This is a genomic window from Sutcliffiella horikoshii (assembly GCF_021991925.1).
Classification (GTDB): Bacteria; Bacillota; Bacilli; order Bacillales; family Bacillaceae_I; genus Sutcliffiella_A; species Sutcliffiella_A horikoshii_F.
In genome coordinates this window covers 633578-748920 of record NZ_RXZI01000001.1, presented here as the reverse complement: position 1 = coordinate 748920, position 115343 = coordinate 633578, and the positions used below count along the sequence as shown (strand labels likewise).

Below are 115343 nucleotides of genomic sequence, written 5' to 3'. Positions count from 1 at the left end.
CCATATCCAATTTAAATCCATTGCAGTGTCACCCCATTTACTCGCTATGCCTTTATAATTAACTTTTCACTGCAATTTATACAGCTGTAAATAAGGCAGCTAAGCGAGTTCTCCTCCTTCTCGCAAATTAATCCTTATAAAATCTTCAATAAAATGGTTATAATTAAAATCCATTGCTATATAATGCTCAAGTTCAGGTTCTTTATAGACCATCCTTAAGTCTGCTATACTTTGCCCTCTGCTTCCGTCCACAATCGCAATCCTTACGTCTCTCTTGATGGTATATGTTTTATCCTTATTTAATAGATAGTAAAGAGTGAATACATCATGCACTGGGGAACCATCTATACCTGGCATCACCTGGTCGTAGAATTTAGCATAATAATTAGTTACAGCTGGAATCAAATATTTGTAGGGGCTGCTCGTATGATTAAAAATGTATGTCGCAATATCCCTCGTCACTATCGCCCTGTTTGTTACATTAAGTGGGGTAATATATACTTTTTTGGCTTTGTTCAAAATAACCGAAGTTGCAATGGGATCTCCCCAAAAATTGGCCTCTGCTATATCTGTTACATTACCGGGAACCATGAATGCTCCACCCATGAGGTATACCTCCTTCACTTGCTCCATAAGTTCAGGTCGGAGGTTGTAGGCGAAAGCAAGGGTGGTTTGTCTCCCCACATCCACAATTACAATATCTTCAATATTCCTCTCAATAATCTCAAACATCAGTTCAAATGGACTAACATCAGCTTGAAAATCCTCTGGCGGCACTATCGGCCCTAACCCCTGTGGTCCGTGTATCTCAGGATAAAAGACTGTATGAATACCACTTAGCGGTTGGGAAGCTCCCCTTATTACCGGAATATCAGACCTTCCTGCCAGTTCCAATAGATAGGCAGCATTTCTTGTTGCATCGAACACAGAGACATTCCCATAACCTGTAACAATTCCCATCACATCTATTTCAGGATGAAGCAATGCATAGATTATCGCTAATGAGTCATCAATACCGGGATCTGCAAAAAGTAATACTTTCATGCTCCTCATCACTCCACTTAGTCATTTTGACTATCAAATGAAATAACAAAAAACCAAGGTGTTATCACCTCGGTCCCACATATACACTACTTCACTCTACTTCTGGCTTTTTCAGTCCAGTCATTGTCCTTCCACCATGCAATAATCGCAGCAACAGAAGTCCAGATTATACTAAATAATTGCTCCAACTGTGCCTCCGTAAAAGGTAACGGTGATTTCCCGTAAACGACCAACAATTGGTTAAGAAGAGCAAATGCCAGAAACACTATTCGGAACCATGCACCTTTTGAAACCGGTCTGATTTGTCTTTGTTCTGTCATTTTATATTCCCCCTCTCGATTATTTTGGCGTAAGCGGCTTAACTGATATAGCCAATGAAGAATTGGTAACCAAACAGCCTTCCAAGTCCTCTTCTTTAATAAGATTGAGCTGAATGGCAGCTTTGATTTTTGCATCATCTGGCTTTCTAACCGTCTTTATCAATTCATTCATGCTTAAAGCCTCAAGTTTATGGACCGTTTCATCAGAATATCTTTCGGAGATCCTGACCTGCCTTTGCAACTTGTATCCCCCCATGATAATTTCTGCTTTTTCATCCGTTCCAAAGCTTTTGTCAAAATAAAGATGAAATCGCTCTTTCAGCTCTTCCATCTGTTTCTCTATTTCTTTCTTTTGTTTATTGCACTCATAATACCTTTCAATCATTTCAGCGGTTATAGTAGAATGATTCACTTTTGCCATATTGCCACTCCCTTGTACACTTTCTACTAAAGCATATTTGATTTAAAAGGATATTATGACAGTACAGAAATCACAAAACATAAAAAACCTTCACACTAGTAAGTGCGAAGGTTTTGAAAATCTTAGTACTGAGTCAGGTATTGATCTCTCTCCCATGGGTGAACCTGGGTACGGAACATATCCCACTCGATTTCTTTTGCTTCAATGAAGTGCTCAAGTAAATGCTCACCTAGGGCAGCTTGGATAACTTCATTTGATTTTAATTCTTCAAGGGCAGCAGCAAGTGTTGCAGGAAGGTCTGCGATACCAGCAGCCACACGCTCTTCTTTGTTCATTACATAGATGTTACGGTCGATCGGTTTTGGTGCTTCCAATTTATTTTTGATGCCGTCAAGACCAGCTTGCAGTAATACAGCCATTGCAAGGTAAGGGTTGGCTGCAGGGTCTACACTACGAACCTCTACACGAGTGGAGATTCCGCGGGATGCCGGGATACGGATCAATGGGCTACGGTTACGAGCGGACCATGCAACATAACAAGGTGCTTCGTATCCTGGTACAAGACGCTTATAAGAGTTTACTGTAGGGTTTGTTACCGCTGTAAACGCTGTAGCATGCTTGATGATACCTGCGATGAAGTGTCTTGCGTTGTCACTCAATTCCAAATCGCCATTTTGATCGTAGAACGCATTCTCGCCATTTTGGAATAAGGAAAGGTTACAGTGCATACCTGAACCGTTCACTCCGAATAATGGTTTAGGCATGAATGTCGCATGTAAACCGTGCTTACGAGCAATCGTTTTTACAACAAGCTTGAACGTTTGGATATCATCGCAAGCTGTGATGGCATTTGCATATTTAAAATCAATTTCATGTTGCCCAGGAGCTACCTCATGGTGGGACGCTTCAATTTCAAAGCCCATTTCTTCTAGTTCAAGAACGATATCACGACGGCAATTTTCACCAAGGTCCGTTGGAGCTAAGTCAAAATATCCACCTTTATCGTTTAGTTCTAATGTAGGCTCGCCTTTTGCATCTAACTTGAATAGGAAGAACTCTGGCTCAGGACCAACATTGAAATCAGAGAATCCTAGGTCTTCCATTTCTTTTAGCATACGCTTTAGGTTAGCACGAGGATCGCCTTCAAATGGAGTTCCATCTGGATTGTAGATGTCGCAGATGAAGCGGGCAACTTTCCCTTTTTCAGAAGTCCATGGGAATACTACGAAAGTGTCAAGGTCAGGGTAAAGGTTCATATCGGATTCTTCGATACGTACGAAACCTTCAATGGATGATCCGTCAAACATCATTTTATTATCCAACGCTTTTTCTAATTGACTTACTGGGATCTCCACATTTTTGATTGTTCCCAAAATATCCGTAAATTGAAGACGGATGTACTTTACATTTTCCTCTTGCACAATGCGTTTAATATCCTCGTGTGTGTACTTAGCCATAAATAAGTTCCTCCTCGAAATTTTTACTATTATAGTTTTAATAAAAACTTACCAAAAAACTCAAAATAATTAATGGAAAAATCGGGACATGTCTCCTTGGCGAAGACTCGTTCGATTATATCTTCCAGCCTGCATCATTTCCGCACGTAACAGTTTTCGTAGCTGGTCATCTGAGAGCTCCGGTTTTGCAGCCTCTTTTGTCACTTCCTGCGTAGGGGAGGTCTGTTGTTGCTTGACTGCCATTAACTGTTTGATACCCGCGATATTGACTTTCTGTTCAATGAGGTTTTTGATCTCTAATAAGGTATCAACATCATTGAAGGAGAAAAGTCTGCGATTTCCATCTGAACGTGCTGGAAACACAAGCTCATTTTCTTCATAATACCGGATTTGTCGAGCTGACAATTCCGTTAGTTGCATGACAATTCCTATTGGAAATAAAGGCATTGAACGTCTGATATTGTCACTCACTACAAATCCTCCTTTCATCATTTCCTATGAAGTTACTCTTATTTTATGCGATGTTAGATAATCTGTCAAGATTATGTTAGGTTTTCTAACATCATTTTTATATAAGGCTATAATTCTAAGGAATAAGAATATGAAAAGCGGCTTGCGACAATTATGTATGAAGATTTTAATGTCCCTTTTATCTATAACCTGTTCCGCACATTTAAAAACATACCATTTAATCGGTCTTACTTAAGTTTGTTCTCGTAGAAACCGTGAGGACAATTTCAACCCAGAATCACATTCGAGATTGTTCTCATACATCCCATAATGACAATCTCATCTCAAAATCACATCCGAGATTGTTCTCATACATCCCTTAATGACAATCTCATCCCAAAATTACATTCGAGATTGTTCTCATACACCCCATAATGACAATCTCAAGCCAGAATCACACTCGAGATTGTTCTCATACATCCCTTAATGACAATCTCATCCCAAAATCACATTCGAGATTGTTCTCATAGACCCCATAATGACAATCTCAAGCCAGAATCACACTCGAGATTGTTCTCATACATCCCTTAATGACAATCTCATCCCAAAATCACATCCGAGATTGTTCTCATACACCCCATAATGACAATCTCAAGCCAGAATCACACTCGAGATTGTTCTCATGCATCCCATAATGACAATCTCATCCCAAAATCACACTCGAGATTCTTCTCATAGACCCCATAATAATAATCTCACCCCAGTATCACACCCAAGATTGTTCTCATCCCCTTCATGCCGCCCTCCTCGACTAAATATTCCGCTCAAAATTTCGTCTTCACCCCTCACTTGTCATAAAAAAAAGCCTGGGATCCCCCAGGCTCATAATAAAATTTTTATTTATCTAACAATCCCTTACTAATCAAATGATCTACTGCACTACAAACCGCAATCTTGACATGAGAATATGTCAGACCACCTTGTACATACGCAACATATGGTGCCCTGATTGGTCCATCAGCTGTCAGTTCAATACTAGCACCCTGGATAAATGTTCCCGCAGCCATGATGACATCATCTTCATATCCCGGCATGTAATTGGCATATGGTGTAACATGAGAATTGACAGGAGAAGCATATTGAATCGCCTGACAAAAGGCAATCATCTTATCTTTATCATCAAACTGTACAGATTGAATCAGATCAGTGCGTTGTGCATCCCAACTTGGGGAAGTATTCATCCCAAGCTCCTCCAACAATGCCGCGGTGAACATCGCACCTTTCAAGGCTTGTCCCACAACATGGGGAGCAAGGAAGAACCCTTGATACATTTCCTGTAGGCTATAAAGGCTCGCACCAGCCTCTGCACCAATGCCAGGGGAAGTCATCCGATAGGAACAGGCTTCCACCAACTCTTTTTTCCCTACGATATATCCGCCCGTTTTGGCAATGCCCCCACCAGGGTTTTTTATCAGTGATCCTGCCATCAGATCCGCTCCAACATGACAAGGCTCTGAAAGTTCTACAAATTCCCCATAGCAGTTATCTACAAACACTACTACGTCTGGTTTGATTTCCTTTACAAAACGGATCATTTCCTTTATCTCTTCTATTGTAAAGGATGGGCGAGTGGCATAGCCCTTTGAACGTTGTATGCCAATCATTTTGGTAGAAGGTGTGATGGCATTACTGACGCTCTCCCAATCTATTCCACGATTATTCTTTAAATCGATGGTCTTGTAGCCGATGTTGTACTCTTTTAGAGATCCCACACCACTGCCCCTTATTCCTACGATTTCTTCAAGGGTGTCGTATGGCTTGCCTGTTATATAAAGCAATTCATCTCCTGGACGTAACACTCCAAAGAGGGCGATGGAGATAGCATGAGTTCCCGAAATGATCTGTGGACGCACAAGTCCCGCTTCCCCGCCGAATACTTCTGCATAGATTTTCTCTAATGTATCTCGTCCGATGTCATCATATCCGTAACCCGTTGATGGAATGAAATGAGAATCACTTACTCGATTCCCCTGAAAGCTTTTTAATACTCTGAATTGATTCGTTTCTACATTTGCATCTACCTGTTGAAAGCTTTCTTGGAGCTTCTCTTCAACCTTACGTACAATTGGTTCAATGACTTCCCCATGCTGTAATAAATGGAACATTTGTATTCTCCTCTATTTCTTCATTCTTTGTTGAATCACGGAAGCCAATTTTGAATTATCAAAATAATAGCCTTCTACCGAATAACTTTCTTCCTCTTCTCTAAAGACCAAATTTTCCAAGACAGTTTCTTGCTTCAATTGCGCAATCATTTTTCCTTCTGATGAAGGGACAGCAATATGATAGGGATCCATTTGCCCTTTTATCATTGCTTCTAATTTGGCAGTCAACCTCTTTATGTCTTCCTTATCGAGTGCGCTTATATGCAATATCTCTTCATTATATGCTGGTGTAAACCCCTCGGTCGTTTGATCCTTTTTATTATAGATTGTTAATACCGGAACTCCTTCTACTCCTAGCTCCTTCAGCAGTTTATCCACCGTTTTCTCATGATTAACATGATCTGGACTTGAGCTGTCTACTACGTGTAGTATCAAATCCGCTTCTGTTACTTCCTCGAGTGTAGAGCGGAACGCCGCAACAAGGGAGGTCGGTAGGTCCTGAATGAATCCTACTGTATCCGTTAAAAGGGCGTGAAAGCCTGATGGCAGCATGATTTTTCTGGTTGTGGGATCAAGTGTGGCGAACAAGAGGTTTTCCTCAAAAGTCCCAGCTTCGGTCAAACGGTTGAAAATGGTCGATTTGCCCGCATTTGTATAACCGACAAGTGAAAGTTGAAAAGCTTGGTTACGCTTTCTACGCTCACGATAGCGTTCACGGTGACTGACGATGGAGGATAATTGTGTCTTGATATCCACAATTCTTCTATTGATATGCCTTCGATCCGACTCTAATTTTGTTTCACCCGGTCCTCTTGTTCCAATTCCTCCTCCTAGTCTGGACAGTTCCACACCCTTCCCACCAAGACGTGGCAGTAGGTATTGAAGCTGAGCAAGTTCCACTTGGAGTTTACCTTCTTTTGATTTAGCGCGCTGGGCGAAAATATCCAAAATTAACTGCGTGCGATCAATAATTCTGGCATTCAGCACTTTGGAAAGGTTTCTGTTTTGACTCGGCGCCAATTCCCCATTGAATATAATAATCTCAGGCTCCAACTCTTCTTCAAGCTGGATAAGTTCTTCTATCTTACCTTTACCTATATATGTAGCAGGGTGAACCCTTTCCCTTTTTTGTGTAAGCGTGACAAGAACTTCCCCATTGGCTGTCTTGGTGAGGGATGACAGTTCATCCATTGAATAAAAAAATGTTTGGTCATCATCTTTTGGCAGTTGGCAACCTACGAGAATGACCCGTTCTTTGTCTTTGTTTAATGTTTCGTTCAAATGCGTAACCCCTTTTTTATGTAGGCTATTTTCGTAAACTTTGTTGCTTTTACGTATTTTCAAGCCTACCGTTATGTTATATGCCTTACTGTCGTGCTCTTTTCTCTGCGATATTAATTAAGTGATGTGCATATTTAGAATAAATACGCAGTAAAAAGTCCAATTGCCGAATTTTCACTATTAAAAGAGCCTTTTTCTAAAATGAATGTAAAGTGGAACAAGTTCTTATCATCATATCAAAATATACGTTTTTTCTCTATTAAATCCTTTAAAACTATTGCATTCCTGCTGATTTCTATATAAAATCAGGTAGGCTTTTAATGTTTGACCTAGTAACGGAGTGATCGCATGACTTGGGAAGTTTTCAGCATTATCGGGACCATCGCATTCGCAATAAGTGGAGCGATAGTCGCTATGGAAGAAGAGTATGACATACTCGGTGTTTATATATTAGGGATTGTGACAGCCTTTGGCGGAGGAGCGGTGCGAAATCTTTTAATAGGGGTTCCTATCTCTGCACTTTGGGAACAAGGGATGCTCTTTCAGGTAGCCCTCGTCGCCATGACAGCCGTCTTCCTGTTTCCGAACAATCTACTAAAGCATTGGCGGAAGTGGGGCAACTTTTTTGATGCCATCGGTCTTGCTGCATTTGCCATCCAAGGGGCATTATACGCAACAAGCATGAACCACCCAATCAGTGCAGTAGTAGTCGCTGCAGTTCTGACAGGAAGTGGTGGCGGTATTATTCGCGACTTGCTTGCAGGCAGGAAACCACTTGTCTTGAGAGCAGAAATTTATGCAGCATGGGCGATCCTCGCGGGCCTTATCATCGCATTCGGTATTGCAAGTTCTCCAATCCATCTTTATATTTTATTTGTAGGAATTGTTACATTACGTGTATTATCGTACACCTATAAATGGAAATTGCCGAATAGAAGCTTGCAAACTCAAGCTTAAATATGTGTTGATTTTATGTCACCAAGCGACCGATCCTCAGGAGGTGTAACAGCCTCCTGTTTTTGTTTGCCGATTATTTTTAATAAACGATGCCTGTTATATCGTTGCAACAAAGCGAACGGCAAATTCACAAGAATTCCATAGCAAACCATCATCCAACCTACATGAACGGGATTCCAAAGAAAGAACAGCACCCCTGGAAGCATCACCATGACATGTGTCAGTTCCCCTCTTCTTGTTTCCACTACAAACAGGCGGAGATAGTCTCCGTTCTTGCTTTTTAAGCTTTTTTTCGAAAAACCGCTATTAAATATGCCTCCAGCCTCTGGAAGTCGATCTTTCCACTTTTTTATTTTAATTAGGCTGTATACGGTACTTTCCCATCTCCTTTCTATAAACCATGCATTCTCATGGGATATCCATTCTTTTGGTATTTTTAGAGCAAAGTAGGCGATCCCAAGCTGAATAAAGAGCCATGCCAAAATGTTCACTATCGTTCCTGTGAGTGTTCCCAGTTCCATCAACATCCTCCATCACGCTCCTATAAATCGATTTTCCTCCCTTTCCAAGAAACATTTCTTTTGAAAAAGGTCTGAAAACAGGAGTAAGCAAACAGTATAATAAAGAAAAGCAGGTGAAAAGGAAAAAGTAAAGCCGTTCCCCACCCAAACGTCCCAACAGGCGATAAGGTTCTTTTAATATGTAACGCTATTAGTATGTAAACCCCTATATACAGCTCCATCGGGAGGGATTGATAACTTGTCAGAAATGTTACTAATCCACCAATCCATAAAGAAATGAAAAGCAAATATATTATATTTGTTCTTGAAGCACCGGTTGCAAAGCTTTTACTCCAGCCTCTCCACAAATCGCGTATTCCTTCCGGGTACATTCTCATCTGGACTGCACCTAAACCACTGAAGCAACGAACTTTCCCTCCATGATTCTGAACGATGAAACCAAACGCCATGTTTTCCATCAACTCTCCTTGTATCGCCTCATGTCCACCGTATTTAAAATAATCCTGCCGGTGAATGAGCATACATTGCCCGAAGGCACCTTTAACTGGGATCCACTTTTGCAAAAGATGAAAAGCACCGAGAGACCCCATAATCACTAGATGAAAGAAGGAAGATAAACTTTCATATCTTTCTTTTATCATGTGGTACGGTTGAACTGAAATCACTTCCCCCATACCCTTGTAAGCAGCCAGCATATTTTCCAACCCATTTTCCATGATTACCGTGTCGGCATCCAGAAAAAGAAGGATATCCCCTTTAGCCTGCAATGCACCATTCCAGCAACCAAATGATTTACCAAACCAACCTGCCGGGAGTTCTTTCAATTTTAACACTCTCGCGCCAAAGTACTTCGCCACTTCCGAAGTGTTATCAATCGAGTGATCATCCACTACAAGAATTTCTTTTACTTTTTTACGATACGGTTGTAAGGACTTTAAAAGATGCGGGAGATTCCCCGCTTCATTTCTAGCAGGAATAATGATGGTCACTTTCTTCAAATGTTCTAGCTTACCATCTTGTACGCGGAAAGTAGGAATGTGAAAGAACAGGATTCTTCCCAGCAACAATGTCATCAACGTTATGAACAATATCATGTCAAATCCTCCAATAATTAATCAGTATAGTTATGAAAATGTAAAAAAAGGGCAAAATGGAAAATTGAAAACCCATTCCTATAAACTAATATTAAACAGTCTAGTCAAACAGCTAGGTTTTCATAAGGAGGAAAAAAATGAATAAGAAAGTAGTAGTAATAGGTGGTGGACTTGGTGGCCTATCTGCAGCCATCCGCCTTTCCGCAGACGGATATGAGGTAAAAGTGATTGAAAAGGGCGAGCGACTAGGAGGCAAACTGAATATTCGGTCCGGAAAAGGCTTTTCATTTGATACCGGTCCATCCATTTTGACGATGCCTTGGGTGTTAGAGCAATTATTTGCGAGCGCGAATCGCAACCTTCATGATTACATCACAATCGAGAGAGTCGAACCTCAGTGGAGAACTTTTTTTGAAGATGGTACGACGATCGATGTGACAAGCGACCTCCCTAAGATGCTTGAGCAGATCAGGGAACAATCTGCAAAAGATGCAAACGGATTTTTTGAATACCTGAACTATTGCAGCAGAATGTATGAATACAGCTTGAAGAGTTTTTATAAGAAGAGTTTATCAGGTTTATCAGAACTGCGTGCATTGCATAATCTTAAAGAACTTATTGGCATGGATCCAATGAAATCCATGGATCAGATTACAAAGAAGTACTTTGAAGACAAGCATTTTCAACAACTTTTCAATTTCATGATCATGTACATCGGCTCATCTCCCTACCACGCACCTGCCGTACTTTCCCAACTAACACATGTACAGCTAGGGCTTGGAATTTATTATGTGAAGGGCGGGATGTATAAAATTGCCGAAGCGATGCAGAAGCTCCTTGACGAGATGAAGGTAGAATATAAATTGAATGCATCGGTCCGCAAAATCCTCACTGAGGGACACAAAGCTACAGGAGTGCTGTTGGAAGATGGGGAGGAAATCGATGCCGATCTTGTTGTCTCCAATCTTGAAGCGATTCCTGCGTATAAAACCCTGTTGAAAGATGTTCCTATGGCTGAGAGTGCAGCAAACGATCTGGTGAAATATACTCCTACGGTCTCTGGCCTGGTCCTCTTACTTGGAGTGAACAGACAATATGAACAGTTGGCACATCATAACTTTTTCTTTTCCAGAGATCCTGAAGTGGAGTTTGACACCATATTCAACAAAGGACTGCCTGCAAAGGATCCAACGATCTATATAGGTGTTTCCTCTAAAACGGACTCTACTCAAGCACCTGAGGGTAAGGAGAATTTATTCGTTCTAACACATGTTCCTCCTTTGAAGGAAGGGGAAACATGGGAGGAATATAAAGATATATACCGTGAAAAAGTCCTTACCAAGTTGGAAAGAATGGGACTTGGCGGGTTAAAAGACTCCATAGAATTTGAATACTCCTTTACACCGAATGATTTACAAAATTTATATGGAGCTAACGGAGGATCCATATATGGAGTGGTGACAGACCGGAAAAAGAATGGCGGTTTCAAGATTCCGTGCCGCAGCAAAATTCTGAACAATCTATACTTCACTGGCGGATCCACCCACCCTGGCGGCGGCGTTCCGATGGTGACCCTGTCTGGGCAACTAACCGCAGATGCCATCAAAGAAGATTTCGAACAAATAGGCAAAAATATCGGATAATCAGAAAATAGCAGCCACCAGGCTGCTATTTCTATTAGAATTCTTTTCAGGCCGGCAATTGTACAGTAGGGGAAATATCACGGCAGAAAAAGCAACAAAGCTTATGAAAACAGTTATCTACCATTACCACTTTAATAATAGATCTCTGGCTTCAATTGTCAACAATTCATTTCTATCAAATCTGTCATGCATTAACAGCCGCATCGCCTGCGTTCTGATGGACTTTTCAAGCATGTTCCTAATATATCTGCCATTACTGAAGGTGGATGGCATCAACACACTTTTCATTTGATTCAGATGCTCCCTCAATTTCCATTCCGCCTCTTTGCTTAGTAGATATTCACGGTCCTTTAGCATTCGTTGGCAGATTTCCATTAACTCCTCCACGGTATAATCGGGGAAATCAACAATAATGGGAAAACGTGATATTAACCCCGGGTTGGTTCTCAAAAATTCCTCCATTTCCCGTTGATAGCCTGCAAGTATAAGGATAAATTCGTGCTGTTTATCCTCCATATGCTTTACAAGAGTATCAATGGCCTCCTTACCGAAATCCTTTTCCCCACCTCGGGCCAATGAATAGGCTTCATCCACAAATAATATTCCTCCAAGCGCTTTCTTAACTAGATCTCTCGTCTTTTGAGCGGTATGTCCAATATACTCTCCAACTAAATCCGCCCGCTCCGCTTCTATCAGATGGCCCTTTGAAAGCACATTCATGTCACAAAACAACTTACCAATCAATCTTGCCACTGTCGTTTTTCCTGTACCGGGATTTCCTTTGAACATCATATGAAGCACTTGTTTTTCTATTCTCAATCCAGCTTCTTCCCTTTTTTTGTTCACATAGATCCACGCATAGATTTCCTTTACCACTTTTTTCATTTCCTGGAGGCCGACCAGCTCCCCAAGCTCTCTTTCTATTTCTTGTAGAATTGTATGATTGGTGGGTGTATAGGGCTCTACCATTGTTTGTACATGAGTTACTTTTAAAGGTTTTTTCTGTCCATTCAATACAATATTTATTTTCCCGTTCTGATTTGTCATGGATTGATCCAAGAGCGTCCACCTCATTTCCGTACCAAAATCCGACATATCTCGATGCAATAAAGACACACTCTCTTTTTTTTAACTCTTTCTGTTCGTTTATTCGATTTTCTTTTACATGTTTCTTTTATTTTCAACAAACTATTGACAAACCTGTCATATTATGCGCTTTCCCGAGAAATAATTCCTTTTCCCGACCATTATTTTTCGAACAAAAACAAATGGAGAGAATTCCTCCATTTATTTACTAAATATATGTAGATAGAGGAGCTTTATGTTAATTTTGAATGCAAAAATAAAAAACCAGCCTTAGGCTGGTTTTATACTTCTGTTTCAATTTGAACATTCTTAGATGGAGAAAAAGTAGAGATGGCGTGTTTATAAATCAACTGTTGCTTCCCTTCTGTTTCCAGGAGCACAGTGAAATTATCAAACCCTTTAATTAAACCGCGAAGTTGAAATCCATTCAGCAAGAATACCGTTACACTTGTTCCATCTTTTCTTAATTGATTCAGAACTTGATCTTGGATATTAATCGATTGCTTCATCTTTTCGTCCTCCTCTTATCTCTATCTACCTTACTTATTCGCTTCAAGTTGAAGCTTTCCTGCAATAAACGTAAAAATTTGTGATAACTTTTGTTCAAAATCTCCATGCGTCATATCAAACCACGTAACATCCATTTTGTTTCGGAACCATGTGAGCTGGCGTTTGGCATACCTTCTTGAATTTTGCTTTAAATCTTCTATTGCCTGTTCTTTTGAAACTTTTCCATCAAAGAATGCATACAATTCCTTATACCCGATAGCTTGAATGGACTGACAATCACGCAAGCCCTTATCATAAAGATTTTGCACTTCTTCAAACAGGCCTTCTTCTACCATCATGTCCACTCTGAGATTGATCCGATCGTACAGTATTTCGCGTTCCATCGTAAGTCCCATAAGTGCAACATCATATAATGGCTCAGGCTGCTGGGTTTCTTGATATTCAGACATCGTTTTCCCTGTTGTATAAAAGATTTCCAGTGCACGAATGACCCGTCGCACATTATTAGGATGGATATTCGCAGCACTTTTAGGATCGATTTCCGAAAGCTCGGCATGGAGCTTTTCGAAACCAACCTCTCTACTTCTCTTCTCAAGACCTTTTCGAACTTCTTCGTTCTTGCCACTTTCGGAAAATTGGTAGTCAAATAAAACGGATTGGATATAAAGACCCGTCCCGCCAACAATAATGGGAAGATGCCCCCTTGAGGCAATCTCGGCGATTCGATGACGGACATCTTGTTGGAATTCAGCTACGGAATAGGCGTCAGTTGGTTCCTTGATATCTATCAAGTAATGAGGAATTCCTTGCATTTCCTCCTTCCTCACCTTAGCGGTACCAATATCCATACCCTTATATATCTGCATGGAATCCCCGCTGATGATTTCTCCGTTTAATGCCTTTGCCAATTCCAGACTCGTTTTGGTCTTCCCGACTGCTGTCGGTCCGATGATTACGATAATTTTCTGTTTCTCTCCCAACACTCACTCACTCTCTCACTAAATCTTTATCACAAGATATCATTATACCCATTTACATACGGGCTCAACCTTGTTGATAAAAAACTTTTTTGTTTTTACATTACCCGTTTAAACATCTTTTCCAGCTCATAAGACGAAAAATGAATGAGAATCGGTCTTCCATGCGGGCAAGTAAAAGGATTCTCAGCCTCTCTTAATGTATTTAATAAAGCGGAGATCTCATCTTGTCTCAAATAGTGATTCGCTTTGATGGCAGCTTTACAGCTCATCATAATGGCCGCTTCCTCTCGCAAAACAGCGAGGTTTATTCTTCTTTTGTCTTTAACAAGGCTTATCATTTCATCAATGGTTTCCCTCTCTTCGCCTTTAGGGAACCAAACCGGATGTGCTTTTACAATGAAAGTCTGATGGCCAAACGGCTCAAGCCATATGCCGACTTCCTCGAAAACTTTCATATTTTCTTCCAAGAAAAGATACTCCTCCAAGGAACATTCAATGGTTAAAGGAACGAGAAGTTCCTGCAGGTTTCTCTCTTCCCTTCCGAGTTTTTGATAAAAGTATTCATAATTGATCCGTTCTTGTGCGGCATGCTGGTCAATTAAATACAAGCCATTCTCATTCTGAGCCACAATATAGGTCCCGTGCATCTGTCCAATTGGATAGAGAGCAGGAATCCTCGGCTCTATCTTAGAGGTATACTCCCTTATGCGATCTTCCACTCCCTCATTAAAAGAAGGGTTAGCATCCTCTTCTTCATTTTCCGCGGAAACATCAGATGCAGTGGGTAAGAATGACTCTTTTTCCACATCAGTCTTAAGCGGAGCAGAAGGATCATTCAGCACTGTTGCGTTTTCTTCGTTTTCCCTTTCTTGTTCAAAAAGAGTGGGTTTTTCCTCTCTGACAGGGAAAGTCATATCAGATGGACGACTCTGCTCCAAATGAAATGATTCCTGGGTAGGCTTCACTTCCGTAGTGTAAGTGGCTTGTTTTCTCGGCATATTGGATGGTATCAATTGCTTATGCTGAAATTCTCCCTTGACGCCATCTGCAATAAGTCGGTATAGTTCATCTTCCTTGCTGAGCCTGACTTCGAGCTTGGCTGGGTGGACATTGACATCGACTAAAAGTGGGTCCATATCCACTTCCAAATAAACAATAGGATACCTTCCTATTGGAAGAAGGGTGTGATACCCCTCCTGGATCGCCCTGACCACAGTATAGTTCTTGACATACCGACCATTTATAATAGTGGAAATGTAGTTCTTGGAAGCTCTTGTCACTTCCGGCAATGCGATATATCCCTTGACTTGAAAGTCCAATGATTCAAAACGGATCGGGACCATTTTCTTGGCAATGTTCATCCCGTAAATTGCAGCAAGAACATGCAAACTATCTCCACTTCCGTTTGTGGCCAACATCCTTTTCCCGTTATGGCTAAGGCGGAAGGAAATAGATGGGTGCGCCAAAGCAAGCCGGTTCACCATATCAGAAATATTTCCAAGTTCGGTATGGATGGTTTTCATATACTTTAGACGTGCAGGAGTATTGAAAAAAAGATGCTGGACCACAATGTCTGTTCCTTTTCTGCTGCTGGAAAGCTCATGCTTTTCGAGCACTCCACCTTTGAAGCTCAGGTGTGTGCCTGGACCATCCCCTGTGCTTGTTGTGATGTCAAACAGAGAAACAGACGCGATACTCGGCAGCGCTTCTCCCCTGAATCCCAATGTTCTGATACGGAATAGGTCATTTTCATTCTTTATTTTACTTGTTGCATGACGTTGAAAGGCTGTCAGACAATCGTCCTGCTCAATTCCATCGCCATTATCCAAAACGCGGATTTTTGTTAGTCCTGCTTCTTCCAGTTCAATCTCGATAATGGAGGAATTGGCATCTATCGCGTTTTCCACCAGCTCTTTTACAACAGAAGCAGGCCGTTCTACTACTTCACCTGCTGCTATTTTATTGGCCAAACTTTCATCTAACTGAACAATTTTCCCCATTCTATTTCCTCCTTCCTCTACGATTTCGATTTCAACAGTTTTTGAATTTCATATAATTTGTTCAGTGCATCCAATGGCGTTGTATCCAGTAATTCCATCTTTTTAAGCTTCTCAAGAGCTAGTTTCTCTCCCTTGGATTTTCTTTCGATCTGCTTTTCATCATTATCTATGTCAAAGAAGGAAAGCTGGGCAAGGGGATCTTGTTCTTTTAGTTCTACAGCCTCTTGTGCCGAAGCAACTTCTTTTAGATCCACTTTAGGTTGACTCTCCAGCTTTTCCAAAATACATTGCGCTCTAAGAATCAACTCTTTCGGCAGTTCAGCTAATTCTGCTACATGAATTCCGTAACTCTTATCAGCTGGTCCTTCTTTCATCTTATGCAAAAACACGACTTTTCCATTTTGTTCTACGACACTGACATGAATGTTCTTTAACTTGTCAAGTTCCCTATCTAACGAGGTCAGCTCATGATAATGTGTAGAAAATAGCGTTTTTGCCCCGATCTTATCATGGATATATTCTATAAGGGCTTGCGCGAGTGCCATCCCATCATAAGTGGAAGTACCACGCCCTATTTCATCAAAAAGAATCAGGCTGTTCTGCGTTGCATATACAATGGCATTTCTTGCTTCAAGCATTTCAACCATAAATGTACTTTGACCAGAGATTAAATCATCTGCAGCACCTATTCTCGTAAATATCTGATCAAAAATCGGCAAAGACGCTTCCTTTGCCGGAACAAAGCAGCCTATCTGAGCAAGAATAGCCGTCAAAGCCACTTGGCGCATATACGTACTTTTACCGGACATGTTAGGCCCTGTGATAAGTAACATTTCACTTTCCTTATCCATCCACGTATCATTTGGTACATACTCATTGGCGTCCATCACTTTTTCCACGACAGGGTGGCGTCCCTCCGTGATATACACTTTTCTTTCCTCATTGAAAGTAGGCCTCGTGTAGTATCTTTCCTCACTGATCGTGGCAAAACATTGCAATACATCTAGTTCACTGACCGCTTTCGCAAGTTTCTGCAACCTAGGGATAAAGGCCTTTACTTCTTCGCGTAGTTGAAGGAACAGCTCGTATTCCAAGGCGACAATCTTTTCTTCTGCCTCTAGGATTAAGGTTTCTTTTTCTTTTAACTCTTCTGTAATATAACGCTCTGCATTAGCAAGCGTCTGTTTTCTTTCATACCGGCCTTCCGGCAGAGAAGAAATATTCGCTTTTGTTATTTCAATATAATAACCAAAAATTCGGTTATATCCTATTTTCAAAGAGCGAATCCCCGTCAAGTCCCGTTCCCTTTTCTCGAGCTCCGCTATCCAGGTCTTCCCATTCCGTCTGGCATCCCTGTATTTATCAAGCTCATCATGATACCCGTCTTTCATCATGTTGCCCTCTTTGACCGATATAGATGGCTGTTCGATAAGACTTTCATGCAGTAGCGTCGTCAACTCTACGCACTCATCCATATTGTCTAAAATGCTTGCAGGGTCTATTGGCAGTTTTTCCACAAGTGTTTTCAAATGAGGAATCTGGGAAAGTGATTTACGTAATTGTACAAGGTCCCGTGCATTCACATTACCAAATGCGACTCTCCCTGCTAATCTCTCAAGATCATATACTTCTTTCAACAAGTCCCTTATCTCTTGTCTTGTAAAATACTCCTGTATGAGTGTTTCCACCATTTGATGACGCTGTTCGATTTTTGCCGGATTAATTAAAGGCCTGTCCACCCATTGCTTTAACAACCTGCCTCCCATGGCGGTAACAGTCTGGTCCAACAGCCAGAGCAAAGAGCCTTTTTTTCCTTTGGAGCGGATGGTTTCCGTCAACTCTAGATTCCGTTTGGAGAAAAGATCTATCTTCATCGATTGGTCCAACTCAAAGAATCTAGCGGGCTGAAGATGGTCCAGACTGCGCTTCTGGGTCTTTTTTAGATAGTGCAACAGCCTGCCCACTGTGATTAATAGCTTTTCTTGTTCTATGTTATCTACAATAAGTTGAAATTCAGGCGAAATATCCACCGCTTCCTCCTTGGAGCAGGTGACAATCATTCTTTCCTTTATCAGCTGTAATACATCCATGGGGAATTGCTCCGAAACAACAATTTCCTTTGCACCAATGGAATACACTTCATTCACCAGCTGCTGAAGAGGACCGGAAATGATCGTCGTATGTATTTCACCTGTGGAAAGGTCGGCATATGCCAAGCCAAAAGTTTCGTCCTCGAAATGAGTGACAGAAGTCAAAAAATTGTTCTGTTTATCAGAAAGACCTTTTGTTTCCATAACCGTTCCCGGAGTTATTAATTGGACCACTTCTCTTTTTACGACCCCTTTTGTCTGTTTCGGGTCCTCGACCTGTTCACATATAGCCACTTTGTAGCCTTTTTCTATCAATTGATCTATATAATTAGGTGCCGAATGGTAGGGAACACCGCACATCGGTATTCTTTCTTTTCCTCCACCATCCCGGCTTGTTAATGTAATTTCAAGTACTTGGGATGCTTTGGTTGCATCCTCAAAAAACATCTCATAAAAGTCGCCTAGGCGAAAAAATAAAAAGGCATCTTGATAGTCTGCCTTCACTCGTAAATATTGCTGTATCATAGGCGTATAAGAAGCCATCAAAAATCCCCCAACTATTGTTTTTTGCTGCTTTATTATATCATATTTTGTCGGGTTGAGGTGAGAAGGGAAAACCTGCGCATAAGAAAAAACCAGGAAGCATTACCGCTTCCCGGTTTTGTTCTATTCCTCGTATCCGTCGACGATGAAGTCTGGGTTGAGATCTTCAAACTCATCTTCATCATCTACATCCCAGTCCGTATCGTCCGCTAATGTGTCTGGATGCACTTCTACCGTCACTTTCGTTTCCCCGATAACTTCTGTCAGGAACTCTCTCTCTACCTGTACATTGATTTTAGCGCCAGAATCATCAATACTGGCTTCTAAACAATTTGGTTGCTGTAGGACGCGTGCGATTACTTCGTGGTCATCGCCTAAACTGTTGTCATCTTTATATTTCAGTTTAACAACATCCTTATAGGAAACTGTTTCTGTCACTACTTCCGTTTTCGTATTTTCACTGTAAGAGAACCAAACGTTTAGGTCATAGCGACCTATCACTTCTACTGTATCATCCACTTTGTTCGCATCATACGTATGATTAATGACCCAGCATCCTAGAATGCTCGTAGGACGATGCGAGGGACTTATCGTATGTTTGGATTGCGTAAACTTTCTACCCTTGCCAGTTACTGCTCTTGTGATAATTTCTCTGTATTCAGACATGCGAGCATACACCCTCCTCATTACAATCTTCATTTCATCCTATGCGGTTTAAATGACAATTGTGTTTTCCTTGAATCTAAAACGGAACAAGATGATTTCTAACACATTAACGTATAGTTCATTGTATGCAAGCTTTTCTGGATATGTGCCTATTTTTTGAAAAAATCAAGACGAAGCAGTAACGGGCTATTGAATTTAGAGCAAAAAAAACCGGGCAGAACCGCCCGGTTTTTTACAGAATAATAACTTTAGTTGTTTGGTTAACTCCGCTGTTGCTTTCCGCAAATGGCTGCGCTTTCCGCGGGGCGACCTTGAGCCTCCTCGGCAAGCCTGCGGGGTCTCAAGATTGTCGCTACTCCCCCGAGAGGCCCAGCAACGAAGTGAGGAGGCTCACGGACCGCCCGCAGGCAAGGAAGCGCCTGGATCGGAAATCAACCGTATTATACACTATCTTATAAAAACAGTATGGATACTTCATCCATACTGTTTGACTATGGGCAAACTCTCGTTTCGTTAAGGAATTATGAGCAACTTCCGCCATATGTGGTGTTTTTTACGTAAGACCCCGTTTCACCACGAAGAACGTCTCCACCAGTCGCAACGATGATTTCATCTGTCACAGTTTTGGAGATGTAGGAAGAAACCAATTGAAGAAGGTCATTCACATTCGTTTGGGAAGTTTTGAATTCTTGTACAATTGGAATCTCATCCAATTCTGCTAAAAGTGCATCCAACTTCGCTTCTGTTTTCTTTAATGCTTCTGTCTTTCCGTAGTGTTGAAAGTTTACTGCTTGCTTCTGTAAGCTTTTCACACTTGCAACCATTTCTTTAATTTTCTGATTCTCATTGATCTGTTCTTCTGCACGCTTGAAGTACTCCACCTCTTCTGTGTCTGCAATCATTTGTGCCAGTTCTTTTGCTCTTTCTACTATGTCTGCTCTTGTATATTTCGCCATTTTTTATACCTCCAGTGCTTCTTCTGCAACTTCTTCGACCAATTCTCCATCCAATGTCCAGGTTTTTGCCTTGACCACTTTTACTTTGACCATTTTCCCGATCACAGATTTAGGGGCTCTGAAGTTGACTAGTTTACTTTTATCTGTATATCCAGCTAACACATCCGGATTCTTTTTGCTCTCACCTTCTACTAATACTTCTACAACCTGACCTTCATATTCTTTTAATTTCTTCGCAGAAATTTCATTTACAAGGGCATTCAGGCGCTGAAGGCGGTCTTTCTTCACTTCCATCGGAACATTATCTACCATTTTTGCCGCAGGTGTACCCTCACGAGGTGAATAGATAAATGTATATGCCGTATCAAATTCCACTTCACGATAGAGGGACATCGTTTCTTCAAACTGCTCTTCCGTTTCGTTTGGGAATCCGACAATGATGTCAGTAGTCAGGGAAGCGTTCGGCATTGCCGTTTTAATTTTCCCAACCAGTTCAAGATAACGTTCTCTATCATATTTACGCGACATCAACTTTAACACTTCCGAACTTCCGGATTGGACCGGAAGATGGATATGATCCAGTAAATTGCCTCCTTTAGCCAACACTTCTATCAAGCGATCGTCAAAATCTCTTGGGTGACTAGTAGTAAAGCGGATACGCGGGATATCGATTTTGCGGATTTCATCCATCAAATCCCCTAAACCATACTTCATATCCTCAAAATCTTTTCCATATGCGTTTACGTTCTGTCCAAGTAAAGTAATTTCTTGATACCCCTGGGCAGCCAGGTGACGGACTTCTTGAATGATATCCTCAGGACGTCTGCTTCTCTCTTTTCCACGGGTATAAGGAACAATACAGTACGTACAGAATTTATCACAACCGTACATGATGTTTACCCAAGCCTTGATTTCACCTTTACGGTTTTTTGGCAGGTTTTCAATAACATCGCCTTCTTTGGACCAAACTTCAATCACCATTTCTTTGGACATATAGGCGTCCTTTAAAATGTTTGGAAGACGGTGAATATTATGGGTACCAAAGATCATGTCCACTTGTTGATAAGTTTTCAGGATTTTGTTTACCACTGATTCTTCTTGGGACATACAGCCACATACACCAATCAGAAGACCAGGTCTTGATTTTTTTAAAGTTTTCAAATGGCCAAGTTCACCAAACACCTTGTTTTCCGCATTTTCACGAATTGCACAGGTATTCAATAGGATTACATCGGCGTCATTCACTGTATATGTTGGTTCATAGCCTAAGGCTAGAAAGATCCCGGCCATCACTTCTGTGTCATGTTCATTCATTTGACAGCCATAAGTGCGTATATAAAATTTCTTACCTTCCCCAAGACCTTGAAACTCCTCAGAAATGGAAAAGTCCTGATAAGCAACTTCTTCTTTTCCGCGCTTCTTCGCGTCTTTTAGAGAAGGTGGTGCATAAACGGACTCGAAGTATTTGCTGAAATCCTTCTCGGATTTTTTGTCCGATGATTTCCCTGCAACTACTTGGCCTGCTTCCACTCTTTGTTTCTCATTCATTGTGATAGCTCCTTTCCAGAAAAAGTAGAGCGCATAAAACCCTACACATTAACATAGTATATTATTTTATGGCTTCTTAAACAATAATTATGAAGAAGATTACATAAATCTACATATTTCTTACACATAACAAGAGAGACACTCAATCACGTGTCTCTCTTGCTGTTCTTCTATTAGGAAATGATTCCAAGCTCTTTACCAGCTTTTTCAAAGATATCCAATGCTTCTTGAAGCTCTTCTTTTGAGTGCTGTGCCGTCACGATTGTACGTACACGTGCCATCCCTTTGGCTACTGTCGGGAATGCGATACCCTGTGCAAAGACCCCGTATTTCAATAGTTTATCAGAGAATTTATGAGAAAGTGCTTCATCTCCCACAATTACCGGAGTAACAGGTGTTTGGCTCTCACCAGTGTCAAAGCCAAGTTTCACTAATCCATCTTTAAAGAATTTCGCGTTATCCCATAGCTTTTCAATAAGTTCGGGTTCTTCAAGTAATACTTGAATGGCTTCATCACATGCCGCTGTAACAGCCGGTGGGTGTGAAGTACTAAATAGGAACGGACGTCCTTTATGGATGAGATAATCAATCAAGGAACGGGAGCTTGCTACATATCCGCCTAGAACCCCGATAGCCTTACTTAATGTTCCCACTTGAATGTGCACACGTCCATCCAAACCAAAATGATTCACCGTACCACGTCCATTTTCACCAAGAACGCCTGAAGCATGTGCATCATCCACCATCACAAGTGCATCATACTTTTCAGCAAGTTCCACAATCTTATCTAAAGGTGCGATATTTCCATCCATAGAAAAGACACCATCTGTCACGATAAGACGCTTGCGGTATTCACCCGATTCTTTCAATGCTCGTTCTAGGTCCTCCATGTCCACATGCTTGTACACTTTACGCGCAGCCTTTGTAAGACGGATACCGTCAATGATCGAAGCATGGTTCAAAGCATCAGAAATAACCACATCTTCTGGAGAAAGAATAGCAGAAAGTACACCCTGGTTCGTAGTAAAACCAGATTGGAAAACAAGGGAAGCTTCTGTATGCTTGAATTTTGCCAGCTTTTCTTCCAGCTGTTCATGCATGGTAAAAGTCCCAGCAATTGTACGCACTGAACCTGTACCTGCTCCATATTTCTCAACTGCTTCCAAAGCTGCTTTAACCAGGCGTGGATGAGTTGTCAAACCTAGGTAGTTATTGGAGGAAAGTTGAATCACTTCTTTTCCATTAATAACTACCTTGGAGCCTTGATCAGATTCCAAAGGTACCAATTTACGAAAAGTACCCTGTTCTTTCATTTGATCTAATTCCTCTTGTAGGTATTCAAAACCTTTCATATAAACCCCTCCTAATTTCTTTTATGGGTGTAAAACAACTTTACCACATTGACCTGAAATCATTAAATCAAAGCCTTTTTCGAAATCTTCAAGTGGGAAGTGATGCGTAATCATCGGCTTGACATCCACTTGACCTGATTTAAGAAGACTTGATACCTGCTGCCATGTTGAATACATTTTTCTTCCTGTAATTCCTTGTACAGTAACGCCTTTGAACACGATATCATTAGTGATATCCAACTCCACCGGACGGACAGGCAGGCTCAGTATGGAAACTCTCCCGCCATTTGTAATCATTTTGAAACCTTGGTTCATCGCAATAGGATGACCGGACATTTCACAAACTACTTCTACTCCATGCCCTTCTGTCAATTCCATTACTTCTTCGACAGGGTTTGCTTCTTTTGCATTGATAACGGTAGTCGCACCCATTTTTGTAGCAAGGTCTAAGCGATACTCGTTCAAGTCAATGGCAATCACTTGAGAAGCCCCGGCTGCTTTTGCTACCCCGACTGCCATGATTCCGATTGGCCCGCAACCGATAACTGCAACGGATTTCCCTGTTACATCTCCTGCAAGGACTGTATGAACCGCATTCCCCATCGGCTCCTGGACAGAGGCCACATCATAAGGCATATCCTTAGGGTTTTTCCAAACATTTACCGCAGGAAGTGCCACATACTCTGCAAAACAACCTTGCGTGTCAACTCCGATAATTTTCGTATCTTTACAAATGTGGTAGTCACCTGTCAAACATTGTGGACACTTATAGCAAACAATATGAGTTTCAGCTGAAACCTGATCGCCCAACTGTACATTGGTCACTTTTTCGCCGACTTCCACGATTTCCCCCGCAAATTCATGCCCGAATGCATATGGAGGGTTTACACGACTTTGGGACCATTCATCCCATGTATAAATATGCACATCCGTCCCACAAATAGAGGTAGCTTTCACTTTTATCAATACTTCATCATCTTTAATTTTAGGTATATCTATCATCTGAAGTTCAGCACCATATCCACGATGATGCTTCACAATCGCCTTCATTTTTCCATTCACAGAGAACACTCCCTTATAAATATAAAAACTAATAATCTTGAATACTAGTAAGAGTGTATCATCTATAAGAGTTTGTGTAAACCGCATTGTCCACTGGTGACGGACAACTGATTATGTCAGAGAAAAAATATAAGATTTTTTAAAACTTTTTCGTAAGCGTTTACATTTGGTTATTAATTCCGTTAAGGTTTACAGTTGATTTCCGCAGAGGGCTTCTCTTCTTGCGGTGGCCTTTGAGCCTCCTCGCCCTGCAGGGTTTCAAGATTCTCGCTATCCGCCAGCGACTTTTAAACAGATATCAACTGTTTAAAATAAATTCTGTTTAAATAGAGAAAAGCCCCGGCAGTTATGCCAGGACTTTTTCTGATTGTTACATGAATTCTTTTACTAGTTCGTTAAATTGTGCTTCATCCAATTGAAGATCTGCTTTTGCAAGAGGTTCTTCACTGTAATTATGCACTAGCTCTTGATAGGATTGCTGATCTTTGTTCTGGTAGATCAGACCTGTAACCAGACCATTATGCTCCATTAGTGTCTGCATGGCAGAAACTTTATTGTGAGCGTCATATCCTTCAATATCAGCCAATTTAGTCAGGTTCTCTTTAAACCAGTCGTATGTGTTTACTTTGTTGTATGTCACACATGGACTAAACACGTTGATTAAAGAGAATCCTTTATGGTTGATTCCTTGTTCAATCAAGGAAGTTAGATCTTTCAGGTCAGTTGAGAAGCTTTGGGCAACAAATGTAGCACCAGCTGTCAACGCCATCTCCATTACGGAAAGTGAAGACTCGATGGACCCTTGAGGAGTTGACTTCGTTTTAAAGCCCACTTCACTACGCGGTGACGTTTGACCTTTCGTCAATCCATAAATTTGGTTATCCATTACAATATATGTAACATCGATGTTACGACGAATTGCATGAATAGTATGTCCAAGTCCAATGGCAAATCCATCTCCGTCTCCACCAGAAGCGATAACGGTGAGGTCCTTATTCGCCATTTTCACACCTTGTGCAATTGGCAGTGAACGCCCATGGATACCGTGGAAGCCATAAGAGTTGATATAACCTGAAATACGACCAGAACAGCCGATACCAGAGACAACTGCAAGGTTTTCTGGCTCTAAACCAACATTTGCAGCAGCCCGTTGGATGGCAGCTTGTACAGAGAAGTCTCCGCAACCTGGGCACCAGTTAGGTTTTACATTATTACGAAAATCTTTAAACGTTGCCATTTATAACAACTCCTTGCATTTTGTGTGGATTTCTTTCGGTAGGAATGGATCTCCATCATACTTCAAGAGACTACTGATCTTTTCATGCTCGCCGACATTCATTTTCAAGATACTGGCAAGCTGACCTGTAGCGTTGTATTCCACAACAATTACTTTTTTCGCTGCTTTTACAAGAGGTGCCATTTTCTCAGTCGGGAACGGATGAATAAGGCGAATTTGTGCATGGTTGGCCTTAACGCCATCCATTTCCAGTCTTTCCATCGCTTCTTCAATGGTTCCTCGGGTCGAGTTGAATCCAACTAGCAATACATCTGCTTCTTCATGCTTTGCATTCACATGTACAGGTGTATTGAATTTTAAATTATTTAATTTTCTTAGACGCTTGTCCATTTGAGCTTGGCGGTTTGCTGCAACCTCAGAAGGTTTCCCCGTCTCTTCATGCTCTACCCCGGTCACGTGGTGAATGCCATTTTTCATGCCTGGGATGACACGTGGAGAAACACCGTCTTCCGTTACTTCATAACGCTTGAAGTATGCTTTCACATCAGAAGCAGGTATCTCTTGGTTGATATCCAGCTTGCCACGTCTGATCTCGATGTTTTTGTAATCTAATGATTCAACAGATTGCTTTCCTAAAGACAATTGCAAGTCAGTTAAAAGAATGACTGGTACTTGATACTCTTCTGCAATGTTAAATGCTTCGATTGTATCGTAGAAAGCCTCTTGGACTGTACTTGGTGCCATGACAACTTTCGGGATTTCCCCATGAGTACCATAGATCATAGCCATAAGGTCGGATTGTTCAATCTTTGTTGGTAAGCCAGTACTTGGACCTCCACGTTGCGTATCTACCACTACTAGAGGTGTTTCTGTCATACCGGATAGCCCGATTGCTTCCATCATAAGAGATAGACCTGGTCCTGCAGATGCAGTCAACGTGCGAACACCTGCATAGTTGGCCCCGATAGCCATTGTACATGCCGCAATTTCATCTTCCGTCTGGATGACAGTACCACCGAATTTAGGCAGCTTTTTAATTAGATACTCCATGATTTCAGAAGCAGGAGTGATAGGATATGCCGGCATGAAGCGAGAGCCTGCAGCAACTGCTCCTAAAGCGATGGCGTCATTCCCGATCATGAAGAGGCGTTTATTGCCATCCGCTTTTTCAAGTTGCATGGTTTCCACGTTTTCAGCTTGCTCTTTTACAAACTGAACACCTGCTCGGATTGCTTCCATATTTTTTTCAACAATGGATTCACCTTTTCGACCGAATATTTCCTGGACGACTTCACGGAAGGATTCCGCGTCCAGATCCAGAATGGCACTTGATGCTCCAACTGCCACCATGTTCTTCATTAATGAAGTGCCTAGTTCCGTAGCAATTTCCGTAAATGGAACTGCATATAAGGTTGCCTTCCCATCCTCCGGGATGCTAGGTTTGAACTTGGCATCCGCAATTACTACGCCACCTTGACGCAATTCATGATAGTTCACATCGATGGTCTCTTGATCAAATGCTACTAATATATCAAGGTCGTCAGAGATCGAACGGACTTGAGTGGTACTAACACGAATTTTATTGTTCGTATGGCCACCTTTAATACGTGAAGAGAAATGGCGATAGCCATATAAGTAATAACCTAAACGATTTAATGCGATGGAGAATATTTCACCAGTACTTTCAATACCTTCCCCTTGTTGCCCTCCAACTTTCCATGAAAGTTGATTGATCATGTGCCTTACACCCCTTTAATTACGTTCATTATCAGAATATTGTACGATATTTATTGTAGCACTATTCCCATCATATAACTAGAAATTATCTATTAAATATAAAGATCATGACACGGATAAAAAACCGCTGGATATGTACTAAACGCTTTCATTGTAGACCTATTTTTTTAAAAATACAAGTCTTTGAATAAATTTCTTTCGAAAAATTTGGATATTTCTGTAGTGCGGCAAAAACCTTTGAGAAACCTAGTATTCACCTTATTATCGCGGAAATCTGGAATAGAAATTATTAAACAAAAATCCCCTGACATCTGTTTCAGAATAGTATTTTAATAAACTGTTTACTAGGTTTGAATACTCTTCGTACCGTCCTAAATCATGAACAGTATGATCGATCCCATCAAAGTCTGAACCGAAACCAATATGGTGCACAGCCCCAAGCGAACAATAATGCTCTATATGTCTGATGATATCGGTTATCTTGACATCCTTTCCATCTGATAAAAACTGAGGAACAAACGTCACCCCAATGGCAGCATTTTTCTGGATGAGCGCTTGAATCTGGTCATTTGATAGATTTCTTGGATTGGAACACACAGCCTTGCAATTGGAATGGGAAGCTATCACATAATCCCCAACTTCCATCACATCCCAAAAACCCTTAACAGATAAATGGGAAACATCTGTCCAAATAAAATGGTCATTGTTCATTTTGACAACTTTCCGACCAAAAGAGGATAAGCCTGCACCTCTTTCTTCTAGGATCCCATCTGCCACAGCATTTGCATGATTCCAAGTCAAACCGACGGAAGTCACACCCAATCGATACAGTATCCGCAGCTTTTCAATATCAGCTCCTATGGCGTCGCATCCTTCCAAGGTCAAGATGGCACCAACCTGTCCCGGTTTCAATTCAGCTATTTCTTTTTTTGTGGTTACCAGTTTCATGTTAGGAAATCTCCGTAAAATCTTCTCATAAAAAAGATCTATCATTTCAACCGCCACATTAAAAGCAGATTCCATCCTCACCTTCTCTGGGACATATACCGCAAAACACTGCACTTTCGCATCCGTCTGCTTTAAACCATCCCAGGTCACATGCAACTCTTCACTATCTTTAAAAGATAACTTCCGATTCTCCCACATTTTCCATAGGACATCACAATGGGCATCAAATATTTTCAAAAACAATCCCTCCACTACTGTCTTACCAATTGACATTATCCCTATACACCAATTTTATAGATTTGACCCGTATCATATTTAACTTAGAACTGAAATAACCATAAACAAACCTGTTTGCAAAAACAAGCAAACAGGCTTCTTAAGAAACTATTTTTTTATCTTGGCTCAACGATGAGCTTAATTGCCGTTCTCTCTTCTCCGTCAATTAATATATCCGTAAAAGCGGGGATGCAAATCAGATCCACTCCACTTGGTGCGACAAACCCGCGCGCAATGGCGACCGCCTTCACAGCTTGATTGAGGGCACCGGCACCTATCGCTTGAATCTCGGCACCTCCACGCTCTCTTAAAACCCCTGCTAAAGCCCCTGCTACAGAATTTGGGTTTGACTTAGCTGAAACCTTTAATATCTCCATTTCTAGCTCCTCCTTAACATTTACAGTATATGGTGAAAGATCCATAGATGAATGAATTGTTAATAATTTCATTCCTACTATATTCAGGAGAAGCCCGATGTATTCCTTAGGTAGTCAGATAAGTATCTAAATATTCATTCTACTGCTTTAATCAAAGAATGGGTGATCTTCATTTATCATGAGTGGTTGGATTTTCTTAGCTTTGCCTGTTTTCATATCCACATCAATCAGCACACCATTTAGTTGGGCTCTACCTTCTGTCACTTCAAATCTTACAGGTAGGGCAGTCGTGAAGCGTTTAAGCACCGCCTCTTTTTCCACCCCCAAAATACCATCATATGGGCCAGTCATCCCAACATCTGTAATATAGGCAGTACCTTCCGGGAGAATCCGATAATCATTCGTCTGTACATGAGTATGTGTACCAACCACACCAGTCACCCTTCCATCCAAGTACCAGCCGATTGCTTGTTTTTCACTTGTCGCTTCTGCATGAAAGTCAACAAATATAAATGGTGTACGTTTTCTGGCTTCATCCACCAGTTCATCCACTTTATTGAATGGGCAATCTATCGGAGGCAAAAATGTACGTCCTTGAAGATTGATTACTGCCAGTTCCTTCCCTTCAAATGGAAGGTATGCGATCCCTTTTCCTGGATTTGAACTAGGAAAATTAGCAGGGCGAATCATATGTTTGGCCCCTTCAATAAATTCAAAGATCTCCCTGTTATCCCATGTATGATTACCAAGAGTGACAAGGTTGGCACCGGCTTTCAAAAAGCCCTGATAGATTTTCTCGGTAATACCTTTTCCTCCTGCAGCATTTTCCCCATTAACAATGGTCACAGCTGGTCTATATTTACTTTTTAATTTAGGTAGGTATTCACTCACCATTTTTCTCCCTGGTGCCCCTACTACATCTCCAATAAATAATATTCTCACGTTCACTAATCCCTTCTAACAATCAATTTCTCTTTTTAGTTTTACATATGTAAGCGGAGGATGCAAATAAACAAAAGACTGTCCTGATAATTGTTCACTTCTCCATTAACTCCAGTTGATTTCCGTCCCAAAAGCTCCCTTTCAAATGAATAAAAAAGTCCAATTGCCGACTTTTTACTAGTGAATAGCAACTATCTTTGAGAAAAGAGCCTTAGCAAAAAAAAATAAAGCGGTGCTAGGCACCACTTTATTTAGCATATTCTACAGCTCTTGTTTCACGGATGACCGTTACTTTGATATGTCCTGGATAATCCAGTTCTTCTTCAATGCGTTTACGGATGTCCCGTGCCAGTCGATGAGCTTCTAGATCGTCGATGGTATCAGGTTTCACCATGATTCGTACTTCACGTCCTGCTTGAATCGCAAAAGACTTCTCAACACCTTCATAGCTCTCTGAGATTTCTTCCAGTTTTTCAAGTCTACGGATATAGTTTTCCAACGTCTCACTACGAGCTCCTGGCCTTGCCGCTGATAACGCATCAGCTGCAGCAACCAAGACCGCGATAATGGAAGTCGGTTCTGTATCACCATGATGGGATGCGATACTGTTGATGACAACTGGATGCTCTTTATACTTCGTTGCCAACTCTACACCAATTTCAACATGGCTTCCTTCTACTTCATGGTCGACAGCTTTCCCTATATCATGTAAAAGACCTGCGCGGCGGGCAAGGGTTTCATCCTCACCAAGCTCTGCAGCCATAAGACCTGCAAGGAATGCTACTTCCATGGAGTGTTTAAGAACATTTTGACCATAGCTTGTACGGAACTTCAAACGTCCTAGAATTTTGATAAGATCTGGATGTAAACCGTGTACACCTACTTCAAAAGTAGTCTGTTCACCCATTTCACGAATGTACTCATCCACTTCACGTCTTGATTTCTCAACCATTTCCTCAATACGTGCAGGGTGAATACGTCCATCTTGGACCAGCTTATCCAAAGCGATGCGTGCAGTTTCACGTCTGATCGGGTCAAACCCTGATAAAATAACTGCCTCTGGTGTATCATCAATAATTAAATCAATACCAGTAAGTGTTTCAAGGGTACGAATATTACGGCCTTCACGACCGATGATTCGACCTTTCATTTCATCATTAGGTAAGTTAACGACGGATACTGTTGTTTCAGCCACATGGTCAGCGGCACAACGCTGTACGGCTAATGAGAGAATCTCTCTTGCCTTTTTATCCGCATCTTCTTTTGCTCTGTTTTCACTTTCTTTAACCATCAGAGCAATGTCGTGGGACAATTCGTTCTCAACACGATCCAAAATGATATTCTTGGCTTCTTCTCGTGTCAATGCTGAAATGCGTTCCAGCTCTTCCTGCTGTTTGCGCACCATATCATCCACTTTGCTTTCTAATTCTTCAATATGCTGTTGTCTATCGTTTAAAGAATCTTCACGCCTTTCTAATGCAACTTCACGTTTATCAAGCGATTCATCTTTTCGATCAAGATTCTCTTCTTTTTGCATTAAACGATTTTCTTGTTTTTGCAGTTCGCTTCTACGATCTCGAATATCACGTTCAGCTTCAGTTCGAAGTTTGTGAATTTCGTCCTTCGCTTCCAAAAGAGCTTCTTTTTTAAGCGATTCAGCTTCGCGTCTGGAATCTTCCACAATTTGATCCGCGACACTTCTCGCGCCAGCAATCTTTTGTTCGGCTATGGATTTACGAACATAAAAGCCAACAACTACACCGACGATTAGGGCAAGCAAAGCGGAGATAATAATTGGCAGATAATAATCCATCATTACACCTCCTCTTGCTATGAACTTTTTTCTTGCTAGATTTCATTGTCGGCATGTACATTGTAACAATGTTTGTCAATATACAGCTCAAGGGCTTTTGCTTTTTTATAGCTCTAAAATTCTAACAAAATGTAAATTATACATACTAATTGTAAATCTGTGAAAAATTATTGTCAAGCCTGTCCTGGTAAGGATATGGCCAATTTGGTAAACTAAACCTGTTTTTTATGTTTTTTAATGAAATATGAAAGCTTTTTAAGCAATAAGACCCTGTAATGACTACAGGGTCTCAGACTGTTTACAAACTATAAACTAGTTATGTTATCTGTTAGAAAAGTTGATCTTCGTTGCAGGAGCTTCGCTTTCCGCGGGCAGTCCGGAAGCCTCCTCGGGCTACGCTCTGCGGGGTCTTCCATGTCCTTTCCTCCCGCAGGAGTCTTCGCTCCTTCCACTGCGATCAACTAGAAAATTTCATTATTTTAAGCTTTGTCTACACACTGCAAGACCCTGTAATGATATACAGGGTCTTGGGGGATTTATTAAAAATCTAATTCTTCTTGATCCATTTCTTCTTCCGCAGGAGCATTGATTTCTTTATCTAATCCATGATGATCACGGATTTGCTGATGGATTTCTTTTAGAACATCCTTATTTTCCTTTAGGAACTGTTTCGCATTTTCGCGACCTTGTCCTAATCTTTCTTCATTATAGGAGTACCATGATCCACTCTTTTGAACAATATCAAGATCGGATCCCATATCAATTACTTCACCTTCTCTGGATATTCCTTCACCGTACATGATATCCACTTCAGCAACTTTGAAAGGAGGAGCGATTTTATTTTTAACGACTTTAATTTTTGTTTTGTTCCCGACAATATCATGTCCTTGTTTCAATTGCTCGGCACGACGCACTTCAAGTCGCACGGAAGAATAGAATTTCAGGGCACGGCCACCAGGAGTCGTTTCCGGATTACCAAACATAACCCCTACTTTTTCACGAATCTGATTGATAAAGATGGCAATGGTTTTTGATTTATTGATGGCACCAGAGAGTTTACGAAGGGCTTGGGACATTAAACGAGCCTGAAGACCAACGTGAGAGTCTCCCATTTCACCTTCAATTTCCGCTTTAGGTACTAGGGCCGCTACAGAATCGACAACGATAATGTCAACTGCACCACTTCTTACAAGTGCTTCTGCGATTTCCAACGCTTGTTCACCAGTGTCTGGTTGAGAAAGAAGAAGCTCATCAATGTTTACACCAAGTTTTTGCGCATATACTGGATCCAATGCATGCTCCGCATCAATAAACGCAGCTTGTCCGCCTTGTTGCTGTACTTCTGCAATAGCATGAAGGGCAACAGTCGTTTTACCGGAAGATTCTGGACCATATATTTCTACCACTCTTCCTCGTGGGTATCCGCCAGCACCTAATGCAACATCCAATGCCAACGATCCACTTGGGATAGTGGAAATCTTTCGTTCTGTTTGTTCCCCCAATTTCATGATGGAACCTTTACCGAATTGCTTTTCTATCTGTTTTAACGCCATATCCAATGCAGCTTTACGATCACTCACACAATTTCCTCCTCTTATCTATTAAACTAAATGATTAGTATCTATTAACTACTCTTACTATACCCTTTTTCAACTCGTTTGGCAACTAAAAAACGAACATCCATTCGGTTTTTTGCATCCAAAAACGAACGCAAAAAAACAAATTACCCTAAGAGGAAAACTGGTTTTCCAAGAAATATTTTATTGAAAATACAAAATTGACTTTTTGGGGATGAACCAAATTTTTGAATGTCCTAATCCTCAGTATTATTGTCCAAACGCTAATGTAGATTGTCCGAACACCTCTTCAAAACAAGCCTAGAATGTCCGAACTCATGAAAAGTTTGTCTGAACCATTAAAAACACGATCAAAAATGCAAATTTCCATTAGATCTCCGCAGATTCCCCATTAAAATTTAGTAGAAACCCATTCCCAAGTTGTAATAACAATCGTAAGTTCTTCAGAAGCTGTCCATAATCCACCAAAAGTTCTTCACCCAAGACCATAAATTAGCCCCTAAAAACCAAAGGCTATTATCGTAAACTTTGTTGTTTTTTCCTATTTTTAAACCAATCGTTACTACATGCAAATTTTAGAGTATAAGCATTCAAAAGTCCAATTGGAGACTTTTTATAGCATAATCTCTAAAAAAAGTAGTTGAGGTTCCCCTCAACTACTTGAACAATTCTTTCAATAGATAGTGACAGCCATATTTTGCAGATCTATGTCTTATACCATCTCTTGTCCCTGCCAAATGAATTTCATGAACGATGGTTTCATCAGTTGGTAGAGCTATTCCAATAAACACTGTGCCGACAGGTTGATTATCCATTGTTCCAGGACCTGCAACCCCTGTGAAACTGATACCGATATCCGTTTGCAGTAACTTCTTCACCCCGATAGCCATTTCTTTTGCAGCCTGCTCACTTACCGCTCCATCATTTTCAAGTGTTTGTTTGTTAACGCCTAGGACATTTTCCTTCACACCATTGGTATAGCTGACAACAGCCCCTTCAATTACTTCAGAGGCACCAGTGAAGCTTGTCATCCTTTCAGAGAATAACCCTCCAGTCAGGCTCTCAGCACTGCTAAGTGTGTACTTGGACTCTTGGATTTTTTTAAATAGGACAGAGTAGATCGTATCTTCATCGTATCCAAAGAAGAAATCGCCGACTCGATCCAATATTTCCTTTTCGGATTGTTCTATAAGACGGTTAGCCTCCTCGATGGAATGGTGCTTTGCTGTAAGTCTTAATGTCACCTCGTTGTCCCCTGCAAGCGGTGCGATGGTCGGATTTGTTTGCTTGTCTATTAGATCTAAAATATCTGTTTCAAGCTGGGACTCTCCAATACCGAAAAAACGGAGCACCTTGGAAACGATCTGTTCTTTTACACCAAGAATATTTAATAGATACTCTCTTCCATAGACGGAAAACATCGGTTGTAGCTCTTTGGGAGGGCCAGGTAATAGCATATATGTATGAGACCCGTCACTAAGCGCCATTCCCGGAGCCATTCCAAAGTCATTCGCCAAGATGGCAGATCCCTCTAAAACGAGAGCTTGCTTTTTATTGTTCTCGCTCATCACTCGCTGTGATTTCTTGAAATAAGCTGCAATGTTGGACATTGCTTCATCATCCATTACCAATTGTTTATCTAACACTCTTGCAATCGTTTCTTTGGTTAGGTCGTCTTTCGTTGGTCCAAGACCACCAGTGAAGATCAAGAGATTGGATCGTTGCTTGGCAGTCTTGATGGCATCCATCAATCTAGAAGGATTATCTCCTACTACAGTGTGGTAATACACGTCCACCCCAAGTTCGGCAAGCTGTTTTGAAAGGAATTGGGCATTGGAATTACAGATTTGCCCAAGCAGCAATTCAGAACCTACAGCAATGATCTCTGCGTTTTTAATCATGGAACTCTCCCCTTTTTAAAGCTCTTTTTACAAGGCTCTTTTCTAAAAGATTGTTGCTATTCACAGTAAAAAGTTGGCAATTGGACTTTTTTACAGCTAACTTACTCTAGACATGCAAGGAGCAGATTCAGTATTCAAAGGAAAAGAGCACGACAGTAAGTAATATAACAGACTGTTTAAAAATACGTAAAAGCAACAAAGTTTGCGAAAATTGCCTCTTACAAAAGGTCCGATTTTACTTGGAATTCATAAAAGCTTGTCTGTTTTTATAGAAATAATCCCATCCGGAAACAACGGTGAAGATCATCGCTACCCAAAGTGCAAGCATATCAAATGGGAAACCGATAAGGGCAAAAGGTAGGTTATGTAGTAATAAAGCAGAAACAGCAATGATCTGTGCCCATGTTTTAATTTTCCCAAGCATATTTGCAGCGACAACTTCGCCTTCACCTGCAAGTACCAACCGCAATCCGGTAACAGCAAACTCCCTGCTTATGATGACAATAACGATCCACGCTGGAGCCAATTGAAGCTCAACAAGCGCAATAAGTGCTGCAGAAACGAGCAGCTTATCAGCTAAAGGATCAAGGAACTTCCCGAGGTTTGTCACCAAATTTAATTTTCTTGCATAATAACCATCTACCCAATCGGTAATGGATGCAATGATAAATATTAGTGCTGCCAGAAGATGTGCGTATGGGATCGAATGATCTCCAAGATAGAAGTCTCCCCAATTGAAAGGTACAAGCATAAGTACCATAAAAATAGGTATCATTAGGATTCTTGAAACAGTTATTTTGTTAGGTAAATTCACAATCATTCCTCCAGCATTCAATATTGCTTTTCCACTATACATAAAATATACAGGTTTGTCTAACGATAGGGAAATCTGTACAAAAAAAGCCATCATCCTGATGACTTTATTGTTGTCCATTTGATACAAATTTAATAGTGACTTTCTGCGTTGTCACTTCATCTACCGGAAAAGGGAAATCTAATGCTTTACCGTTAATTTTGATTTCAGTGGCAGGGACCCATCCAACATTGAAGATTATTTCACTTTCTTCAGAAAGATCGAATGTCTCAGTTTCTCCATCAACCAATTCTTTGCTATGAAAGGATTCACCTTCTGGATTGCTGATTCCTACCCATGTGTTTCCGCCTTTTGCTGAAAGTTCCACTTCGAATGTATCAGTATCCGTCAGTTCCAGCGTAGCAGTAGGTCGGTTTGAAGAAACCTCTGTGAGTGTTCCGGTTGAAGATTCCACCTGCTCCTCTTCTGGTTCTTCTGCAGGTTCTTCTTCGTTCGTCCCTTCTTGGTCGGTGTCTTCCTCCTCACCGCCATTATCGGTAGTAGCAGGATCATAGACTACTCCACGATTGTTGTCTTCTTGCGTATCAGTGGAATTACCCACTCCCCAATTCTGAAAAAGGATATAGAGAATGGCTACGACAGCCACAAAAGCCAAGAACATAAATACTTTTGGTATAAAATTTAGTACCTTGTTATTTTTTGTCGGAACTTGCTTTCTAGTTTTCACTCTCGATAATTGAGGAATCTCATCTTTTTCATTTGCAGGGATATCCTTTTTGTACTCTTCAAAGATAAGCTCTGGGTCCAATCCAACTGCTTCAGAGTACTGCTTAATAAAAGCACGTGCATAGAATTGACCTGGCATGATGGCGTAATTGCCTTCCTCAATACCAATCAAGTATCTTTTCTGTATTTTCGTCGCTGTTTGCAAATCCTCCAGTGACATGCCTTTCTCTTCTCTTGCTTGTTTTAACCTATTACCTAATTCTGTCAATACTTACACCTTCCAACGTTATTTAGAAATCAAAGCCTCCAAAAGGATTCTCTTCAAACATATTATTTGGTTGAACCACATCGTAAGTGATTTCCTCATCTTCATTGTTTCTGAGTTCAATGATATAGTCGAAATCATCAAGCTTATATTCTGTATTTTGCACGAAAATATCAGGATGTTCAACCACTTTTACAGCAGAAATGCGCATTATTTCGCGGATTAGCTGCCAATGCTTTTCGTTCGCCCTTTTAGTAGATACTATTCCATCTATAATGAATAAGTTGTCCACATTGTACTCATCTTCAATCAATTGACTACGTATGGTTTGTTTAAGCAAAGTACTGGAGACAAAAAGCCATCTTTTATTGGCACAGACGCTCGAAGCAACAATGGACTCTGTCTTCCCCACGCGTGGCATCCCTCTGATTCCAATAAGTTTATGTCCATCTTGTTTGAATAGCTCTGCGAGAAAATCTACCAGTAGCCCCAATTCATCCCGAACGAATCGGAAGGTTTTCTTATCGTCCGCATCTCGCTGTATGTACCGTCCATGTCTCACTGCCAAACGATCTCTTAATTTTGGCTCTCTAAGCTTAGTAACAGTTATATTATCCATTGTATTCAATATAGATTCAAGACGGACTATTTGCTCATTTGAATCGCTTAAAAGTAACATTCCCCTTCTTGCATCATCCACTCCATTAATTGTGACAATGTTAATGGATAACATACCCAAAAGGGATGCAATGTCACCTAATAACCCCGGCCTGTTGATATGTATCTCATATTCTAAATACCACTCTATTTTCTCCATCAAACCCCTCCACCCTTTCAGTACGTTTCGTCCTGACATATGTTACTTCTATAATATCCAATAATCACTTAATAAGAAAGCAATACCTTGTGCTCCTTTGAAATTTGGACTTATTTAAGATGGAAGGGCAAGGTGTGAGACTCCAGCGGGGGAGTACCGGTTGGTTTGGAGGTTCATGCACCGTCCTCTGGATAAGCGAACACATGGAACGGAAAGCTAGAGGTGTTAAACAGGAATTCAAAAAGAAGGGCAAACAAAAAAGAGAGGTTGTGGCCTCTCTTAATGCGTTGAATCGTTTTGAACCAATTTAACCATCATATTGGCAATCGCATGTTGCTCTTCAGGACTAGCCACTTTCCAAAGATCTGCTAACACTTTTTCTTGTGGATTCTTTGCTTCCACTTCTTTCGCAAGGTAGTCACCAATTTCATATGCAAGTTGAGAAATGGCACCATTGTCCATTCCCTCATGCTCTGCATGGTTCAATCGATCTCCTAAGAAGCCTTTCCATTGTTCCCAGTTATCAAGTACTGACATATTAACTCCTCCTTCCAATATGTTCAAGAGTTAGTATGTGAAGGTCTTTTTCAATTTATGCATAGGCTGCTAATTCCAACCGCCATTAACCCCTAACACCTGACCGGTAATGTAGGAAGACCTTTTAGACAAGAGAAAGCTGACGGAATCTGCAATCTCATGCGGTGAAGCCAACCTGCCCATGGGAATATCAGCACTTATTTCCATCTTTTCTTCCTCTGAAAAAGATTCAAGCATCTTTGTTGCTACTGCTCCAGGTGCGATGGCATTCACCCTAACGCCATTAAGAGCCACTTCTTTTGCCAATGCTTTTACAAATGAGATCTGGGCGCCTTTAGTCATCGAATAGAGCACTTCGCATGAAGCCCCAATTTCCCCCCAAATGGAAGAGATGATGACAATATTTCCATTACGTTTTTTTATCATCTCCGGCAAAAACGCCTGAATGGTTGAATATAACGATATTATGTTAAGCGATACCATCTTTCTCTTTGTTTTTTCATCAATATCAGTCATCAGTCCGTAATAGGTAAATCCTGCATTGTAAACAATGGTATCAATAGTAGAAAATACATTCTCTTTTATTAATTGGACACCCATCTCTTCTGTTAAATCTGATTGTATAGGCGTTATCTTTTCTGTGCCATATTCGTCCATCAGTTCGAGTATGGTCTTTTTATCCTGATTATAATGAAGATAGGTAGTATATCCTTCCGCTAAAAGTGTTTTGGCTATTTCCTTCCCGATATCCCCACTGGCTCCTATTATTAAAGCTGTTCTACTCATTGACCTCATCCCTTTTTACACTAAAATAAAGGAGCCGGTCCATCAAGGACCGTACTCCCTCGTATTATATTTATTTTGGCACAACCTGACAGATTGTAAAAGCCTCTTCTTTGATAAATTCAGTTGCTACCCTACTAAGGTCCTCTAGTGTTATTTTCTCAAGCTGAGGGGTTACTTCAAAAAGATCCATGTCATTAAATGCATAACGCGTAAATTGGTTTGCAATGAACTCCGGAGAGTTGAGAGCCCGTAAGAAAGAACCGATTTTCTTTTTCTTAATACGTTCTAATTCCTCCTCTTTGATGGAGGTTGGGTCAAACTCAAGCAAGATATGTTGCACTCTTTCAGCCAACTTATCCGGCTCGGACGTATCTCCTCCAAGCATGGCAAATCCAAAACCATTTTCACCGGTGTAATCATAAGCAAACGTCTCATCGATTAAACCATCATCATATAATTTCTGATAATGATCAGAGCTTTTTCCAAAGAGTAGATCTAAGAGGATATTTACCGTAAGTTCATGTTTCAAAAGGTCTTTCCCCTGTTTCGTCGGGTTGGATTCTTTTATACCGACCATGCATTTGGAAGTATGAACGTTCATTTTGAGCACTTTCTTTTTCTCACTGACAGAAGCAGGCTCGTCATCAAATTGACGCTTTATTTCTTCCTGCTCCTTGAATGTCTTTTTAGATTGGTTATCTTTGATGAATCCCATCATTTCTTCGGTATTCATCGGGCCAACTACGAACAACAACATATTGCTTGGATGGTAGAACGTCTCATAGCAAGTATATAAAAGGTCTTTCGTTACTTTGGATATCGAATCGATGGTACCGGCAATGTCTATTTTTACAGGGTGATGATGGAACATGCTTTCAATCAACCCGAAATAGGCACGCCAATCCGCATTATCCTCATACATGGTTATCTCCTGCCCAATGATGCCTTTTTCCTTTTCTACTGTCTTCTCCGTAAAATAGGGAGCCTGCACAAAGTCCATCAATGTTTCAAGGTTCTTTTCCACATTGGATGTACTGGAAAAAAGATAGGCGGTCCTTGTAAAGGAAGTGAAAGCATTGGCAGATGCCCCTTGCTTACTGAAATCCTGGAATACATCCCCATGCTCTTTTTCAAATAGTTTATGCTCCAAGAAATGAGCGATACCATCAGGAACCGTAATTAAATCGTCCTCACCAATCGGTACAAACTTATTATCAATGGAACCATACTTGGTTGTAAATGTGGCATAGGTCTTATGAAAACCATCTTTAGGCAAAAGGTATACTTCTAACCCATTATCCAAGGTCTCATGGTACAGAGTTTCCGCTAGTTGGTTAAATTCAATCTTTTCCATCTGTTACGCCTCCTTCCCAGTCAAGAAATAGATAGTATCAAGCTCCACCAGTCTTGCCACTTCCTGGATTTGCTCCTTTGTAACATTCTCCACACCTTCCAAAAATGCATCGACCGGTTTGTCTACTTCTGAAACTTCGTTATTGTAGAGCACTTCGATTAATCCACGGGCTGTATCAATTGTTTCTAAGATTTGGTTTTTTATGACTGCCTTCGTCTGGGAGATTTCTGACTCGCTATATTCACCTTGCTTCATCGCTTCAATCTGCTGATTAATGATGGTGACGGCTTTTTCAAAATTAGAGAAATCAATGCCTGACATGACCAGAAGCAGTCCTTTATGACTCTCCACTCTTGAAGCTGCATAATAGGCCAAGCTTTCCTTTTCCCTCACATTGATAAACAGTTTGGAATGAGAGAAGCCGCCGAAAATGCCATTAAAAACTTGTAGAGCATAATACAGGTCATCCTTGAATGTCACGTTCGTTCTGTAACCTATATTTAATTTCCCTTGTTTCACATCCTGCTTCTCTATTACTTCGTTCGGATCTTTCGGTTTGCTATTTGGTTCCGCTATCCTAGATGATACCTTGTTTACCTGCTCGGGCAATTCAAAGTACTTCTTCACATAACCATCCACTTCTTCTTCCTTTATGTCCCCCACAAGATAAAGGTGGATATCATTCGTTTTAAGCATGTTTTGGTAATAGTCGAACAAAGATTGTGGCGTAATAGTGTCCACTTTATCTTTTTCCCCGTTAGCAGGTAGACGGTAAGGCTCTTCAGAACACATCTCTTCTACTAGGCGTTGACTGGCATAACGCATTTTATCATCATAGACGGATTGTATTCGCTGTTTTAATGCACGTTTTTCCTTGTCTACCGTGGAGGCTTTAAAGGCGTTACCTTCCATGACAGGATGCAGGAGCACTTCACTGAGTAACTCAATCCCTTTTTCAAGCAGTGGGGTGGAATCCCTGAGGAATTTTTCGTTGGCTAATTCCAAACGGAATGTGATGATGTGGTCTTCCCCTTTTTTACTAAGGTCGACAGCAAGGCTTGCTCCATATAATTCATCCAAATAAGCCCTGAATTGTGAAGGTTGCGGGTGCGATTTTGTACCATTTTGTAACACATATGGCAATAGCGCCCTCACTGTAACATCCTCTTCTGACAATGGCGCTTTTACTTTCAGAACTAGTGTATTAGTTTTGAATTTTTCAGTCGGTATAGTGTGTACTGTTAGACCATTTAAACTATACGTTCTTTCATCAACTAGCTTCACGACATCTCCTCCTTCACGTCACATAAGTTTGCGATATTTCATCATATTATTTAAACGTATAACAATATAGACAGTACTATTCTTTCTTTATCAATCAAAAAATAGTCCTAAACCCAATATAACGCTTAATTAGTAAGTTTTTCAAGTTGGAGGGTATTCTGCTGGCACCCCTGATGGTTTACATAATAAAATTATAATCCATAACAAAAACACCACAAACAATAAAGCTTGTGGTGTTTTTTTCATTTATGGGCGCTTTCTCAATACATGGAAGCTGAATTTATCAGCCCTGAAATAATTAAGCGAATATAAAATAGGTTCATCATTCTGATCATAATGCATTTGTTTCAATACAAGCAGTGCTGTTTCGGGTTCACATTCTAGAATTGGTGAAATTTTATCATGGTATCCGATAGGTTCGATGTGTGTGACCGCATAGGAAATATATCTGCCCGCTTCCTTCTCAAGGAGTTTCAATAATGATTCATTTTTATAAGATTGGTAGTCCTCGACAATGGTCGTCGGTATTTTATCGATACAATATACCACCGGAAGATCATTGGCAGTACGTACCCTCTCAAAATGAAGGACCTCCTTGATTTCAGGGTTATTGAACTTTGTTAGTTCTTCTTCGGATGGCGTTTCAATAGTAGATGTCAAGAAAACTGTTCCGGGCTTCATACCCGCTTGTGATATCATTTCTGTCACAGAATTCAATTGTTCTATTCCAGATGTGAAGACCGGTTTGGAATTGACAAATGTACCTACCCCGTGCCTTCTTACTACGATATTTTCTTCTTCGAGTACACGTAAAGCTTCTCTTAATGTAGCTCTACTTACCCCTAGACGCCGAGACAATTCGAATTCGGAAGGTAGTTTCTCTTTTTCTTTATACACCTTATTCTCAATATCTTGCTTCAATTTGTCTACAACCAGTAAATATAAATGCCTGCTGTCTGACCGAATCGTCATAACTGATCCCCCATTAACCGTTTACAAAACATATTTCATGTTTTCCTATTAATCCAAAATAATATAACACTTTTCGAGGGTAAAATAAATAGAAAATAAAGTTTTTACATTTTTTTGTCGAAAAAAGAAGCAGTCGAGAAAGCTCCCGACTGCCAGCTGCATTTTTATTGTTAGTCTATTTTTGCTTACTTTGTTGCTTTTTCGCATTTATGAAAAAGTCGGCAATTGGACTTTTTACAGCATAGAAACTCTAAAAAGACATGAAAGTCTTTTTGATTGTCATGAAAAGTTCACGACTGCAAGGAATATAACGGTTTGTTTACTTATTGTTAAGATCCTACATCTTCATTTTGATTCCCCGATACCAACACTGTTCGTGGCTTACTTCCTTCATAAGGACCGACGACCCCCCTGATTTCCATAGCATCAATGAGCCTTGCCGCCCTTGTGTAGCCGATTCTGAAACGGCGCTGTAGCATTGATACGGAGGCTGTCTGCATTTCTAGTACGAGCTGAACGGCATCATCGTAAAGATCATCGTCCACTTCTTCCACTTCTTCGTTAATATCTTGAGGAATCATTTCTTCCTGGTATTGTGCTTTTTGCTGATCGATGACAAAATCCACGATCCGCTCTACCTCTTCATCGGAAAGAAAAGCACCTTGAACTCTTATCGGCTTGGAGGCCCCTACAGGCAGGAACAGCATGTCCCCTCTACCAAGTAACTTCTCTGCTCCGCCCATATCCAGAATAGTTCTGGAGTCCGTTTGAGAAGATACGCTGAAAGCAATCCTAGATGGGATATTCGCTTTAATCACCCCTGTAATGACATCCACTGATGGTCGTTGGGTCGCAATAATTAGATGTATGCCAGCAGCACGGGCCATTTGTGCGAGTCTTGTAATGCAATCCTCCACATCTGAGGATGCCACCATCATCAGGTCGGCAAGTTCATCGACAATAACGACGATGTAAGGTAGGGAAGGTTGTTTTGCTTCTTCATCCTGGTTATGTCTTTTTATGTAGTCATTATAGCCTTCAATATTTCTTGTACCTGTATGAGAGAACAGCTCATAGCGTCTCTCCATTTCATTCACGACTTTTTTCAATGCCTGTGAAGCCTTTTTCGGATCGGTTACAACAGGTGCTAGAAGGTGGGGAACCCCGTTGTACATGTTTAATTCCACCATTTTAGGGTCAATCATCATCATTTTTACTTCATGTGGCTTTGCACGCACCAAAATGCTAGTGATGATACCGTTAATACACACACTCTTTCCGCTGCCTGTAGCTCCGGCAACAAGTAGATGTGGCATTTTATTGAGCTCCGCAACAACTGAATCCCCTGATATATCACGTCCCAATCCGATAAGCAATTTTGCATCCGGTTTTTCGGCTTGTTTTGTATCCAATACTTCACGGAGTGATACCATTGCCACTTCATTATTTGGCACTTCGATCCCGATGGCAGATTTACCAGGTATCGGAGCCTCGATACGTATATCTTTAGCAGCAAGTGCAAGTGCTAGATCATCACTTAGATTCACTATTTTACTTACCTTCACTCCAACATCAGGATACACCTCATACTTTGTCACTGCAGGACCAAGATGTACTTTTGTCACTTTTGCTTTGACTCCGAAACTTGCAAACGTTTTCTCTAGCTTTCTTGCGTTCTGATAAATATTTTCGTGCTCAGTTGTCTGGTGATTCGCGATGGGCTTGTTTAACAGATCAAGGGAAGGCAGGACATACTCCTTGTTTTCCACTTCTGTAAAAGCCATAGGGCCTGCAATAAGCTCGCCTGTATCTTCCTGGGGTTCTCCGTCCTGTGCACTGGCAACTGCGGATGGTTTTTCTTCCTGACCCATAATCTCTTCTCTATCATTAAAAGAGGAAATGATGGGAGGTGAAAGGATTTCTTCCACGGATTCTTCTTCCATGACCATGACATCTTCTGCTGCTTTTGCTTTTTTCTCTTCCTTATGCTTTTTATCTTCAGCTTGCTTTTCTTTTTTGCGTTTATTGCTGTCTTCTTTCCAGCCCTTCATGTCGTCCATGAAAGCCACCCACTGATTTTTTGCAAAAGTAAACAGTCCCACAGCCACCTTTATGACAGTGTCATTCAAGGATTTGCCCGTCACCAAAATGATGCCGATGACAATAAAGATCATGGCTATCCACTGGGCGCCCCTTGCATCAAAGAGAAGATGAAACAGAGCGAATAATATAGCCCCCATCATTCCGCCACCAAGGTCTGTCGTACTCGTTTCTCCGTTCACTTCTAACCAGAAAAGCTCCCACGTATTGCCGATAACCGAGGGATCTGCAAAGGAGCCCCCACGGGATAGCATTCTAAATAGCGTAACATGACTAAGTAGCAATACAGACATCATGATGACATATACACCGACCAATTGCCTCGAAAAGAAGGTGGGCAACTCTCTTTTCCAGATGATATATCCAGACAAGATCAATAGCCCAAGGAGCATAAGCATGTACCATTCCCCACTAAAAAAGCGAAATAATAATACAAAGGAATGCCCGACCATACCAAGCTTGGCAATTGCTATGCATGTAATGGCCAGCAACAATAACCCCATCACCTCAAAGGTTACCGTGCGTTTCCATTCATCACGATTTTTTGTTTTTCTCTGCCTCTTTTTTCGCTTTGACATTAATCTCACCTATCTGACCATAATGAGAAGAAGAAAGCAGCCAACATATACTGGCTGCTTTTTCCTCTGTTGCTTGTATTATATCATAAGCCCAAACTCTTGAAAGGGTGTTACAGAAAATTAATCGTCTGTCCTGGAGAATACTCACTGCTCAAATAGTGTGCAGGGTCAGTACTCAAATTACGTACAATCTGGTAGGCATTCATATCTGTTTGTTGCACCATTAGTGACACTCCATTAAAATCTATCACCCGTTGCTTTTCAAATTCTCCATTTTCCACAGGGAAAATCAGTTCCTGGGGCATGGTTGTATAGAGAATCATTGCAGCATCTTCCCTTCTTCTGATTTATGTTGGTTCGCTTCCACAAGGGCATTCAGCTTCTTGATGGCTTCTCCAACACCGCCGACCTGATCGATCAACCCATACTCCACCGCATCCGAACCGACAACATTGGTACCGATATCACGCGTCAGATTCCCTTTGGAAAGCATAAGCTCCTTGAATTTTTCCTCTGGAATACCTGAGTTCTTGGTGACGAAATTAATAACACGGTCTTGCATTTTATCAAGATATTCAAACGTTTGCGGGACCCCAATGACTAAACCTGTCAGTCGAACAGGATGGATGGTCATTGTGGCCGTTTCGGCTATGAATGAATAATCACAAGACACAGCGATTGGCACACCAATGGAATGGCCTCCACCAAGTACAAGAGAAACGGTAGGTTTAGATAAGGAAGCCAGCATTTCCGAAATAGCCAGACCAGCTTCCACGTCCCCTCCAACCGTATTCAAAATGACAAGCAGCCCCTCAATATTTGGATTCTGCTCTATGGCAACAATTTGCGGAATGACATGTTCATATTTGGTCGTTTTGTTTTGTGGCGGCAATTGGACATGTCCCTCAATTTGACCCACGATCGTCAAGCAATGTATTTTTGAATCCGAAGGCATTTGTGCTACATTTGTTTGACCAAGTTGTTGGATTTTATTGACCAAGGAATCCTTACCTGCATCTTGCTTGTTCGGTTCCTGTTGAGGTTGTTCAGATGACTGGTATGTAAAATCAGGCATATAATGATCTCCTTCCGTCCCTAAATAATTGTGTATTCTTCTCTAGTATTGACGTCAGTACATATTTCATTCGTCACTCAACTGTTCTTTTGACTCTCCCTGAAGATTACAGTGCATGGAGTGAGACTCAAGAGGTAGGTAGCGGTAGATTGATGTCCATGAAGCGTTGTGAGGAGGTTCTCACAGAAATTGAACATCCGAAATGGAAATCTACAGATTTGCGAAAGAATACAAAAACCGCAATGGGCACTATATCCCATTGCGGTTCAGATTGACGATGTTATACTTCCATGATAATTGGAAGTATCATCGGACGACGTCTTGTTTTCTCATATAGATGTTGATTCAAGGATTCCCTAATCTTAAGTTTCAGACTAGACCATTCCAAAATTTGTTCCTTTACAGCATTATCCAGAATGTCTGTTACGATGGAATTTGCTTTATCCAATAGCTCTTCCGACTCGCGTACATACACAAAGCCCCTTGAAAGAATTTCTGGACCTGCAACAATACGCTTTTGGCTCTTGCTGATGGACACCACCACCACCATGATCCCATCCTGGGACAATAATCGACGGTCCCGTAATACGATGTTCCCTATATCCCCTACGCCAAGTCCGTCAATCAGAACATTTCCTGCATAGACTTTACCTGCATATTTTCCTACACCTTTAGTGAATTCAATCACTTCACCCTTATTCAATAAAAAGATATTATCCTTGTCTATTCCTACGCTTTCTGCAACCCTTGAAAGCGCTCTTTGCATCTTAAACTCTCCTTGAATAGGGATGACATATTGAGGCTTGAGAAGATTCATCATCAGTTTCAGTTCTTCTTGGCAACCATGTCCGGAAGAATGTATCTTTTTCTGACCATAAATCACAACCGCTCCCGCACGATATAGTTTATCTATCACTTTAGCAACCGTCAGTTCAGTTCCTGGAGATGGGGATGCGGCAATCATCACGATATCCTGTGGTTTGATTTGCGCATGCTTATGGGTACCCCTTGCCATTTTCAAAAGGGAAGACATCAGTTGGGAATGCGTTCCGATCGTCAAGACGACCACCTTATCATCATTGATGCTTCCTAGTTCATTGACAGGTATAAGTAGATCATCAGGAATGTGCAGATACTCCAATTCCGTTGCAATACTGAAGTTACGGTCTGTCGGGTGGGACACAACCACAAGTTTTCTATTGCTATCAATGGTTGCTTGAACAATTTGTTGGATCCGTCCGACATTTGTTGATAAGCATGCAGCAAATACACGCCCCTTGGCATTATAGGTTACGTCTGCAATTTCCTGTCTTACAACAGATTCTGAAATGGTATAGCCTGGCTTTTCAGCATTAGTGCTATCGGATAAGACACAAAGAACGCCTTTATTTCCAATTTCTGCTATTTTTCCAAGATCGGAATTCTGTGACAGCTGGGACTGATCAAACTTAAAGTCACCTGTATGTACGATTGCCCCTTGTGAAGTATGAAAGCATAGCCCGACAGAATCCGGAATGCTATGATTGGTCCTGAAAAACGTGACCGTGGCATGATCGAGTTCAAGTATGGTATTTTCATCAATTTCCTTAAACTCTACATGACCCGAGGAGCCCAATCCATTCACTAGTTCTTTAGCAAGTGCCAATGTCAGCCTTGTACCGTAAACAGGGGCCTTTAACTTTCTTAGGATATATGCCAAACCGCCCATATGTTCTTCGTGTCCATGAGTCAGGAATATTCCTTTGATTTTTTCTTTGTTGTCTGAAAGATAAGTAACATCAGGAATAACCATATCAATTCCAAACATTCCGTCTTCTGGGATCATAACCCCTGTATCCATGATATAGATGGAATCATCGGCTTCCAAAACGTACATGTTCTTCCCGATTTCCCCGATCCCCCCGAGGGCAAAAACTTTTAATTTCTCTATCTGTGGTGTATTCACTTTTTTACCTCCTACATGTATGTAAAAACGAATTATGACGATAATGCACGTTTTTTTGCATCCTCCAGAGATTTATTAAATGTTCAGCTTACAAGTGCCAAATTAATAACCGCTCCATGTCATTTGAAATAATTATAACGTATGCAAGAATTGGAATACAAGAAATATTATAATAACTGGCATTTGGAGAAAAGAGCAAACAAAAAGGCCAAGGCGCATATAGCGCCTTGACCATCTATGAAAAGTTAAATTGTACGTAAAAGGGCTGCTAACGTGTTTCTCTCTACCTCATTTAGTGGAACCAATGGCAACCTTACCCCACCAACATCCAATCCTTTTAACTGAAGGGCAGTTTTGACTGGTGAAGGACTTGGTGCGCTAAATAATCCCTTCATTATCGGAAGTAGTGTTTGATGCTGTTTAGCAGCATTTGCATACTCTCCTGATTCAAAAGCACGGATCATTGCTTGCATTTCATTTCCTAGCACATGGGATGCGACGGATACAACACCGTTACCTCCGATGGATAATACAGGGAGAGTCAATCCATCATCCCCGCTATATAAAACAAAATCATCCGGAGTATTGGCGATTATTTCTGTCATAGCATCCAAGTTACCACTTGCTTCTTTCATGGCAATGATATTCTCCATTGCCGACAAGCGAACTATGGTATCAACGGACATATTGACAACAGAACGGCCCGGTATATTATAGAGCATAACAGGCAAGGATGTTTCCGCTGCGATTGCTTTAAAGTGTTGATACAACCCTTCTTGGCTAGGTTTGCTGTAATAAGGGGCAACCAGCATGATGGCATCCACCCCGACAGCTTCTGCTTTCTTGGTCAGATCGATGGAGGCGCGAGTATTATTGCTACCCGTACCAGCAACTACTGGTATTCTACCTTCTACCACTTTCACTACATGTGAAAATAGTGCAAGCTTTTCTTCCGTTGATAGCGTTGGAGACTCTCCTGTTGTCCCTGCGACAACAAGGGAATCCGTACCATTTTTTATTAGATAGTTGACTAATTGAGTTGTTTTCTCAAAGTCGATATTTCCTTTATTATCAAACGGTGTCACCATCGCTGTTGACACTTTACCAAAGTTAATCATGTACTTTTTTCTCTCCTTCTTCTGAGGTTGGGTGTAGGATGGTTACTTGTTTTCTTGCCAGATTGAAGGCTTTGTGTAAAGCGTTCACTGCACGTATCATATCTTCCTGTTTGACCAACACCCAAATAGTTGTGTGGCTATCTGCAGATTGAAGAATTTGTATCCCAAGTTCTGAAAGCGCGGTAACAATTTTGGATGTAACGCCAGGGACCCCTGTCATTCCCGCTCCCACTGTTGCCACTTTCGCACAGTGACGGGTTACTTTCGGATCATATCCCAACTTTTTCAGGACATTTATCGCTTTTTCGCTCATTTCGTCTGTTACCGTGTAAACGACACTTGTCGGCGATATGTTGAAAAAGTCGACACTTATCTGTTCGTTGGCCATGGCGCGGAAAACTTCCGTTTGTATCCCATAATCGCCTTCTTTAGCAAATACTTTAATTTGTGTCACATTAGGGACATGCGCAATTCCTGTTATCAAGCGATCCTTGACATCTGCACCCTTCCCTATTTTATCAAGCGAAGTTACAAGCGTCCCGGTGGAATTGGAATAGGTTGACCTTATCCGTATCGGAATCTTGGACTGCATGGCAATCTCGACAGCCCGAGGATGGATGACCTTTGCTCCTTGATATGCCATATTGCAGATTTCATTATAGCTGACGACAGGCAAAGGGGAGGCATCTTTTACAATTCGGGGATCTGCTGTCATGACACCCTCTACATCCGTGAAAATATCGATCCACTCTGCTTGAATGGCAGCGCCCAAAGCAGCAGCGGATGTATCACTTCCTCCACGCCCGATGGTACATATGTCCCCATTTTTTGTTTCCCCTTGAAAGCCTGCAACTACGACCACTTGATATAATTTTATCATTTCTAACAGCCTATCACACTTCATTTCTATGATTCGAGCGTTTGTATGATCGTTATTCGTACGGAACCCTGCCTGAGGACCATTTAGGGCGGTTGCAGAGATTCCATGGTTTTGTAAGAGGTTACTAAAAACAATGGAGGAGATGATTTCCCCGCAGGATAACAGCATATCTATCTCCCGTTTTGAAACGCCATTATTTCCAGATTCTAAGAGACTCAGGAGTGTATCGGTCGCATAAGGCTCCCCTTTTCTCCCCATTGCTGACACAACAACGACCACTTTGTACCCCTCATCGACAGCCTTTTTAATATGTTTGACTGCAGCAAGTCTGCTTGCCTCATCCCTTACTGACGTCCCACCAAACTTCTGAACAATTATTTTCATATATCGACACCTCATCGCGGTTTAGAAACATCCTTAATACATACGAAAGATGTGCTGAAAATAGTACCGGCCCCTTTGGGATGGCACACACTATTCAAGGTTGGAGCATGGTGGAATCAAACGACAGTCGAAAAGAAAAGGTCTTTTTAAAGACCTTACAGATTGTTGACGAAACCTAATAATCTTTAGATTTGCATTTACCTGTTGATCTTCGCTCCAGGCGCTTCGCTTATCCGTAGGGCGGTCCGGAAGCCTCCTCGGGCTATGCCCTGCGGGGTCTTCCCTGTCCCTTCCTCCCGCGGGAGTCTGCGCGCCTTCCACTACGATCAACTTGAAAACTGTTATTAGTTTTGGTTTGTCTACATACTGAAAGGTCTGTTTAAAGACCTTATTCCCTGAGCCTATTATTGATTGATTACTCCCAGCTTCACTAGGCTTTCTGCAATTTGTACGGAATTCCAAGCGGCGCCTTTTAACAAGTTATCAGATACCACCCAGAGGTGGAATCCTTTTTTGTTATCCAAGTCCTGTCTGATTCTGCCTACGAATACATAGTTAGAACCGACACAATCTGCCGGCATCGGGTAAACTTGTTCTTCCGGTTTATCTTGCAATACGACACCTGGTGCGTTTTCCAACAACTTTCTAACATCTTGAACAGTCACATTTTCGTCTTCTACTTCAATATATACAGACTCTGAATGTCCTGTTACAACCGGAAGTCGTACACATGTGGCTGCAACCTGCAAGTTTTGGTCGTGCATGATTTTTTTCGTTTCATTGATCATTTTCAATTCTTCAAAAGTAAAACCGTTATCTTCAAATTTATCAATTTGAGGGATCGCATTAAAAGCGATTTGGTAGTGTTTCTTATCACCTTTCACAGGAAGAATACTTGGAGTGAATGATTCGTTATTCAGGATGGCCTGTGATTGGGACTCAAGTTCTTCTATCGCCGCCGCACCAGCTCCAGATACAGCTTGATACGTGCTGACGATTATCTTGTTCAGTCCATAAGTTTTACGGATCGGCTCAAGTGCCACCACCATTTGGATAGTGGAGCAATTGGGATTGGCGATGATCCCATTATGAGAATGGATATCTTCTTCATTCACTTCAGGAACCACCAATGGGACATTCGGATCCATACGGAAATAACTAGTGTTATCCACGACAATTGCGCCACGTTTCGCCGCTTCAGGTGCAAGCTCTTTGGATACACTTCCTCCTGCACTGAATAATGCTATATGAACACCTTCAAACTTGTCGGGTGTTGCAACTTCAATCGTAATTTCTTCCCCTTTAAAAAGTACCTTCTTACCTGCAGAGCGCTCCGAAGATAATAGCGTAAGCTTCTTAACCGGGAAGTTTCTTTCTTCTAATGTATGAAGCATTTGTTGTCCTACTGCTCCTGTTGCGCCTACCACTGCTACATGTAAACCACTCATCTATTAAGCACCTCTCCATTTTTAATTTGCTCTCTTCTCAAAGATTGTTGCTATTCACAAGTAAAAAGTCGGCAATTGACTTTTTACTGCCTACAAACTCTAGATATGCCACGTAATATATTTTGTCGTGCAGGGAATAGTGCACGACAAAAGGTATATAACGGGTGGTTCAAAAGTACGTAAAAGCAACAAAGTTTACGAAAATAGCTTTTTTTATTCATAATTTTTTATTTTAACATATTACTGAAATAAAGAGGCTCTTTTCTCAAAGATTGTTGCTATTTTCATGCAAAAAAGTCGGCATTTGGACTTTTTGCCGCTTACATACTCTTGAATTTGCGAGTAGTATTCTAAGCACATCAAGGAAAAGAGCACGACAGTAAACAATATAACGAATGAATGAAAAAATATACGTAGACAGCCAATAAAGAAGAGAAGAAATTCTTACTTTTCTTCTCTTCCCGGCATTTTTTTATAAATCGTCTTTGTATCTTTCCACGATTACTGGTTGGATTTGCTTATGCTCCAATGCATTCAGAACTGTTGGCATCAGCATACTCATTCTGGCAACCATGGAATTCGGCTTTTTCTCAGGTGCATCCTGCCCGTATGGAATAAAGTAAATGTTTTTTGTCGCCATTAGTCTCATTAAATTCAATCCGTTCAATCCCAATGCATCATTAGTAGAGATGCCAAGTACTACTGGATTATGATTTCTAAGTGTTGCCTTTGCTGCCATCAAAACAGGGGAATCCGTCAATGCATTCGCCAATTTACTCATGGAATTACCTGTCAATGGAGCAATGATCATACAATCTAATGGAATCTTCGGACCAAGCGGCTCTGCTTTTACAATAGAATCGATTACCTTATGTCCGGTCATGTCCTCGATCAGCTTGATCCAGTCCTCTCCTTGACCAAATCTGGTGTTTGTATTTTGGACCGTCGACGTTACCACAGGCCTTACTTCTGCACCAGCATCAAGCAACTTTTGTATCTCCGGGATTACTGCATCGTACGTACAATGAGAACCAGTTAACCCAAAGCCCAGTCTTTTACCTTTTAATTGCATGGTTAATTCCCCTTTCTCCCTTCCATTTCCTCTTTAAGTAATTGTGCCAATACTTTTGCCACGATCTGTCCTGCCGTTTTCGGTGCGACAATCCCTGGAAGTCCTGGAGCTAATAATGCTTTTATTCCTCTTTTTTCTGCATAACGAAAATCGGTGCCCCCTGGTTTCGATGCCAAGTCAATGATCAGGGTATGCGCAGGCATTTTGGAAATAACATCCGAGGTGACAATTTGGTGAGGGATGGTATTTATGCATACATCTACATCAGAAACGTTCGATGATAATTCATTCAGGTAAAATGGCGTTACACCCATTTCAAAAATGCGTGCGATGTGCTCGGATTTTCTTGCTCCTACGCGAACCTTTGCCCCAAGCGCCGAGAATGTGCGGGCTACACTCATCCCGACTCTCCCTAGTCCAAGAACGGCTACCTTCGAATTATGAATGGTAATATCCGTATGCTGAATGACCATCATGATGGTACCTTCTACAGTCGGGATTGCATTATAGATGGCAACATCATCGCGTTCAAACAATTGAACTAATTTTCTATTCGTACTGGCTACCAATTGATTCAAGTATGGGTTGGTAATACCTGAATAAATGGTACAATGCTCCGGAGTGTTTTTAACTATCTCCTCTGTCAGCACAATTTTTTCATTGGAAAAAATCGTATCCACCTGACCTTCCATGTTCGTTCCCGGCACAGGAAGGATAATGGCACTGACTGTAGTGAAATCCACTTCATTCAACTGCTCTTTGGAAGCACCTGTAAAGCCGTGGTCCAATTGATCAAATCCTATAAGCGAAAGCTTTGCGTCAAGCTCAATAAGCTTACGTATCACTTCCAGCTGCCTTGCATCACCGCCAATGACAGCTATGTGCAAACCGGTCAGCATAAATTGTTCACCTTCTTCTACTTCGTGAAAGTTTGTAAATCTGGCTCAAGTTTTTCTTACTTCCACATCTTATGTCACCCAAGGAAAATCTGTGCTTATATCAGGGGAGAAAGGGAAGAGTTTGGGAAGTTGGTGTTTTTTCAATGAGGCCACTGAAGAAAACATTAACTTATCATATTACGATTTCTAGCTGTTGATTGGAGCAATAGGCGAATGCTCCCGCGGGAGAATAGCGACAATCTTGAGACCCCGCAGGGCGTAGCCCGAGGAGGCTCAAGGTCGCCCCCGGGGAAAGCGAAGCCGTTTGCGGAAATAAACAGCGGTATGAAACAGATTACTAAAATAATGTACTTTTTCAGTGGCCTAATTTTCATGAGTTCGGACTTTTTCACTACTCTTATTCAATCGAATAGTGCAGCATATAGAAAAACGACCCAGCTCGCGCCAAGTCGTTCACTCTTCCTCTTCAGGTATATCAATAATAATCATATCTGTACCAATTTTCTTGATGTGATTCCATGGCACCCGGATGTCACTGCCTTCTTTTTTCAAACCGAACCATTTCAATGACGGGATAATGAGCGAGCGGATCTCCCCAGTGTTCTCATTGATCTCCAAATCTGTATGTCCAAGGATCCCTAACCTTTCCGCCCGTTTTACATCTACAATTTCCTTGCCGCTCATTTCACTAAGCCTCATAAAAAAACACCTCCCGTATTATTTATATTAGGAGGTGTCCAAAATAAAACCTGCCAAAGAAAATTGGCAGGCATAAAGATAGCTTTATCCATTTATTGACTTCGGCATTTCACCATTTGGGCTGATCAATGCCACAGAATAGTCATCGGTAAAAATCTTGGTTGCCAAGTTATTAACGGACTCTTCAGTAATGGTATTGATTCTGTCTAGAATGTCATCAAGGGAACGATGTCTGCCAAGCAGAAGCTCGTTCTTTCCATTTCGGCTCATGCGACTGTTCGTACTTTCCAGACTCAGCATGAGACTACCCTTGATTTGCTCTTTACTATTTATAAGCTCTTTTTTAGTGATGCCCTCACGCTTAAACGTTTCAAGTGTCTGTTGTATCGTATCAAATAGAAGATCCAGTTGGTTACTTCCAGTACCTCCATAGATGGTAAGCATCCCATTGTCTTGGAATGTGGAGTGATAGGAATAGACGGAGTATGCTAATCCCCTTTCTTCCCGTACATCCTGGAATAGACGGCTGCTCATGCTTCCTCCAAGTACATTGTTCAGGACAATCAAGTTATAGATATCTTTATCGCCAATCGGAAGTCCATCATAACCGATGCAAAGGTGAGCCTGTTCGGTTGTTTTCTTTTTGGCGATACGTCCTGTTTCAAAAGATGGCTTGACATATTCCCGCTTGGAGTGTCCGGTTTCATAGCTTCCGAACAGTTCTTCTATCTCTTTGACAAAAGAGTCTTCTATGTTCCCTGCAACGGAGATAACCACATTGTCAGGAGTATATGTTTCTTTCATATAGTCACGAAGGGTGTTCCCGTCAAATGCAGATAAAGTTTCCTCGGTCCCTAAGATCGGGTAGCCTAGTGGATGGTTTCCATAGGAAGCGCGAGCCAGTACATCATGAACGATGTCATCAGGGGCATCCTCATACATCTTGATTTCTTCGTACACAACATTTTTTTCCTTTTTTAATTCTTCTTCGTCAAAAATCGAATGAAAAAACATGTCCGCGAGTACACCTAGGGCATAGGACGAATGTTCATCCATTACTTTTGCATAGTAGCAGGTATATTCCTTTGACGTAAAAGCATTTACCTGTCCACCGATGGAATCAAAGGCCTCGGCTATTTCACGGGCATTTTTTGTTTCTGTTCCTTTGAAGAACATATGCTCAAGGAAATGGGAGACCCCATTATTACGGTTGTCTTCATTTCTTGAGCCAGTTCCAATCCACACTCCGATTGCAACAGAGCGGACATGTGGAATATTTTCTAATACAATTCTTACTCCATTTGAGCATGTATGTTTAGTAAGCAACGATAATCCTCCTATTCAAGTTTGCCAAATCTAGTTGTGATGAACGATTCTTTCTTCACTTAAAAGGGAAGAAAGAGTTCCTAGTTCGAGCCCTTTATCTTTAATGGAAATAATAAGGGTTTCCAAGCTATTTGCCGTGGAAGGCGTAGGGTGCATAAGGACCATTGCCCCCGGATGGATTTTTTTCATCACCCTGGTGACTAGAACATCTGGTGTCGGCTTTTGCCAATCAATCGTATCCACACTCCACATAATGGTACCCAACTCCAGTTCATGGGCGATATTGACGACCTCATCACGATAACTGCCACTTGGAGGGGCAAACCAGGTAACTTTATTCCCAGAAATCGCCTCTATGACTTCATTTGTTTTTATAAGCTGTTCCCTGACTGCAGTACTACCCAACGTTTTCATGTTGGGGTGTGTATAGGAGTGGTTCCCCACTTCATGACCTGCATCTATAATCATTTTGGCCATCGATGGATTTTCTTTCACCCATCTGCCTTCTAGAAAAAAGGTTGCCTGAACGCCGTGATTTTTCAATGTTTCCAGCATACCAGGAATGTGTTCATTCCCCCATGCCACATTGATTAGAAATGCTGCCATCGGCTTTTCGGGATGTCCACGGTAAATTGGAGATGGAGGAAGATCTTGAAGATGGGTGTTTGGCGGAATTTGCTTCATTACAAGCTTTTTCTCATCAAAAACACCGTTTTTCTTCATATTTTTATAAGAAGCTTCCACATCCACTTCTAAGCCATTTAATCCTGGTTGCGCTTTCCATACTTTGTCAATTTTAGCATCCTGGGGTGCAATCTCAAAATCCGATGCTTTCTGCTCTATCTCCGTAAACAGCGCATCCCGATTCTTGGTCACTTCAGCCAAGTCACTTGACAGAGCATCCGTAATATCTCCAGGGAACGGATGATACACCGTTTTATATGTAAAAAATGCAATGATAACAAATGCCAACAGTTGAAACGTACTTCTCTTCATTTTACCCACTCCTTCCTACTTAAAATTTATGTAGGAAGTGGACAAGGTAGAACAAAGAATAAAAGCGGAAAGACACCTGCCCCACCATGTAATTTTCTATGGGGAGGTATCGCAAAAAGCCCGGCGGTCAAACCAGGCTTCCATATTAGGACATTTGCTCATTTTTTTCTTTTTTCTCTTTAAGGAGGACTTTTCTGGAAAGATTCACTCTGCCCTGTTTATCGATCTCCATTACTTTTACAAGAACTTCTTCTCCAAGCTTCACAACATCTTCCACTTGTTTCACGCGTTCTTCTGCAAGTTCAGAAATATGGACCAGCCCATCTTTGCCACTGAATAGCTCAACAAATGCACCGAATTTTTCAATACGTTTTACTTTACCCATGTAAATTTCGCCCACTTGGACTTCACGTACAATATCCTCGATGATTTTCTTCGCCTTTTCGTTCATTTCCATATTAATGGAAGAGATAAATACCGTTCCATCTTGTTCGATGTCGATTTTAACACCAGTTTCTTCAATAATCTTATTGATTTGTTTCCCACTAGGCCCGATTACATCACGAATCTTATCAGGATTAATGCTCATCATCAAGATCTTCGGCGCATATGGAGAAAGCTCTTTACGTGACTCATCAATTGTAGCAAGCATGGAGTCAAGAATATGCATGCGGCCAATTTTAGCCTGTTGAAGTGCTTCTTCAAGGATGTCACGGGAAAGACCTTCAATCTTAATATCCATTTGTAATGCTGTTACGCCTTTTGCAGTACCAGCAACTTTAAAGTCCATATCCCCAAGGTGATCTTCCATTCCTTGAATGTCAGATAGTACTGTATAGTGCTCGCCCTTTTTAATTAGTCCCATTGCAATACCTGCTACAGGAGCTTTAATAGGTACACCTGCATCCATCATGGCAAGTGTGCTTGCACAGATACTTGCTTGAGAAGTGGAACCGTTGGACTCCAAAACTTCTGAAACAAGACGAACTGTGTATGGGAAGTCTTTTTCGGAAGGAATAACCGGTTCAAGAGCACGCTCTCCAAGAGCACCATGTCCGATTTCACGACGTCCAGGTCCTCTCATCGGGCCAGTTTCCCCAACACTGAATAATGGGAAGTTATAGTGGTGCATAAAGCGTTTCTCTTCTTCAATTCCCAATCCGTCAAGAATCTGTACGTCACCTAGAGCACCTAATGTACAAATGCTCAATGCTTGAGTTTGTCCACGGGTAAACAGACCAGAACCGTGAGTACGTGGCAATAGGCCGACTTCAGAAGCAAGTGGACGGATCTCGTCGCTCTTACGTCCATCCGGGCGTACTTTATCTTCTGTGATAAGGCGTCTTACTTCTTCTTTCACAAGCATACTGAGAATTTCATTAACCTGCTTCAGAACATCCGCTTCTACTTCTTGTTCTTCATAGCGCTCAAGAACCTCTGCCTTTACCTCTTTAATAGCAGCTTCACGAGCGTGCTTTTCAAATACTTGAACAGCTTTTGTCATTTTCTCTTCAGCAAGAGCACGGATCTCATGTTCCAGATTTTTATCCACTTCATAAAGCGTAACTTCTGTTTTCTCTTTCCCAACAGCTTGTACAATTTCCTCTTGGAATGCGATTAGACGTTTAATTTCGTTATGACCAAACATGATTGCTTCTAACATTACTTCTTCCGGAACTTCATCAGCACCAGCTTCAACCATGTTGATTGCATCCTTCGTTCCAGCTACCACCAAGTTGATGTCGCTTTTTTCAAGTTGCTCTACATTAGGATTAATGACGAACTCGTCGTTAATTCTTCCTACTGTTACACCTGCGATAGGACCTTGGAAAGGAATATCAGAAACCGAAAGCGCTAATGAGGAACCGAACATCGCTGCCATTTCGGAAGAACAGTTCTGATCCACACTCATCACGATACTGATAACTTGTACTTCATTACGGAACCCATCAGCAAATAGCGGACGGATTGGACGATCGATCAAGCGGCTTGCCAATACAGCCTTCTCACTTGGGCGTCCCTCTCTCTTAATGAATCCTCCAGGGATTTTACCAACGGCATATAATCTTTCTTCATAATTTACTGTAAGTGGGAAGAAATCTAGTTTCTTCGGTTCCTTTGAAGCGGTTGCAGTACTTAGCACAGCCGTATCTCCATAACGGACCATTACCGCTCCATTTGCTTGCTTGGCTAATTGTCCCACTTCTACCGTCAGGTTTCTTCCGGCCCAATCGATAGAAAAGACTTGTTTATCTTGTCCCATGAGTTCGTCTAACCCCTCTCTAACTTCCAATATGTATTGACTTTCTTTTTCCTAAGGATCTGTTAAACACCGCTGTTGATTTCCGCACTAGGCTTCGCTTTCCTAAGGGGGAGCCTCTTCGGCTTACGCCTGCGGGGTCTCCCCTAACACGCTATCTCCCTCAGGAGTCTTCACCTATTGCTCCAAACAACAGCTAGGTTGCTACCAAATTCAGCTTTATGCTTTAACAGAGCTTTTCCTCAAGAAAACAGTCTATGTGAAAAAAATTTAGTATTATGTATAGTATGAACGAAATAACTACTACATATCAATAGAATTCCAGCATGTATAGGAAAAAAATTGCCGAAACGAAACACTCTACAGCAACTTTTGAAAATACCTTCTAAAATACTAATAAAAAAGCGGGAATTCTCCCGCTTTTTCTGACAAACTTATCGACGTAAACCTAATTTGTTGATTAGTTCACGGTAACGAGTTACATCCTTGTTACGAAGGTAAGTTAGTAAGTTACGACGTTTACCAACCATCTTCAATAGACCACGACGTGAGTGGTGATCTTTCTTGTGAGTACGTAAATGCTCGTTTAGGTTGTTGATCTGTTCTGTTAGGACAGCGATCTGTACCTCTGGAGATCCAGTGTCAGATTCGTGAGTTTTGAACTCATTGATAAGTTCTTGTTTACGCTCTTGTGTAATAGCCATCCTATTCACCTCCTTAATAGTAAAAACCCCTATTACCGAGCAAGCGTTGGTGATTCGACTTGCCAAGCAATGGTTTTAGTACGTTTAATAGCATACATCTTTTTAGGTTAAAAAGCAAGTATCGTGTATGTTTTTTTGAAAATACTCTTCTGCTTTCGCCTTGTCTTTTTTGATTTGCGCAACAAGCGCCTCTACACCAGAAAACTTCTTTTCTTCCCTGATACAATTATGCCACTCTATGATAACCTCTTCTCCATAGATCTGTTGATCAAAATCCAACAGGTGGACTTCAATAGATGGAAGGTTCTCATTTTCCTGCTCATGGAAAGTCGGTTTGTAGCCGATATTGCACACTCCATTCACCCAGTTATCCTTCACATACATACGAACAGTATAAACACCTGTCCGAGGAATCACATAGTCATCGGACAGGACGACATTGGCAGTTGGAAACCCGATCGTACGACCTCTTTTTTCACCATGTTCCACTTTCCCACGCACATGATAATACCTTCCCAAAGTATGTGGCAACTCGTCCACTTTCCCTTCTTTCAACTGTTCTCTTATGTAGGTGGAACTTACTTTCAAGTCATTAGTGGTATATTTCTCCACAACCGTCTGATTGAATTGTCCTCTTGAATGAAATGGAAGGGTCTCCATTGTCCCTTTGCCAAGACTGCCATAGGAATAATCAAATCCTGCCACCACATGCTTGATATTCAAACCGATGATATATTGATCAACAAAATCCTGGGGTACTAGCGATGCAAAGGACATGTCGAATTTCACCACATATAAGATATCCACCCCTAAAGAAGCAAGAAGGCTTATTTTTTCGGAAAGAGGAGTGATGTAGCGGACATGCTGGACAGTTCTTCTCAAAACGACGGATGGATGTGGATCCAGCGTCATTACGGCACATGCAGTTCCTAATTCTTTCGCTTTGTTCAATGCACCGCTAATCACTTTCTGATGTCCGAGATGGATGCCATCAAAAAAACCGAGAGCGACTGTAGCAGGCATACACTCTTCTTTTTTCAGGGAATGCGGGTGCTCCAAATACACAACTTTCATCATTTATCACCTAAATCTAAATTAATCATGCAGAACCTTCACCTTCATACACCAATTAGTTATGAAATACTTTCTTCGGTTTCATCAGGCCAGGCTTCGATGGATGCTTCATATAGATGGCCAAACATTTATCATCATGGAACACACTGAAGTATTCATTCGATTCATCGATATTTTCTGGATATGGCAAAACCGCACCATTATACACTTTCTCTGCTACTTTATCATTAATGACCAACTTAGGCAATGAACTTAGTGCTTTTTCCATCGGCAACAGTTTCCCTTGGACCGCCCCTTGTTCTGCCAGCTCACTTAATTGTTCTAAAGTGATTGCTTGTTCTATGGTAAAGTCTCCAGAGGAAATTCTGGTTAAATAGGACATGTGGGCAGGATAACCCAGCAACTCGCCTATTTGTACAGCAAGGGTCCTTACATATGTACCTTTACTACAGTTTACTTGGAAGGAAAATTTGACTTGGCCTTTTTCTTCTTCATATGTAATTTCGCTTGTCAGGAAGATATCATGGATGGTTACCTTCCTGGAAGGTCTGTCGATTACCTTCCCTTCTCTTGCATATTCATAAAGCTTTTTTCCTTTAATTTTGACAGCGGAGTACATTGGAGGTGTTTGTTCAATTTCTCCTTTTAGCTGATGAAGGACGGAAAGAATTTTTTCTTTTGATATGGGTTTGTCCACCCTTTTTTCTTCCACTACTTCTCCTGTTTGATCTTCTGTCGTGGTAGCAGTCCCTATGGTCACTTCTGCTATATATGTTTTTTGTTCGGCTGTTAGGAATTCCACAACTTTTGTTGCCCTTCCGATACATATAGGAAGAACCCCGGTTACCTCTGGATCAAGTGTCCCGGTATGGCCGACTTTTTTTGTTTTAAGTATTTTTCTCACTTTAAATACGCAGTCATGTGAAGTGAAGCCCTTTGGTTTGTTTAAAATTAAAATACCATCCATTTATGCCACTCCTTTCATTTTATATTAAGTAATCCCCCTGTAGATTGAAGTGCAAGGTGTGAGACTCCTGCGGGGGATAACGGTAGGTTGAGACCCCTGAAGCGTTGTGAGGAGGCTCAAGCACCGTCCCGCGGAAAGCGAACACCTGGAACGGAAAGCAACAGGGAGTCAATGCGTGATATCATTAGAGTCAACAAAAAGGATAGACAACTATTGCCTACCCTTTTTTTGTTACTCTTCATCATCCGAATCAGAGTCTTTTTTATTTAATTCATGTATCAGGCTTTCTATGTGATTACCGTAAGCGATGGATTCGTCAAATTCAAAGAAAAGCTCTGGAGTTTTTCTTAAACGAATTCTACGTCCTATTTCACTGCGGATGAAGCCTTTTGCTTTTGCCAAGCCAATCAATGTGTCTTGTCTTTTCTCATCGTCTCCAAGCACAGAGATGAATACCTTGGCTTGTTGAAGATCTCCAGTAACCTGTACATCCGTTACTGTTACAAAGCCTACACGAGGGTCTTTGATTTTACGACCAATGATATCGGATAGCTCTTTTTTCATTTGCTCTCCAACTCTGTTTGATCTGAGTGTCATACCTTTCACCCCTTTAAAGCCAATCAAGCGAAGTTTCTGCTCGCTCTATCTCTGGAAAAGAGTCCAGATAGTCGAGCACTTTTTGCAATTCTTTCTCGGTGATGGATTTGGAGGAAGAAATGGATACAATTCCTATCTTCGTCCGTTGCCATACGTCCTGATGATCAATCTCTGAGATGGATATATTGAACCGTTGCTTCAGCCTTGTCATTACGCGCTGAAGCACTGCCCTTTTTTCCTTCAAAGATTGAGCATCATAGATCATACAGTCACACTCTATATATCCAATCATTTTCTTTCGATTTCTTGCATTACGTAAGCTTCGATGATGTCGCCTTCTTTGATGTCGTTAAAGTTCTTGATTGTTACACCACATTCGTAGTTTGTCGCTACTTCTTTTACATCATCTTTAAAACGCTTGAGTGTATCAAGTTCGCCTTCAAAAATAACGATTCCGTCACGAATTAAACGAATGCTGGAATCACGAGTGATTTTTCCTTCTGTTACATATGCACCCGCAATTGTACCCACTTTAGAAACTTTGAAAGTCTGGCGAACTTCCACTTGACCAATTACTTTCTCTTCGAATTCAGGGTCAAGCATACCTTTCATTGCCGCTTCAATTTCTTCAATCGCTTTATAGATGATACGGTGAAGACGGATATCAACGTTTTCAGCATCTGCTGTACGTTTCGCACCTGCATCAGGTCGAACGTTGAAACCTATGACAATGGCATTGGACGCAGAGGCTAGAATGATATCAGATTCCGTGATGGCACCAACGCCAGTATGGATGATTTTCACTTTTGCGCCTTCTACATCGATTTTCTGCAGGGAAGCAGCCATCGCTTCTACAGAACCTTGAACGTCGGCTTTTACAATCAAGTTGATTTCTTTCATTTCACCTTGCTTGATTTGTTCAAACAAGTCATCAAGTGTTACACGTGTTTTTTCACTGCGTTGTTCTTGAAGTTGCTTTTGAGCACGTGCTTCCCCGACGTTACGAGCCGTTTTCTCATCAGCAAATACCATGAAGTTGTCTCCGGCTTGTGGAACTTCATTTAGTCCAGTGATTTCAACCGGTGTAGATGGACCAGCTTCTTTTACGCGGCGTCCAAGGTCGTTAACCATTGCACGAACACGGCCGAACGTGTTACCTACTACGATTGGATCTCCTACACGTAGTGTACCTTTTTGAACTAGAAGTGTAGCTACGGAACCTCTGCCTTTATCAAGCTGAGCTTCAATAACTGTACCCTGTGCCGCACGTTTAGGATTAGCTTTATATTCTTCCACTTCAGAAACAAGAAGAATCATTTCAAGCAATGTATCAATACCTTCTCCACTCAAAGCAGATAGTGGTACAAAGATAGTATCTCCACCCCAAGCTTCTGACACTAGTCCATGCTCTGTTAATTCCTGCATAACACGGTCAGGATTGGCAGCTTCTTTATCCATTTTGTTAACGGCAACGATGATTGGTACTTCTGCAGCTTTGGCATGGTTGATTGCTTCCACTGTTTGAGGCATAACACCGTCATCTGCTGCCACAACTAGGATTGTAATATCCGTAACTTGTGCCCCACGGGAACGCATTGTTGTAAACGCAGCATGCCCAGGAGTATCAAGGAACGTGATTTTCTTGCCTTGTTCCACTTCTACTTGGTACGCACCGATATGCTGTGTGATTCCACCAGCTTCACCGGCTGTAACCTTTGTATTACGGATAGAGTCGAGAAGAGTTGTTTTACCGTGGTCAACGTGACCCATGATCGTAACCACTGGAGGACGCTCTTCCATTACCTCTTCTGTATCTTCTGAATCGTAGCCTTCAAAATCGGTTACTTCGAAGATTATTTCCTCTTCCACATCCACACTGTATTCGCCAGCAATCAATTCGATGGAATCTTTATCAAGATCCTGGTTGATGGTAGCCATGACACCGAGCATCAAGAGCTTTTTAATTATTTCTGATGGCTCTTTGTTTAGTTTATTTGCAAGCTCTCCAACTGTTAGAGAACCAGTGAATGTAATTTTGGAAGGTGTTTCTTTTTTCTTCACAGGAGGTGTTGGCGCGGATTGTGGTCCACGGTTCTGTTTGTTGTTCTGTTTTTTCTTCCCTTTAGAAGAATTGTTATGGTTGCTATTGTTAAAAGGCTTTTTGGAAGGAGAGTTGTTCTTCCCTTTACCTTGGCCTTGATTCGTGCTTTGTTTTTTAGGTGCAGAAGCCGTATTTGGGGCTGCTGCTTTCTTTGGTGCTTCTTTTTTATCTGAACCGTTCAATTTTTGGATAGTGTCTTCGTCTAATGTTGCCATATGGTTTGATACCTCAATATTCATTTCTTTTAGTTTTGTGATGACATCTTTACTTGATACGTTCTTTTGTTTAGCGTATTCGTACACGCGTAATTTCGTCATACATTCACCCCCAAAGATTAATCGAGCATAGAAAGAAGTTTTTTTGCAAACCCTTCATCTAGTATAGCTACAGACACTCGCGCATCCTTGCCTATTGCTCGACCTAACTCATACCGATTTTCTACCGTTCTTATCGGCACTTTATAGTACGTGCATTTATCATTCAATTTCTTCATGGTATTGGCGGAAGCGTCGCTGGCAATCAGCACCAGTTTTGCATTTCCTGCCCTTACTTCTTTAATGACAAGTTCTTCCCCTGTTATGGTCTTTCTTGCCCTCGTGGCAAGACCGACAATAGATAACCATTGATTATTCATGTGCTGAGCCGTTCTCCGTTTCTACCAGTTGAAGTAATTCATCATACAATGAATCATCAATCGTTACTGCCAGGTGACGGGCTAAGATATTTTTCTTTTTAGCAAGGAGGATGCTTTCCTTGTTCTTTGCAAGATATGCCCCTCTACCTGATTTCTTACCGGAAGGATCAATGGAAACTTCGCCTTCTTTAGAACGTACAATACGTATCAATTCTTTTTTCGGCTTCAGTTCTTGACTTGCCACACATTTACGCATTGGCACCTTTTTACGATTGTTCACCGGGTTCACCTTCTTTTACTATCACTCATTTTCTTCGTTGTAGAAATCATCATCTATCTCATCTGTATCGTTTTTAGATAAAGACAGACTCGGGTAGATTCCTAGTTCTTCTGCTTCGGACTCACTCTTGATATCAATCTTCCAGCCAGTTAGCTTGGCAGCAAGTCGAGCATTTTGTCCACGTTTACCTATTGCTAGCGAAAGTTGATAATCAGGAACAATGACTGTCGTAGCCTTTTCTTCTTCATTAACTTGAACTTCCAGTACTTTAGAAGGGCTTAATGCATTGGCAACGAATTCAACAGGATCTTTAGACCAACGTACGATGTCAATCTTTTCTCCTTTAAGTTCATTCACAATCGCTTGCACCCTTTGTCCCTTTGGTCCTACACATGCCCCAACCGGGTCTACTTCCGGGTTGTCACAATGTACGGAGATCTTAGAGCGGTCTCCGGCTTCACGCGCAACGGATTTTATTTCCACTGTACCATCATAAATTTCTGGAACTTCAAGTTCAAAAAGACGCTTTAAAAGTCCTGGGTGTGAACGGGAAACAAAAATTTGTGGACCTTTCGTGGTTTTCTCCACTTTTGTGAGGAACACTTTTATTCTATCATGAGGCTTGTAATGTTCATTAGGCATTTGCTCATTGACTGGAAGCAAAGCTTCAATTTTCCCAAGGCTCACATAAATGAACTTGGCATCAAGTCGTTGCACAATCCCAGTCATGATATCTTCTTCACGTTCGATATATTCTGAGTAAATGACTCCACGCTCAGCTTCCCTGACACGCTGTGTGACCACTTGTTTTGCAGTTTGTGCCGCAATTCGGCCGAAGTCCTTAGGCGTCACTTCAATTTCCAATACATCGTTTTCTTGGTAGTTCGGATTGATTTGACGTGCTTCCTGGACGGAAATTTCAAGACGGGAATCAAAAACTTCCTCTACTACATCTTTTCTTGCAAATACGCGCATTGTACCTGTTTCAAGGTTCATATCAACTCGTACATTTTGTGCTTGATTGAAATTTCGTTTGTAAGCAGATATAAGTGCAGCCTCAATCGCTTCAATAATTACATCTTTGCTAATGCCCTTTTCCTTTTCCATCAGGGTTAAAGCATCAAATAACTCGCTGCTCATACAACCATGTCCCCCTTAATATACCTATACTTCATTTTTTGTGACCTGTTTCCATCTAGTTCAATGGGACGGTCTGTCAGGTGATAATGTATCAGAACCTGACTGCCAAACGTGCTTTCGCAACCTTTGGATATGGAATGGAAACTTCTTTTTTGCGTGTTTTTATTGTCATGGAGAGTTTGATTGTATCTCCATCGAAGTCAAGAAGGTCTCCTTCGAAAGACTTTAATCCATCAATCGGTTCATAGGTTTTAATATTTACATATTTCCCGACCGCTTTTTCAATGTCTTCCTTTTTCTTTAGAGGGCGCTCTGCACCTGGTGAGGAGACTTCGAGAAAATAATTGTGAGGGATTGGATCTAGTTCATCAAGCTTTTCGCTTAGTTTCTCACTTACTGTCCCGCAATCCTCGATGTCGATCCCGCCTTCTTTGTCGACGAATACACGTAAAAACCAAGAGGATCCTTCTTTTACATATTCAATATCCACTAATTCAACATTCATTTCTTTGACGATAGGAAGAGCAAGATCTTCCACCGTTTCAGTCACATTTTTGCTCATCATTTTCCTCCTTCGCAAGCGCGAGACGATGTGTTTAAAATCTGAACAAAAGACCCTGCCGATAAGCAGGGAATCATAAACAAGCAAGCTTATGTACAGCTGATACGAAATCTAACTTTCCTGTTCCAATTACATAAGAGAACAGGGTGGCCAGAAATATGGGAACACAATACGAAAGAGTGGGTTTCCCCACTCTCTGCTAATTGCCTGTATATAGCATTTCCAATGTAAATATATCATATCCGTAAGGAATATGCAAATCTTTCTAGTGTTTTCAGGGGTTCACGGCCCTTTCGGCTTTCAACTCCCTGTCTCCTTTCGTTACAGATGTTCGCTTTCCGCGGGGCGATGCTCGAGCCTCCTCACTTCGTTGCGGGGTCTCGACCTACCGCTATCTCCCGCCGGAGTCTCACATCTTCCACTTCAGTCAACAGCGTGGACATGGTGGTTGGAACAGGCTTTCCCCTGAATATTAGAATAATGAAAGTTGGTTCTGATCTGGGAGTCCTTCGAGACAGCCATGGTTATCTAGGTACTCCAGAATTGTTTTAGAGATCCTTCCTCTTTGTTGCAGGTCTTCTTTGGACAAGAATTCTCCATCGGCTCTAGAGTTCACGATATTAATCGCTGCATTTGTTCCAAGTCCAGGTATAGAGTTGAATGGAGGGATCAGGGAATCTCCTTCTATTAAGAAATCTGTGGCGCTTGATTTATACAAGTCCACTTTTTTGAATGAGTACCCTCGTTCACTCATTTCCAATGCAAGTTCCATAACAGTGAGTAAGGACTTTTCTTTTGGCGATGCTTCTAAGCCCTTTGCGTTAATTTCTTCCACTACTTTACGGATCGCAGCAGAACCTTTAACCATTGTATCTATATCAAAGTCATCTGCTCGAACTGTAAAATACGCTGCATAGTACATAAGCGGGAAGTGCACTTTGAAATAGGCGATACGGACCGCCATAAGAACATAGGCCGCTGCGTGGGCTTTCGGGAACATGTATTTTATTTTCAAACAGGAATCAATATACCATGCGGGAACATCGTTTTTGATCATTTCCTCTTTGAACTCATCTGACAGCCCTTTTCCTTTTCGGACAGATTCCATGATTTTAAATGCCATGGAAGGGACCAGCCCTTTATAGATAAGATACACCATGATATCATCACGACACCCGATAACCTCACTAAGTGTGCAGGTTTTATTATGGATAAGCTCTTGGGCATTTCCAAGCCAAACGTCCGTACCATGGGAGAGACCGGATATCTGTACAAGTTCTGAGAAAGTGGAAGGTTTCGTATCTTCTAACATCTGACGGACGAAACGGGTCCCAAACTCTGGAATACCAAGTGTTCCGGTTTTACACATGATTTGCTCTTCTGTTACTCCTAGTGAATCCGTCCCGCTGAAAATTTTCATTACATACGGATCATCCGTGGGGATGGTCTTAGGGTCAATGCCACTGAGATCTTGGAGCATTCTTATAACGGTAGGATCATCGTGTCCAAGGATATCCAGCTTAAGCAGATTATCATGGATGGAGTGGAAATCAAAATGGGTCGTTTTCCATTCTGAATTCTGATCATCTGCTGGATACTGGATAGGAGAGAAATCAAATATATCCATGTAATCCGGTACTACGATGATTCCCCCGGGATGCTGTCCCGTCGACCTTCTAACTCCTGTACAACCGGAAGACAGCCTGTCCACTTCTGCGCCACGGAGTATAAGGTTGCGGTCATTGGCATACCCCTTCACATAACCATAGGCTGTTTTATCAGCAACCGTTCCTATTGTACCTGCACGGAATACATAATCCTCGCCGAACAGAACCTTTGTGTAGTTATGGGCTCTCGGCTGATACTCCCCGGAGAAGTTCAAGTCGATATCGGGCACCTTGTCCCCTTTGAAGCCAAGGAAGGTTTCAAACGGGATGTCATGCCCATCCTTTGTAAATGCTTCTCCACAATTCGGGCAGTCTTTATCTGGCAAGTCAAATCCAGAACCAACTGATCCATCATCGAAGAACTCGGATAGTTTACATGATGGACAGACATAATGTGGTGGTAATGGATTAACCTCTGTAATTTCTGTCATCGTTGCAACGAATGAGGAGCCAACAGATCCACGGGAACCTACCAGATAGCCATCATCTAGAGATTTCTTCACTAGCTTCTGCGAGATCAGATAAATTACGGCAAATCCATGACCTATAATACTCTTCAATTCCTTTTCAATCCGCTTTTCCACAATCTCCGGAAGATCTTCCCCATAAATGCTCCTAGCTCTTGAATAGCTCATTTCTCTGATTTCTTCATCAGCACCCTCTATTTTCGGGGTATAAAGATCGTCTTTGATCGGTTTGATTTCCTCTACCATCCCTGCGATCTTTTGCGTATTGGTGACTACAATCTCCTTCGCCTTTTCTTCACCAAGGAACGAAAAGGCTGCAAGCATTTCATCCGTCGTTTTAAAATGGACATCTGGAAGCTGATGCCTGTTTAGAGGATTTGCTCCTGATTGAGACCGTACAAGGATTTCACGGTGGATTTTATCCGTTTCTTTTAAATAATGTACATTTCCTGTTGCTACTACTGGCTTCTCCAGCTTTTCACCGAGTTTTACGATATTGCTGATAATCTCTTTCAGGGCTTTTTCATCTCTCACAAGTTCGAGCTCTAACAAGTGGGCATAATTGCTTGGTGGTTGCACTTCAATATAATCATAGAATTCAGCGATGCCTTCCACTTCATCCGGTGATTTTTGCATCATGCCTTCGAAAACCTCACCCTTATCGCAAGCCGTGCCAACAATGATCCCTTCGCGTAGCTTTTGTAGCTGTGATCGCGGAATCCTTGGGACACGGAAAAAGTAGTTCATGTGTGAGATGGAGACAATTTTAAATATATTTTTTAGTCCAATATCATTTATCGCAAGCAATGTCACATGTGATGGCCTTGCTCGTTTATAGGCATCCGTGGTCCCGGAATGGTCATTCAGTTCATCATGATAGGTAATTCCTTTTTCAAAAGCATCTTTTAGCATTTTCACCAAAAGATATCCTGTTGCCTCCGCATCATAGATTGCCCGGTGATGCTGGGTCAATTCGATATCAAACTTTTTACAGAGGGTGTTCAGCCGGTGATTTTTCAAAGATGGAAAGAGCAGACGCCCCAGCTCCAGCGTATCAATGACAGGGTTTTTGGCTTTACCAAGGCCTATCCGTTGGAATCCGATGTTTAAAAAGCCCATATCAAAGCTTGCATTATGCGCTACGAGAATATCATCTTGCATCCACTCTGCAAAATCCTTTAATACATCTCCCACTTCCGGAGCATCCCTTACCATATCATCGGTAATTCCTGTTAGATTGATGGTGGTAGCCGAAAGGGCATGGTGCGGGTTTGCAAAAGATTCAAACCTGTCGACAATTTCTCCACCTCTCACCTTCACCGCCGCAAGCTCGATAATCGTATCATACATAGCGGATAAACCTGTTGTCTCCACGTCAAAAACGACATAGGTTTCTTCTGCAAGATTACGGTGCGCGGAATTGTAGGCAATTGGGACTCCATCATCCACCAGATTAGCTTCTAAGCCATAAAGGATTTTCACACCGTTCTTCTTACCTGCCGCATATGCTTCGGGATAGGCTTGAGCAACCGCATGATCCGTCACGGCGATTGCTTCATGGCCCCACTTTTTTGCTTGTGCCACCAAAGAGGAAATGGAACTTACGGCATCCATGGTACTCATTGGGGTGTGCAAATGCAGCTCGACCCTTTTTTCTCCCTCTGGTGCTGTGTCCACAATTTCTTTCCCCTTAAACTCATTGATATCATTGGCCATCATGACAAGATCGCGAACGAACGTGTCATTCTGGATGCTTCCCCTAACCTTTAGCCACATTCCTTTTTTGACAGCTTGTAAAAGGGGCACATCCTCCTTATCCCTCGAGAACATTTTCACCATGATGGAATTTGTATAGTCGGTGATTTTGAAGGTCAACAAAGTTCTGCCACTTCGCAGTTCTTTCGTTTCTGCATCAAAAACGTATCCTTGTACCGCTACACGTCTTTCTTCCTCCACAATCTCCGCCAACGTCTTAATTTCAGCGTCGTCCTTAATTGTATAACCGATCATTACCGGCCCGCTGACTGCATTGTCATCCTTAGAAGAATCTTTTTTCTGCATTTCAGTGACTGCAGCCAAAGCCTTCTGTTTATCCTCTTGTTGTTTCTGCTCCACAAACTGTTGATACTCCTCCTCTGAATGGGAAAGGCTTGTATCAAGTATGAATGTTGGGAAACCAAATCCTTCATAGGTGGAACAGATCGTAGAACTGAGCTTTTTTTTCACCGCGATTGCTTCGGCTTCATTTCTGGCTTTTAGCAAAAGCTTGTTTCCTTGCAAAGTCGGAACTTGTCCATTTAAAAGCATCAATAAAGGCGGGGAGCATCCTTGCAGCTCTTTTAGACAGATTGGCCAATAATCCGCAATATAGGAGTTTTCAAATGAACGGTCCTGTACGGACAATGAAAAGGATACATTCGCGATATGTGCAAAACTTTTTGTCAGTTTCTCATAAAAAAGGTCATATACTTTTGCTGGCAGTATTCTTTCCAATACAAAGTGGAAGTGCCAACTTTTACTGGTTTTTTCAACTGTCAGTTTTTCAATTCCAGCCTCTGCAAAGTAAGGAAAAATATCATCACTTGTCAATTCGAGCTGCTGGAGGAGTAAACGAAATCTATCTTTTTTCTCTTGTGACATCTGGTCAAGCAAAGTTCGGTCCCCTTTCCCTTGCATAGTTGAACTTATTTGGTCGTTCTTTTTTCTTTTTCGACATAATGGAAGGTACCGCCAGGATGGGGGTACCTTCGTTTATTATTCAATTCTATTGTACTACAGATTAACGTAGCTTTTGTAATAATTCTTCCACAGTTAATTCTTCCTTGTCTCCTGTTTTTCTCCATTTGACTTCTACCACTTTTTCATCGGCTCTTTTACCTACAGTCACACGAACAGGCAACCCGATTAAGTCGGAGTCGGTAAATTTTACACCAGGGCGTTCTTGGCGATCGTCCATCAGAACGGAAAGGCCTGCATTTCTTAATTCTGCATAGATTTCTTCTGCCAAGGAAGCTTGAGCTTCATTTTTCATATTCACAGGAATCAGATGAGCATCAAAAGGTGTAACTGCCTGTGGCCAAACGATACCATACTCATCGTGATACTGTTCCACGATGGCTGCAAGGACTCGGGAAACCCCAATGCCATAACAACCCATGATCATTGGCTGATTTCTGCCATTCTCGTCTAGGAAGTTCGCTCCCATTGCTTCACTGTAGCGAGTACCAAGCTTGAAAATATGCCCTACTTCTATCCCTTTTGCAAATTGAATGACGCCATATCCATCAGGGGAAAGGTCTCCTTCTTCAATAAAGCGAAGATCTGCATACTGAGCAACTTCAAAATCTTTTGAAGGATTTACGTTTTTATAGTGGACCCCTTCTTCGTTGGCACCTGTTACGGCATTGACCAAATATTCCACAGCCGTATCAGCAACGATTTCCACAGATTCTGGAACATCGATAGGTCCCAAGGAACCAACCGAGCAGCCCATCACCTTTAGCACTTCATCCGCGGTAGCAGTTTCAACAACAGATGCCTGGTAAAGGTTTTTCACCTTTACATCATTTATTTCATGGTCTCCTCTTGCTAACACCAATACATATTTCTCGTCTACCTTGAAGACAATGGATTTGATCAGGTCTGATTTCTTCATTTGCAAGAAGCTTGCCACTTCTGCTATTGTTTTTTGTCCCGGAGTGCTTACCTTTTCCTTGTCTAAAGGAGCGTCTGATTTCTTTTCATAGTTGGCAACAACCGGAGCCATCTCAATATTCGCTGCATAAGAGGACTCATTCGAGTAGGCAATGGTGTCTTCTCCGATTTCAGAAAGAACCATGAACTCGTGTGTATCTTTTCCACCCATCGCACCGGAGTCGGCGATGACGGCACGGAAATTCAAGCCGAGTCTTGTGAAGATATTGGAATAAGCGGTAAACATCTTTTCGTAAGTATCATCCAAGGATTCTGCATTGGCATGGAAGGAATAGGCATCCTTCATCAGGAATTCCCGCCCTCTTAAAAGCCCAAAACGCGGGCGTTTCTCGTCACGAAACTTGGTTTGGATTTGATAAAGCGATAAAGGAAGTTTTTTATAGGACTTTACTTCATCCCTTACAAGAGTTGTAATTACTTCCTCGTGCGTGGCTCCAAGTGCGAATTCCCGATTGTGTCGGTCATTCAGCCTCATTAATTCCGGACCATAAGAATACCATCTTCCGGATTCCTGCCATAGTTCCGCGGCTTGCATGGCTGGCATAAGCAGTTCCACTGCATCGGCGTTCTCCATTTCTTCTCTTACAATATCTTCCACTTTCTTTAGCACCTTCTTCCCTAATGGAAGAAAGCTATAAATGCCACTCGTGTTTTGGCGGATAAATCCTGCTCGAAGCAGTAGTTGGTGACTTTTGACCTCAGCGTCTGCTGGTACTTCTCTTAGAGTTGGAATTAGCATGTTACTTTGTTTCATTTCTACACCCCATAACCATTTCTATTGTAATTATGTAATTTGCGAATTTCCCCTGTTGACTGAAGTGCAAGGTAAGAGACTCCTGCGGGGAATAACGGTTGGTTGAGACCCCGCAACGAAGTGAGGAGGCTCAAGCATCGTCCCGCGGAAAGCGATTACCTGGAACGGAAGTCAATAGGGTGTTAAAAAAGAAAACTTGCACCACATTTCATGATGCAAGTCCATGTGCTTATGTTTCTATTTTACAGGAAGAATTTCTGAATGTCATTCCATGTTACAACTAGCATTAATAGCATAAGTAAAGCAAACCCGATAAAGTGCACAAGCCCTTCCTTATGGCGGTCAACCGGTTTTCCTCTGACTGCTTCTGCAGCGAAGAACATAAGCCTTCCACCATCTAATGCCGGGATTGGCAGAAGATTGATGATTCCTAGATTGATGCTAAGGACGGCAGCCCATCTCATCAATAGGAATACACCGGATTCGGCCACCACTTCAGTCGATTTATAGATTCCGACAGGTCCTGATAACATGTCTAACGAGAACTGACCAGTAATCAATTTCCCTAACCCAATCACAATCTCTTTCGACCAGTTATAGGTTTCTGAAGCAGCCTTAGGGAATGACCCCCAGAAAGATTTCTCCATTGGCATGTAGACCCCGATGATTCCCCGGGTTTCTCCTTCAATGGTCTCGGCTTTCGGTGTTATCGGTATGTTTACAGATTGGCCGTTTCTTTCCACCATGAACTGAAGTTCCTCACCTGGATTGACTTGAATGATTTTCACCACTTCTTCCCAGGTTGATACTTCTGTGTCATCGATTGCCACAACTTTATCTCCTTGTTGAAGTCCAGCTGCCTGTGCAGCTCCGTCAGGCGTCAATTCACCGATTACTGACTCATTGACCGGATATCCTTGAACCATGCCAAGGAACGTGAAAATAAAGAATGCCAAAATGAAATTCATCATTGGCCCAGCAAAAATCGCCATCGTTCGTTGCCCTAATGTCTTGGAACCAAATTGCCTGTTATATGGGGCGTTCTGGATTTCCTGGCCATCCATGACAAAGTAAGACTCCTCACTTACTTTGTACTCTTTCAAAAGTTCTTCTTCATTCAATTCATATCCTCTGATGACGAGTTCCTTTTCAAGGTCTGCATGCTCGACCTCGATGACCTTTGCATCCGGGTGCTTGTCTTTGTTGTTGACAACCACTTTGTTGACTTCCCCTTTGGCATTGAATAAAAGCCCAATGTGATAGCCTGGCTTGATTTCAATCGTTTCCGGATCTTCCCCGGCCATCCTCACAAAACCGCCAATTGGAAGAAGCCTTATCGTATAAACTGTTTCATTTTTCTTGAAGGAAAAAACCTTTGGACCAAAACCGATGGCAAATTCCCTACAAAGTATGCCGGCCCTTTTGGCAAATACAAGATGCCCAAGTTCATGTACAAAAACGAGCACTCCAAAAATGATGATAAAAGCGATAACAGTATTCACGAGATTTCCACCTCTAATCTATTAGTGAACGAACATATTGCCGTGTTTCCGAGTCTACTTCTTTAATGGTCTCTAAATCTGGATTCATTTGAAGCGAATGTTTTGACATGGCATTTTCAATGAATGTTTCTATGGTTAAAAAGTCGATTTTCCCGTTTAGGAAAGCGTCAACCGCAACTTCATTTGCTGCATTTAATACAGTGGTCATGGTTCCGCCTGCTTTACCTGCCTCAAAAGCATATTCTAGACAGCGGAATCGGTCAAAGTCCATCTTTTCGAAATGCAATTTTCCCATCTCCATAAAATTCAGCCTTTTCCCTGTAGGGTGAGGCAACCTGTCTGGATATGTCAATGCATACTGGATGGGCACCCTCATATCTGGTGTTCCCAACTGGGCAATGATACTTGTATCATGAAATTCCACCATCGAGTGGATGACACTTTCCCTATGGAGTACCACTTGAATATCATTATAAGGGATATTAAATAGCCAATGGGCTTCAATTACCTCCAACCCCTTATTCATCATAGTGGCAGAGTCGATCGTGATTTTCGCTCCCATGGACCAGTTCGGATGATTCAGGGCATCTTTCCTTGTTACCCCCTTCAATTGTTCCCTTGTCCGGTCGCGAAAGCTTCCACCTGACGCAGTCAAAATGAGACTTTCGATATTCTTTTCCTTTTCTCCTTGCAAACATTGATAAATAGCTGAATGTTCACTATCGACAGGTAAGATTGGTACATGATGCTTCCTCGCAGCTGCCATTACAATATGGCCTGCTGTAACAAGGGTCTCCTTGTTGGCAAGGGCGATTACCTTTTTACTTTCGATGGCATGCAATGTAGGAACAAGTCCAACGCTTCCCATGACGGCATTCACCAAAATATCTGCCTCTTTTAGGGTCGCCACTTCGATCAACCCTTCTTCTCCATAGACAAAACGGGTTTGTGTGGAAGCGAATTGCCGTTTCAACGCTTCACAGTCCTCCTTCGTTTGAACGGATACGACTACAGGAGAAAATTCGATGATTAATTCTTGGGCAACTTTGATATTTCCACCCACACTGAAAGCCAGTAACTGAAATTGATCCTTATGTTGTCTGATTACATCTATTGTTTGTATCCCTATTGAGCCTGATGCTCCCAATAAACTGATTTTCCTCACCCAACACTCACCTCTCCAAACAAAAACCTTCTTCTACCAAATGTGTCAGAAAAGAAAGATATGTATAAAATGTAATAGTGGTAATACGAAAAGAAGGCTGTCGAATCGATCCAAGATACCACCGTGCCCAGGCAGAATGGAACCTGAATCCTTAATTTTGTAATGCCTTTTTAAAGCAGACTCTACCAAATCGCCAATTTGTCCAAAAATGGAAAGCAGGCATGCGATCAGGATGGTAATGAGCAAGGAATGTTCAAATCCGACGGTGAATTGAAAAGCAATTGCCACAATAACCGCACATATTACCCCACCAAGTGAACCCTCCACGGTCTTATTTGGACTGATATCAGGCCACAATTTTGTTTTCCCCATTGACTTACCAATGAAATATGCCCCTGAATCGGTTGTCCAAATTACGAATAAAGCAAAAAACACATAAGCAAGAGCAAGTTCCCTGATTTCTATGAAATAGTAGAATCCTAACCCTACATATAATGTTGAAATCAGCAAAAATCCAACATCATCAAACGTGAATTTATTCTTAGAAAGAACGGTATAGGAAAGTAACAACAGCAAAATGAGAAGCAAAAATTCCATTTTGGTTAAAACAAACCCTGATATCATTCCCGAGGGGATCAATAGAAACCATAAAAGTAGCAAGGAAAGTACACCTGGTACACTTGCTATAGACATCTGCTTCATTCTCATTGCTTCAAAAAGACCTACAGATGCCAAAATATAGATAAAAATGACAAAAGGGAAATCCCCATAGATAACGATTGGTAAAAAGACCGCTGCTGCAATGGCAGCTGTAATGATTCTTTGTTTCATTGTATGTCCAACACCTTCTTATATACCACCAAATCTTCGCCCGCGCATTTGAAAACTATTAATTGCCTCATATAAGTGGTTTTCATCAAAATCAGGCCATAGTACGTCTGTAAAATAAAATTCAGCATATGCCAATTGCCATAGCATGAAGTTGCTTAATCGTATTTCCCCGCTTGTACGTATGAGAAGATCTGGATCTGGTAATAAATTGCTGAAAAGATATTCAGAAAACATCTCTTCTGTTAATTGATCAGTTGTAAGCTCGTTATCTTTGATAGCGACAGCTACATCTTTGACGGCACGTAAGATCTCGTCACGCCCCCCATAATTTAATGCAAAGTTGAGAATGAGTCCAGTATTATCCTTTGTCTTCTCGATTGCATTTTCAACCGCACGCAGTGTGTGTTCGGGAAGGTCGGATTTGTTTCCCATAAGCCTGACTTGCACATTTTCCTCCATTAGTTCTGGTAGAAATGTCCCTAAGAATTCTTCTGGCAGTTTCATTAGAAAATCCACCTCAAGCTTGGGTCTTTTCCAGTTTTCCGTAGAGAAAGCATACATAGTGAGAACTTTTACACCTAGGCCATTTGCCGCCTTTGTTATTTTCCTTACTGTTTTCATTCCTTCATGATGTCCGGCTACTCTTGGTAGTGCACGCTTTTTTGCCCATCTTCCATTTCCGTCCATGATAACGGCTATATGTTCTGGAATGGGGTGTTTCTCGATTTCTTCTTTCAAGCTAAGCGATTTAGAGGTTTCTTTGCCTCTCCACTCTTGTATTTTCTTCAGCATAAAAATCCTCCATTAAAAATAAACAGATGTACCAAGAAGGCTTCAGTCCATTTATAGTAACAGTATTAACAAAAAAACCCCCTGTAAACATTAGAGGGTCTTTCCATCTTTCTATTTTACATGTAAATCGCTTATACTTCCATGATTTCTTTTTCTTTTTCTTTTGTAACGGTATCAACCTTGGCGATAAACGCATCTGTCTGCTTCTGGATGTCATCCGTATAGCCGCGTAATTCGTCTTCTGTGATCTCACCATTCTTCTCAAGTTTCTTCAGATCATCATTCCCATCACGACGGATATTGCGGATACCCACTTTCGCTTCTTCGGATATTTTCTTGATCTGTTTAACCAGTTCCTTACGTCTTTCTTCAGTCAAAGCAGGAATGGAAATACGGATCACTGAACCATCATTGGAAGGATTTAATCCTAGGTCTGCTTTGATGATTGCTTTTTCAATATCACCCAAAGAAGATTTATCATAAGGTTGAACCACTAGAAGTCTTGCTTCGGGTACATTCATAGAAGCCAATTGATTAACTGGAGTCGGAGCACCATAATAATCGACTGTTACTTTGTCCAATAATGCAGCACTAGCACGCCCTGCACGGATTGTCGCTAATTCTCTGGAATAAGCTTGTACCGCTTTTTCCATTCTGTCTTTCGTTTGAGCAATAACTTGAGTTGCCATAATTATTTCCCCCTCACAATCGTTCCGATATTTTCGCCTAACACTACTCGTTTGATATTTCCTTCTTCCATGATGGAGAAAACGATGATTGGTATATCGTTGTCCATACATAAGGAAGATGCAGTGGAGTCCATGACAGCTAGTCCTTCACGTAAAACATCTAGATAAGATAAAGTATCATACTTCGTTGCAGTCGCATCAATAGTAGGATCTGCACTATACACTCCATCCACGTTGTTCTTCGCCATCAAAATAACATCTGCTTCGATTTCTGCTGCACGCAACGCTGCAGTAGTATCTGTGGAGAAGTATGGGTTTCCTGTTCCTGCTGCGAAGATGACTACACGTTTTTTCTCTAAGTGACGAATTGCTTTTCTTCTGATGTAAGGTTCAGCAACCTGGCGCATTTCAATAGATGTTTGAACGCGTGTTTGCACACCTGAGTTTTCTAAACTATCCTGCAGTGCCAAGGAGTTCATAACAGTTGCTAGCATGCCCATGTAATCTGCTGATGCACGGTCCATACCCATTTCACTGCCGACTTTTCCTCTCCAGATGTTTCCGCCGCCTACGACAACAGCTACTTCTACACCTAGTTCAGTTAGTTCTTTTACTTGTTGGGATACAGATTTGATAACAGTAGGGTTAATGCCGAAGCCTTGTTCACCTGCAAGTGCTTCACCGCTTAGTTTTAGTACGATACGTTGATATTTAGCTTGAGCCATATTAACCTCCATTAATAAAAGGGTTTGATTGCGAATCTGTTAAACTCCGCTGTTGATTTCCGCAAAAGGCTTCACTTTCCACGGGGCGACCTTGAGCCTCCTCGGCAAGCCTGCGGGGACTCAACATTGTCGCTACTCCCCCGTAGGACAAGGAAGGCTTCGACAATGATTCTTCGCACGAAGAAAATGCGCAGCATTTTCGAGGAGTCTCCACCTTTTGCTCCAATCACCAGCTAGAATATTTCAAGTGCTAATACTTACACTTTAACAGAATCAGTATAAAATATTTTTCCTAAAAAGAGGAACACATATTGTGTTCCCCTCTTATATATGTTGTTCCTCTTATTTTTTTACTTGGCTCATTACTTCTTCAGCAAAGTTGTCTTGGCGTTTTTCGATTCCTTCTCCAACTTCGTAACGGATGAAGGATTTTACAGTAGCGCCTTTGCTTTCTACGAACTGACGTACTTTCATGTCAGGATTCTTAACGAAAGTTTGGTCTAGTAGGCAGATATCTTCGAAGTATTTTCCAAGACGGCCTTCTACCATTTTAGCTACGATGTTTTCTGGCTTACCTTCGTTTAAAGCCTGTTCAGTTAGTACTTTGCGCTCGCGGTCTGCTTCTTCTTGAGAAACTTCGTCACGAGAGATGTATTTAGGGTTGATCGCAGCGATGTGCATAGCAACGTCTTTTGCAGCAGCTTCATCAGTAGTGCCTTCAAGAAGAGTTAATACACCGATACGTCCGCCCATGTGCAAGTATGCACCGAATGCGTCTGCGTCAGATTTTGTAACGATTGTGTAGCGACGAAGAGTCAATTTCTCTCCGATTTTAGCGATTGCAGAGTTGATGTGCTCAGAAACTGCAACACCGTTGTCCATTTTTGTTTCAAGAGCAGCTTCTACAGACTCAGGCTTGTTGGAGATAAGGAATTCTCCCAATTCATTTACAAGCGTTTTGAAACCTTCGTTTTTCGCAACAAAGTCAGTCTCGGAGTTCACTTCAAGGATAACAGCTTCGTTTCCTTTAGTTACGATAGCAGTTAGACCTTCCGCAGCGATGCGATCTGTTTTCTTTGCAGCTTTCGCAATACCTTTTTCACGCAAGAAATCGATTGCTTTTTCCATGTCACCGTTTGTTTCTGTTAACGCTTTTTTGCAATCCATCATGCCAGCGCCAGTTTTTTCACGTAATTCTTTTACCATTTGAGCAGTAACAGCCATTGTTCATTTCCTCCTTAGGATATGTAAATAATTTTATAACGAATGTCATATTTTCCAAAAAAAAGTGATAAAAGGCTTTCCCCTCTTATCACCTTTTTTCTTAAATCAAATTATGCAGTAGTTGTAGCTGTCTCTTCGCCTTGTTTAGCTTCTAAGATAGCGTCTGCCATTTTACCAGTTAATAGTTTAACCGCGCGAATAGCATCGTCGTTTGCAGGAATTACAACATCGATCTCGTCCGGATCACAGTTAGTGTCAACGATACCAACGATAGGGATGTTTAATTTTCTTGCTTCCGCAACAGCGATACGCTCTTTGCGTGGATCGATGATGAACAATGCATCAGGAAGACCTTTCATGTCCTTGATACCGCCCAAGAATTTCTCAAGACGCTCAAGCTCTTTCTTCAACATTACAACTTCTTTCTTAGGAAGTACTTCGAAAGTACCGTCTTCTTGCATTTTTTCAATTGCTTTAAGACGGGAGATACGCTTTTGGATTGTTTCAAAGTTAGTTAATGTTCCACCTAACCAACGTTGGTTAACGTAGTACATTCCGGAACGTTCTGCTTCTTCCTTCACAGAATCTTGAGCTTGCTTTTTAGTACCAACGAATAATACTGTTCCGCCGTTACCTGCAAGTTCTTTAACGAAGTTGTAAGCTTCTTCAACCTTTTTCACAGTCTTTTGAAGGTCGATGATGTAGATGCCGTTACGCTCAGTGAAGATGTATCTCTTCATTTTTGGGTTCCAGCGACGAGTTTGGTGACCGAAGTGTACACCAGCTTCTAATAGTTGCTTCATAGAAATTACTGACATGTTATATTCCTCCTAATGGTTTTTTTTCCTCCGTCAACGTCATCTCCAAGCAAAACTGACGAATCAGCACCAATGCTTAGATCGGCAAACGTGTGAATTTATAACACCGAAAATAAATATATCACAATCACTTTTCACAATCAAGTTTTAAATAGATTTCATTGTCGAAATTTCAGCAGTAATTCTATTTCCGTTTTCCCTTTGTTAAGCTTTCTGGCAATTTCTTCAGATGTTTTTCCCTCTTTATGGAGATAGAGCACTTGATCTTTTATATCCCAATCTTCAAAAGCCTTCTGTTTTAGCTGTGGTTCTTTGTTGATCTCCAGGCTTTCTTGTGCAAGTAGATCCTTAACATCCGTAGGTGAAAGATTGTCTTCTTTTTCATCAAATCTTTCCATAGTGTTGTCAGTTTTCTCAGTGGGATTTTCATTTAGCCTATTCAGGAAAATGGTATTCTCTTCTTTCATTTCGAGTACATAACTGCTTATAGTATCTTCAGCTTCCTGAAGAAGACGTCGATATTCCTGTTCTAGCTGTTGTACGTTGGAAAATTTAATGTAAAGCAAGATAATAAAAAAAATTGCAAGGAGTATTAATGCGAAGTTTACGATGGTAAAGATTATTAACATGTTCTCACAGTCCTTTTTACAATGGGTAGGTTCGTATTTTTGTTTACACCGTGATAGTTCTTACCTTCATGCTCTCTTTCCTATAGTATAAAAATTACTGCCTGCATAATTTCCATGTATGTAAGCACTCAAAAATCCTATTGCCGGCTGAATGATTAAGATCAGCCGGCTATGTGTCCAGTTTATCATACCGGATCTAGTTGTTTCCTTAATTTAAAGATTGCCTTGGAATGTATCTGGGAGATACGGGATGTGGTAAGCCCAAGTACTTGTCCAATTTCCGTAAGTGTCAGTTCCTCTTTATAAAACAAGCTGATTACAATTTGCTCATTCTCTGTCAAACTTTCAATATGACGGATGAGCTGCTGGATGGCTTCGGACTTGATGAGTGCCTCCTCGGGAGAGATGGTCTTTTCGTCCTTGAGGACATATGTGCCTTGGGACACTTCATCGTTCTCCTTCGGCATTTCGTCCATGGAGAGGATGTTGGAGTAAAATACCTCGTGCAGCACAGTTGCCACTTCTTCTTCTGGCATTCCGAGATGCAATGCCACTTCTTCCAAGGTGGCATTCCTCATCAGGCTTTGTTCAAGCTTCTCCAAAGTGGACTCAATTCGCTTTGCCTTCTCCCTTACACTCCTAGGAAGCCAATCCTCTTTTCTTAATCCATCTATAATAGATCCTCTGATCCTAAATGAAGCGTAAGTATCAAACTTCAAGTCCCGCGAAGGGTCAAATTTTTCAATAGCATCAAACAAGCCCATGAAAGCCAAGCTTTTCAATTCTTCCCTTTTCACACTTTTAGGAAGGCCTGTTGAGATCCGCTGCACATGGTAATGGACAAGAGGCATGTATTTCTTTACAAGAAAATCTCCAGCATCGGGATCTTTTTTTGTTTTCCATAGATTCCAGTAAGTGGAATCATTTGTTGAAGTTGAAGTAGTCATGGCTTTCCTCCTAATATAATCCTAGGCTCTTACCTCAAAGATTGTTGCTATTCACTAGTAAAAAGTCAGCCATTGGACTTTTCACTTGTACTTACTCTAAAATTTGCAGCCGTATATGTAATACTGCAGGCAAAGAGCAACAAAATTTTCGTAAAGTGCCTAATCCTAAGACCGAAAGCATTAGATGTAACGAACTCCTTTATTTACTGTTTTTATCATCAGTTTCCCATTTTCAGGATTAAACTCTATGGTCCTTCCGTTGTTTCCTCCGCAATCTTCACTGATAAGCGGAATATGCAAGGCTGCCAATTTCTCTTTCACCGCTTCCACATTTCTCGGTCCGATCCTCATCATTTCACTGGTTGGGCTACTGAACTGAAACATCTGTGCTCCCCCTGCAATCTTGGCCTTCATGCTATAAGGCTTTAACCCCTTTAAAAGGAGTGATTCCACAAGATGTACGATTCCTGTATCTGCATATTTATCCACATTGATATCTGTCAGCCGGGACAAGCTTGAATCAGGCAGCATCACATGGACCATTCCGGCAGTTTTAGTGATGGCGTCAAAAATAACAACCCCTACGCAGGAACCAAGACCTGAAGTACGTATAAGTTGCGGAGCAATGGCAATACCCATTTCTGCAATACCTACTTTAACGACAGTTGCTAGCTCTTGCATTATTTCTCACCCAAAGCTGCCAGAATCTTCTCGAACGAATCTGGATATGGGATAAGGAAAAAATGACCTTTTGTCTTTTGAATCAGATTATCCGTCGTTTCCGTCAATTCTGTATCGATGAAAATAGAATGGTCACTGAATTGTGATATTTCCAAGAGACCCGTGACTACAATAGCCCCCACCATGTCAATGGTTACCTCTGGTACAGAAGGAGTCACCACCAACCCAATGCATTCTGATAACGCGGTCAAATAATGGGCGGATATGATATTTCCAACCTCCTGAAGAGCAGAAAGGCCAAGTTCATGTGATGGGAGGTTCTGCTCGGTTAACTGGTTGTCTTGTATAAGTTGCTTGACGAGTTTAGTGGCATCTTCAATGGAAAGGACAAAGAATAGACTTCCGGACAACTCTCCCTCCATTCGTAAGAAGACAGCTGCAACAGGTCTGTCGGAGCCTCCCATGAGGTCCATCATTTCATTGAACGAGACTATTCGCGCGAGTGGAACATTCATATTTATTTCCTTATCCACTAGCTGGGACAAGGCGGTTGCAGCATTTCCAGCGCCTATGTTTCCCAGTTCTTTAAGGAGATCCAATTCATTCAGTTTCTCTATATTATTCATTCTTCCTGCCTCATCCCTTGAGCTGTTCCAGTTGGAGGACTTCATCTAAATCTAGACATACAAAAAGTCTTTTATCGATTTTCACAACACCTTTTACATATTTGTTCTCCACAGAGCCGACAACATCTGGTGCAGGCTCTATTGTATCTTCCGTTATGTCAACGACGTCATTTGCTGCATCCACAATAAATCCAACCTCCAAATCCTCCATAACGGTAATGATGATCCGGGATGATTCTGAAGGGGAAGTCATCTCCAGATCAAAGCGGGAACGCAGATCTATGATGGGAATGATGACTCCTCTAAGATTAATAACCCCTTTAATATATGGAGCGACATTGGGTACACGCGTTATTGGCATCAACTTTTCAATAGAACGTACTTGCTGTACAGGGATCGCATATTCCTCTCCCTTTAGTTCAAAAACGATAAGCTTCATCTTCTGTAAGGTTTCCTGCATCTTTTTTTCCTCCTATCTTTTAGATTATTTAATCAACGCGTTACAATCTACAATAAGTGCGACTTGGCCATCACCTAGGATGGTCGCCCCGCTAATCGCAAATGTGGAGTTGAGATATTGCCCTAATGCCTTTAGGACCACTTCCTGCTGTCCGATGAAGGAATCTACTACCAACGCTGCAATCCGTTCCCCTTTTTTCACTAAAACAAGAGAATATAGCTCTGGTTGATCATCTTCATTATTATTTTTTTCCACCTGGAAGACTTTATCTAAATGTATTACCGGTACAATTTTGCCTCTAAAATCAATCACTTCTTGATTATGAGCGGTCAAGATTTCTTCTTTTTTTATAATGGCTGTCTCAATGATGGAAGATAGCGGAATCGCATATTTTTCGTTTTCAATCTCTGTCAATAATACCGAGATGATGGAAAGAGTTAATGGCAACTGAATAGAAAAAGTCGTTCCATTACCTTCTGCTGAATCGATCGTGATTCTTCCTCCAAGTGATTCAATCGTGTTTTTCACTACATCAAGTCCTACTCCTCGACCTGATATGTCGGAAATGACTTCCGCAGTGGAGAAACCGGACGACAGAATTAGTTGATATACTTCCTGATCACTCAGCCTTTCTGCATCCTGTTCGGATATGACCCCTTTACTTATTGCTTTGTTAAGTACCTTCACTCTCGAAATACCGGCACCATTATCGATAATTTCAATAAAAACATGATTTCCACTATGGTAGGCTTTTAGGGTGATTTTCCCTTCCTCAGGCTTACCATTTGCATTTCGTACTTCCGGAGTTTCAATGCCATGGTCGATCGCGTTACGTAAAAGGTGGACCAAAGGATCCCCAATTTCATCCATCACCGTTCTATCAAGCTCGGTTTCCGCGCCTATAATATGGATATCCACTTTTTTACCCAAGTCCCTTGCTAATTGCCTTACCATTCTAGGGAATCTGTTAAAGACCGTATCAATAGGAACCATGCGCATGTTCAAGATGATATTCTGAAGGTCATTGGAAATCCGCGACATTCTTTCAACCGTTTCAGTTAATTCTGATTCATTAAGTTCCTTGGAGATCTGCTCTAGCCTACCTCTGTCTATTACCAGTTCTTCAAATAGATTCATCAATCCATCCAGACGATCAATGCTTACTCTGATGGTTTTGTTGGATAATGCATTCCCTTTTGACGGGGTTGCCTTTTTTTCATCAGGCTTCTTTATGTGGGCAACCGCTGAAGCAGTTTCCTCCTGGGCCGATAAAGCCTCTTGAATGGCTGTTTCAGTCTGACTTTCCTTATCTGTCGTTGCGAGCGATTTAGTATCCAACTTGATAACTTTGACATAATCAAGTTCTGAAACCTTCATGATTTTAGCTTCTATGCTACTTGCCTCTTCTTTTGCGACCATCGTAATCTGGAAGCTATGGTCAAATTTCTCCTCTTCCAACATTTCCACGGAAGGGTTGCTTTTGATCACTTCCCCGATTCCTTCCACCACTTCAAACACCATGAATACTCTGGCAGCCTTTAGAAGGCAATCCTCCCTCAAACTTACTGTGATCTCATATGGGAAGTAGCCCAGTTCTTCTGATTGCTGCATGATCGTAAGCTCATAGGAGTCATAAGAGTGGTCATTGTGATCATTGCCGTCCTTGCCTTCTGATGCATCAAGTGTCAAGAACTCTTCTCCTTTTTCAATCTTAACTAGGAGATCCACCACATCCTTCACATCTTTTCTTCCGTCTCCTCCCTCTGAAATGGAAATCACCATCTCTTCCAGATACTCAACAGAGCGAAAAATAACATCTAATAGATTAGCAGTGACAGTCAATTTGCTATTACGAATCAAATCGAGCACATTCTCCATTTGATGGGTTAAACTGGCAAGATCTTCATATCCCATTGTTGCGGACATTCCTTTGAGGGTGTGCGCAGAACGGAAAATTTCATTAACAATTTCAGTGTTTTTCGGTTGTTTCTCCAACTCCAATAACTGATTATTGATCGTTTGCAAATGCTCCTTACTCTCTTCTAAAAAAATATCTAAATATTGATTTAAGTCCATACCTTGCACCCCTAAGAATATATGTATTGTTGAATCCTTTGCGCAACGTCGTTCAAATCGAGGACTTCATCTACAAAACCTGTTCGGATGGCTGCTTTTGGCATTCCGAACACAACGGATGTCCCCTCAGATTCTGCTAGTGCCAATGTACACCCCGCACTCTTTTCCTTCATCTGCATAAGACCGGCTGTTCCATCATTGCCCATCCCAGTGAGAATCACCGCAACTTTTTGATGGTTGGCAAGCTTGCCGATGGATGCAAATAATACATCAACAGAAGGTCTATGACCTTTAAGTGGAGCGGAATCAAGAAGTTGGATGACCAATTTCCCTCTGTGTTCTATTACTTCCATGTGGAAATCTCCTGGTGCAATGTAAGCTGTTCCCGCTTCTACGGTTTGATTATGTAAGGCTTCCACAACAGTAATAGCACTCATGGAGTCGAGCCTACTTGCAAGCGATTTCGTAAAATGCTTCGGCATATGCTGCACAATGAATACAGGAGCAGGAAATGACTTGGGCAACTTTGTCAATATTGCTTGTAAAGCTCTAGGACCTCCGGTAGATGTACCAATGCAAACTAACGAAGGATAGGTGTTGGTCATTCTTCTCAATAGGTCTATTTTACTATGTTTCTCCAATTTGGACATTGCTTTCTGCTCTTTTTTCCGTTCAGGATGTAAAACGCCGACATTTGTCTTGGAAGCAAGAAGGATTTTCGCGATCAATTCTTCTTTTACTTTGTGAATGTCCAAGGATATTGCGCCAGAAGGTTTGGCTACAAAATCCACGGCGCCTTTTTCCATGGCAATTATGGTGTTTAACGATCCTTCTGCAGTGGTGCTCGAAAGCATAATAATGGGCACAGGGTGGTCTTGCATTATTTTATCCAAAGCCTGCAAACCGTTCATCTTAGGCATCTCTACATCCAATGTAACGACATCAGGGGAATATTCCTGGATTTTCTCCAATGCTTCTATTCCGTTTTTCGCGGTTGCCACCACCTCGATCTGTGGATGTTTATCCAATAGATCCGATAACAACTTTCTCATGAAGATGGAATCGTCTGTTATTAGAACTTTCACTTTTTTCATCGTAAATGTTCTCCTCTCCTAGAAGCTAACGAAACAATCCACGCAGCTTATTCATAAATGTGTAAGTGTTCTTGGTGTCAGAAGAGTTGCTTTCATTCAAATAACGGGTCGTTATAACCTCAAGCCCTTTACTTGCCTGGCATGTCGGATATTTGATAACAAAAGGCGTCTGTTCCATGACTGCTTTGGAGACATATTTGTCGTCTGGTAAAGATCCCAAGTGGAAAAGGTCCCTTTTCAGAAATTGTTGCGTAACGGACTGAAGTCTGTCAGCAGTATCATTGGCATGTTTGGTATTCATGGCTCGATTGATGATCAGTTGAAAAGGGATATCCTGATTATGGCGGTGAATAAACTTCAGGGCAGAGTAGGCATCTGTCATCGCAGTAGGCTCACATAATGTTACAAGAATTATTTCATTGCAAGATAAGATCATTTGAAGGCTTTCTGATGTAATGCCCGCTCCCATATCAAAAAGAATATAATCATATTGGAAGGAAAGCTCTTGGAGTTGGGAAAGAAAATGATTCCGCTTCCGTACATCGAAATGGAAAATGTCTTTCAACCCCGATCCCCCTGCAATATAGGCAAGGCCTTCGGGTCCATTTTGTATAATATCGTTCATGGATAAACCTGCTTCAAAAAGATGGATGATGCTATATCTTTGTGTGTTGCCCAATAAAATATCAATGTTGGCCATGCCGATATCCATATCAAATAGCAGGACCTTGTATCCTTTTTTCTGAAGTGTCAGAGAGAAGTTAAGGGAAAAATTAGATTTCCCCACCCCTCCTTTTCCACTCATGACTGCGATCGCCTTTGCTTCTTTTTTGTTTGTTGAAGGCTTTCTTTCCCTCGACTGGATCACTTGTTCTCTTAACAACCTTGCCTGATCATTCATTATTGATATCCTCGATAACAGCACTTGCCAAATGTTCGCTCGTAAATGGAATAAGGTCCTCCGGCACATTTTGTCCGTCTGTCACAAACGCCGTCCCCTTTTTATATGATCTTGAAAGATTGTACATCGCACCACATGAAGTTGTTTCATCTTTTTTTGTGAAGATGAATTGATGGATTCCCACACTCCAGAATTGCTCCGTGATTTTCTTCATATCTTCCACTTTTGAAGTAAGTGACATTACCAAATACGTAGTCATTTCCTCTTGGAAGTCTAGTACTTGCTTTAATTCATCAACATAGGCCTTGTTTAAAAAATTTCGTCCGGCCGTATCAATAAATATGACATCCAGGTGGGAGAGGTTAGCTTTAGCCGATTTAAAATCCTCGGCAGAGTAACAAACCTCAATTGGTGCTTCCAAAATATTAGCGTACGTTTTCAATTGCTCAATTGCAGCGATCCGGTAGGTATCTGTTGTAATGAAGCCGATTGATTTCCCATGCTTCAGTGCGGCACTCGCTGCAAGCTTTGCCAGTGTTGTCGTTTTCCCCACACCTGTCGGACCGACCAGACAAACAAATTTCTTTTTATATGGTTCTTCCTCAAAGGTGATTCCCTCTAATGAAAAAAGCAGTTCCTGTTCAAGCAATTCGAGTATCGATCGTTCATCAGACGATTTGTGCCTCAACCAACTTTTGTAGACATTTTCCATGATTTCTTCCGCATAGGCCACCCCTATACCGCTATGTGCCAGCCTTTCTTCAAGCTCATAAAATAAAGGCGGAAGAGACGGGTCCCTATGAAGTCCCTTTGTCATGGTTTGCATCATTTTTTTCATATCCAAGATATTCTCCAGCAATTGATCTTGAGTCAATGTCAAATGGGGTCTATGATTGCTAATCTTAGGTTCTTGATCCGTTTTTGAAAGTTGAGATTCGTTGTTTTTCCTTTTAATAATAGGCTTAGGTACATCCTCATCAACAGCCGCAATTACTTCCACACTTTTTTTTGAAAGAAGGCCGAAGAATTTAGTAGTTTTGACAGCTTTAGAGTTTAGGATGACCGCTTCATCTCCAAGTTCTAGACGAACCAGCTGCATGGCTTCTTGCATATTTTCTGCTTTATATTTTTTCACCTTCATCCTTCCACGTTCACCACCCCTATGCTTTGCACTTCTATACTCGCTTCCAATTCATTGTAGGAAAGAACTGGCAATTGCGGTAAATACCTTTCTAGTAACTGCTTCACATACATCCTCACCGCTGGGGAACATAAAAGAATCGGTGTCTGTTCATAGACAGAAAATTGTTCCATCTGTTCTCCCACCTTTTGGACAATTTCCATGGATATGTTTGGATCAAGAGATAGAAAATTACCATGTTCCGTTTGCTGTATATGATCTGCGATGAGCTTTTCCACTCTTCCTGATAAAGTAACCACCTTAAAGGATTCACTTCCTACCACATACTGATTGGTGATCTGTTTACTTAGGGCCTGCCTCACATACTCTGTCAACAGATCGGTATCTGCAGATATTTTTCCATAGTCTGCTAATGTCTCAAAGATGATAGGAAGATTACGTATAGATACATTTTCCTTTAACAGCTTGGCAAGCACTTTTTGAACGTCCCCGATTGATAGAGGCGATGGCGTGACTTCCTCCACAAGGATGGGGGTGCTTTCTTTCAGATGATCTACCAACTGCTTTGTTTCTTGTCTGCCAAGTAGTTCAAATGCATGCTGTTTCATTTTTTCGGTGATATGTGTAGAAACGACAGAAGGAGGATCAACCACTGTATACCCATACATCTCCGCTTCGTCTTTCATATCATCACTTATCCATTTTGCAGGCAATCCAAAGGATGGTTCGATCGTATCGATCCCTTCGATGCTATCTTCCTCCATCCCAGGGCTCATCGCCAAGTAGTGGTCGAGTAGCAGTTCCCCTCTTGCTACTTCATTGCCTTTGATTTTCAACCGGTATTCATTGGGCTGAAGCTGGATATTATCCCGGATGCGCACGACCGGAATGACCAATCCAAGCTCAAGGGCAAGTTGACGCCTGATCATGACAATCCTGTCAAGCAAATCTCCGCCCTGTTTGGAGTCAGCCAAAGGAATCAAGCCATAGCCAAATTCAAATTCAACAGGATCTACCGATAATAAATTCACGACACTGTCTGGACTACGGAGTTCGTCGGTTACCACTTCCTCCTCTGTTTCCTCTTCTATATAAACATCCTCTTTCTGCTTCTTGCCGATCATATACCCTCCCACAATGATGAGAGCAGCAACCGGTGCGGTGAGCAACGGACCGATAGGGGTCGCGATTCCCAATAACAAGATAGTGATCCCTGCTACATAGAGCATTTGTGGATAAGCGAATAACTGTTTCGTGATATCCCCACCAAGATTACCTTCTGAGGCTGCTCTTGTAACGACGATACCTGTTGCTGTCGCAATCAATAAAGCTGGAATCTGTGAGACAATCCCGTCACCAACTGTCAGAAGGGTAAACTTTTGGGCGGACTCCGCAAAGCTTAAACCCATTTGTGCCATACCGATGACAATTCCGAAAATGACATTGATGAACACGATGATAATCCCTGCGATGGCATCTCCTTTTACAAATTTACTTGCACCATCCATCGCTCCGTAGAAGTCTGCTTCTTTGGCAATCTTTTCGCGCCTTTCTTTAGCAACTTGTTCGGAAATCATTCCTGCGTTGAGGTCTGCATCGATACTCATCTGTTTCCCTGGCATAGCATCCAAGGTAAAGCGGGCTGCGACTTCCGACACACGCTCAGCACCCTTGGTTATGACCACGAATTGAATAACCACCAATATGATAAAAACTACAAGTCCCACTACCACATTTCCGCCAACCACAAATGTCCCAAACGTTTCTACAACAGTACCCGCAGTACCTTCACTAAGAATGGATCTTGTCGTAGAAACGTTTAGACCTAATCGGTACAATGTCAGTAATAAAAGCAAAGATGGGAAAATGGCGAATTGCAAAGGCTCCTGTATATTCATGGTTGTCAAAAGGACGATCAAAGCAAGGGAGATATTAATAATGATAAAAATACTTAGCATCCAAGGATAAAAAGGAATAATAAGCATGGCAATAATAAGGATGACACTAAGTAATACGGATAAATCTCTAGCTGACATAGTCTACTATCTCTCCTTTTCTTTCCCCATCATTTCACTTGATCCTGTAACCGATAGACATATGCCAAAATCTCTGCAACCGCCTGGAAGAACTCTTCCGGAATGGCGTCGCCTATTTCAGCCTGGCTATAAAGCGCCCTGGCAAGCGGCTTGTTCTCCACTGTAACAACATCATGCTCCATTGCTCTTTCCCTGATTTTCTTCGCAATGAAATCTACACCTTTTGCAAGGACAATCGGCGCGTCTCCCTTTTCTGCATCATATTTCAATGCAATGGCATAATGGGTGGGATTAGTTATGATGACATCGGCCTGGGGTACGTCCTGCATCATTCTCTGCATGGCCATTTCACGCTGTTTCTGTTTTATTTTGGATTTGATGAGCGGGTCCCCTTCCGCTTTTTTATATTCGTCTTTTACATCATGCTTGGACATTCGGATGTTTTTCTCATAATCATATTTTTGATAAAAGTAATCAAAAATGGACAAAAACAATAATGCCCCACCAGCAAAAAGTCCCATCCGTACCGTCAATGTCCCTAAAAAAGCGAACGCTTCGTGAAGGTTCTTTTGAGAAAGAATAAGAACATCTTCTAGGCTGAACCATAAAATCGAAAAGGTGATTACTCCGACAAACACAATTTTCAACATAGACTTCACAAATTCAACAATGGCACGGACCGAATAGATTCGTTTAAATCCTTGTATAGGGTCGAGCTTGTTGAGTTTCATATGTATTGCTTCTGTTGAAAATAAGGGTCCTACCTGCAGATAGTTGGAAATGATCGCTCCCAACATGGCAGCAAGCATTATCGGGCCGATTACCCAAATCAGCTGCATGATCAGTTCCAAGTAAATCGTATGCACCCTATCGATGGTCACTTCCTCCAGCATGTAGATCTGGAAGGATTGAACAAACAAAGTCGTGATTTGATCTTTCATCCATGATCCGAGAGCCAACAGGCAAAGAAATACGGCTATTAACACAAATGCGGTATTTACATCCGCACTTTTTGCAACCTGGCCCTTCTTTCTGGTATCCTGCCTTTTTTTCGGTGTGGCCTTCTCTGTTTTTTCACCACTGAAATATTGTAAATCCAGCCTCATCCATTGGGCCATCCTAGAAACCTCCAAGCAATTCCATTAAACCTCTCATCGTATGAAGCATCAGTTCAAACAGCTTATAAAAAAGGGTAAATAATATCGTCAGCGAAAAGATAATGGTGATAAAGCTTACACCTATTTTCAATGGTAGCCCGACAACAAAAACGTTAAGCTGTGGAACTGTCCGTGCAACGATGCCAAGTGCCACATCCACCAGAAAGAGAACACCGACAATCGGTATGGCAAGTTGCAAGGCGATGATGAACATCCTATTGACGGTCGTCAACACAAGTTCAAATACTCCCGCACCCCCAAGGGGAATCCATGCCTGTGTAAGGGATATAAGTTCATAACTGAAATAGATTCCATCCAACATCATGTGATGGCCATTCACCGCCAATAGCAGCAACATCGCGAACATATAAAAGAATTGTCCGATGATGGGGCTTTGCACTCCAGTTTGGGGATCAATAACATTGGCAATGGCGAAACCCATCTGAAAGTCGATGAAGCCACCAGCTATCTGGATTGCTGCCAGCACCATGTAAGCGACCAGGCCAATCAACAATCCGACCATAAGCTCTTTCAATACAAGGAGGATGTATGCCCCATCAATTCCGATAATCGGAAGGTCCATTGAAAAGGACATGACAAGCGCAAAGAAAAATCCAAAACCCACTTTAAAAGTGGAAGGGACATTCCGATAAGAAAAGAGAGGGAGCGTCACGAAAAAAGCAGTCACTCTCGTTAAAACCAATAAAAAAGCGGGAAAATAGTTCAACCATTCAATCATCAGCCTAACTCACAAATCGATGAATGTTATTGAATATTTCCAATGCGTAAGAAAGCATATTGGACAACATCCACGGACCAAAAACGACCAATCCCACCAACACCGCCACTATCTTCGGAATAAAAGCAAGGGTCTGCTCTTGAATCTGGGTTGTCGCTTGAAAGATACTGACGATTAAGCCCACAACTAAAGCCAGTACCAGAAGAGGTGCACTTATTAAAAGAATAGTGAATACTCCTCTTTCTGCCATTGATATTACAAATTCCGGGCTCATTTTCACACCTCATTCAAAATGTCTGCAATAAAGATTTTACAATCAGATACCAACCATCCACCAAGACGAACAACAATATCTTGAACGGCAAGGAAATCATGACTGGCGGAAGCATCATCATCCCCATACTCATCAGCACACTTGCCACGACCATATCAATCACAAGAAAAGGGATAAAAATCATGAAGCCGATCTGAAAAGCTGTTTTCAATTCACTGATGGCAAATGCGGGAACCAGAACAGTCAGCGGAATATCTTCTATACTTTCCGGCCTCTCCATTTGTGCATAATCCAGGAAGAGCGCTAGGTCCTTTTGCCTTGTATGCTTGCTCATGAATTCCTTCATGGGGATACTTGCCCGCTCATACGCCTCATCCAATGTAATCTCCTCATTGAACAGGGGTTGTAGCGCCTGGTCATTTACTTGTGCAAAGGTTGGTGCCATGATAAAAAAAGTCAAGAACAATGCTAATCCAATCAGAACTTGATTTGGAGGCATAGATTGTGTCGCGAGGGACGTCCTCACAAAGGAAAGAACAATAATAATCCTTGTAAAACTTGTCATTAAAATCAAGATGGCAGGTGCCAGGGAGAAAACAGTCAACAATAAGAGAAGCTGTACAGATGTAGATACGGTAGAGGCTTCATTTCCACTGAATATGTCTATGAATTCCGTCATCGTCCGAACCCCTTATCATTATCCAGTTGATCCATTTTCTTTTTCCTATCTTCTGATAGTTGACCTAGCTGATCTTGTAAAAGAATAGAGAAACCCGATTGATTCCTTGATTTCTTTGCTTCTTTTAATTTCTGGATCCACCCTGTTAACTTATCTGAATGAAGAGGCACGCTATCAGCCCGATCTCGATAGGACTGTAACAGTTGCTCTCTTTCCTCCTCATCCGTAATTTCTTTCAAAAGATTGATAGAGTCCCCCACTCCGACTACCAAAATACTGTTTCCAACCTTAACAAGTTGAAGAGATTTATTATTTCCGAGGTTTGTCCCCCCGATGTTTTCGACTGATCTACCATTTCCTACTCTATTTTTACTATTTATAAGTTTCAAAGCTCCGTATAGCAAGGCCAAGACAAATAGCAATGCGAACATCATTTTAATAAAATCAAAAATGGAAATTGAAGGCGGTGCGTGCTCCAGCACATCCTTATTCCCTGCAGAGGGAGTTTTCGTTTGCTCTGCAGGTTGTTCTGTTTGTGTCTTTGGGTCTTTAAAGAGGTCTGATACCCTGTCGTCCATACCATCTTTGTTGTTTGCTAGACCTTGTGATGGCAGTATAATTATAAAAACCGCCACCATTATAATGCTTAATAACCTTTTAACATCCAAAACAGACACCTCTACGACAGAGTTTTGTGGATAGCTTCAATCACCCGGTCCGCTTGAAACGGTTTGACGATGAAATCTTTCGCACCTGCCTGGATTGCATCAATGACCATTGCCTGCTGGCCCATCGCTGAACACATGATGACCTTCGCATTTGGATTAATGCTCTTTATTTCTTTCAAAGCGGTTATCCCATCCATCTCCGGCATGGTGATGTCCATCGTTACAAGATCTGGATGATGTTCTTTATATTTCTCCACAGCTTGGACTCCATCGGCAGCCTCACCTACTACGTCGTATCCATTTTTCGTCAAGATATCCTTGATCATCATTCTCATAAATGCCGCATCGTCCACAATTAAAATTCTTTTACTCATGTCGTTTCCTCCTAGGATCTATCGAAGTTTTCTGATTCTGTCTGTTTGACTTACAATGTCTGTTACTCTTACTCCAAAACTTTCATCAATGACCACCACTTCGCCTTGAGCAATCAGTTTGTTGTTGACAAGAATATCCACCGGTTCCCCTGCTAGCTTGTCCAGTTCAATAATAGAACCTGTCGATAATTCCAGAATGTCCTTAACTGAGCGCTTTGTTCTTCCAAGTTCCACAGTGACTTGAAGCGGGATGTCCAGAAGCATGTTTAAATTATTCGGTTCCGCTTCTTCCACTGCCGTCGTTTCGAAATTCGAGAAGACTGCTGGCTGAACATTTACAGTCGGCTGCGGCCTAGTGGGAGCACTGGACCTTGTTTGTCCCCCTCCTGCATAGGCAGGTTCCCTTTGTGGCGTGCTTGCATGGACCAATGCCTCTTCCTCTTGATAGAAAGAAGTCTGTGGTTCAACATGCTGATCCTCATACATATGGGTAGGAGCATGGTTTTCCTCCACTTTCACCTCTTGTGGTTTAGCTTTTGCCACTTGGGCAGTATTGTCATCCCGGTACAAAAGCTCCTCCACCAGATTTTTGGCAAATGGATAGGGAAGTATCTGCATGATGGAAGAGTCGATCAGGTTTCCGATTTTTATGGAAAATGCGACCTTTATCAATAACTCATCTTGTGGCATCTCCGTTGCACCCTCGCCACCTTTAAAATCAAGCAACATCACAGATGGAGGAGATATGTCAATCTTCTTTGCAAATACGGTCGACATGGATGTGGCAGCAGAACCCATCATTTGATTCATCGCTTCATGCACTGCACTCAAATGGATTTCATCAAATTCCGTTTGAGGACTTTCCCCTGTTCCACCAAGCATCAAATCCGCAATGATTGCTGCATCGCTCTGTTCCACCACTAATATGTTCGAACCTGTAAACCCTTCTGTATAACTGACCCGAATCGCCACATAAGGATCAGGAAACTCGCTTTCCAACCGCTTTTTTTCCACTAAAGAAACTTTTGGGGTAGTTATTTCGACTTTCTGGTTTAACAATGTCGATAAGGCAGTTGCAGAACTACCAAAAGAAATGTTTCCAATTTCACCAAGCGCATCTTGCTCCATCGTAGTTAGATATTCTTCTATGTTAAGATCAACAAAGAGGGGTTCATCATTGTTGGTATCTGTTCCTCGAAGCAACGCATCTATCTCATCTTGAGATAACATTCCATCACTCATCATCCTCATATCCCTCCTTGATTTTCTCCATAATCTGTATTGCCATATTTTTTTTGACCTGCCCGATCTGGGCATAGAAGCTCGGTTTGTTGTCTACCTTGACACAAATCGGTTCGTCGATCTTTTGTTGTAACGTCAGAACATCACCATTATTGATGTTCAATAAGTCTGAAAATGAAATTTCTGAACTGCCAAGTTCTGCAGTGACGGTCAATGGAGTGGTCCGTATAACTTTCTCCAAGGTCGCAATTTCATGATCTTGGCGGACCTTGTTTTTCTCCTCCATCCAGTAATGTGCAGAGAGTTTAGGGATCACAGGCTCCAACACGACATGTGGGATACATATATTTATCATGCCTGTCACTTCGCCGATCGTGATATTCATCGAAATGACAATCACCGTTTCATTAGGGGATACCAGTTGCAAGAACTGAGGATTCACTTCCAAGTCTGATAGGAACGGTTGTATGTCAGACACGGTGTCCCATGCTTCTCCGAAATTCTCTATGGCACCTTCAAACAGTGTTGTCATTAATCTTGTCTCTATTTCCGTTAAACTATCACTCTTCTTGACACCCGAACCCTTTCCACCAAGTTGCCTGTCCAACATGGCATAAGCGATGGTAGGATTGACTTCGAGCACTACTCTCCCTTCTAATGGAGCAACTTCAAACACATTCAGGATTGTCATTTTCGGAATCGACCTGATGAATTCCTCATAAGGAAGCTGATCGACAGATGCGACACTTATTTGTATGTATGTTCGAAGCTGGGCTGAAAAATAAGTGGTTAAAAGCCTTGCAAAATTCTCATGGATCCTTGTGAGATTCCTTATCTGGTCCTTTGAAAAACGCAGCGCTCGTTTAAAGTCATACACTTTCACTTTCTTTTCCTGATTTTCTTTCTTCAGTTCTTCTGCATTCATCTCTCCTGTTGACAAAGCAGAGAGAAGCGCATCTATTTCGCTTTGTGACATGACTTCTGTTGACAAATCCATCACCTCCTAATTTACATGGATCTCGTGGTGATTAGTTTTGAAGGAGAAAGGAGGTTGTATAGACTTTCACGATTTCTCCGTCCTGCATCACTTCATTGATTTTCTCTTGAATGTCCTTTTCCAATTGTATCAGTCCATTTTCACCATCAAAATCGGAAGCAGACTTATTAGCAATTTCATGAATGACTATGTTCTTGACCTGAAAGTCCCTTTTCACTAATTCAGATGTTGCTTTTTTGCTATCCGTTTGAACTTTCATTTTCAAACGGATATAACCCCCGCTTTGAAGATTGGTGGTAATTTCTTCAAAATCCACCGAGTATTTTATCATTTCATCAATTGTGGGCTCATCTACTTTTTCATCTGCATATAATTCATCCACCGTAACTAGCGCAACCACTCCTAGGAGGGTAATGACTAAGAGGATAATCATCATGGCATTTAATAATTTATTGCGAAACATCTTTTTTAGCCTCCAAATGCGTTCCATGATGCATGTGAGCATAAAACTCTTTGCATAAAAAAACCACTTCTTGCATTCTTTCTTTTACTATCATTTTCTTCCCATTATTAAGGGTGATCATGGTATCCGGTGTTTCTTCTACCTGTTCAATCAGCCAGGCATTTACTGCAAATATCTTTCCGTTCAACTTGGTCAGCTTTATCATTATAGATGGGCTAAGAGAAAATTCTTAGCCCTCCCCCCTTAACGCTTCAGATTGACAAGCTCCTGTAAAATCTCATCTGATGTTGTGATGATTCTGGTATTCGCTTGAAATCCCCTTTGTGCTGTAATCATCTCGGTAAACTCTTCTGATAAGTCGACATTGGACATTTCAAGTGTACCCGAAATGATGGCTGCAGCACCGTTATCTCCTGGTCTGAACATTTCCTCTAGCTGTATCCCGTCACCATTCTTATCCATTGTCCCGGAGTTGTTTGATTGCTGGAACAGGTTTTCCCCGATTCGTTCTAGTCCGGCATCATTTGGAAACTTCGCCAGCATCAGTTGTCCAGCCACTTTCAGCTCGCCAAACTGATCGATGAAATTCACTTTCCCATCACCAGAAATACTGAAGCTACGTGCATTTGGCGGAATTTGGATAAGTCCCGGACTTCCGCTCAAAGAGTCCGTCCATGTAGGCTGTTGGATCATTTCGGCTTTCGCGACAAAGTTTTCGAATGTCTTATATGCTGTATCCAAGCTTGTTTTCACTGATTGCGCATAGCTTACAAGATTCGATAAGTCATTGATATTAGCCGTTGCTCCAGTTGGAATTGGTATGGTAGGGTTTTGGACAACCGGGTCAATCATTCTGTATGCAATTTCACCAGTTGAAGCTATGAAACTATCAATACCTTGATTCATATTACGGGCGGAGGTAATGAATGCAGCTCTTTCATTCTGGTAAATATCTGTATTGAAATCATTGAACTGGGTTGCTGCGTTGTTCCTCGCAGTTTGGGCTGCAGTCGCTGCAGCTGCCAGTTGCGGATCAGTTCCTCCCGACTCTAAATTAGCCTTTTGTGCATCTTCGAATGTCCTTTGCGCCTCTAAGAACTTCATGGCAAGGTCAAGGAACTTGTTCGTATCATTTCGGAAGTCCCTGTATTCATCAAAGAAAATCTCTCCCGAATTCAATGCAGCGTTGGAAGCCGCCATAATATTGTCGTTAGGGATTCTCTTCTCTCCAGTTTCACCAATCAAGTACATCCCATTTGAATTGACAATATAACCATTGTTATCAAGATAGAAATTCCCCGAGCGTGTATAGTTCATCGCCACGGCATTATTAATGGCACCACCAAGTATTCTGTTGTCTCCATAGGAAGTATTTGTATCAACATTCACCCTCGTAATATCAGCAATGGAAGCCACTGCGAAAAATCCATCACCTGAAAGAGCCAAATCTAGCGGTCTTGCAGTTGTCTGCAAAGAACCTTGTGTTTGGATGGTATCAATAGAACTGATCATGGAGCCTAGACCGATTTGCTTGGCATTTACTCCACCTTTACCTGCAGCAGGCCCACTTGCACCCGATAATTGCTGTACCATCATTTCCTGGAAGGTAGCTCTTCCCTTTTTAAAGCCATACGTATTAACATTGGCGATGTTGTTTCCTATTACATCTAATTTTGTTTGAAAGTTTCTTAGTGCACCTATACTTGAATACATGGAACGTAGCATGCTAATTCCCCCTCTGTTATTTAAAAAGTGTTACTGAGTGATTTTAGTGATGGCATCCATCGGTATCTTCTCTTCTGTCAGTCGTGCGTCGTTGACAATGAGATGCGCTTTTCCTTCTTTCATAAGGACCGACTGGACTGGAATGTCCTCATAGCTATCCCCACCAAAAGAAAACGATACTTTCTTCCCGATAAGATGACTTGCAGTCAAAAGCTGTGCATTTCCAGCCTGGGAGTGTTCCCCTGGCTGATTCACTCTTGTGATCTGTTCGACTGCGATTTCACTGCCATCATCCATGACAAGCCTTGCTTTTCCGTCTTGCATCGAAATGCTGGCCACTGTTCCATTCTTCATTTCTACAAATGGTTCATCTTCCACAAAATACGTATGTTGCCATGTTAGATTTGAACCAAGATACTGCTGCAGAGAAAGGACATTCATTTTGTTTTGTGTATCAATGAAACCTTCCATACTTTTATTAAGATTAGCCATCTGTTCAAGGGAGGAGAAGTTAGCCATCTGGGCAATGAACTCTCTGTCTTCCATCGGATTAAGCGGATCTTGATTTTGCAGTTGTGCAATCAAAAGACGAAGAAAATCATCCTTCCCCATGACATTGTTCTGTTTGGACGTATCAACAGGCCTATTTTGGATATAAAGATCAGATGATATGGTATTTGTCATTCTCTGTCACCTACAGCGTTATTTATTTCCAATTCTTCCAAGAGTACATCTTCAAAGGATTGATTATCATCCCCATCGTTTGAGTCCTTTTTGGAAAAATTCCTTGGATGGGATGAATCTTCATTGTTATCTTTGTTTTGTTGAGTGAACTTTTGTTCTTGGTCCTGAAAGACAATCTCTAGCTTTTCCATATTCACATTCGATTGAATCAAGGCCTGTTTCAGGTTTGACATCCCGCTTTCAAGCAAGGATGCCGCCGTCTTGGAATGCACGATCAATTTCGCCATAAGTCCCTGTTGTGTTTCCTGCAGTTTAATATGTAAGGTTCCTAGATGCTCTGGTGCCAATCGGATTATGATGGACTGATTACCATTGACAAGTCTACTTGAGGTCTTTGCCAAAATACCTTCAAGTTTTTGAAGCAATTGCTCGCGGGCAGCCTCATTGGTGGTTGTATCAATTGTCCATTGAATCGTAGTCTGCTTTGGGAGCTGCAGTAAATTCATCGTTACAGGGCCGTTTTGTAGAACAGCTTCGGGAATAGAAGCATAGGCAGGACGTTTGGGTGATTTCTCCGTTACAGATGTCGTGTTCTGTCTTTGTGTCACTTCCAACGACAACAGCTTACCAAGCTTGTTCTCAATCATACTCATAAGCTCTTTAAGGTTTTTATGCTCTTTTAGAGGGAGTGCAAACTGATTTGTTTTTTCTTCTTTTGTTTGTAGAAATCCCTTCATAATCAACAGCACTCTTTCCGATAGGCGGGAAAAAGATTCCAACGCCTCCCTTGTCTCACTTTGTGTTGAATGATTCAAGGTAGTAAGTACATTCACCATGACCATCACTTCTTCGAGCAATTCATAATAGCCATCTGGAATCCCATCTGTATGAATAGTGCGATTTGAATTATCTTCCAACTCTTGTATTTCATTCAGAATCGTAAGTTGCAGTGACAAGATTTCATCCATTTGTTGTACCATGTCTCCAAGAAGTAATTCATCACTAATCGTTCCCTCCAAATCCATATTTTCGTTCTCTAGTTTGGAAAGTGCAAGCAATGAATCCAAGAGGTTCCGTGATAAGGTGGAGCTAAAGCTATCCGTTGTTTCTATAGAAGCTTTTTTCACCTTTCCCTCCATTTTTGTTACTTGTTCTGAATGAATGGCAGCGATATCTCCGGCAACAAAAAAGTTCACTTCGTTCATTCCTTTCTCTATTCATTTTTAGCTAATAGTTCAGTGAACCTTGCTGCCTGTTCTGGTTCCAATTGACCTAAAATAGAGGATGTTTTTGATGTGCTCAATTCTTTAAGAATGAGAAGTGCCCTCTCTTCCTCCAATTCCAAGATGATCTGGGCAGCTTTTTTCGTTGACATTCCTTCATATAATTTGGCCAACTCACGATTGGAAGCTTTCACCTGTTGTTGCTGTTGTTGTAGGTCTTCTATCCGCTTGTTTGCTTGCTCCAACTGGGAAACAAGCTTGGTTATCTCCCTTTCCTTCTCACTGACCTTTCGCTCTAGAAGGATGACATCTTGAGAGGACCTTCCTTTTTCATTTTCATCAGGGGAGGTTGTTTCCTGTTCTTTTTGGCCTTCTATAGAAGTAATAACTTCTTCCTTTTCAGGCAGGAAAGTTTGGGCTACTTCAAAAACATTCTTGCCTTCGTATGTCAAATAACCAAGCATAACTACCACTGTAAAAAGAAGTGGTATGATAAAAAGGTAAAGCAGTTTTTGCATGAAGGTGTATTTGCCTTCTTTTTCTTCGGTTTGATTGTCTTTTTTCATGGTTTTTTCACCTATTTGTGTTTTGCGAATATTGAAGAATGGAGAGTTCGTCTATAAAAGTTGCCTCCACTTTAAGGTCATTTTGCTTCCAGAAAAGCTTCTCTTTATCATCCAACACTTCGTATTTTTTACATTCCACGGACTGCTCCTTCAGTTTCTCTTCCTTTAAATTCATGAAGGCTCTGGCATGGCTAACCTTTTTCTGTTGATGAAAGACGTTCTTTTCCAAGTTCCCCATAAAGAATTGCTGCTGCTTGAGAATTTCGATCGGTATTCCTGCCTTGAGCTTCCCTTGCAATGACTCTTCCAGCTTTTCCTTTTGCTTTAATAGGTCGTATAATGCCTGTCCTTCTGTTTCAAATGTGGAAATCGCTTGTTGGTACTCCGAACTTGCCTGGTCTTTCTCTGCTTTTTTTACAACTAAGATTTTCTCCAGGCGTCCTTTTCTAACAGCCATGCCTTTCACCTACTCTAATTCATTATTTTCGTAAGTTCCGCTTTACTATCTGCAAAGCTCCATTTATCTTCTACTTCTTGCTTCAGATATTGAATGATGAAGGGATAGGATTGTATTGCGTCATCTATCTCCCTCGAACTCCCACGTTTATAGGCACCAATATTTATTAGATCCTCGGCCTGATAATACTTTGATAGTTTTTCACGCATGGCCTCCGCCGCTTTCTTATGTTCAGGTCCAACGATGTTATTCATCACACGGCTCACACTCTTCAGAACATTTATCGCTGGATATTGGCCTTTATTTGCTAGTTCCCTATCCAAAACAAAATGGCCATCCAAGATTCCCCGGACAGTATCCGCAATTGGCTCATTCATGTCGTCACCGTCTACAAGCACCGTATAAAACGCGGTGATGGATCCATGTTGGTTCGTCCCAGTCCTCTCCAACAACTTAGGCAGCATAGAAAAGACAGAAGGTGTGTAACCCTTTGTAGTCGGGGGCTCCCCAACTGCTAAGCCTACTTCCCGCTGAGCCATTGCGACCCTTGTAACGGAGTCCATCATCAACATCACGTTATAACCCAAGTCACGAAAATATTCGGAAATGGCAGTTGCGGTGTAAGCCCCCTTTATTCTCATAAGGGCCGGCTGATCGGAGGTTGCAACGATGACAATAGATCTTTTCAATCCCTCAGGGCCAAGATCTCGTTCCAGAAAATCCCGAACCTCTCTGCCCCTTTCTCCTATAAGAGCAATTACATTTATATCAGCATGTGTATTCTTTGCAATCATGCCTAGAAGGGTACTTTTTCCGACACCACTTCCTGCAAATATACCGACCCTTTGCCCCTTGCCGACTGTCAGGAGTCCATCGATCACCTTAACTCCCACTTCTAATTCCTCGGATATGGAAGGCCTTGTCATCGGATTTGGTGGCGCCTGGTCTGTAGGGAATTTACCCAGCCCGAATGGCAACTCCTCCTCCGGATTCAAAGGTCGACCCAAAGCATCTAGCACCATGCCTCTAAGCTCTTCGCCAATCCGGATCTCTAGTGCGTTGTTTGTAGCTTCCACTATACATCCGGGGCCGATGTCCTGAATTTCTGTAAATGGCATCAGAATCACATGTTCATCCCTGAAGCCTACAACTTCCGCTTGCACAATCCGATTTTTCTTTTTATTAATGATAATGTTACAAACGTCTCCAATTGAGCTCTCTGGTCCTTTGGATTCTATCATCAGACCTATGACCCTTTTAACTTTCCCATAGCGTTTATAGGGATTTATACCTTCGATCTCTTGCAGCAACTCTTCAATGGTAATCATCACTCGATACCCATCCTTACCAATTGCAGTAAGTGATTTTTTATCTCTGCCAGTTGGGTTTGGATGGATACTTCCATCCTTCCAGCGGAGGAATCTATCCAGCAGCCATCCCCGGGGAGGTCCGGTTCAGGATAGATGGCGAGATCGTATTGACTGTTAATAATATTTTGGAGAAGTTGTTTATTTTGCAGGATATTCGGGTATTGTTTTGGGCTGACATAAATTCTTATTTCTTCTTTTTCTTTCACTTCTTTCAGGGCGGCTTGAACTAGATTTGTATAGTAAGAAGGGTCTGCTTCCAGCGTACATCCCAGGACTTTTTCGGCGACTTTCATGCTAAGTGTCACGATGGACTCTATGGAGCTATCCAATTTTTTGTGATGCTCCACTTTTGCTAAGTCTATGATTCTTTGCGCCTCTGCCAATCTAGCTTCGTATTCGGTGAACGCTTCCTTTTTACCAACTTGATAGCCTTGCTCATGTCCTTCCATGTAAGCTTGCTGCTTCCATGTTTCCCTTTCTTCTTCCCAATCCTTTTTATCTTTTTCTATCTGCAAGGCAGCCTTTTCACGTTCCTTGGTTGCATGTTCCACAATACTTGCGGCTTCTTCTTTGGCTTTTTCAATCGTTTGGTTGATAAAATCGATACTATGGCCGACTCCAGTCTCTGATGGAGCCTCTAATTGCTTCCTTGAAAAGATGGGAGCGACCTTAATGGATACCGAGCCGCCTCCCGCATCACCTAAACGGGAGGACTTTATGAGTTTAGACAATGATGTCATCTCCTCCACCACGTGCAATGACGATTTCCCCTGCTTCTTCCAACTTCCTGATGATACCAACAATACGGGATTGCGACTCTTCCACATCCTTCAAACGGACAGGCCCCATATACTCCATATCATCCTTCATCGTTTCTACCATTCTCTTGGACATATTTTTAAAGACGATGTCCTTAACCTCTTCACTTGCTACCTTCAATGCAAGCATCAGATCTTCATTTTCCACATCACGGATGACCCTCTGGATGGCCATATTATCCAATGTGACAATATCTTCGAATACAAACATGCGTTTCTTGATTTCTTCCGCCAGTTCGGGGTCTTGAATTTCAAGAGAATCCAGAATGGTCCTTTCCGTGCTTCTATCCACCTGATTTAGCACGTCCACGACAGAATCGATACCACCAGTATTGGTGTAATCCCGTGTAACAGTGGTCGATAGCTTCCGTTCGAGTATTTGCTCCACTTCATTAATTATTTCCGGTGAGGTACTATCCATGACCGCTATCCTTTTCGCTATATCAGCCTGTAGCTCCTGTGGCAATTCCGAAAGGATCTGTCCAGACTTTGTCGGCTCCAAATAGGATAATACGAGTGCAATTGTCTGTGGATGTTCGTTTTGGATGAAATTAAGAATCTGCGATGCATCCGCTTTCCTCGCGAAATCAAAAGGCTTCACCTGTAAGGATGATGTCAGACGGGTAATGATCGCTGCGGCCTGGTCTTTCCCCAACGCTTTTTCAAGTACTGTTTTGGCATAGCTAATACCGCCCTGTGATATATAATCCTGAGCAAGTGCAATTTGATGAAATTCTTCAAGAACATCTTCCTTTATGTGACTATCGACCGTTCTTACACCGCTAATCTCAAGTGTCAGCTTCTCGATTTCATCTTCTGAAAGATGCTTGTATACGGAAGCCGATACATCCGGGCCCAGTGAGATCAATAATATGGCCGCTTTTTGTTTGTTGGAAAAGACTTTTGACTGGGCTGCTTTTGCCATTTATATCTCCCCTTTATTCAGAGAGCCATGAGCGTAACAATTTAGCAAATTCATCCGGCTTCTCTTTTGCCATTTTCTCTAGTTGTTTCCTACGCGCAGTGCTTTCTGACTCTTTTTCATTATTTATATCCGGCACATTTATCTGGACCGTTTCTTCTTCCACAAAAATTCCCTCTTCTTCTTCTTCTTCATTCCTGTTTCGTCTTAATAGCAGGAACAATAATAGAAGAATTACGGCGAGTAAAATTCCTGCAGCAACATACACCCACATAGGGATAGCGGAGGCAGGCGCTTGGTCCATATCCACTTTTCCATTGAACGGTTGCACAGATACCACGACTTTATCATTAATATTTGCATTTTGAGGATCTTCCCCCAACATGTTCTTATCAATGGTAGTACGCACAATCGTGCTCAAAATCTGTCTGATATCATCTACCGTGGTTTCTTGCATAGATAAAGGGTCATCTGCAATAGGCGGTTCCACCATTACCTGGATACCCATGTCCCTTACTTTATAAGGGCTCTCCACTATCTCTTTCCTGATTCTATTAACATCGTTGTTGATTCTTTCTTCCATTCGTTCATAGTCGCCACTACCGCTTGCGCCACCGGCAACATAAGCAGGGATGTCTGCTTCGCCAGTACCTGGAACTCCCCCTGCTGCGTCTTCACTTCCGGTGTAGGTTTCCGTGATCCGTTCCACACTAACTGCTATACCTTCCATATTTTCTGGGTCAACCGGCGATACAAGATTCTCTTCCCTGTTTTCCTGGGTAAAATCAATATCGGTTGTGACGGAAACGACCACTTTGTTATAGCCCATCATCATTCCGAGCATTTGTTGCACTTGCCTTTGGATATCTCTTTCAATCTCTTTTTTTAATTCAAGCTGTGTTGCCACATTGAAAGAGTTTCCATTATTTTGATTATTTTTCAAATCAAAATACTCAAAATTTTGATTCATAATGACGATATTATCCGTAGGTAGGTTCGGAACACTTTTGGATACAAGGTGATAGAGTGCATTTATATGATTCTGATCAAACTGATAACCAGCTTCATTATGTATGACAATGGATGCAGATGCCTCCTGATTGGATTCTCTTACGAAAACGCCTTCCTCTGGAAGACTTAGCATTACTTGTGCATCTCTAACTCCATCAATTCCTTTAACTAAATTGGCCAATTCCGTTTGCATGGCATCGAGCTTCATAATTTGAAATTCATTATCGGTCATGCCAAACCCAGATCTTTCACCAAAAAAGCCATAATCGATACTTCCGCTTTTAGGTACCCCTTCTGCTGCTAGTTCCACCTTTAAGGAATCTACTGTTTGTTCGGGAACCAGGATGGCTGTACCATTACTCGTTATTTGTGATTGGATTCCTCTACCATCCAATACTTCTTTGATTTGTCCAGTTTCCTGGACTGTCAGGTCTTTATAAAGGGGTGCCATATCTGTCTTTGTTAAAAAGTAAATCGTGGAAAATATTGCAAAAAATGATACGACCACCGTACTTATTATCGCTGTCCTTTGGGTATTATTTCTGTCTCTCCAAAAGGAAGTAGTTTTTATCTTTATCTCTTGTAATTTTTCTTTCATTACGTCAATTCCCCCGGTTATTATCTTGCAGCACAGTTATGCAGTGAATAACCGCATCTAGTTTTCTAGTGATTATACTTGCATTCTCATGATTTCTTGATAGGCTTCAACGCCTTTATTTCTCACTTCCATCGTCAATTGCATGGCAACACTTGCTTTTTGTTGGGCAATCAAGACATCATGGAGCTCTACTCCTTCATTGTTGACAAGCTTTGTCGTTATTTGATTGGAAGCAACTTGAGAATTGTTCACTTCATTGATTGCATTCTTCAGATAAGTCGAAAATTGCTGATGCACATCACCGCTCGTTTTCTGAAGGCTGTTTGTCTGTTGGACGACTTGATTGGTATTAGTTATCTTGGAAATCATTTAAACCCCTCCCATTTATTTACCCAGCTCCAAAGTTTTCATCATAATTCCCTTGGAGGCATTGAAAACTGTAACGTTTGCTTCGTATGACCTTGAAGCACTCATAAGGTCCACCATTTCTTTCAATGGATCCACGTTTGGCAGTTCTACATATCCCTCTTCATTGGCATCCGGATGTTCAGGGTCAAAAACCACTCGGAATGGAGCATTATCCTCTTTTATTCTCGTAATACTCACTCCATTCCCAATTCCATCCTTTGCACCAGAGGCTTTTTGTAAGAACGACTGGAAACTGTTCTCTTTTGATGCAGTTTCCACCACCTTCCTCTTGTATGGTTCCCATTGACCATTACGGTATGTTCCTCTTGTAGAGTCGACATTTGCCATATTAGAAGAGATGACATCCATTCTGAGCCTCTGTGCAGTCAGTGCGGAGGCAGAAATATTCATGCTTTTAAACATTGACATTATGCCTTACCTCCTTTAATTACGGATTGCAAAGATTGAAACTTTCCATTCATCTGGTCAATCAAAGTGTAATAATATATTTGATTTTCAGCCAAGTCTGACATTTCTTTATCGATGTCGACATTATTGCCATTATGCGAATAGGAATGATTCGTTTTATCTGACTTGTATGGAAGATTCATTGTTCCCGAGAAATCATGATGCCTGGCATCTGTTTTATGTGACTTGAGTGCTTTTTGAAAAGCCTCCCCAAAATTTGGTGAAATTTCTTTTCTCTTAAAATTCGGTGTATCTACGTTTGCGATATTATGAGAAATCGCTTTATGTTTTACCCCTGAGTATTGTATCCCTTTTTCCAATGCTTGGATGGATGTCGAAAAAATCTTCATTAGTACCCCCATAAATAAATCTTTTGTAACGAATTATATAAGTTTGTCGAAATATGTATGTATATCTGTATTGTAAATTAAGGTAACACATATGTCTATGTGTCAATTGTTAAAAAAAATCGATAATTCGACTCATTTTGCAAAGTAGGTACATAGACCCATAAATTTTCAAGGACCAGTATAAGTGCTTGAAATGAACAAAAAAGGGTCTGACCAGCTGCTATTTTAGCAGTCATGATCAGACCCTTTTTATGTTAAGAATCTTAGTGTGACTTCAATTTTGAAAGCTCAAACAAGAATTTGTCGTTAAGAACTTTAATGTAAGTGCCTTTCATTCCTAGTGAACGGGACTCTATTACTCCTGCGCTTTCTAGTTTACGTAATGCATTTACGATAACAGAACGTGTAATCCCCACTCTGTCGGCAATTTTACTTGCCACAAGCAGACCTTCTTTTCCATCAAGCTCTTCAAAAATATGCTCGATCGCTTCAAGCTCACTGTACGATAGGGAGCTGATTGCCATTTGCACGACAGCTTTACTTCTAGCTTCCTCTTCGATTTCTTCCGCTTTCTCTCGAAGGATTTCCATCCCTACCACAGTCGCACCATATTCAGCCAAGATAAGATCATCATCAGAGAATGGTTCTTGCAGACGAGCAAGAATCAGTGTTCCAAGACGTTCCCCACCACCGATGATCGGTACGATGGTCGTTAAACCTGATTGAAACAATTCTTTGTTTTCTACAGGGAATGCTGTATATTCACTCTCTACATCAAGGTTAGAGGATGTTTCAGAGATATTGAACAAGTTTTTTGTGTATTCCTCTGGGAACTGTCGATCTTCAAGCATTTTGATCATACGTTCATTTTCAATCTGTTGATTGATCGAATATCCCAATAGCTTTCCACGGCGAGACAGTACAAACACATTAGCTTCAATTACATTACATAATGTTTCAGACATCTCTTTGAAGTTAACGGGTTTTCCTGCTGCTCTTTGTAACATTGCATTGATTGTTCTTGTTTTTTGTAATAATGGCATTTTATTTCCTCCTAGAATCTACTTCTATAAAATGAATTGGCTTAAATCTTTGTTTTTTACGATATTTCCTAGTTTTTCATCTACATATTGCGGCGTGATGACAATCTTTTCGAGATTGATGTCTGGCGCTTCAAAAGATAGATCCTCCAAAAGTTTTTCGAGAATCGTATGTAGTCGTCTTGCCCCGATGTTATCCGTATCCTGGTTCACCTGAAACGCGACTTCGGCTATTTTACGAATAGCATCGTCAGAAAATTCGACTTTTATACCTTCCGTTTCCAATAATGCCGTATATTGTTTCAATAATGCATTATCCGGCTCCACCAATATCCTTACGAAATCTTCTACGGACAGTTTCGTCAATTCAACACGAATTGGAAAACGTCCCTGGAGTTCGGGAATGAGGTCGGACGGTTTGGCAATATGGAATGCCCCTGCGGATATGAAAAGAACATGATCGGTTTTCACCTGTCCATACTTGGTGACAACAGTGGAACCTTCCACAATGGGTAGGATATCACGTTGTACACCTTCTCGGGAAACGTCAGCGGAAGAACCACTGTTCTTTTTGGCAATCTTATCAATTTCATCGATGAAGATGATGCCGCTCTGTTCCGCACGCATCACTGCATCCTGCGTCACCTCATCCATGTCTATAAGCTTTTGCGCTTCTTCATGGGTCAACACAGGTCTTGCTTCACGTACGGTGAGCTTTCTCTTTTTCTTTTTCTTTGGCATCAGGTTGCTAAGAGCATCCTGCATGTTCATGCCCATTTGTTCCATACCCGACCCTTGTAGCATATCAAACATGGACCCTTGTTGCTCTTCCACTTCCACTGTTATATATCGGTCCTCTAGCTCGCCCAATGCAAGTTGGTGGGCCATCCTTCTTCGCTGCTCTTTAAGGGAGACCTCTTCCTGCTTTTCCTGCTCCTCCGCTTCATTGGTAGGAGCGTTTCCTCCAAAAAACATCTCCAAAGGATTTTTGTAGGAGGTGTTTTTTTGCTTGCCAGGTACTAAGAGTTCTATAATTCGTTTGTTTGCATTTTCCAAAGCTTTATCTTTGACACTGGCCATTTTTTCTTCTTTTACAAGACGAACGGAAGTTTCCACCAAGTCACGGACCATAGACTCGACATCACGTCCTACATATCCTACTTCTGTAAACTTCGTCGCTTCGACCTTGATGAATGGCGCACCAACAAGTTTAGCAATCCTGCGGGCAATTTCTGTCTTGCCGACACCGGTAGGTCCGATCATCAAAATGTTCTTAGGCACTACTTCGTCCCGGAGACTGCCTTTTAGCAAGCTTCTTCTATATCTGTTTCTCAACGCTACAGCAACAGCCTTTTTGGCATTCGTCTGGCCTACAATATATTGATCAAGCATTTCTACTATTTGCCTAGGGGTCAATTTTGTACTCATGTCCACAACCGCCTTTTCTATAGTTCTTCTACAATGATATTGTCATTCGTGTACACACAAATCTCTCCTGCAGTCTCAAGGGAAGCCTTTGCAATATCACGTGCAGTCATGTGCTCGCCTGCATACCTTTTCAACGCGCGCCCTGCTGCAAGTGCATAGTTCCCACCTGAGCCTATCGCCAGTATCCCATCATCAGGTTCAATTACTTCTCCAGTCCCGGATACTAATAACATGCTAGATTCATCCATTACAATCAACATTGCTTCCAATTTCCTCAGTACTTTGTCACTCCGCCACTCTTTGGCAAGCTCGACGCTAGAGCGTTGGATGTTTCCGTTGTATTCTTCAAGTTTTGCCTCGAACATTTCGAACAAGGTGAAAGCATCTGCTACAGATCCCGCAAAACCGGCCAAGATCCTCCCATTAAAAAGCTTTCGCACCTTTCGCGCTGTATGCTTCATAACAACCGCATTTCCAAATGTAACTTGACCGTCACCTGACATTGCACTTTGCCCATTATGCTGGACTGCAAATATCGTGGTAGCATGAAATGTTGACATCAGTGACCCTCCGTTCGATCCTCATGCACGAGGATGAAATTGATTATACGTTTTTTGTAGATGTTCTTTTGACACATGTGTGTAAATCTGTGTGGATGATAGGCTGGCATGTCCAAGCAGTTCTTGAACCACACGAAGATCTGCCCCTTCATTCAGCATATGTGTAGCAAAGGTATGTCGAAGCATATGCGGACTAATATGTAAGGTGGTGCATGCTTGTTTTACCAAATCATTCAGGACGACCCTAACCCCACGTGGAGTTAGTGCGCCACCCCGAAAATTGAGAAACAGATGCTTAGTCGGGGTTGATACTTTCTGCTTTTCAAGCAGTGTTCTGCGCCCATCCTCCATATAGGTTTTCAATGCATCCTGCGCAAAACTGCCAAAAGGAACATAGCGTTGTTTGTTTCCTTTTCCAGTAACAAGGATGGTACCTACTTGAAAATCGATGTCCTGTACTTGTATGTGACAACATTCACTTATTCGGATACCTGTAGCATAAAGCAATTCAAGCAAGGCTTGATTCCTTTGTCCGAGAGGTGTGGAAAGATCGGAAGCAGCAAACAATTTCTCCAACTCTTCGCTATACAAAAACTGCGGTAGACGCTTTTCCTGCTTTGGTAACGAAACCACGGTAAAGGGATTATGATCCACTTTTTCCTCACGAAGCAGATACTTATAAAAGCTTCGCAAACTGGAGGTCTTCCTTGCAACCGTTTTTCTTGCATATTTCTTTTGATGTAGCTTGGTCAAATACAAACGTGCTTCTGTATGAGTGACTTCATTGATGCTTGAAATGGCTTCCTCTTTCATAAAATCAAAAAAATCTTCAATATCCTTTTGATAAAATACAACAGTATATTTTGAATAGTTTTTCTCAATTTGTAAATATTCCAGAAAAGAAATTAACGAAACGTTAACATTTTGCATACTTATCACCTCACAAGGGCTACTAAATATTATCACAATTTAGTAGCCCTTGCAATTAATTTGATTAATTTTTTACAAAATTCTGAATTGTTTCCAACGCTCTCCTAGCATGAGCTTCATTGCGTTCCTGCTTGTTCTTGATTTTCTTCGGAAGCTCCGGGAAAAGACCGAAGTTTGCATTCATCGGCTGGAAGTTCTTCGCATTTGTAGTAGTAATATAGTTCGCCATGCTTCCAATGGCAGTTTCCTTAGGAAAGACAAGTGGCTCAAGTCCTTGTACGAGACGCGCAGCATTTAACCCTGCTACAAGTCCCGATGCAGCAGACTCCACATACCCTTCCACACCCGTCATTTGTCCAGCAAAGAACAAGTCTTCCCTTGCCTTGAATTGATAGGTTGGCTTTAGGAGGTTTGGAGAATTAATGAAGGTGTTTCGGTGCATCACACCATATCGCACAATTTCCGCATTTTCCAAACCTGGTATTAAACGGATCACTTCTTTTTGAGGCCCCCACTTTAAATGTGTCTGAAAACCAACAATGTTATACAAAGTCCCAGCAGCATCGTCTTGACGAAGCTGAACTACCGCATATGGGCGTTTATCCGTTTTAGGGTCTTCGAGCCCCACTGGTTTCATAGGTCCGAACAGCATTGTTTTCTTTCCGCGGTTAGCCATTACTTCGATCGGCATGCAACCTTCAAAGAAGATTTCCTTTTCGAACTCTTTTAAAGGGACTGTCTCCGCCTCTACTAATGCATTGTAGAAACGATCAAACTGTTCTTCTGTCATCGGGCAGTTTAAGTATGCCGCTTCCCCTTTATCGTATCTGGATTTCAAATACACAATATCCATGTTGATGCTGTCTTTTTCAATAATCGGTGCAGCTGCATCATAGAAATAAAGGTATTCTTCCCCTGTTAATGAACGAAGCTGGTCGGATAGTGATTTGGAAGTCAGTGGTCCAGTTGCAATGATGGTCGGCCCTTCTGGGATCTGATCCATTTCTTCATTGAATACCGTCACGTTGGGGTGTTCTTTGACCCGTTCGGTTACTTTAGCAGCAAATTCATGCCTGTCCACTGCTAGGGCACCGCCAGCTGGTACGGCGCAGTCATCTGCGGAGCGTATGATGACGGAATCCAATATCCGCATTTCTTCTTTTAATACTCCTACTGCATTGGTCAGATTGTTGGCACGAAGCGAATTCGAGCAAACAAGCTCAGCAAATTTATCTGTATGATGAGCAGGCGTTTGTTTCACCGGTCGCATTTCATAAAGGTTAACTTGGATCCCTTTGTTAGCCAGCTGCCATGCAGCTTCACTGCCTGCAAGGCCGGCACCGATTACATTAACTGTTGTCATTACTAAATTCCTCCAAATACAAGATATTAATTTGATAGGCTCTGTTAAACAACGCTGTTGATTTTCGCAAATGGCTTCGCTTATCCAGGGCGACCTTGAGCCTCCACGGGCATAGCCCTGTTGAGTCTAAACAGTATCGCTACTCCCCCGCAGAGGTCTTCGCCCTTTACTCCAATCAACAGTTAGAAGATTCTTTTAAGATTACATCCCAAAAACTGAGCCTATATAATTTTACAAAGGAAAAAGGGCTGACATAACCGCATGTGTGTCAGGCCCCTATACCCATCCTACTGTTTAACGCTTATCCTTGCGGTTCTTCTTTATAGTCACATTCTACGCATTGTACCTGTACACCTTTTTTAAGCTTTTTCTCCACCAATAAGGACTCGCACTTCGGACATTTTCTGGCGATTGGCTTATCCCATGAGAGGAACTCACAAGAAGGATACTGGTCACAACCATAGAATATACGTTTCTTCTTACTTTTTCTTTCCACAATGTTCCCTTTTTCACACTTGGGACAAGGGACACCGATATCTTTT

109 protein-coding genes (2 of these 109 running past the window's edge) are annotated in these 115343 nt (G+C 41.6%); 2 read left to right on the top strand and 107 right to left on the bottom strand.

Annotated elements, in window-relative coordinates:
* The 8 genes from EKQ44_RS03615 to hflX all read right to left on the bottom strand — a co-directional run.
* A protein-coding gene (locus EKQ44_RS03615) for a DUF421 domain-containing protein (protein WP_237662179.1) crosses the window boundary here: on the bottom strand, positions 1–21 show its beginning. Its footprint begins 603 nt before the window's first position; 21 of the gene's 624 nt are visible here — the first part of the coding sequence; the start codon lies at positions 19–21; its stop codon lies beyond the left edge, outside the window.
* A gap of 78 nt (positions 22–99) precedes the next feature.
* The gene (locus EKQ44_RS03610; protein ID WP_414491240.1) at positions 100–1053 is read right to left on the bottom strand and encodes a nucleoside hydrolase; all 954 of its coding nucleotides are present in this window, start codon (positions 1051–1053) and stop codon (positions 100–102) included.
* 77 nt (positions 1054–1130) lie between these two features.
* Positions 1131–1364: a phage holin gene (locus EKQ44_RS03605; RefSeq protein WP_237662175.1), complete on the bottom strand. Its 234-nt coding sequence runs from the start codon at positions 1362–1364 to the stop codon at positions 1131–1133.
* 19 nt (positions 1365–1383) lie between these two features.
* Positions 1384–1785, bottom strand: a complete 402-nt coding sequence (locus tag EKQ44_RS03600) for a hypothetical protein (RefSeq protein WP_237662174.1) — start codon at positions 1783–1785, stop codon at positions 1384–1386.
* 122 nt (positions 1786–1907) lie between these two features.
* Positions 1908–3242 carry a type I glutamate--ammonia ligase gene (glnA, locus tag EKQ44_RS03595; RefSeq protein ID WP_237662173.1) on the bottom strand — a complete coding sequence of 445 codons (1335 nt, stop codon included), beginning with the start codon at positions 3240–3242 and terminating at the stop codon, positions 1908–1910.
* Between the two features lie 69 nt (positions 3243–3311).
* Complete coding sequence (locus tag EKQ44_RS03590; RefSeq protein ID WP_237662171.1) at positions 3312–3713, bottom strand: MerR family transcriptional regulator; 402 nt, start codon at positions 3711–3713, stop codon at positions 3312–3314.
* A gap of 875 nt (positions 3714–4588) precedes the next feature.
* On the bottom strand, positions 4589–5857 hold the full coding sequence (locus EKQ44_RS03585) for a methionine gamma-lyase family protein (RefSeq protein WP_237662169.1): 1269 nt from the start codon (positions 5855–5857) through the stop codon (positions 4589–4591).
* Between the two features lie 12 nt (positions 5858–5869).
* Positions 5870–7138, bottom strand: a complete 1269-nt coding sequence (gene hflX / locus EKQ44_RS03580) for a GTPase HflX (RefSeq protein ID WP_237662168.1) — start codon at positions 7136–7138, stop codon at positions 5870–5872.
* Between the two features lie 348 nt (positions 7139–7486).
* Here hflX and EKQ44_RS03575 point away from each other — a divergent pair, with 348 nt between their 5' ends.
* Entirely contained in the window at positions 7487–8095 is a 609-nt protein-coding gene (locus EKQ44_RS03575) for a trimeric intracellular cation channel family protein (RefSeq protein WP_237662166.1), read from the top strand.
* Here EKQ44_RS03575 and EKQ44_RS03570 read toward each other — a convergent pair.
* Both EKQ44_RS03570 and EKQ44_RS03565 read right to left on the bottom strand, forming a co-directional pair.
* Positions 8092–8616, bottom strand: coding sequence for a glycosyl-4,4'-diaponeurosporenoate acyltransferase CrtO family protein (locus tag EKQ44_RS03570; protein ID WP_237662165.1), 525 nt, complete (start codon positions 8614–8616; stop codon positions 8092–8094). The two genes, EKQ44_RS03575 and EKQ44_RS03570, sit on opposite strands and share 4 nt — an antisense overlap.
* Positions 8617–8636: 20 nt before the next feature.
* A complete protein-coding gene (locus tag EKQ44_RS03565; RefSeq protein WP_237662164.1) occupies positions 8637–9710 on the bottom strand; it encodes a glycosyltransferase family 2 protein in 1074 nt (357 codons plus the stop codon).
* A gap of 137 nt (positions 9711–9847) precedes the next feature.
* On the opposite strand from EKQ44_RS03565, the gene EKQ44_RS03560 reads away from it, so the two are divergent.
* Positions 9848–11353 carry a phytoene desaturase family protein gene (locus tag EKQ44_RS03560; RefSeq protein WP_237662162.1) on the top strand — a complete coding sequence of 502 codons (1506 nt, stop codon included), beginning with the start codon at positions 9848–9850 and terminating at the stop codon, positions 11351–11353.
* Positions 11354–11476: 123 nt separating this feature from the next.
* Here EKQ44_RS03560 and spoVK read toward each other — a convergent pair whose 3' ends face one another.
* From spoVK to topA, 97 genes are all read right to left on the bottom strand, one after another.
* The gene (gene spoVK / locus EKQ44_RS03555) at positions 11477–12427 is read right to left on the bottom strand and encodes a stage V sporulation protein K (protein WP_237662553.1); all 951 of its coding nucleotides are present in this window, start codon (positions 12425–12427) and stop codon (positions 11477–11479) included.
* 293 nt (positions 12428–12720) lie between these two features.
* A complete protein-coding gene (gene hfq / locus EKQ44_RS03550) occupies positions 12721–12948 on the bottom strand; it encodes an RNA chaperone Hfq (protein WP_237662161.1) in 228 nt (75 codons plus the stop codon).
* Positions 12949–12978: 30 nt separating this feature from the next.
* Positions 12979–13929 carry a tRNA (adenosine(37)-N6)-dimethylallyltransferase MiaA gene (miaA, locus tag EKQ44_RS03545; protein WP_237662552.1) on the bottom strand — a complete coding sequence of 317 codons (951 nt, stop codon included), beginning with the start codon at positions 13927–13929 and terminating at the stop codon, positions 12979–12981.
* Positions 13930–14024: 95 nt separating this feature from the next.
* Positions 14025–15929: a DNA mismatch repair endonuclease MutL gene (mutL, locus tag EKQ44_RS03540; RefSeq protein WP_237662159.1), complete on the bottom strand. Its 1905-nt coding sequence runs from the start codon at positions 15927–15929 to the stop codon at positions 14025–14027.
* Between the two features lie 17 nt (positions 15930–15946).
* Positions 15947–18562: a DNA mismatch repair protein MutS gene (gene mutS / locus EKQ44_RS03535; protein ID WP_237662158.1), complete on the bottom strand. Its 2616-nt coding sequence runs from the start codon at positions 18560–18562 to the stop codon at positions 15947–15949.
* Positions 18563–18685: 123 nt separating this feature from the next.
* Positions 18686–19228: an outer spore coat protein CotE gene (gene cotE / locus EKQ44_RS03530; RefSeq protein ID WP_237662156.1), complete on the bottom strand. Its 543-nt coding sequence runs from the start codon at positions 19226–19228 to the stop codon at positions 18686–18688.
* 521 nt (positions 19229–19749) lie between these two features.
* Entirely contained in the window at positions 19750–20184 is a 435-nt protein-coding gene (locus EKQ44_RS03525) for a YlbF/YmcA family competence regulator (RefSeq protein ID WP_237662154.1), read from the bottom strand.
* Between the two features lie 3 nt (positions 20185–20187).
* Complete coding sequence (gene miaB, locus EKQ44_RS03520; RefSeq protein WP_237662152.1) at positions 20188–21732, bottom strand: tRNA (N6-isopentenyl adenosine(37)-C2)-methylthiotransferase MiaB; 1545 nt, start codon at positions 21730–21732, stop codon at positions 20188–20190.
* A 173-nt stretch (positions 21733–21905) separates the two neighbouring features.
* Positions 21906–23084, bottom strand: coding sequence for a glycine C-acetyltransferase (locus EKQ44_RS03515; RefSeq protein WP_237662150.1), 1179 nt, complete (start codon positions 23082–23084; stop codon positions 21906–21908).
* 21 nt (positions 23085–23105) lie between these two features.
* Complete coding sequence (tdh, locus tag EKQ44_RS03510; RefSeq protein ID WP_237662149.1) at positions 23106–24146, bottom strand: L-threonine 3-dehydrogenase; 1041 nt, start codon at positions 24144–24146, stop codon at positions 23106–23108.
* Between the two features lie 370 nt (positions 24147–24516).
* Entirely contained in the window at positions 24517–25383 is an 867-nt protein-coding gene (locus tag EKQ44_RS03505) for a 2-oxoacid:ferredoxin oxidoreductase subunit beta (protein ID WP_237662148.1), read from the bottom strand.
* Entirely contained in the window at positions 25384–27120 is a 1737-nt protein-coding gene (locus tag EKQ44_RS03500; protein ID WP_331254637.1) for a 2-oxoacid:acceptor oxidoreductase subunit alpha, read from the bottom strand.
* 261 nt (positions 27121–27381) lie between these two features.
* Positions 27382–28341, bottom strand: a complete 960-nt coding sequence (locus EKQ44_RS03495) for a dipeptidase (RefSeq protein WP_237662146.1) — start codon at positions 28339–28341, stop codon at positions 27382–27384.
* A 119-nt stretch (positions 28342–28460) separates the two neighbouring features.
* Positions 28461–28721, bottom strand: coding sequence for a stage V sporulation protein SpoVS (gene spoVS / locus EKQ44_RS03490; protein WP_010193268.1), 261 nt, complete (start codon positions 28719–28721; stop codon positions 28461–28463).
* A gap of 147 nt (positions 28722–28868) precedes the next feature.
* A complete protein-coding gene (locus EKQ44_RS03485) occupies positions 28869–29663 on the bottom strand; it encodes a TIGR00282 family metallophosphoesterase (protein ID WP_237662145.1) in 795 nt (264 codons plus the stop codon).
* A 247-nt stretch (positions 29664–29910) separates the two neighbouring features.
* Complete coding sequence (rny, locus tag EKQ44_RS03480) at positions 29911–31476, bottom strand: ribonuclease Y (RefSeq protein WP_237662551.1); 1566 nt, start codon at positions 31474–31476, stop codon at positions 29911–29913.
* Between the two features lie 539 nt (positions 31477–32015).
* A complete protein-coding gene (recA, locus tag EKQ44_RS03475) occupies positions 32016–33056 on the bottom strand; it encodes a recombinase RecA (protein ID WP_237662144.1) in 1041 nt (346 codons plus the stop codon).
* 653 nt (positions 33057–33709) lie between these two features.
* On the bottom strand, positions 33710–34954 hold the full coding sequence (locus tag EKQ44_RS03470) for a competence/damage-inducible protein A (RefSeq protein ID WP_237662142.1): 1245 nt from the start codon (positions 34952–34954) through the stop codon (positions 33710–33712).
* Between the two features lie 235 nt (positions 34955–35189).
* Positions 35190–35771, bottom strand: a complete 582-nt coding sequence (pgsA, locus tag EKQ44_RS03465; RefSeq protein ID WP_237662550.1) for a CDP-diacylglycerol--glycerol-3-phosphate 3-phosphatidyltransferase — start codon at positions 35769–35771, stop codon at positions 35190–35192.
* Between the two features lie 103 nt (positions 35772–35874).
* Positions 35875–36762: a helix-turn-helix domain-containing protein gene (locus EKQ44_RS03460; RefSeq protein WP_237662141.1), complete on the bottom strand. Its 888-nt coding sequence runs from the start codon at positions 36760–36762 to the stop codon at positions 35875–35877.
* Positions 36763–36784: 22 nt separating this feature from the next.
* Positions 36785–37576, bottom strand: a complete 792-nt coding sequence (locus tag EKQ44_RS03455) for a DUF3388 domain-containing protein (RefSeq protein WP_237662140.1) — start codon at positions 37574–37576, stop codon at positions 36785–36787.
* Between the two features lie 279 nt (positions 37577–37855).
* Positions 37856–38113, bottom strand: coding sequence for a DUF3243 domain-containing protein (locus EKQ44_RS03450; RefSeq protein ID WP_237662139.1), 258 nt, complete (start codon positions 38111–38113; stop codon positions 37856–37858).
* A 69-nt stretch (positions 38114–38182) separates the two neighbouring features.
* The gene (ymfI, locus tag EKQ44_RS03445; protein WP_237662138.1) at positions 38183–38899 is read right to left on the bottom strand and encodes an elongation factor P 5-aminopentanone reductase; all 717 of its coding nucleotides are present in this window, start codon (positions 38897–38899) and stop codon (positions 38183–38185) included.
* Between the two features lie 70 nt (positions 38900–38969).
* Positions 38970–40253: an EF-P 5-aminopentanol modification-associated protein YfmH gene (gene yfmH, locus EKQ44_RS03440; protein ID WP_237662137.1), complete on the bottom strand. Its 1284-nt coding sequence runs from the start codon at positions 40251–40253 to the stop codon at positions 38970–38972.
* 3 nt (positions 40254–40256) lie between these two features.
* Positions 40257–41537 carry an EF-P 5-aminopentanol modification-associated protein YfmF gene (gene yfmF / locus EKQ44_RS03435; protein WP_237662135.1) on the bottom strand — a complete coding sequence of 427 codons (1281 nt, stop codon included), beginning with the start codon at positions 41535–41537 and terminating at the stop codon, positions 40257–40259.
* Between the two features lie 246 nt (positions 41538–41783).
* Positions 41784–42509 carry a GntR family transcriptional regulator gene (locus EKQ44_RS03430; protein WP_237662133.1) on the bottom strand — a complete coding sequence of 242 codons (726 nt, stop codon included), beginning with the start codon at positions 42507–42509 and terminating at the stop codon, positions 41784–41786.
* Positions 42510–42838: 329 nt separating this feature from the next.
* A complete protein-coding gene (locus EKQ44_RS03425) occupies positions 42839–45187 on the bottom strand; it encodes a DNA translocase FtsK (RefSeq protein WP_237662131.1) in 2349 nt (782 codons plus the stop codon).
* 110 nt (positions 45188–45297) lie between these two features.
* Entirely contained in the window at positions 45298–45510 is a 213-nt protein-coding gene (locus EKQ44_RS03420; protein WP_237662129.1) for a YlzJ-like family protein, read from the bottom strand.
* On the bottom strand, positions 45507–46262 hold the full coding sequence (locus EKQ44_RS03415) for a ClpP family protease (RefSeq protein WP_237662128.1): 756 nt from the start codon (positions 46260–46262) through the stop codon (positions 45507–45509). The genes EKQ44_RS03420 and EKQ44_RS03415 overlap by 4 nt, the downstream gene beginning before the upstream one ends.
* 280 nt (positions 46263–46542) lie before the next feature.
* Positions 46543–48207, bottom strand: a complete 1665-nt coding sequence (locus tag EKQ44_RS03410) for a ribonuclease J (RefSeq protein WP_237662126.1) — start codon at positions 48205–48207, stop codon at positions 46543–46545.
* Positions 48208–48452: 245 nt separating this feature from the next.
* Positions 48453–49325 (bottom strand): 4-hydroxy-tetrahydrodipicolinate synthase, encoded by an 873-nt coding sequence (dapA, locus tag EKQ44_RS03405; RefSeq protein ID WP_237662124.1) that lies wholly within the window; start codon positions 49323–49325, stop codon positions 48453–48455.
* Positions 49318–50589 (bottom strand): aspartate kinase, encoded by a 1272-nt coding sequence (gene dapG / locus EKQ44_RS03400; RefSeq protein ID WP_237662122.1) that lies wholly within the window; start codon positions 50587–50589, stop codon positions 49318–49320. The genes dapA and dapG overlap by 8 nt, the downstream gene beginning before the upstream one ends.
* 404 nt (positions 50590–50993) lie before the next feature.
* The gene (gene asd / locus EKQ44_RS03395; RefSeq protein ID WP_237662121.1) at positions 50994–52037 is read right to left on the bottom strand and encodes an aspartate-semialdehyde dehydrogenase; all 1044 of its coding nucleotides are present in this window, start codon (positions 52035–52037) and stop codon (positions 50994–50996) included.
* 472 nt (positions 52038–52509) lie between these two features.
* Positions 52510–53109: a dipicolinate synthase subunit B gene (locus EKQ44_RS03390; protein ID WP_237662119.1), complete on the bottom strand. Its 600-nt coding sequence runs from the start codon at positions 53107–53109 to the stop codon at positions 52510–52512.
* Positions 53110–53111: 2 nt separating this feature from the next.
* Positions 53112–54008 carry a dipicolinic acid synthetase subunit A gene (gene dpaA, locus EKQ44_RS03385; RefSeq protein ID WP_237662117.1) on the bottom strand — a complete coding sequence of 299 codons (897 nt, stop codon included), beginning with the start codon at positions 54006–54008 and terminating at the stop codon, positions 53112–53114.
* Positions 54009–54461: 453 nt separating this feature from the next.
* Positions 54462–54707 carry a YlmC/YmxH family sporulation protein gene (locus tag EKQ44_RS03380; protein ID WP_010193298.1) on the bottom strand — a complete coding sequence of 82 codons (246 nt, stop codon included), beginning with the start codon at positions 54705–54707 and terminating at the stop codon, positions 54462–54464.
* Between the two features lie 84 nt (positions 54708–54791).
* The gene (locus EKQ44_RS03375; RefSeq protein WP_237662116.1) at positions 54792–56033 is read right to left on the bottom strand and encodes a M16 family metallopeptidase; all 1242 of its coding nucleotides are present in this window, start codon (positions 56031–56033) and stop codon (positions 54792–54794) included.
* A 30-nt stretch (positions 56034–56063) separates the two neighbouring features.
* Entirely contained in the window at positions 56064–57029 is a 966-nt protein-coding gene (locus EKQ44_RS03370) for a polysaccharide deacetylase family protein (protein ID WP_237662114.1), read from the bottom strand.
* Positions 57030–57174: 145 nt separating this feature from the next.
* Positions 57175–59292, bottom strand: a complete 2118-nt coding sequence (gene pnp / locus EKQ44_RS03365) for a polyribonucleotide nucleotidyltransferase (RefSeq protein WP_237662112.1) — start codon at positions 59290–59292, stop codon at positions 57175–57177.
* A gap of 431 nt (positions 59293–59723) precedes the next feature.
* The gene (gene rpsO / locus EKQ44_RS03360) at positions 59724–59993 is read right to left on the bottom strand and encodes a 30S ribosomal protein S15 (RefSeq protein ID WP_047970912.1); all 270 of its coding nucleotides are present in this window, start codon (positions 59991–59993) and stop codon (positions 59724–59726) included.
* 102 nt (positions 59994–60095) lie between these two features.
* The gene (ribF, locus tag EKQ44_RS03355) at positions 60096–61067 is read right to left on the bottom strand and encodes a bifunctional riboflavin kinase/FAD synthetase (RefSeq protein ID WP_237662549.1); all 972 of its coding nucleotides are present in this window, start codon (positions 61065–61067) and stop codon (positions 60096–60098) included.
* A 55-nt stretch (positions 61068–61122) separates the two neighbouring features.
* Complete coding sequence (gene truB / locus EKQ44_RS03350; RefSeq protein WP_237662110.1) at positions 61123–62034, bottom strand: tRNA pseudouridine(55) synthase TruB; 912 nt, start codon at positions 62032–62034, stop codon at positions 61123–61125.
* Positions 62035–62265: 231 nt separating this feature from the next.
* Complete coding sequence (gene rbfA, locus EKQ44_RS03345; RefSeq protein ID WP_223493358.1) at positions 62266–62631, bottom strand: 30S ribosome-binding factor RbfA; 366 nt, start codon at positions 62629–62631, stop codon at positions 62266–62268.
* Positions 62632–62644: 13 nt separating this feature from the next.
* A complete protein-coding gene (locus tag EKQ44_RS03340; protein WP_148986460.1) occupies positions 62645–62923 on the bottom strand; it encodes a DUF503 domain-containing protein in 279 nt (92 codons plus the stop codon).
* Complete coding sequence (gene infB, locus EKQ44_RS03335; RefSeq protein WP_237662109.1) at positions 62920–65049, bottom strand: translation initiation factor IF-2; 2130 nt, start codon at positions 65047–65049, stop codon at positions 62920–62922. Before infB ends, EKQ44_RS03340 begins: the two co-directional genes overlap by 4 nt.
* A 17-nt stretch (positions 65050–65066) precedes the next feature.
* Entirely contained in the window at positions 65067–65366 is a 300-nt protein-coding gene (locus EKQ44_RS03330; protein ID WP_237662108.1) for a YlxQ family RNA-binding protein, read from the bottom strand.
* Positions 65359–65646, bottom strand: coding sequence for an RNase P modulator RnpM (gene rnpM, locus EKQ44_RS03325; RefSeq protein ID WP_237662106.1), 288 nt, complete (start codon positions 65644–65646; stop codon positions 65359–65361). The genes EKQ44_RS03330 and rnpM overlap by 8 nt, the downstream gene beginning before the upstream one ends.
* A gap of 21 nt (positions 65647–65667) precedes the next feature.
* Positions 65668–66786 carry a transcription termination factor NusA gene (nusA, locus tag EKQ44_RS03320; RefSeq protein WP_237662105.1) on the bottom strand — a complete coding sequence of 373 codons (1119 nt, stop codon included), beginning with the start codon at positions 66784–66786 and terminating at the stop codon, positions 65668–65670.
* A 91-nt stretch (positions 66787–66877) separates the two neighbouring features.
* Positions 66878–67348 (bottom strand): ribosome maturation factor RimP, encoded by a 471-nt coding sequence (gene rimP / locus EKQ44_RS03315; RefSeq protein WP_237662548.1) that lies wholly within the window; start codon positions 67346–67348, stop codon positions 66878–66880.
* Between the two features lie 472 nt (positions 67349–67820).
* Entirely contained in the window at positions 67821–72122 is a 4302-nt protein-coding gene (locus tag EKQ44_RS03310) for a PolC-type DNA polymerase III (RefSeq protein ID WP_414491247.1), read from the bottom strand.
* A 139-nt stretch (positions 72123–72261) separates the two neighbouring features.
* Entirely contained in the window at positions 72262–73950 is a 1689-nt protein-coding gene (locus EKQ44_RS03305) for a proline--tRNA ligase (RefSeq protein WP_237662102.1), read from the bottom strand.
* A gap of 242 nt (positions 73951–74192) precedes the next feature.
* A complete protein-coding gene (gene rseP, locus EKQ44_RS03300) occupies positions 74193–75452 on the bottom strand; it encodes an RIP metalloprotease RseP (RefSeq protein ID WP_237662100.1) in 1260 nt (419 codons plus the stop codon).
* A 13-nt stretch (positions 75453–75465) separates the two neighbouring features.
* Positions 75466–76617 (bottom strand): 1-deoxy-D-xylulose-5-phosphate reductoisomerase, encoded by a 1152-nt coding sequence (gene dxr, locus EKQ44_RS03295; RefSeq protein WP_237662098.1) that lies wholly within the window; start codon positions 76615–76617, stop codon positions 75466–75468.
* A 45-nt stretch (positions 76618–76662) separates the two neighbouring features.
* On the bottom strand, positions 76663–77448 hold the full coding sequence (locus EKQ44_RS03290; protein WP_237662097.1) for a phosphatidate cytidylyltransferase: 786 nt from the start codon (positions 77446–77448) through the stop codon (positions 76663–76665).
* An 18-nt stretch (positions 77449–77466) separates the two neighbouring features.
* Complete coding sequence (locus tag EKQ44_RS03285) at positions 77467–78240, bottom strand: isoprenyl transferase (RefSeq protein ID WP_237662096.1); 774 nt, start codon at positions 78238–78240, stop codon at positions 77467–77469.
* A gap of 131 nt (positions 78241–78371) precedes the next feature.
* Positions 78372–78929: a ribosome recycling factor gene (gene frr / locus EKQ44_RS03280; RefSeq protein WP_237662094.1), complete on the bottom strand. Its 558-nt coding sequence runs from the start codon at positions 78927–78929 to the stop codon at positions 78372–78374.
* Positions 78930–78931: 2 nt separating this feature from the next.
* Entirely contained in the window at positions 78932–79654 is a 723-nt protein-coding gene (gene pyrH, locus EKQ44_RS03275) for a UMP kinase (RefSeq protein ID WP_169292319.1), read from the bottom strand.
* A 342-nt stretch (positions 79655–79996) separates the two neighbouring features.
* Entirely contained in the window at positions 79997–80878 is an 882-nt protein-coding gene (tsf, locus tag EKQ44_RS03270) for a translation elongation factor Ts (RefSeq protein WP_237662092.1), read from the bottom strand.
* Positions 80879–80988: 110 nt separating this feature from the next.
* On the bottom strand, positions 80989–81696 hold the full coding sequence (gene rpsB, locus EKQ44_RS03265; RefSeq protein ID WP_060665922.1) for a 30S ribosomal protein S2: 708 nt from the start codon (positions 81694–81696) through the stop codon (positions 80989–80991).
* Between the two features lie 158 nt (positions 81697–81854).
* Positions 81855–82325: a DUF6115 domain-containing protein gene (locus tag EKQ44_RS03260; protein ID WP_237662091.1), complete on the bottom strand. Its 471-nt coding sequence runs from the start codon at positions 82323–82325 to the stop codon at positions 81855–81857.
* A gap of 185 nt (positions 82326–82510) precedes the next feature.
* On the bottom strand, positions 82511–83272 hold the full coding sequence (locus EKQ44_RS03255; protein ID WP_237662089.1) for a FliA/WhiG family RNA polymerase sigma factor: 762 nt from the start codon (positions 83270–83272) through the stop codon (positions 82511–82513).
* Positions 83273–83452: 180 nt separating this feature from the next.
* Positions 83453–83953 carry a chemotaxis protein CheD gene (locus EKQ44_RS03250; protein WP_237662087.1) on the bottom strand — a complete coding sequence of 167 codons (501 nt, stop codon included), beginning with the start codon at positions 83951–83953 and terminating at the stop codon, positions 83453–83455.
* Entirely contained in the window at positions 83953–84579 is a 627-nt protein-coding gene (locus EKQ44_RS03245; RefSeq protein WP_237662086.1) for a chemotaxis protein CheC, read from the bottom strand. The genes EKQ44_RS03250 and EKQ44_RS03245 overlap by 1 nt, the downstream gene beginning before the upstream one ends.
* Before the next feature lie 10 nt (positions 84580–84589).
* Complete coding sequence (locus EKQ44_RS03240) at positions 84590–85039, bottom strand: chemotaxis protein CheW (RefSeq protein ID WP_237662084.1); 450 nt, start codon at positions 85037–85039, stop codon at positions 84590–84592.
* A 24-nt stretch (positions 85040–85063) separates the two neighbouring features.
* The gene (locus EKQ44_RS03235) at positions 85064–87115 is read right to left on the bottom strand and encodes a chemotaxis protein CheA (RefSeq protein ID WP_237662083.1); all 2052 of its coding nucleotides are present in this window, start codon (positions 87113–87115) and stop codon (positions 85064–85066) included.
* Between the two features lie 11 nt (positions 87116–87126).
* Complete coding sequence (locus EKQ44_RS03230) at positions 87127–88209, bottom strand: protein-glutamate methylesterase/protein-glutamine glutaminase (protein WP_237662082.1); 1083 nt, start codon at positions 88207–88209, stop codon at positions 87127–87129.
* 25 nt (positions 88210–88234) lie between these two features.
* Positions 88235–89110, bottom strand: a complete 876-nt coding sequence (locus EKQ44_RS03225) for a MinD/ParA family protein (protein WP_237662081.1) — start codon at positions 89108–89110, stop codon at positions 88235–88237.
* Positions 89103–90245, bottom strand: coding sequence for a flagellar biosynthesis protein FlhF (flhF, locus tag EKQ44_RS03220; RefSeq protein ID WP_237662080.1), 1143 nt, complete (start codon positions 90243–90245; stop codon positions 89103–89105). The genes EKQ44_RS03225 and flhF overlap by 8 nt, the downstream gene beginning before the upstream one ends.
* A 2-nt stretch (positions 90246–90247) precedes the next feature.
* Positions 90248–92287, bottom strand: a complete 2040-nt coding sequence (flhA, locus tag EKQ44_RS03215) for a flagellar biosynthesis protein FlhA (protein ID WP_237662078.1) — start codon at positions 92285–92287, stop codon at positions 90248–90250.
* Between the two features lie 29 nt (positions 92288–92316).
* Positions 92317–93405, bottom strand: coding sequence for a flagellar biosynthesis protein FlhB (flhB, locus tag EKQ44_RS03210; protein WP_237662076.1), 1089 nt, complete (start codon positions 93403–93405; stop codon positions 92317–92319).
* A gap of 1 nt (position 93406) precedes the next feature.
* Positions 93407–94183 (bottom strand): flagellar biosynthetic protein FliR, encoded by a 777-nt coding sequence (gene fliR, locus EKQ44_RS03205; RefSeq protein ID WP_237662074.1) that lies wholly within the window; start codon positions 94181–94183, stop codon positions 93407–93409.
* A 4-nt stretch (positions 94184–94187) separates the two neighbouring features.
* Entirely contained in the window at positions 94188–94457 is a 270-nt protein-coding gene (gene fliQ / locus EKQ44_RS03200) for a flagellar biosynthesis protein FliQ (RefSeq protein ID WP_237662072.1), read from the bottom strand.
* Between the two features lie 13 nt (positions 94458–94470).
* Complete coding sequence (gene fliP / locus EKQ44_RS03195) at positions 94471–95136, bottom strand: flagellar type III secretion system pore protein FliP (RefSeq protein ID WP_237662070.1); 666 nt, start codon at positions 95134–95136, stop codon at positions 94471–94473.
* Positions 95133–95804 carry a flagellar biosynthetic protein FliO gene (locus EKQ44_RS03190; RefSeq protein ID WP_237662069.1) on the bottom strand — a complete coding sequence of 224 codons (672 nt, stop codon included), beginning with the start codon at positions 95802–95804 and terminating at the stop codon, positions 95133–95135. The genes fliP and EKQ44_RS03190 overlap by 4 nt, the downstream gene beginning before the upstream one ends.
* 11 nt (positions 95805–95815) lie before the next feature.
* Positions 95816–96178 carry a response regulator gene (locus tag EKQ44_RS03185; protein ID WP_237662067.1) on the bottom strand — a complete coding sequence of 121 codons (363 nt, stop codon included), beginning with the start codon at positions 96176–96178 and terminating at the stop codon, positions 95816–95818.
* An 18-nt stretch (positions 96179–96196) separates the two neighbouring features.
* The gene (gene fliY / locus EKQ44_RS03180; RefSeq protein ID WP_237662065.1) at positions 96197–97423 is read right to left on the bottom strand and encodes a flagellar motor switch phosphatase FliY; all 1227 of its coding nucleotides are present in this window, start codon (positions 97421–97423) and stop codon (positions 96197–96199) included.
* Positions 97413–98411 (bottom strand): flagellar motor switch protein FliM, encoded by a 999-nt coding sequence (gene fliM, locus EKQ44_RS03175; protein WP_237662063.1) that lies wholly within the window; start codon positions 98409–98411, stop codon positions 97413–97415. The genes fliY and fliM overlap by 11 nt, the downstream gene beginning before the upstream one ends.
* A gap of 37 nt (positions 98412–98448) precedes the next feature.
* Positions 98449–98880 (bottom strand): flagellar basal body-associated protein FliL, encoded by a 432-nt coding sequence (gene fliL / locus EKQ44_RS03170; protein WP_237662062.1) that lies wholly within the window; start codon positions 98878–98880, stop codon positions 98449–98451.
* Positions 98867–99085, bottom strand: a complete 219-nt coding sequence (locus EKQ44_RS03165; RefSeq protein WP_237662060.1) for a flagellar FlbD family protein — start codon at positions 99083–99085, stop codon at positions 98867–98869. The genes fliL and EKQ44_RS03165 overlap by 14 nt, the downstream gene beginning before the upstream one ends.
* Positions 99086–99123: 38 nt before the next feature.
* Complete coding sequence (locus EKQ44_RS03160) at positions 99124–100605, bottom strand: flagellar hook-basal body complex protein (RefSeq protein WP_237662058.1); 1482 nt, start codon at positions 100603–100605, stop codon at positions 99124–99126.
* Between the two features lie 30 nt (positions 100606–100635).
* Positions 100636–101289 carry a flagellar hook assembly protein FlgD gene (gene flgD / locus EKQ44_RS03155; RefSeq protein WP_237662056.1) on the bottom strand — a complete coding sequence of 218 codons (654 nt, stop codon included), beginning with the start codon at positions 101287–101289 and terminating at the stop codon, positions 100636–100638.
* Positions 101286–102494 carry a flagellar hook-length control protein FliK gene (locus EKQ44_RS03150; protein WP_237662055.1) on the bottom strand — a complete coding sequence of 403 codons (1209 nt, stop codon included), beginning with the start codon at positions 102492–102494 and terminating at the stop codon, positions 101286–101288. The genes flgD and EKQ44_RS03150 overlap by 4 nt, the downstream gene beginning before the upstream one ends.
* 8 nt (positions 102495–102502) lie before the next feature.
* Positions 102503–103078 carry a magnesium transporter MgtE N-terminal domain-containing protein gene (locus tag EKQ44_RS03145; protein WP_237662054.1) on the bottom strand — a complete coding sequence of 192 codons (576 nt, stop codon included), beginning with the start codon at positions 103076–103078 and terminating at the stop codon, positions 102503–102505.
* Between the two features lie 7 nt (positions 103079–103085).
* Positions 103086–103535 carry a flagellar export protein FliJ gene (fliJ, locus tag EKQ44_RS03140; RefSeq protein WP_237662053.1) on the bottom strand — a complete coding sequence of 150 codons (450 nt, stop codon included), beginning with the start codon at positions 103533–103535 and terminating at the stop codon, positions 103086–103088.
* Between the two features lie 14 nt (positions 103536–103549).
* Positions 103550–104863 (bottom strand): flagellar protein export ATPase FliI, encoded by a 1314-nt coding sequence (fliI, locus tag EKQ44_RS03135; protein ID WP_269151558.1) that lies wholly within the window; start codon positions 104861–104863, stop codon positions 103550–103552.
* Positions 104863–105636 carry a flagellar assembly protein FliH gene (gene fliH, locus EKQ44_RS03130; protein WP_237662052.1) on the bottom strand — a complete coding sequence of 258 codons (774 nt, stop codon included), beginning with the start codon at positions 105634–105636 and terminating at the stop codon, positions 104863–104865. The genes fliI and fliH overlap by 1 nt, the downstream gene beginning before the upstream one ends.
* On the bottom strand, positions 105629–106648 hold the full coding sequence (fliG, locus tag EKQ44_RS03125) for a flagellar motor switch protein FliG (protein WP_237662050.1): 1020 nt from the start codon (positions 106646–106648) through the stop codon (positions 105629–105631). Before fliG ends, fliH begins: the two co-directional genes overlap by 8 nt.
* Before the next feature lie 13 nt (positions 106649–106661).
* Positions 106662–108254 (bottom strand): flagellar basal-body MS-ring/collar protein FliF, encoded by a 1593-nt coding sequence (fliF, locus tag EKQ44_RS03120; protein ID WP_237662048.1) that lies wholly within the window; start codon positions 108252–108254, stop codon positions 106662–106664.
* Positions 108255–108326: 72 nt separating this feature from the next.
* Positions 108327–108623 (bottom strand): flagellar hook-basal body complex protein FliE, encoded by a 297-nt coding sequence (gene fliE / locus EKQ44_RS03115; protein WP_237662046.1) that lies wholly within the window; start codon positions 108621–108623, stop codon positions 108327–108329.
* Between the two features lie 15 nt (positions 108624–108638).
* Positions 108639–109091 carry a flagellar basal body rod protein FlgC gene (flgC, locus tag EKQ44_RS03110; protein ID WP_237662044.1) on the bottom strand — a complete coding sequence of 151 codons (453 nt, stop codon included), beginning with the start codon at positions 109089–109091 and terminating at the stop codon, positions 108639–108641.
* Positions 109091–109480 carry a flagellar basal body rod protein FlgB gene (gene flgB, locus EKQ44_RS03105; RefSeq protein ID WP_237662043.1) on the bottom strand — a complete coding sequence of 130 codons (390 nt, stop codon included), beginning with the start codon at positions 109478–109480 and terminating at the stop codon, positions 109091–109093. Before flgB ends, flgC begins: the two co-directional genes overlap by 1 nt.
* A 263-nt stretch (positions 109481–109743) precedes the next feature.
* Positions 109744–110523, bottom strand: a complete 780-nt coding sequence (gene codY / locus EKQ44_RS03100) for a GTP-sensing pleiotropic transcriptional regulator CodY (protein WP_237662041.1) — start codon at positions 110521–110523, stop codon at positions 109744–109746.
* 24 nt (positions 110524–110547) lie between these two features.
* Entirely contained in the window at positions 110548–111948 is a 1401-nt protein-coding gene (gene hslU / locus EKQ44_RS03095) for an HslU--HslV peptidase ATPase subunit (RefSeq protein WP_237662040.1), read from the bottom strand.
* A 17-nt stretch (positions 111949–111965) separates the two neighbouring features.
* Positions 111966–112508 carry an ATP-dependent protease subunit HslV gene (gene hslV, locus EKQ44_RS03090; RefSeq protein WP_237662039.1) on the bottom strand — a complete coding sequence of 181 codons (543 nt, stop codon included), beginning with the start codon at positions 112506–112508 and terminating at the stop codon, positions 111966–111968.
* A gap of 21 nt (positions 112509–112529) precedes the next feature.
* A complete protein-coding gene (gene xerC, locus EKQ44_RS03085) occupies positions 112530–113438 on the bottom strand; it encodes a tyrosine recombinase XerC (protein WP_237662038.1) in 909 nt (302 codons plus the stop codon).
* Positions 113439–113502: 64 nt separating this feature from the next.
* Entirely contained in the window at positions 113503–114801 is a 1299-nt protein-coding gene (gene trmFO / locus EKQ44_RS03080; protein WP_237662037.1) for an FADH(2)-oxidizing methylenetetrahydrofolate--tRNA-(uracil(54)-C(5))-methyltransferase TrmFO, read from the bottom strand.
* Between the two features lie 301 nt (positions 114802–115102).
* Positions 115103–115343, bottom strand: the end of a protein-coding gene (gene topA / locus EKQ44_RS03075) for a type I DNA topoisomerase (RefSeq protein ID WP_237662036.1). Its footprint extends 1838 nt past the window's final position; the window shows 241 of its 2079 coding nt (coding positions 1839–2079); its start codon lies off the right edge, out of view; the stop codon is at positions 115103–115105.

Excerpts from the sequence above, each read along its gene's own strand:
- EKQ44_RS03610 (WP_414491240.1), bottom strand. The coding sequence starts at position 1,053 with ATGAGGAGCATGAAAGTATTACTTTTTGCAGATCCCGGTATTGATGAC.
- EKQ44_RS03605 (WP_237662175.1), bottom strand. The coding sequence starts at position 1,364 with ATGACAGAACAAAGACAAATCAGACCGGTTTCAAAAGGTGCATGGTTC.
- EKQ44_RS03600 (WP_237662174.1), bottom strand. The coding sequence starts at position 1,785 with ATGGCAAAAGTGAATCATTCTACTATAACCGCTGAAATGATTGAAAGG.
- glnA (WP_237662173.1), bottom strand. The coding sequence starts at position 3,242 with ATGGCTAAGTACACACACGAGGATATTAAACGCATTGTGCAAGAGGAA.
- EKQ44_RS03585 (WP_237662169.1), bottom strand. The coding sequence starts at position 5,857 with ATGTTCCATTTATTACAGCATGGGGAAGTCATTGAACCAATTGTACGT.
- EKQ44_RS03575 (WP_237662166.1), top strand. The coding sequence starts at position 7,487 with ATGACTTGGGAAGTTTTCAGCATTATCGGGACCATCGCATTCGCAATA.
- EKQ44_RS03570 (WP_237662165.1), bottom strand. The coding sequence starts at position 8,616 with ATGGAACTGGGAACACTCACAGGAACGATAGTGAACATTTTGGCATGG.
- EKQ44_RS03565 (WP_237662164.1), bottom strand. The coding sequence starts at position 9,710 with ATGATATTGTTCATAACGTTGATGACATTGTTGCTGGGAAGAATCCTG.
- EKQ44_RS03560 (WP_237662162.1), top strand. The coding sequence starts at position 9,848 with ATGAATAAGAAAGTAGTAGTAATAGGTGGTGGACTTGGTGGCCTATCT.
- spoVK (WP_237662553.1), bottom strand. The coding sequence starts at position 12,427 with ATGAGGTGGACGCTCTTGGATCAATCCATGACAAATCAGAACGGGAAA.
- hfq (WP_237662161.1), bottom strand. The coding sequence starts at position 12,948 with ATGAAGCAATCGATTAATATCCAAGATCAAGTTCTGAATCAATTAAGA.
- mutL (WP_237662159.1), bottom strand. The coding sequence starts at position 15,929 with ATGGGGAAAATTGTTCAGTTAGATGAAAGTTTGGCCAATAAAATAGCA.
- mutS (WP_237662158.1), bottom strand. The coding sequence starts at position 18,562 with ATGGCTTCTTATACGCCTATGATACAGCAATATTTACGAGTGAAGGCA.
- cotE (WP_237662156.1), bottom strand. The coding sequence starts at position 19,228 with ATGTCTGAATACAGAGAAATTATCACAAGAGCAGTAACTGGCAAGGGT.
- EKQ44_RS03525 (WP_237662154.1), bottom strand. The coding sequence starts at position 20,184 with ATGGCGAAATATACAAGAGCAGACATAGTAGAAAGAGCAAAAGAACTG.
- miaB (WP_237662152.1), bottom strand. The coding sequence starts at position 21,732 with ATGAATGAGAAACAAAGAGTGGAAGCAGGCCAAGTAGTTGCAGGGAAA.
- EKQ44_RS03515 (WP_237662150.1), bottom strand. The coding sequence starts at position 23,084 with ATGAAAGGTTTTGAATACCTACAAGAGGAATTAGATCAAATGAAAGAA.
- EKQ44_RS03505 (WP_237662148.1), bottom strand. The coding sequence starts at position 25,383 with ATGGCAACGTTTAAAGATTTTCGTAATAATGTAAAACCTAACTGGTGC.
- EKQ44_RS03500 (WP_331254637.1), bottom strand. The coding sequence starts at position 27,120 with ATGATCAATCAACTTTCATGGAAAGTTGGAGGGCAACAAGGGGAAGGT.
- EKQ44_RS03495 (WP_237662146.1), bottom strand. The coding sequence starts at position 28,341 with ATGTCAATTGGTAAGACAGTAGTGGAGGGATTGTTTTTGAAAATATTT.
- spoVS (WP_010193268.1), bottom strand. The coding sequence starts at position 28,721 with ATGGAGATATTAAAGGTTTCAGCTAAGTCAAACCCAAATTCTGTAGCA.
- rny (WP_237662551.1), bottom strand. The coding sequence starts at position 31,476 with ATGGATTATTATCTGCCAATTATTATCTCCGCTTTGCTTGCCCTAATC.
- EKQ44_RS03470 (WP_237662142.1), bottom strand. The coding sequence starts at position 34,954 with ATGATTAAAAACGCAGAGATCATTGCTGTAGGTTCTGAATTGCTGCTT.
- EKQ44_RS03455 (WP_237662140.1), bottom strand. The coding sequence starts at position 37,576 with ATGGAGAAAATAGAGTGGTATTTAGAATATGAGATACATATCAACAGG.
- EKQ44_RS03450 (WP_237662139.1), bottom strand. The coding sequence starts at position 38,113 with ATGTCAGTACTTGATAACTGGGAACAATGGAAAGGCTTCTTAGGAGAT.
- ymfI (WP_237662138.1), bottom strand. The coding sequence starts at position 38,899 with ATGAGTAGAACAGCTTTAATAATAGGAGCCAGTGGGGATATCGGGAAG.
- yfmH (WP_237662137.1), bottom strand. The coding sequence starts at position 40,253 with ATGGAAAAGATTGAATTTAACCAACTAGCGGAAACTCTGTACCATGAG.
- EKQ44_RS03430 (WP_237662133.1), bottom strand. The coding sequence starts at position 42,509 with ATGACGATTCGGTCAGACAGCAGGCATTTATATTTACTGGTTGTAGAC.
- EKQ44_RS03425 (WP_237662131.1), bottom strand. The coding sequence starts at position 45,187 with ATGTCAAAGCGAAAAAAGAGGCAGAGAAAAACAAAAAATCGTGATGAA.
- EKQ44_RS03420 (WP_237662129.1), bottom strand. The coding sequence starts at position 45,510 with ATGATTCTCTATACAACCATGCCCCAGGAACTGATTTTCCCTGTGGAA.
- EKQ44_RS03415 (WP_237662128.1), bottom strand. The coding sequence starts at position 46,262 with ATGCCTGATTTTACATACCAGTCATCTGAACAACCTCAACAGGAACCG.
- dapA (WP_237662124.1), bottom strand. The coding sequence starts at position 49,325 with ATGATTAACTTTGGTAAAGTGTCAACAGCGATGGTGACACCGTTTGAT.
- dapG (WP_237662122.1), bottom strand. The coding sequence starts at position 50,589 with ATGAAAATAATTGTTCAGAAGTTTGGTGGGACGTCAGTAAGGGATGAG.
- asd (WP_237662121.1), bottom strand. The coding sequence starts at position 52,037 with ATGAGTGGTTTACATGTAGCAGTGGTAGGCGCAACAGGAGCAGTAGGA.
- EKQ44_RS03390 (WP_237662119.1), bottom strand. The coding sequence starts at position 53,109 with ATGCAATTAAAAGGTAAAAGACTGGGCTTTGGGTTAACTGGTTCTCAT.
- dpaA (WP_237662117.1), bottom strand. The coding sequence starts at position 54,008 with ATGCTGACCGGTTTGCACATAGCTGTCATTGGCGGTGATGCAAGGCAG.
- EKQ44_RS03380 (WP_010193298.1), bottom strand. The coding sequence starts at position 54,707 with ATGAGGCTTAGTGAAATGAGCGGCAAGGAAATTGTAGATGTAAAACGG.
- EKQ44_RS03370 (WP_237662114.1), bottom strand. The coding sequence starts at position 57,029 with ATGAAGAGAAGTACGTTTCAACTGTTGGCATTTGTTATCATTGCATTT.
- pnp (WP_237662112.1), bottom strand. The coding sequence starts at position 59,292 with ATGGGACAAGATAAACAAGTCTTTTCTATCGATTGGGCCGGAAGAAAC.
- rpsO (WP_047970912.1), bottom strand. The coding sequence starts at position 59,993 with ATGGCTATTACACAAGAGCGTAAACAAGAACTTATCAATGAGTTCAAA.
- ribF (WP_237662549.1), bottom strand. The coding sequence starts at position 61,067 with ATGAAAGTTGTGTATTTGGAGCACCCGCATTCCCTGAAAAAAGAAGAG.
- truB (WP_237662110.1), bottom strand. The coding sequence starts at position 62,034 with ATGGATGGTATTTTAATTTTAAACAAACCAAAGGGCTTCACTTCACAT.
- rbfA (WP_223493358.1), bottom strand. The coding sequence starts at position 62,631 with ATGACACTCAGATCAAACAGAGTTGGAGAGCAAATGAAAAAAGAGCTA.
- EKQ44_RS03340 (WP_148986460.1), bottom strand. The coding sequence starts at position 62,923 with ATGATTGGATATATAGAGTGTGACTGTATGATCTATGATGCTCAATCT.
- infB (WP_237662109.1), bottom strand. The coding sequence starts at position 65,049 with ATGACGAAATTACGCGTGTACGAATACGCTAAACAAAAGAACGTATCA.
- EKQ44_RS03330 (WP_237662108.1), bottom strand. The coding sequence starts at position 65,366 with ATGAATAATCAATGGTTATCTATTGTCGGTCTTGCCACGAGGGCAAGA.
- nusA (WP_237662105.1), bottom strand. The coding sequence starts at position 66,786 with ATGAGCAGCGAGTTATTTGATGCTTTAACCCTGATGGAAAAGGAAAAG.
- rimP (WP_237662548.1), bottom strand. The coding sequence starts at position 67,348 with ATGAGCAAAAATGTGACTGAAACGGTGGAAGATCTTGCTCTTCCTATC.
- EKQ44_RS03310 (WP_414491247.1), bottom strand. The coding sequence starts at position 72,122 with ATGTCACAAGAGAAAAAAGATAGATTTCGTTTACTCCTCCAGCAGCTC.
- EKQ44_RS03305 (WP_237662102.1), bottom strand. The coding sequence starts at position 73,950 with ATGAAACAAAGTAACATGCTAATTCCAACTCTAAGAGAAGTACCAGCA.
- EKQ44_RS03290 (WP_237662097.1), bottom strand. The coding sequence starts at position 77,448 with ATGAAACAAAGAATCATTACAGCTGCCATTGCAGCAGCGGTCTTTTTA.
- EKQ44_RS03285 (WP_237662096.1), bottom strand. The coding sequence starts at position 78,240 with ATGCTGAAGAAAATACAAGAGTGGAGAGGCAAAGAAACCTCTAAATCG.
- frr (WP_237662094.1), bottom strand. The coding sequence starts at position 78,929 with ATGGCAACTCAAGTTATTGCTCAAACGAAAGACAGAATGGAAAAAGCG.
- pyrH (WP_169292319.1), bottom strand. The coding sequence starts at position 79,654 with ATGGCTCAAGCTAAATATCAACGTATCGTACTAAAACTAAGCGGTGAA.
- tsf (WP_237662092.1), bottom strand. The coding sequence starts at position 80,878 with ATGGCTGTTACTGCTCAAATGGTAAAAGAATTACGTGAAAAAACTGGC.
- rpsB (WP_060665922.1), bottom strand. The coding sequence starts at position 81,696 with ATGTCAGTAATTTCTATGAAGCAACTATTAGAAGCTGGTGTACACTTC.
- EKQ44_RS03260 (WP_237662091.1), bottom strand. The coding sequence starts at position 82,325 with ATGTTAATAATCTTTACCATCGTAAACTTCGCATTAATACTCCTTGCA.
- EKQ44_RS03255 (WP_237662089.1), bottom strand. The coding sequence starts at position 83,272 with ATGACTACTTCAACTTCAACAAATGATTCCACTTACTGGAATCTATGG.
- EKQ44_RS03250 (WP_237662087.1), bottom strand. The coding sequence starts at position 83,953 with ATGCAAGAGCTAGCAACTGTCGTTAAAGTAGGTATTGCAGAAATGGGT.
- EKQ44_RS03245 (WP_237662086.1), bottom strand. The coding sequence starts at position 84,579 with ATGAATAATATAGAGAAACTGAATGAATTGGATCTCCTTAAAGAACTG.
- EKQ44_RS03240 (WP_237662084.1), bottom strand. The coding sequence starts at position 85,039 with ATGCAGGAAACCTTACAGAAGATGAAGCTTATCGTTTTTGAACTAAAG.
- EKQ44_RS03235 (WP_237662083.1), bottom strand. The coding sequence starts at position 87,115 with ATGGACTTAAATCAATATTTAGATATTTTTTTAGAAGAGAGTAAGGAG.
- EKQ44_RS03230 (WP_237662082.1), bottom strand. The coding sequence starts at position 88,209 with ATGAAAAAAGTGAAAGTTCTAATAACAGACGATTCCATCTTCATGAGA.
- EKQ44_RS03225 (WP_237662081.1), bottom strand. The coding sequence starts at position 89,110 with ATGAATGATCAGGCAAGGTTGTTAAGAGAACAAGTGATCCAGTCGAGG.
- flhA (WP_237662078.1), bottom strand. The coding sequence starts at position 92,287 with ATGTCAGCTAGAGATTTATCCGTATTACTTAGTGTCATCCTTATTATT.
- flhB (WP_237662076.1), bottom strand. The coding sequence starts at position 93,405 with ATGGCCCAATGGATGAGGCTGGATTTACAATATTTCAGTGGTGAAAAA.
- fliR (WP_237662074.1), bottom strand. The coding sequence starts at position 94,183 with ATGATTGAATGGTTGAACTATTTTCCCGCTTTTTTATTGGTTTTAACG.
- fliQ (WP_237662072.1), bottom strand. The coding sequence starts at position 94,457 with ATGAGCCCGGAATTTGTAATATCAATGGCAGAAAGAGGAGTATTCACT.
- fliP (WP_237662070.1), bottom strand. The coding sequence starts at position 95,136 with ATGACGGAATTCATAGACATATTCAGTGGAAATGAAGCCTCTACCGTA.
- EKQ44_RS03185 (WP_237662067.1), bottom strand. The coding sequence starts at position 96,178 with ATGAGTAAAAGAATTTTAATTGTGGACGATGCGGCATTTATGAGAATG.
- fliY (WP_237662065.1), bottom strand. The coding sequence starts at position 97,423 with ATGATGAGTGATGGAATGTTATCTCAAGATGAGATAGATGCGTTGCTT.
- fliL (WP_237662062.1), bottom strand. The coding sequence starts at position 98,880 with ATGTTTCGCAATAAATTATTAAATGCCATGATGATTATCCTCTTAGTC.
- EKQ44_RS03165 (WP_237662060.1), bottom strand. The coding sequence starts at position 99,085 with ATGATAAAGCTGACCAAGTTGAACGGAAAGATATTTGCAGTAAATGCC.
- EKQ44_RS03160 (WP_237662058.1), bottom strand. The coding sequence starts at position 100,605 with ATGCTACGTTCCATGTATTCAAGTATAGGTGCACTAAGAAACTTTCAA.
- flgD (WP_237662056.1), bottom strand. The coding sequence starts at position 101,289 with ATGACAAATACCATATCATCTGATCTTTATATCCAAAATAGGCCTGTT.
- EKQ44_RS03150 (WP_237662055.1), bottom strand. The coding sequence starts at position 102,494 with ATGAACGAAGTGAACTTTTTTGTTGCCGGAGATATCGCTGCCATTCAT.
- EKQ44_RS03145 (WP_237662054.1), bottom strand. The coding sequence starts at position 103,078 with ATGAAAAAAGACAATCAAACCGAAGAAAAAGAAGGCAAATACACCTTC.
- fliJ (WP_237662053.1), bottom strand. The coding sequence starts at position 103,535 with ATGGCTGTTAGAAAAGGACGCCTGGAGAAAATCTTAGTTGTAAAAAAA.
- fliI (WP_269151558.1), bottom strand. The coding sequence starts at position 104,863 with ATGATTACCATTGAAGAGTTGCTGCAAGAGATCGAAGGTATAAATCCC.
- fliG (WP_237662050.1), bottom strand. The coding sequence starts at position 106,648 with ATGGCAAAAGCAGCCCAGTCAAAAGTCTTTTCCAACAAACAAAAAGCG.
- fliF (WP_237662048.1), bottom strand. The coding sequence starts at position 108,254 with ATGAAAGAAAAATTACAAGAGATAAAGATAAAAACTACTTCCTTTTGG.
- fliE (WP_237662046.1), bottom strand. The coding sequence starts at position 108,623 with ATGATTTCCAAGATAACTAATACCAATCAAGTCGTCCAACAGACAAAC.
- flgC (WP_237662044.1), bottom strand. The coding sequence starts at position 109,091 with ATGTCAATGTTTAAAAGCATGAATATTTCTGCCTCCGCACTGACTGCA.
- flgB (WP_237662043.1), bottom strand. The coding sequence starts at position 109,480 with ATGAAGATTTTTTCGACATCCATCCAAGCATTGGAAAAAGGGATACAA.
- codY (WP_237662041.1), bottom strand. The coding sequence starts at position 110,523 with ATGCCATTATTACAAAAAACAAGAACAATCAATGCAATGTTACAAAGA.
- hslU (WP_237662040.1), bottom strand. The coding sequence starts at position 111,948 with ATGAGTACAAAATTGACCCCTAGGCAAATAGTAGAAATGCTTGATCAA.
- hslV (WP_237662039.1), bottom strand. The coding sequence starts at position 112,508 with ATGTCAACATTTCATGCTACCACGATATTTGCAGTCCAGCATAATGGG.
- xerC (WP_237662038.1), bottom strand. The coding sequence starts at position 113,438 with ATGCAAAATGTTAACGTTTCGTTAATTTCTTTTCTGGAATATTTACAA.
- trmFO (WP_237662037.1), bottom strand. The coding sequence starts at position 114,801 with ATGACAACAGTTAATGTAATCGGTGCCGGCCTTGCAGGCAGTGAAGCT.